Here is an 83,555-nt window from a genome sequence, read left to right on the forward strand (position 1 = left end):
TCAATCGCAAGCGAGGCGTAACCCCAAGCATCGCGCTCCGCTTGGCTAAGTTTTTTGGCGTGTCGGCGGATTTCTGGTTGAACTTGCAAGTTCGCTGGGATCTATATCGTGCTCAATCACTGGAAGCGGATGAGATTGAATCCATTCTGGATTTTCATCATCTGCAAAAAATGGCCTAACACATCGAATAACCCGAGCTATTTGTAGCTTTTGAATCCTCAAGGAGTCATCCAACATGTCCGAAATCGTCGACGTCCGCGCCCGCGAGGTGCTGGATTCCCGTGGCAATCCGACCGTCGAGGCCGATGTCATCACCGCCGACGGCGCCATCGGTCGCGCCATCGTTCCTTCCGGAGCCTCGACCGGTTCGCGCGAGGCGCTGGAACTGCGCGATGGCGACAAGTCGCGCTATAACGGCAAGGGCGTGCGCACGGCTGTGGCCAATATCCAGGGCGAGCTGCGCGAAGCCATCATCGGCATGGAGATCGCGGAGCAAACCGCGATCGACCGCCGCATGATCGAACTCGACGGCACCGATAACAAGGCCCGTCTCGGCGCCAACGCTCTGCTCGGCGTCTCGCTCGCGGTTGCCCATGCCGCCGCCCAGGAAAAGGCACTGCCGCTTTATCAGTCGCTTGCCAGCGGTCCCTACCGCCTGCCGGTGCCGATGATGAACATCATCAACGGCGGCGAACACGCTGACAACAGCGTCGACTTCCAGGAGTTCATGATCCTGCCGGTCGGCGCCGGCAGCCTCCGCGAGGCCGTGCGCTACGGCGCCGAGATTTTCCACGCGCTCAAGTCCGTCCTGCACGCTCGCGGTCTGGCCACGGCGGTCGGTGACGAGGGCGGCTTCGCGCCCGATCTGGCCTCCAACGAAGCCGCGATCGAGGCGATCCTCGAAGCCATCCACAAAACCGGCTTCAAGCTCGGCTCCGACATCTATCTGGGTCTCGACGTCGCCGCTTCCGAGTTCTACAAGGACGGTCAGTACGTCCTCAAAGGCGAGGGCCGCACCCTCAGCTCCGATGGTCTGATCGATCTGCTCGCCGACTGGGTCGCCAAGTATCCGATCCTCTCGATCGAGGACGGCTTGGCCGAGGGCGACTGGGATGGCTGGAAGCGTCTGACCGAGCGTTTGGGCGACAAGGTGCAGATCGTTGGCGATGATCTCTTCGTGACCAACACCCGCATCCTCCAGGAAGGCATCGACAAGGGCATCGCCAACTCCATCCTGATCAAGGTCAACCAGATCGGCACCCTGACCGAGACCCTGGAAGCCATCGCCATGGCCCACAAGGCCGGCTACACGGCAGTCGTCTCGCACCGCTCAGGCGAGACCGAGGACACCACCATCGCCGATCTCGTCGTCGCCACCAATTCGGGCCAGATCAAGACCGGCTCGCTGTCGCGCTCCGATCGCGTGGCCAAGTACAATCAGCTGATGCGCATCGAGGATCAGTTGGCCGATGAGGCCGTGTATGCCGGCCGCGATGCTTTCAAGTGGCTCTGAGGTTGGCCGCCCGGCTCTCGGGGCTTTGAGCCTCGCGGGCCTAGGCCGGATAGGTGGCGAGATGCACTGGCTGATCCTCGTGTTGGTCCTGCTGCTGGGGTCGCTCCAGTATCGCCTCTGGGTCGGCAAGGGCAGCCTCGCCGAACTCTATGGGCTCAAGCATGAGATTGCCTTCGAGGAATCCGAGGTCGAACGCTTACGCCTGCGCAATCGTGAGCTGCAAGCCGAGGTCGACGACTTGCGCGAGGGATCGGAAGCGATCGAGGAACGCGCCCGCACCGAGCTGGGCATGATCAAGCCCGGTGAAATCTTCATCCAGGTCATCGAGCATCCCAAGCGACTCGATCCGGGGAGTCAGCCATGACAACAGGATTCTGGGCCGTTCTGCCCGCCGCCGGTGTCGGGCGTCGCATGGGCAGCACGGTGCCCAAGCAGTATCTGGAGCTGGCCGGTCGCGCCGTGATCGAGCATACGCTCGAAGGCTTCGTCAGCCATGCGCGTATCCAGGGTGTCGTGGTGGCACTGGGCGCCGAGGACGGCTACTGGGACACGACCGCCTATGCCGCCCACCCCAAAGTACTGCGCGCGCCCGGCGGTGCCGAGCGCTGCCATTCGGTCCTCAATGCGCTCTCGGTCCTGGAGGATCGGGCGAATGAGGACGACTGGGTGCTGGTGCACGATGCCGCGCGTCCCTGTCTGCGCCGGTCCGATCTTGACCGGCTGATCGACAGCCTGTGCGAGGACAGCGTCGGCGGTCTGCTCGGCATTCCGGTGCGCGACACCATGAAGCGCGCCGGGGACGGCGAGCGGATCGACGCGACCGTCGACCGCTCCAGTCTCTGGCACGCCTACACGCCGCAGATGTTCCGGCTCGGTTTGCTGCGCCGCGCGCTGCACGAGGCACTGGAGGCGAACGACCTGGTCACCGACGATGCCTCAGCGATCGAGCGTCTGGGCCTGGCCCCGCGTTTGATCGAGGGCCATGCCGACAATCTCAAGATCACGCGAGCCGAGGATTTACCGCTCGCGCAGTTTTATCTACAACAGCAAGGACGGATTTGACGAGGTTCCAGAATGCTGATTGGTCAGGGCTTCGATGCCCATCGTTTCGCGCCGGATCGCCGGCTGGTGCTCGGCGGAGTCGAGATTCCGCACGATCAGGGCATGCTGGCCCATTCCGATGGTGACGTGCTCATCCATGCCCTGTGCGATGCGCTGCTCGGCGCGGCCGGACTCGGCGATATCGGTCGGCACTTTCCGGATACGGATGCCGCCTATGCCGGAGTCGACAGCCGTATCCTGCTGCGGCGCGTGATCGCGAGCCTGCGCGAGCAGGGTCTGAGCGTGCATAACGCTGACATGACGCTCATCGCTCAGCAGCCCAAGCTGGCACCGCATATCCCGGCCATGCGCGAGGTGCTGGCCGCCGATCTGGAGTGCGACCCCAAGCGCGTCAACGTCAAGGCAACGACCATGGAGCACATGGGCTTCACCGGACGTGGCGAGGGTATTGCCGCCTCGGCGGTCGTGCTGCTGATCGAGTCGGCGCGCTGAGTCCGCCTGTGTCTGAATCAAACCTTCCAGGCTGGACCCGCTTTGCGCATCTGCCGCGCGCCTACGGCGAGCCGCTCGGCACGGGCCGCCTGCGCGTCGAGCCGGCGGATTTTCAGGTCAGTGAGATCCTGGGCTTCGAGCCGGACGGGGAGGGCGATCATCGGCTGCTCTGGGTGCGCAAGACCGGGGCGAATACCGAATGGGTCGCGCGCCGGCTGGCAGCCATCGCCGGCCTGCCGGTCTCGACGGTCGGTTATGCCGGTCTCAAGGATCGCTGGGCCATCACCGAGCAATGGTTTTCCATGCCGCGACCGCACGCGGAGGAGTCCGAACCCGACTGGAGCGCACTCGTCGAACAGGGAATCGAGGTGCTGGCGGTCCACGCCCATCGGCGTAAGCTGCGACGCGGTGCCCTGGCGGGCAATCGCTTTCGGATTCAGGTGCGTGATTGTCAGCTCGCTGAGGCTGATCTGGAGTCCCGCCTGGAGCGTATTCGTCGCCATGGCGTGCCTAATTATTTCGGCGAGCAGCGTTTCGGACATGCCGATGGCAATCTGTATCGTGCTCACGAACTCCTGACCGGAGCGATCAGGCGCGTGGCGCGTCATCAGCGCGGTCTCTGGCTCTCGGCCGCACGCGCTCAGATTTTCAACGAACTGCTGGCCGAGCGGGTGCGCCAGGGCGACTGGGACCGGCTCCAGCCGGGCGACTGTCCGCAACTGGCCGGCAGCCATTCATTCTTTCTCGCCGAGACCCTTGACGACAGCCTGGTCGAACGCGCGGCGCGTCTGGACCTGCATCCCAGCGGACCACTGTGGGGGCGGGGGGCGCTGCCGACCCGCCTGGAGGTCCAGTCGCTGGAGCTGGATGTCGCCGCCCGTCTCGCGCCCTGGCCCGAACGACTCGCCGGGCAGGGACTGGAACAGGAGCGCCGTGCGCTGCGTCTGAGCGTCGAGCATCTGCAAGGCCAGCCGGTCGATGGCTGTCTGAGGCTCGAATTCGAGCTATCATCCGGTGCTTATGCGACCAGCGTGTTGCGCGAACTCATCGACTTCGGGTCAGCGGCGGCGGACAGTGTCGCTGACGGAGTTTGACTCTAGATTAGGACGAGTGTGATGGCTAAATTACTGGTCGTGGACGATGAGCCGATCAATCTCGAGATCATCAGTCATTGCCTGGAAGACGAGCATCAACTGGCCTTTGCCGAGGATGGGGTGGAGGCCTGGGCCATGCTGGAGTCCGCGCCGCACGCCTATGATGGTGTGATTCTCGATCGCATGATGCCGCGCATGGACGGCATGGAGGTGCTTCGGCGTCTCAAGGCCGACAAGCGTTTTCGCGACGTGCCGGTCATCATGCAGAGCGCCGCCGACAGCTCCGATCAGGTCGCCGAGGGACTGGCCGCCGGCGCCTGGTACTATCTGGCCAAGCCCTATGCGCCCAAGGCGCTGCGCAGCATCATCAATGCGGCCCTGGATGATCGGCGCAATCGCAAGGATCTGGCCCAGCTCGGCGGCAAGCTCCAGACGATCCTCGGCCTGATGCATCAAGCCAGTTTCCAGTTTTACACGCTCGAAGACGTCTCGGTCCTGTCCTCGACTCTGGCGCAACTGTGCCCCCATCCCGAAACCGTGGCCATGGGCTTGTCCGAACTCATGCTCAATGCCGTCGAGCATGGCAATCTGGGCATCGACTATGCCGAAAAGGGACGCCTGATCGAGGATGGCCAGTGGCAGGAGGAAGTCGAGCGGCGCCTGAGTGATCCAGCGCAGATCGCACGTCATGCCGTCGTCGAGCTGCAACGCGATGCCGGGTTTCTGAGCTTCACCATCCGCGATCAGGGGCCGGGCTTCGACTGGCAGCGCTATCTGGATCTGGATCCGGCGCGCGCCTTCGACAGTCATGGACGCGGTATCGCCATGGCGCGTCATCTGGCCTTTGCCAGCATGGAGTATCGGGGCGCGGGCAATGAGGTAAGGGTTACGGTGGCACTGGCCGATCCCGGCGAGTGATGATGGCTCCGTCTGACGCTCTCTGTTCGCCCTGGAGTGCCGCGCACGACGACAGCCGTACTTCGAACCTGGCCCGGCTTGCCTAAGGGTTATCTGTTGCGTCCCGCCCAGTCGCGCGCGAACTGCCAGGCCGTGCGTCCCCCACGCGCGCCTCGGCGCAGCGCCCACTGGAGCGCGGCCCGTTCGATCGGCTCCCAGTCCGACTCAGCGCGCGGCGCCTCCGTCGGCGCGAGACGCTCGACCCAGTGATGCACCACCTCCAGATATTGGATCTGACTGAATGGATGGAAGGAGATCCACAGCCCGAACCGATCCGAGAGCGAAATTTTCTCCTCGACCGCCTCGCCGTGATGCAGCTCGCCGTCCTGGATACGCGAATCGCGGTTGTCGGCCTGGTACTCGGGCAGCAGATGCCGGCGGTTGGACGTCGCGTAGATGAGCAGATTCTCGGGCGTGGACGCGATCGAGCCTTCGAGCGCCGCCTTGAGCGCCTTGTAGCCCGACTCGCCGGCCTCGAACGACAGATCGTCGCAGAAGAGGATGAAGCGCTCGGGTCGGTCGCGAATCAGATCCAGGATGTCCGGCAGCGCGATCAGATCGTCCTTGTCGACCTCGATCAGACACAGACCCGCATCGCGATAGGCATTGAAGACGGCCTTGACCAGCGACGACTTGCCGGTGCCGCGCGCACCCCACAGCAGCACATTGTTGGCTCCGCCGCCGGCGAGGAACTGGCGCGTGTTGCGCTCGATCTCGGCGGCCTGGCGCTCCAGACAGCGCAGATCGGTAAGTTCCAGCCGATGCGGCGCACAGACCGGCTGCAACCAGCCGCGCCCGGCGGCGTCGCGGCGCCAGCGAAAAGCCTGGGCCGACCAGTCGACCGGCGTGCTCGCCGGCGGCAGCAGACGCTCCAGTTGGTCGATGAGTCGATCCAGGCGGTCGATGAACGCCGGTGAAGATGTCATGTCTCGCTCCAGTCAGTGATCCAAGGCGTGTCCTGGTCGCCATCTCATTGGGATTAAGGATACCATCCGCACTCCCTGCAACCAGCCGCCCCCCAGCAACGCCTTGAACCCACTCAAACGCCTCGCCTCGCAGACCGCGGTCTATGGTGTCAGCAGCGTCCTCGGGCGCTTCCTGAACTATCTGCTGGTGCCCTTCCTGACCTATACCTTCGCCCCGGCCGAATACGGCGTGGTGGCCGAATTCTATGCCTACATGGGCTTTCTGGCCGTACTCCTGGCCTTCGGGCTGGAGACCGGTTATTTCCGCTTCCGCGCTGGCGGTGAGTGGCGACCCGAAACCGTCTATGGAACCGTGCTGCGGTTCCTGGTGCTGGTCAATGCGCTCTGTTTCCTGGCCTTCCTGCTGTGGAGCCAGCCGCTCGCCGCGCTGCTGCGTCATGCCGAGCATCCCGAATACATCGTCTGGTGCGCGGCCATCCTGGCGCTCGACTCGATCGGGGCGCTGGCCTTCGCGCGACTGCGTGCCGAGGAGCGGGCCGGCGCGTTCGCCACCATCAAGCTGATCGAGATCGGCGCCAATGTCGGTCTGACGATCTTCTTCATCTCTCTCTGCCGCGAGGTCCATGCGATCGCGCCCGAGACCCTGCTCGGCCGGCTCTGGGATCCGGACATCGGCATCGGCTATGTCTTCATCGCCAATCTGGCCGCGAGCGCGCTCAAGCTGCTGCTGCTCACGCCTTGGTTCATCGACGGACTCGGGGCCTTCGATCGGGCGCTGTTCAAACGGCTCATCCGCTATTCGCTGCCAATGGTCGTCATCGGCATGGCCGGCATCATCAACGAGATGTTCGACCGTGCCGCGCTCAAGTATCTGCTGCCCTATGACGACGCGACCAACATGGCGCAGCTCGGGATCTATAGTGCCTGCTACAAGCTCTCGATCCTGATGTCGCTGTTCATTCAGGCGTTTCGCTATGCCGGCGAGCCGTTCTTTTTCAGCTATGCCAAACAGCACGACGCCGGTCGCACCTATGCCATTGTGCTCAACTGGTTCGTGATCTGCTGCGTCTTTCTGTTCCTGCTGGTCACGCTCTACATCGATCTCTTCCAGTATTTCGTCGGTGCCGACTATCGCGCGGGGCTGGATGTGGTGCCTGTGCTGTTGCTGGCCAATCTCCTGCTCGGCGTCTATGTGAATCTGTCGATCTGGTACAAGCTCACCGACCGCACGCTCATGGGCGCCGGCGTCTCCCTGATCGGCTCAGCGATTACCATTGGACTGCTGTGGTGGTGGGTGCCGGTCCACGGCTACATGGGCGCGGCCTGGGCGCATCTGATTTGTTACGGATCCATGGTGGTGCTGTCCTACGGACTCGGGCGGCGTTACTACCCGGTACCCTATGACGTCTGGCGGGTGCTCGGCTATATCGTCTTCGGGATCGGACTCTATCTGGCCAGCCGCTGGCTGGTCACGCAGCAGGACTGGCACGCCCTGCCCGCCGGCACGCTCTGTATGGCGCTCTTCCTGATGGTGGTCGGATGGGAGGCGTGGCAGCTCAAACGTGGAGCGTCGCGAAGGATCGCTTGATCGACAGCGATCCCAGGCGGCCTGACACGGGGCGTCAAATTTTGTACTGATGCACCAGCCCCATCAATCTCCCGGCGAGATCCTCCAGATGACTGGTGGCGCCCACCACGCCATCGGTGCTCTGGAGTGTCTGCATCGAGAGATGACGGATGCTCTCGACATTGCGGTTCATCTCCTCGACCACGGCGCTCTGTTCCTCGGCGGCGGTGGCGATCTGATCGCTCATGTCGTTGATGTGTTCAACCGAGTGGGTGATGGAGTCGAGTGACTGATCGGTCTCGTTGGCGGCGAGCACGTTCTGCTCGGCCTGATCCTGGCCGCGCTGCATCATGGAGACGGCACTGCGCGCGCCCTGTTGCAGACGCGCGATCATGTCCTGGATCTCCTGGGTCGATTCCTGAGTGCGCTGGGCCAGGGCGCGCACCTCGTCGGCGACCACCGCAAACCCGCGTCCCTGCTCACCTGCGCGCGCGGCCTCGATGGCGGCGTTCAGGGCCAGCAGGTTGGTCTGGCCGGCGATGCCACGGATAACGTCGAGGATCTTGCCGATGTTCGCCGACTCGGTCTCAAGCTGGGTGATGGTCTGAGCCGCCTCGCCAACGCCGCTCGCCAGCTCGCGAATGCCTTCGACGCTGTGACGCACCACCATGCGACCCTCGCGGGCCTTGTGACTGGCCTGATGCGCGGCATCGGCCGCGGCCGTGGTGTTGTTGGCGACCTCGGCGACGGTGGCCGACATCTCGTTCATGGCCGTGGCGACCATGTCCGTCTCCTGATGCTGCTGCTCCATCAGTCCATGCGTGGAATTGGTCGCCTGGGCCAGTTGCGCGGCGGCCTCGGCCACACCGGTCGCCGACTCCTGGATGTGTCCCATCACGGTCGCCAGACGCGACTGGAGCATCTTGATCGCCTGCTGGATCTCGGCGGTCTCATTGTTGCCCCGGACCTGGATCGGCGAGGTGAGATCGCCGCCGGCGATCTTCTTGGCGACCTGCACGGCGTCGTGGATGTGCTTGAAGATGGCGCGAGCACTGAGCTGGGCCAGGATCAGCGCCAGCACCAGAACGCCGACGCCGATCCAGAGATTGCTCAGCCAACCGGCGAGGATCGCGCCCAAGCCCACGAGACCAAAGGCGACACTCAACCAGACCGCATGGCTGAACTCAGGGATGAGCTGGCGCGGCAGATCCTCCAGATTGCGCTCGCGCACCCGCGCATAGAGCCGCTCGGCGGCCTCGACCTGGGCGCGCGGCGGCTTGGTGCGCACCGACTGATAGCCGACCAGAGTCTCGCCTTCGTAGACCGGAGTGACATAGGCATCGACCCAGTAGTGATCGCCGTTCTTGCAGCGATTCTTGACGATGCCGCGCCAGGGCTTACCCTTCTTGACCGTTGCCCACAGATCCTTGAAGGCCGCCGGCGGCATATCGGGGTGACGGATGACGTTATGATTGACCCCGATCAGTTCGGACTCATTGAAACCGCTGATCTCGATGAAGGGCTTGTTGCAATAGGTGATGATGCCCTTGGTGTCAGTGGTGGAGACGATGACCCAGGAGTCCGGATAGTCGTGTTCTTTTTGTGTGACCGGCTGATTGATCTTCATGGGGTGCGGGCGCGGCTGACCGTTGGCTGATGGATGGATAGTGAGCTCCATCCCTGAGTGACTGGCGTCCATCGCGACCAAACCATGAATCGCGCTCCCCGACTGGCGACACTGAGCCGGGTCTGGCTGTGAGTCTGGTTTGGGCTGAATGCAATGCATGTTAGCGCAACAGCGCGCGCGCCGTTAGTCGGATGCAGGTCTTAGGTACCGCCGGCCTGTGTTGGGAGGATACGCGCATCCTGGAGCGGTTTAGAATAGCGGTCAGATTCGTACCGCTCACTCCATCAATCACTGGAAATTTTGGCCCGTCAACTACCCCGCCCTGAAGGGCGGAGCTTGTGAGAGCAAGCTGGGTTGACCAGCCTCAGCCCGCCTGACCAGGACGGTCGAAAGGGGCTACGTGTGCAATAGGTCGTTAAGACTCACCGGCGGATGCTTCCTCAGTCCGCCGCTCTGAAAGGTCGGGATCATGCTGGCGAAAGGTAAAACGTCGAAGGTTTCGATCGCCGCGCAAGCGGGAGCCGGTTGCCCACATTGGCGAGGGGAGCGACCACGCCGCGAGGCGTCGTCCGTCACCAGGCCCTTACGGGCAGAGCCTCACGGCCCGGCAGGTGGAAAGCCTGCACTTTTTTCGGCGGCTGCAAGGTTGTAGCCGCTATCCCTCCCCGCCCTGAAGGACGGGGTTTCTCGCGGAGGAACTGATGAATCCAGAAAAAGTCGTCTTCGGCTTCTTCATCGTGCTCGCCCTGACGCTGAACTTCGGATTCTTCGTCGGCGAGATCGACAATCCCAACCATCATCACGCTTGGGAGCTGTTCTTCGTGGTGGTGGTCAACATGATCGCCACCGTGCTCAAGTTCGGCGACCGCACCCAGATGGGAGCGGTGCTGCTGGCGACCAGTCTGGTGGCCATGCTGCAATTACTGGCGGCCTCACTGATCTGGACCATCGCGGCCCATGCCACCGAGACCGGCATGACGCCCTCGGTCATGTCGAGCATCGTCTCGCTCTCTGGCGGAGCCATGATCGCCAACGTGGTCTCGGTGGTGCTGCTGGTCATCGAAACCGTGCTGCTACGGCGTTGAACGGTCGAACTTCGAGCGGCTGAATCTTGGATACCATCTTCTTTCTCGTTCTGCGGCGTATGCGCGCGCCGCTGCTGATCCTGATCGTGGTCTATGCGATCGCCATGGCTGGGCTGGTGCTCATTCCAGCCCAGGACGCCGACGGGCAGCCGACGCACACGAGCTTCTTCCACGCCTTCTATTTCGTCAGCTACATGTCGACGACCATCGGTTTCGGCGAGCTGCCCAACGCCTTCACCGATGCCCAGCGGATCTGGGTCGCGCTGTCGGTGTTCTTCACCGTGGCGGTGTGGATCTATGCCATCGGTAATTTGATCACGCTCCTGCAGGACGCCACACTCCAGCGTGCCATCGCCGAGCGGCGCTTTCGCACACGCGTGCGTCGTCTCTGTGATCCCTTCTATCTGGTCTGCGGCTATGGTCAGACCGGCAGCGCCCTGGTGCGCGGTCTCATGGACCGCCATATCCAGTCGGTCGTGGTCGACATCGATCCCGAGCGCATCAATCTGCTCCAGCTCGACAATCAGCGCGAGTATGTGCCGGCGCTCTGTGCCGATGCCCGCAGTCCGCACGCCCTGGAGGCCGCCGGACTCAAGCATCCGCGCTGTCGCGGCGTGGTGGCGCTGACCAATGTCAACGAGGCCAATCTCAAGATCGCCATCGCCGCCAAGCTGCTGCATCCTGAGGCCAAGGTCATCTGTCGCGCCGATTCCCACGAAATCGAAGCCAACATGGCCTCCTTCGGCACCGATCATATTTATGACCCTTTCGATGCCTTTGCCGCCTATATCGCCTTCTCCATCCAGTCACCCTGCCAGACGCTCCTGATCGACTGGCTCTCGGGCCGTGGCGGCGACGAGCTCAACGAGCCGAGCTATCCGCCGCGCCATGGGCGTTGGGTCATCTGTGGCTACGGACGCTTCGGCAAAGCGATGTACAAGCATCTCAAGGCGCAGGGGTTCGAGCTGTCGATCATCGAGGCCGAGCCGCACAAGACCGGCATCCCCAGCGAGGGCGTGGTGCACGGACGCGGCACCGAGGCCGTCACCCTGGAGCAGGCCGAGATCCGGCAGGCCGTCGGCCTGGTGGCGGGAACCGATCAGGATGCCGACAATCTCTCCATCATCATGACCGCGCTGGCGCTCAATCCCGATTTGTTCGTGATCGCGCGCGAGAACTACATCCAGAATCAGGAACTCTTCGATCGTGTTGGCGCGCAGGCGATCATGAATCCGAGCACCATCATCGCGCACCGTATCCGCATGCGACTGATCACCCCGCTGCTGTCGGATCTGTCCCGGCTGGCGCGTCTCCAGCAGGACGAAGCCTGGGCCAGTCAGATCATCAGCCGCATCATTGCACTGGTCGAGGGGCGCAAGCCCTATGTCTGGGAGGTGAGCATCGACGCGGCGCAGGCTCCGGCGCTCCAGGACGCTGAGCAGCGGGGACAGACCATCACGCTCGAAACGCTCCTGCGCGACCCGCTCGAACGCGAACGGACGTTGCCGGCGATCGCGCTGCTGCTGATCCAGGGCGACGAACACCACCCGCTCCCCAGGCTCGACACACCGCTCTATCTGGGCGATCGTCTGCTCTTTTGCGGACGCGAGGAAGCGCGCTGGCACATGGACTGGGTACTATGCAATATCCACGCGCTGCGCTATGTCACCACCGGCGAGAGCCGGCGCGAAGGACCGGCCTGGCGCTGGCTGGCCACTTGGCAGGCGCGAGCCAGGGGCGGATAGACCACACGACAACAAGAGGATGGAGTAAATGAACGCAATCATGACACGACTCGGACAAGACCATGAGCGACTGCGGCGGGTGCTCAACCTGCTCGAAGAATTGCTCGACCGTTTTCACGAAGGCGAGGAGCCGGATTACGAACTCATGGACGAGCTGCTCGAATACATGGACAGCTATGCCGACATCGTCCATCACCCGACCGAGGATCTGATCTTTCAGCGTCTGATCGACAAGGGCGTCGAGCCGTCTGAGAGCTTCACCATCCCCATGCGTCAGCATACGGGCCTGAGCCAGTTGGCCAAGCAGTTCCGCGAGTCGCTGCGGGGTATTCTGAGCGAGGAGGTGCTGTTGCGCGAGGACGTCGAGGCCGCCGGGCGCGCCCTGGTCGGGAACCAGCGTGGACATCTGATCCAGGAAGAGCGCGAAGCCTTTCCACTGGCGATCGAACACCTGACCGAGGACGACTGGGCTGAGATCGAAGCCGCCGCCCCGGTCATCGAAGACCCACTGTTCGGGGCGCCCGATCCGCAGCGCTTCAAGGTGCTCTATCGCCAGCTCATCGAGCAGGCACAGCACTGACCTGACTCGACCTGTTCTGACTGGAGCGTCTCTTCGAACCACGACAGGACCACAGCATGCACGCGATCACGACTGAACTGAAATCGCCGCCCTGGCTGGAGAATGCCGAAGGTCAGGCGCGGCGCGTCGGTGTCGAACTGGAGATGAGCGGTCTCAAGCTCGACGAACTGGCCGAGCAGGTGGCCGGGTGCTTCGGCCTCGACATCGCTGAGCGCGGACGCTATGAGCGCCTGCTGCACGGCGACCCGGCGGGCGACTGGATTGTCGAACTCGACTACGACCTACTCAAGCGGCTTGGCCGCCAGGAGCGCGACGACGCGACCCTGGCTGATGAGCTTGGTCGCTCAGCCGAGGAAGCGCTCGCCTGGGCCGCCGAGGCGCTGGTTCCGGTCGAGCTGGTCGGCCCGCCGCTGCCGCTCCAGCGGTTGGGCGAGGTCGAGTCCCTGATCGTCCGGTTGCGCGCCGCCGGGGCCAAGGGAACCTCCGATGCCCTGGTCAATGCCTTCGGACTCCAGTTCAATCCGGAGGTGCCGAGCACCGGGGCGCGCACCATCACGGCCTGTCTGAAGGCATTCCTGTGTCTGTCCGACTGGCTGGTCGCGCGGGCCGACATCGATCTCACACGCCGCGTCACCAGCTATGTCGATCCCTTTCCGCTCGACTATGTGCGCCGGGTGATCGCGCCCGACTACTGGCCCGATCTGGCGACGCTGATCGACGACTATCTGGCCGACAACCCAACCCGTAACCGGATGCTCGATCTGCTGCCGCTGTTCCTGTTCCTCGATGAGGCGCGGGTGCGGCGGGTCACGCAGGATGGGCTGATCAAAGCCCGCCCGACCTTCCACTACCGTCTGCCTGATTGCGAGATCCATCGGCCGGACTGGGGGCTGTATCTGGCCTGGAACGACTGGGTGGAGGTTGAGCGTCTGGCGGCGGATGAAATGCGCCTGAACGCCTGCTGTGCGGCCTATCAGGCCCATCTCGATCGCCCGCTCGAGCGCTGGCTCGGCGACTGGACGGCGATCCTGGAGGCCGAATGGATCGACCCGTGATCGCGATCACCGGGCCGACGCGCGGTGCCTTCGGTCCGCGTGTCCTGGTGGCACTGGCGGTCCGCTTCTACGGCGGACGTGCGCTCCAGGTGCGCCCCGGCGACGATCTGGAACGCTTGACCTATCACGGCGTGGTCGTGACCGGCGGACACGATGTCGAGCCGGTGCTCTATGCCGCTGAGCCGGAGGTCGACCCGAACTATGACCCGGCGCGCGATGCGCTGGAGATGACGGTGATCCGGGCGGCGCTGGCCGAGGGATTGCCGCTGCTCGGGATCTGTCGCGGTGCACAGTTGCTCAATGTCTGCCGTGGCGGAACCCTGTTCCAGGAACTGCGCTCGCGCCGTCGCAAGACCTCGCACCGCTGGACGGTGCTGCCGCTGAAGACGCTGTGCGTGGCGGAGGACTCGCGGGTGTTGGGCCGGATCCTGGTACCGCGCTGCCGGCGGCACATCAACAGCCTGCACAACCAGGCCATCGATCGCGTCGGGGACGGGCTGCAAGTGAGCGGGCGCGATCTCGACGGTATCGTCCAGGCGATCGAGGATCCGGAGGCCGGCTTCCTGCTGGGCGTGCAGTGGCACCCGGAGTTCCTGCTCTATCTGTCGCGCCAGCGCGCCCTGTTCGGCGCTCTCGTCGAGCAGGCGCGTGCCGCGTCGTCTTCAGTGGCCGGTTAGAGACGGCGACATTCGAGTCAGTCAGCCACTTCAATCGGTGGCTGTGTTGGCGCTTTCGCGCACCACGCGGTGGACGAAGTGCAGTTTCTCGATGGCCGCCGGCGCCAGCACAAAGGGATAGGCGTGCTCATAGCCCATGCTGCGATTGAGACTGTTCAGCGCGAACGTCAGGGGCAGCCAGTGTTCGATCAGGGTCTCGAAGCGGTCCTCGCGATAGGCATTGAGATCCTGCCACGCCGTATGCAAATGCGTGTTGTCGGCGCGTGGGTGGATCCTGAGACCATACTCATACGCCGTTTCCAATGTATCGACGATATGCAGATAGTGCGCCCAACTCTCGGCCCAATCCTCCCAGGGGTGTGAGCTGGCATAGGCGCTGACGAAGTGCTCGGCCCAGTCAGGTGGCGGACCGCTGGAATAGTGGGTCTCAAGCGCCTGCGTGTAATCGCGGGTGTCGTCGCCGAACAGCGCGCGGAAGGGCCACAGCCAGGCACTGTTGCGGATCAGTCGATCCCAGTAATAGTGGCCGGACTCATGGCGAAAATGACCGAGGATCGTCCGATACGCCTCATCCATCTGATCGCGCATGCGTTCGCGTGCAGCCGGGTCGGCCTCGGCGATATTGATGGTGATCAGGCCCCGATCATGGCCGGTCAGGATCCGACCGCGTTCGCTGAACAGGGGCGGTGCATCGGCCAGAAAATCGAAGGCCAGGCCAGCGGGATCAGTACGCTTGGGGTTCAACGGCAAGTTGAGCTGGAGTATGGAATAGATCAAGCGGCGCTTTTCGGTCTCCAGCTTCTGCCACAGCTCGCGGTGACCTGCGACGGACAGATCGGGAATGGTTCGATTCAAGTCGCAGGCGAGACAGAAGGCACGTTCGGTATCGGCGGCGTCCAGCATCCAGTTGCAGACGGCGTGCTCGGAATAATTGATGCACATACGATACCGCCGCGTCTCTCCTACGGCTCTCCAATGCCCGTTGCCGAGCGGTTCGAGTGCCGCCAGGCGCAGGCTGTCGGGCAAAAAGCCGAGTGTCGCCCCACAGTGGTTGCAGGTGACATTCTCGAAATACAGCAGGTTGCCGCAACGCGCACAATTGAAGAGTTTCATGGCACGCTGCTATTCAGCGTGGATCGACCGGCGTTCGTGACGCTTGGCCAGCGCATCGGCGTCGGCGGCGGGATGCTCGATCTCGGGCCAGCCGCTGCAATGACGCACCACCAGATCAGCGATCATCGCCATGTGATCGGGGTTGTCGTTGAGACAGGGAATGTACTCATAGGACTGGCCGCCCGACTCCAGGAACAGCTCGCGATTCTCGACCGCGATCTCTTCGAGCGTCTCCAGACAGTCGGCTGAGAATCCGGGCGAGAGCACCTGGACCGATTTCACCCCGGCCCGGCCCCAGTCGGCGAGCGTGGCATCGGTATAGGGTTTGATCCATTCCTGCTTGCCCAGACGCGACTGAAACGACAGCGCCCAGCGCTCGGCGGGCAGTTCCAGTGCCGCGGCGAGCAGACGGGCGGTCTTGTGGCAGTGGCAGAAATAGGGATCGCCCTGGTCGAAATAGTCCTTGGGAATACCGTGGAAGGACAGCAGCAGTCGCTCGGCCTGGCCGTGCTCGGCCCAGTGGGCGCGGATGCTGGCGGCCAGTGCAGCGATATAGCCCGGTTCGTCGTGGTACTGGTTGACGAAGCGCAGTTCAGGCAGCCAGCGCCAGCGTCTGAGTTCATGCGTCACGGCATCGAAGACGGTGCCGACGGTGGTGGCTGAATACTGCGGATACAGCGGCAGGATCAGCACCCGCTGCGCATTGGCCGCGCGCAACTCGGCCAGCCCCGAGGCGATCGACGGTTGACCATAGCGCATCCCCAGCGCCACCGTGACCGGCCCGCCCAGACGCGCATCGAGCTGGCTCTGGAGTGCGGCCGCCTGACGGCGTGAGATGGTCAGCAGCGGCGACCCCTCCGGCGTCCAGATCGACTGATAGGCGTGCGCCGAGCGCGCCGGGCGCGTGCGCAGAATGACGCCATGCAGGAGCAGCATCCAGGGCAGGCGCGCCATCTCCACCACACGCCGGTCGGACAGGAATTCGGCCAGATAACGGCGCACATCCGGCACGCTCGGGCTGTCCGGCGTGCCAAGATTGACGAGTAGTACCCCAAGGCGTTCCGGGGTGTCGTGACGATAGTCGGGCGTGTTTACGAAGCTCATATCAATAGTCGTTCGTCAGCGCACCCGGCTCAGTGATCGAGTGTCTTGTCGGTGAAGATCCAGTCGCGCAGCTCCTTGTCGAAGCTCGGGTCGCGACGGCGAATCCACTCCAGCACCATGGCGGCATGTTCCTTTTCCTCGTCGCGGTTGTGCGCGAGGATGCTCTTGAGTTCCGGATCCTTGCAGGCATCCACGCGCTGGTTGTACCAGTCAACGGCCTCCAGCTCTTCCATCAGTGACACAATCGCGCGATGCATGTCGCGGGTCTCGTCGCTGAGTTCAGCGACCGGTTCGTGATAGCCTTCGTTTGCCATGTTCCAGCTCCTTTTTTAGTCTGTGAATGTGATTCGACGCTTCGCGCGGTCGTCATGAGCCATGGTAACGGAGATACCCTGCTCGGGCATCAAGATTGGGTCGACGTCGTCGCGCTCAAGTGCTGGATGCGGGTCGCGTACCCGGACGCGTGGCGTGGAGCCGCACGGCCCGCTTGGCCTATACTAGCGTGCTTCGTTCAGCGTCCAGGCCCGATCCAGAGGCCGGCGCCTTCACTCAGGTTTTGATATCTCATCGATGAATCCGGATCTCGGTCGACTCCAGTCCTATCCCTTCGAAAAGCTCGCCGCGCTCAAGCAGGGCATCGATCCGCCGCGCGAACGCGACCCGATCGGTCTGCACATCGGCGAACCCAAGCATCCGACGCCGAGTCTGATCGCCGAGGCGCTGCTTGCGCATCTGCACCGGCTGTCGGTCTATCCGACTACGCGCGGTCTGCCCGAGTTACGCGGGGCCATCGCCGAGTGGCTGGACGCGCGTTTTCGGCCCGAGATCGGCGGGACGCTCGCGGTCGATCCCGAGCGCCATGTCCTGCCAGTCAACGGCACCCGCGAGGCGCTGTTCGCCATCGCCCAGGCCGTCGTCGACCGCACGCGCCCCGCGCCGCTGGTGCTGATGCCCAACCCCTGCTATCAGATCTACGAGGGTGCGGCGCTGCTGGCCGGTGCCGAGCCGTACTATCTGGCCTGCCGGCCCGAGAACGGTTTCATCCCGGATTTCGATTCGGTCGATGCCGCGACCTGGGATCGCTGCCAGTTGCTCTATCTCTGCTCGCCCGGCAATCCGACCGGCGCGGTGCTCGATCTGCCGACCCTGACCCGACTGATCGAACTGGCCGAGCGGCACGATTTCGTCATTGCGTCTGACGAGTGCTATGGCGACATCTATCAGGATGAGGCGAACCCGCCGCCCGGTTTGCTCCAGGCCGCCGCCGCGCTGGGCCACGACGACTTTGAGCGTTGTCTGGTCTTCCATAGTCTGTCGAAGCGCTCCAACGCGCCCGGACTGCGCTCAGGCTTCGTCGCCGGTGCGGCCCGGCTCATCAGCGATTTTCTCGCCTATCGCACCTATCACGGTTGCGCCATGTCGCTGCCGATCCAGTACGCGAGCCTCGCCGCCTGGCGCGACGAGACACATGTGCGCGAGAATCGGCGTCTCTATCGCGAGAAGTTCGCCGCCGTGATCGACATCCTCGGCGATGTCCTGCCGGTCGAAGCCCCGGCTGGCGGGTTCTTCCTCTGGCTGGAGACGCCCATCCCGGACACCGACTTTGCGCGCGAGCTCTATGCGCAGGAGAACGTCACCGTGCTGCCAGGCCGGTTCCTGTCGCGCCGGATCGACGGCTATGATCCAGGCGCCGACCGCGTGCGCATCGCCCTGGTCGCCCCGCTCGACGAGTGTGTCGACGCCGCCAAGCGCCTCCGCGCTTTCATCGAGCGACTTTGAATCCAACAGCCCCCCAGACCAACAGGTAGCAAGCCCATCATGAGCGATCAGCAGAACATTATCCTCGAAGCCTTCGAGCGCCGTGCCGAGATCACCCCGCGCAACGTTGAGACCCATGTGCGCGACGCGGTGCAGGACGTCATTGAGCGTCTTGATCAGGGCACGCTGCGCGTGGCCGAGAAGCGCGACGGCGACTGGGTGGTCAACGAGTGGGTGAAGAAGGCGGTGCTGCTGTCCTTCCGTATCGAGGACAACGCCTTCATGAAGGGCGGCTTCACCAACTATTACGATAAGGTGCCCTCCAAGTACGCCGATACCAACTCGCGCGAGTTCCGCGAGGGCGGGGTGCGGGTGGTGCCGCCGGCCACGGCACGGCGTGGGTCTTACATCGCCCCCGGCTGTGTGCTCATGCCGTCCTATGTCAACATCGGCGCCTATGTCGATTCAGGCACCATGGTCGACACCTGGGCCACGGTCGGTTCCTGCGCTCAGATCGGCAAGAACGTCCATCTCTCGGGCGGTGTCGGCATCGGCGGCGTGCTGGAGCCGGTGCAGGCCGCGCCGACCATCATCGAGGACAACTGCTTCATCGGTGCGCGTTCCGAGGTCGTCGAGGGTGTGATCGTCGGCGCGGGCGCGGTGATCTCGATGGGCGTCTACATCGGCCAGAGCACCAAGATCTACAACCGCGAAACCGGCGAGATCACCTATGGCCGTATCCCGCCCGGCGCTGTAGTGGTCTCGGGTAACCTGCCGGCGAAGGACGGCAGCCACAGCCTCTATTGTGCCGTCATCATCAAGCAGGTCGACGAGCGCACGCGCGGCAAGGTCGGCATCAACGAGCTGCTGCGTGATATCTGATCGATCGGAGGTTGCCGCCATGTCGCCCACGCTCGAACTGGCCTGTGAACTCGTCCGCCGCCCCTCGGTTACGCCCGAGGATCAGGGCTGTCAGGAATTCATCGCCGAGCGTCTGGCGGCGATCGGCTTCGTCATCGAGCCGATGCCGTTCAGCGAGGTCACGAACCTCTGGGCGCGGCGCGGAAGTGAAGGCCCGTTACTCTGTCTGGCCGGACATACTGATGTGGTGCCGGCCGGGCCGCTGGATCTCTGGGACTCGGATCCCTTCGATCCAGTGATCCGCGACGGCATGCTGCATGGTCGGGGTGCGGCGGATATGAAAGGCTCGCTTGCGGCCATGGTGACGGCGGTCGAATCCTTCGTCGCCGCGCACCCGGAGCATCCAGGTTCGCTCGCCTTCCTGCTCACCAGCGACGAGGAGGGGCCGGCGGTCAATGGCACGGCCAAGGTCATTGAGCGGCTCCAGCAGCGCGGCGAGCACATCGACTATGCCCTGGTCGGCGAGCCGTCGAGCCGCGAGTGCTTGGGCGATTCGATCAAGAACGGGCGGCGCGGGAGTCTGTCGGGCGTTCTGACCATCCACGGCAAGCAGGGGCATGTGGCCTATCCGCATCTGGCCATGAACCCCTTCCATGCCGCCGCCGGCGCGCTGGCGGCACTCTGCGCCGAGGTCTGGGATCAGGGTAACGATCACTTCCCGCCGACCAGTTTTCAGATCGCCAATCTAAACATGGGCACGGGCGCTGAGAATGTCATTCCGGGCCGGCTGGAAGCGCAGTTCAATCTGCGCTTCTCGACCGAACTCGATCCCGAGACCATCAAGCGCCGCGTGCGCGCCATCCTGGATCAGGGCGATTTCGACTACGAACTCTCCTGGCGTCTCTCGGGCAACCCCTTCCTGACACCCGCCGGCGAGCTGGTCGAGGCTGCACGCGCGGCCATCCGTGAAGTCTGTGGTATCGAGACTGAGCTTTCGACCAGCGGCGGCACCTCGGACGGACGCTTCATCGCTCCGACCGGGGCGCAGGTGCTCGAACTCGGACCGCTCAACGCGACCATCCATCAGGTCGATGAATGCGTCGCGGTCGAGGATCTCGATCAGCTGCACCGCATCTACGGACGGGTGATCGAGCAGTTGTTGCGATAACTCAGGCGCCGGACGTCGAGGCCGATTCGGGCAGGATAATATTGAGTTCCAGCACTTCGTGGGACTCTTCCTGCTCGTAGGTCACCGAGACGGCATCCATGTCGACCTCGACGTATTTGCGGATCACCGCCAGGATCTCCTGCTGGAGCTGCGGCAGATAGGAAGGCTTGTCCCGCGCGACCCGATCATGGGCAACGAGGATTTGCAGGCGCTCCTTGGCCAGGGTGGCGTTCCCCCCCTTGGGGCGCGAGGATGCGAAATAGTCGAGCAGACCCATGGTTCACCCCTTGAAGATGCGGCTCAGCAAGCCTTTTTTCTCCGGATGCAGGAAACGGTGCGGAACATCGTCACCCAGATAGCGCGACACCATGTCGCCATAGGCCTGGCCGGCATCGCTTTCGCGGTCGAGGATGACCGGGATACCGGCGTTGGAGGCATTGAGTACCGCCTTGGACTCAGGAACCACGCCGAGCAGCTTGAGCGAGAGGATCTCCTGAACGTCGTCGACGCTCAGCATCTCGCCATTGGCCACGCGCATCGGGTCGTAACGGGTCAGGAGCAGATACTCGCGGATCGGCTCCAGACTCTCCTCGGCGCGTTTCGAGCGACTGGAGAGAATGCCGAGCATGCGATCCGAGTCGCGCACCGAGGATACCTCGGGGTTGGTCACGACGATGGCGTCATCGGCGAAGTACATGGCCATGTTGGCGCCATGCTCGATACCGGCCGGCGAATCGCAGACGATGAAATCATAGTTGTCCGAGAGATCGCCCAGCACGCGCTCCACGCCCTCCTTGCTTAGTGCATCCTTGTCGCGCGTCTGCGAAGCGGGCAGCACATAGAGGCTGTCGCAGCGCTTGTCGCGGATCAGGGCTTGATTGAGGTTGGCCTCGCCGTTGATGACATTGATGAAGTCATAGACGACGCGCCGCTCGCAACCCATGATGAGATCCAGGTTGCGCAGACCGACATCGAAGTCGATAACGACCGTGCGCTTGCCGCGCTGGGCCAACCCCATGGACAGGGCGGCGGCGGTGGTGGTTTTGCCAACCCCGCCCTTACCTGAGGTGATCACGATGATTCTTGCCAAGGTCACACCCTCCTTTGGGGGTATCCGATCCGTTTAACGGCTCGGGAGACGTTCAGAGCTTCTCGATGCGCAGGATTTTTTGATCCAGAAAGATCTGGACCGGGACGCCACGCAATTCATTGGGGATACCTTCGCTGACACGATAGTGTCCGGCGATTGAAATCAGTTCGGCCTGGAGGTCGTGGCAGAAGATGCGCGCCTCCATGTTGCCGCTCATGCCCGCGAGCGCGCGTCCGCGCAACGGGCCATAGACATGAATATTGCCATCGGCCATCAGCTCGGCGCCCGAGCTGACCGGCGCGATGATCGACAAATCTCCGCCGGCGGCATAGATACGCTGGCCGGAGCGCACCGGCTTGGTGATCAGCATGAAGCCGGATTGTCCGGCCGCGCGCGGCTGAGCGGGTTCGGTGGGCGGCTGTGGGGCCTTATCAGGCGCCTTGGGTGTCTTGGACACCGTGGTAGGCGCAGGTTCGGGGTCCATGTCCGCCACCAACTCACCAAGCTGGCGGGTGCGTCGCACATAGGAATCACGCAGGATCGCCATTTCGAGCGCCTCGGCCGCGGCGGCCTGATCGGCGTTCGCGCCGCGCACACCGAAGGGAATCATCCCATAGCCGCGCAACACGCCAACGAGCTGGGGCAGGGCCACTGGCTCCGCGTTTTCGGCCAGATCACTCAGATCGATCACCACCGGCGTGTTGCGAAAGAAGTCCGGCGCCTTCTCCACCCTGGCTCCCAGCCGCAACGCCACGGTCTCGATGTCGTTGTCGAGCAGGCGGATAATGGGCAGGGTGAAGCTGGCCGCCTTGAGTTCAAAGGGGCCAGCGCCATCGGCATCTGTTATTGAAGAAGTCGGTTTTTCGGCCATGTCGTTGGGATTGAGCGACGAGCGCTGTTGGTCTCCGGCTGTGTTCGGCACGCATTCTGCCTAAGATAGGCGAACTGTGCCTAAAGCGAAATACGGACGATGCCGTCGGCGCCTCATCAGCCCGGCGGCCATTGCATGGGACGGCCGCCAAGGACGTGCAGATGCAGATGGAAAACGGTCTGTCCAGCCTCGGCGTTACAGTTGATAACCGTGCGGTAGCCGCGCTCGGCGATACCGGCCTCACGCGCGACCTGAGCCGCGACCAGCAGCAGCTTGCCAAGCAGCTCGGCATCCTCCGGACCGGCGGCGTCGAGTGTCGGGATCGGCTTGCGCGGAATCACCAGCAGGTGTGTGGGGGCCTGCGGGCTGATATCACGGAAGGCCACGACATCCTCGTCTTTGTAGACGAGGTCGGCGGGGATTTCACCGGACGCGATCTTGCCAAAAAGGGTGTCGGACATCGTCTGACTCCATGAAAGATGTTGAGGCGAGTGCCTGAAAACAGGCTCACGGCTGTTGTCGCCACGCCGTGCTGTCTTCTGACGGTCAATCCAACGCCCGCCGTCCGGAGAAGGCCAGCGCCAGGGTGCCACCGTCGACGTACTCCAGCTCGCCGCCCAGTGGCACGCCGTGGGCGATGCGGGTCACACGGACACCGTGACGCGCGGCGCGATCGGCGATGAAGTGCGCCGTGGCGCCACCCTCGACCGTGGGGCTGATGGCGAGGATGATCTCGGCGATCGCCTCGTCACGCAAGCGCACTTCCAGCACATCGAGTCCGAGTTCGTCCGGGCCGATGCCGTCGAGCGGCGAGAGCCGTCCGCCGAGCACGAAATAACGGCCACCATAATCGGTTGCCTGCTCGATGGCCACCACCTCAGAGGGCTGTTCGACGACGCACAGCAGCGACCCGTCGCGTTTGGGGTTGGCACAGAGCGCGCAAACTTCGTGCTCGGTCAGGGTCCGGCAGCGCGAACAGCGCCGGATCGCGACCATGGCTTCGGCCATCACGCGCGCCAGACGCGCGCCGCCCTCGCGGTCGCGTTCCAGCAGATAGAAGGCGATGCGTCGCGCTGATTTGGGACCGACGCCCGGCAGACAGCGCAGGGCCTCGATCAATTGATTCAGCAGCGAACGCTCGCCCACCCGCTCAGGACCAGGGCAGCTTCATGCCCGGCGGCAGCGGCATGCCGGCGGTCAGCTCGGACATGGTCTCCTTGGTCTTCTCGGCGATGCGCTGGCTGGCGGCATTGATGGCCGCCGTGATCAGATCCTCCAGCATCTCCTTGTCGTCGCCCATGAGCGAGGGGTCGATCTCAACGCTCTTGGCCTGATGCTGGCCGTTCAGGGTTACCTTGACCAAGCCGCCGCCGGCCTCGCCGATCGTTTCTTCCTGTGCCAGACGCGCCTGTGCCTGCTGCATGTCTTCCTGCATCTTTTGCGCCTGCTTGAGCAGGCCACCCAGTGCCTTCATGTGTTCACCTCAGAGGTTGTGACAATGCGCCCGGCGGCTCCGGACGCTGGTATTCGACCGATCGAACCCGCCGGGGTCAATCATGCCTGAAATTTGCATCGGACAAGACGCGAGTCGTACAACACGCGTCTCAGTCGGCTGGACGGATACTGCCGGGCGCCCATTCTGCCTCGAAGTTCGCGCGCAGTGATTGCGCGACCGAGTCGGTTTGCATCTGCTCGACGGCTGTCTGCTGGCGCTCCCCGGCCTCGCGCGCGTGTCGTTGCGCCAGTGTCTCCTGCTCGGGACGTGCAACCTGGATGTCCAGATCAATCGGGCCGCCCAGCGCCTGTTCGAGGGCGCTTTTGAAACGCGCGACCGTGCTGGGGACGCGCAGACGTTCGGCGGCCGGGTCGAGCTGGAGACTGAGCCGCCCGTTGCTGTATCCGCGAAAGGCGCAGTTGTGAGCAAGCTGATTGGCGATGCCGCCGATCGACAGGCGCTCCGCGAGCTGCTGCCAGTCGGCGGCGCTGTCGAGTCGCTGCGTGCCGGACTGGATGGGCGTCGGCTCCGGGGCGCTGGGTGGCTGAGGCGGTGCCGGCCGCGCGCTCGGCGTCGCCGCTGTGGTCGGCGCGGCCTCGCTGGGGGCCGAGCGTGGCGGTGCGTGATCCGTATCCGTGGCGAGCCGTGGCGAGCCGGCTGGCCGCTGTGCGCCGGGGACCGGTCGGAAGGCAAGTGCGCGCAGGAGCACCATCTCCAGCCCGGTGCGTGGATCGGGCGCGAGCGGCAGATCGGTCTGACCGGTCAGAGCCACCTGATAGCAAAGCTGCACATCCTCGGGTGCCAGCCGCTCGGCGAGTGCCAGCATTCGGGTGCGATCCGGGTCATCCGGCGCCAGGGTCGCGGGCACTTGCTGGATCAGCGCCAGTCGGTGCAGGAGCAGGATCAGCTCGCGCAGCAGTTCAGCGAAATCAGGCGTCATCGCCGCCACGCGCTCGACGGCGGCCAGCACGGCCGCGCCATCGCCTTCGGTCAGCGCATCGAGGATGTCGAGCGCCAGATCGCCGCTGACGGTGCCGAGCATGGCGCGCGTCTCGGCTTCGACGACCCGTCCGCCGCCGAAGGCAATCGCCTGATCGAGCAGACTGAGCGCATCGCGCAGACTGCCATCGGCGGCGCGCGCCAGCAGGGGCAGGGCGGATGATTCGAACGCCAGCCCTTCCTGCTCCAGCACATAGCGGAGCCGGTCGACGATCTCGCCCGGCAGCAGTCGGCGCAGATTGAGCTGGAGACAGCGCGAGAGCACCGTGACCGGGATCTTCTGCGGGTCGGTGGTCGCGAGCAGGAACTTCACATGCGGCGGCGGCTCCTCCAGGGTCTTGAGCAGCGCATTGAAGCTGTGGCCCGAGAACATGTGTACCTCGTCGATGAGATACACCTTGAAGCGCGCCCGCGCCGGAGCATAGGGGACGTTTTCGAGCAGCTCGCGCGTCTGGTCGACCTTGGTGCGCGAGGCGGCATCGACTTCGAGCAGATCGACGAAGCGCCCGCTATCAATCTCGCGGCAGGCCGAGCAGACCCCGCAGGGCTTGGAGCTGACTCCCTGCTCGCAGTTGAGTGCCTTGGACAGGATGCGGGCGAGCGTGGTCTTGCCGACGCCGCGGGTGCCGGTGAACAGATAGGCGTGATGGAGCTGATCGCGGTCGAGCGCATTGGAGAGCGCGCGCACGACATGCTGTTGCCCGACCATATCGTCGAACGACCGGGGACGCCATTTGCGGGCAAGCACTTGATAGGACATGGCGCGATTATATCAGTCCGGGCTTGGACGGCGTGGAGGAATCGCGGGGCGTGGCGGATGGACGCGGCATGGATGGGATGGGTGGCGACCCGCGCCAGCCACACCCCGGCACACGATTCCACCGCTGCGGCTGCTCCCTTCCGGGCCTGACCGGGTTCACGGTTTCACGTTGCGAGGGGACCGGTACGGGCCACCATAACGCTCGCTGCAACAGCGGGTGCCGTCGGAGCGAGCGCGGAGATTAGCAGAGACCTGACTGGAACTCAAACGCTCCCGGTCGCGTGGTGGCCGGCCGGCGTTCCATGCGAAGATACGCGCTATCCATCCACCTCGCTGCCGAGAGGGCTTGGCTATGTTTCACTCTTCGACACGATTCGCCGGTGCGCTGACGCTCAGTCTCCTGATCCTGGCCCCAGTGGCCAGGGCGCAGACCGCAGAGTCCTCGGAGGCCGGCGCCGATCTCTGGTCCCAGACACGCGAACGAGCCGCCGGCTGGTGGGATCAGTCGCGCGACCTGGCCGGGCAGGCGATGCGCGATGCGCGCGGTCTGCTCGACGACCAGGAGCCGGGCTTCAATCAAATCTGGCAGCGCGCCCTGCCGACGCTCGACCAGGCACTGCTCCTGGAGCAACGTCAGCAGACACTGCCGGAGAGCGCCTGGTTCGGTCCCGATCAGAAAGCCAATCAGGCCGAGATCGACACCCTGCTCGACGAGGCCGTTGCGATCCTCTCGGTGTCGCCGGCGCTCAAATACCGCGAACGCATCCAGGTTCTGCAAGAACAGATCGTCCAGTGGCGCGCCGAAATCGCCGACCATCGTCAACAACGGGTCACGGCCCCGACCGAATCGACCTTCAAAAAGACCGTCGCCGACTATGACGCGCTCATCGACGCGCGTGAGGCCGACATCCAGCACGCCAACCAGGAGATCGAGCAACTCAAGCGCGAGTTTGCCCAGTCGCTGCGTGCCATCGGCCTGAAGCTGGAGGACGAGCAGCTCGACCTGCTGCTGGCGACCGTGGTCGGTGACAATCTGGTCGATCTCGGCATCCTGTTCGACAACATCAAATCGATCACCCTGCAACTGGAAGAACTGCTGGAGCAGAGCGGCGAGGATCTACAGAGCGCGCGGCGCTACTACGGACTCTATGTGGTGCTGCTCAAGTCGCTCGATCGGATGCACGTCCAGATCGAGGAAGCGATCGACGAGCGCTATCTGCCTCAGATCGACGACATCGTCGGCCAGACCCAGACGCTTGTCGTCGACACTGAGCGTCTCCTGCTCGAATCGCCCGGTCGGCGCGCCCTGCTGGAGGGCAATCTCCAGGCCCAGCAACTCACGCTCCAGGCGGCCGGGTTCTATCGTCAATATCTGGTCGATCAGGCCGGACAGGTGCGTCAGGCCCGTCAGGAACTGGAGCAGGACATTGCCGCCGCCTGGAACACCTATGAAACGGTCCGGGTCTCGGGCGAGCTGGTCAGTCTGGTGCGATCGAGCCAGTTGCTGCTGGAAGGCTTGCTGAACCGCCAGGCACCCGCGCTGCGCCCCTTCGAGAGCCTGGAGATGCAGCGCGAAATCCAGAAACTCACCCAGCAGTTGCGGGGCGAGGTCTCGGGTTAGTCGTTGGGATCGCTCCAGTGTACATAGGGATAGGGTTCAGCCTGTCCCAGCGCCGTATAGCCGAACACGATCTTAGCCTGGGTGCCATCCTCCAGTTCGAGACGCCCGATGCCGTTGCGCCCATCGAGCGCCGAGGTCAGATCGGCGCGGCCACGACGCCCATCGGAGCAGCGGACCGCGAGGATGGTGTCGGTCGAGCCGGCGAAGGCGTCATAGCCGCCCTGGCAGTATTTCTCACCCTGGGTGACGCGAAAGCGCGTGACCAGTGGCGTGGCGTCATAGCGACCGAGATAGACCTGTTGGTCCAGAACCATCGCGATCGGCCCGGCGTTCGAGTTCCGGCCGTAGGGCAGATCGTCCGGTCTGGGGGCCTCGAAATAGTCGAGCACCTCGCTCAGACAGCCTGAATAGTCCTCCAGATCGAGATGCCGGCACAGACGCTGGCCATATTCATCAGGTGTGACCGGCGTGACGAACGACCCGAAGTGACCGGGCGGCGGCGGCAGGCAGCCTCCGATCAGGACTGACGAGGCCAGGGTGGCGATGGCGGCGAATCGAAACATGGAGTCTCTCCCGATAGACCAGGCCCAGAGCGATCGCGCACGCCCGGCGCATGGTGAGGCTGTGGATGTAGTGATCACAGTCGATTTTGCATGATCAGGAACCAGGGGCGGCGCGGAACCGGCTGCAAGCGTCCCTGGGCGTCGAGTTCGAGCTGGACCTTGGAGACGGAGTTGCGCACATTGCCGCCGATGACCTCCAGGGTCTGGCCCTGCTTGCCGGTCACCAGGTCGCAATGCGCTCTGACCCCGGTAAGCGCGCCGGCGCGTACATAGCCATCGACCAGGGCCACCCGTGATGGCGCGCGGTAGGCGCAGATCAAGTCGCCAGGCTCGGGGCTGTAGTCCTGGATGCGACGCGGCACGAAATAGCGTCCGGGCAGGCTCGCGGATTCGATCAGGTCGGCCAGATAGGTCCAGTGGGCGATCGAGGGTCGGAACTGGTACGCCGGGACGCCCGCGTTGAGCATGATCCAACTGATGAAGGCGGCCGACCAGGGTTTCTGGCAGTCCATGCCGGTCAGTCTAGGTTCACCGACGGCGCGCCAATAGGCATTGACCCGACGACTCTGCTGCGGTCCATCATCCTCCCAGTCGCCGACGCGCGGAATGCTCTCCACCGATCCCTTGAAAACGACCTCCTGACGGCCGAAGTAGGTCCATTCCTGCTCGGCGCGGGTGATGATGGCGCGCTTGAGTGCCGGATTCGGTGTCGGCGGTGCGCCGATGGGACGCCCGATCCAGGTGCCCTCGCGCGCGCCCGGTTCGACCGACTCGGGCGGCACGGCGCAGGAGATCAGGGCCAGACTGACGATCAGCGCCGCCAGCGCGCCCGCGCGGCTGGCTCGGAGACAGGGTCCAGGTCGGGTCTTGCTATCGAAACAGCGCATCGGAATCCTCATCAGCGCGGTGGCCGGGTGGTCTCGCGGAACCAGGCACGGTATTGCTCCATCCGCGTCTGTTGATCGCCCGGAGCGCGACGTCGGCAGGTCTCAGCCTCGGCGCTGCCCGGTGTCGCACCCCAGCGGATCTCGACGCAATCGTTGGGATTGTAGCCGACCTCCAGGTTGGCGCGCCGTGCATAGAGTTCGCGCAGACTCAGACGCCAGGAACGGCCATCGCTGCGCGTATAGCTGATGGCGCGGTCGTCGAGCCGCTGTTCGTGCAGGCGCGCGACCCGGTCAGCCGCACTTGCCGCGCTTTCTCCGTCGAGCGCATAGAGTTCGGGATGACGGCGGATGCGCTCGGGCAGTCCCGCGACCACCTTCAGGGCGATCAGCAGTCGCATGTCGCGCGAGGGGGTCGAATAGTCCTCCCAGGGACCGACGGTCTCGAAGATCGCCGGGCCGCTCGGCATGGGCACGACCGTGCCCGGATGTTCGCGTATGTAACGCTCGCCGGTGTCGACCGAGGTTACGCGGGTCTCCAGTTGTTCCATCAGTGCTTCCAGGACCGACTCGTAGGCCGCGGCGGGATCGAGTCCGCGTGGATTGATAAGTCCGTCGACGCGCGCATGGAAGCTGTCTGGATCGAGACGGGCCTGCTCCAGCGAGAAGGCCGGGCGACCGGAGTACCCGTCCAGTTCGGCATTGGAGAGCAACCGCCAGCCGGATCCACTCGGCACCAGCGGCCGGAAGGCTTTGAAGCCTGGACCGGCGCTCGCGGTCCGGGCGAACAGGAAATTCCCCTCCCAATAGCGTTTGCGCGCCACCGAGTTGTCCGGCTGGGCATCGACGGCCAGCAGACGCCCGCTGGTGCGTCCGTCGCCCGGCAGCCATTTGACCAGGAGCAGGATGTGACCATAGGGGTCGGCATAGAGCGTGCCGGGCCAGAGCGCCTCGCGACTGAGCGCAACCGGATAGACGTCCGTGGCCTCGGCGTTCAAGGCCGTGCGCGCGCTGCCCGAATGTACGGTATTGACCAGTCGGCGGGTGGCCTCGCGGAAGGCACTGAGCGGGGCGCGGGTGCCGACGAAGCGGGTGTCGATAATGGGCGCTTCACAGCGCGGCGGGCTGGTGCGGCTGCCACGGTTGCAGGCGCGATAGGCGATGGGCAGGCCGAGCTTCCAGGCGAAGTAGGTGCGCAGATAATAGGGCAGGTCAGCGCAATCCGGCTCGGAGCGCAGTGCGTTGTCCTCGTTGGCGCCGAGATAGTTGAACAGGAAGTTCTGCGCCGGATCGCTCAGCACGGGCGTAAGCGACTCGAAGCTCAGTGACTGATCGGGCGGGGCATTGAACAGATGCTCGATCCAGGCCGCATAGAGCGCTTCGGCGGCCAGATCCCACTGACCACGGCCACGATCACTGGTGCCGCCGCCGACTGTGATCTCGGTACGCGCGATGATCTGGCCGTCGCGGCTCGCCTCGAAGCGATAGGTGCCGCGCTCGGGACGAAAGATGGTGCCATAGAGACTCCAGGGCGGTCCGCCAGTGGCGAGTGCGCGCAGCCGCTGTGTGCGACCCGCCGGATCCGTCACCATCAGCACATCCAGCGCGCCATCGGTCGCTACGGCGAAGACCTCCAGCGGCTGGCCGGGCTGGGGAGTGAGCGGCGCGGTCCAGATACGCGCCCCGGAGCCAGGATCGGCCAGCGCCGGAGCGCAGACCAGAAGTCCGAGCAGAATCAAGCCGATGAGTGCCTCGCCGCCGTGTCGTCGCATTCCGATCACCTGGTCTGAAGCCGTGTCTGGCGTAATTCTATAGAATTCGCTCCCAACAGGGGGCCGGTTTTCGATAAGGTCGACGTGAGGCAACACTGGGTGACGCGGGTCACGACATCGACGGATGGGTCTGAATCATGATGACACGCTTTGCCGGCCTGTCCATGCGCGACAAGGTCATCGCCGTGGTGATGCTGGTCAGCACGCTGGTGCTCCTGATCCTGGCGCTGCTGGTCGTGATCACCGATATCGTCGATCGACGCAGTGCCCTGGTCGAGCGCGTCGGTGCCCTGACACGCGTGGTCAGCCTCAACACCTCGGCGGCCCTGGCCTTCCAGGACGCACAGGGAGCCGAGGAGATTCTGGCCGCGCTGGGCAGCGAGCCGGAGGTCATCGGGATCGATATCCACGGCATCGACGGAGTCTCCTTTGCCCGTTATCGCAGCCCGGATCCGCGCCACCGCGCACTGCAAGAACGCATCGAGATCAACGAGCAACGCGAGACGCAGGGTACGCGCCGGCCGCCCGGCGCTGAGCCGAGTGCGCACTTCCAGCCAGGGTATCTGGATGTGCAGATGGCGGTGCATGTCAACGGCAAGCCGCTCGGCTACATGGGGCTGCAATACGAAACGGCGAATCTGACACGACGGATCTGGCTCCAGGTCTGGTTGACGCTGGCGGTGTTCGTGGGCGCGCTGGGGCTGGCCTTTCTGCTCGCCACACGTCTGCATCGGTTGATTTCCGAGCCGATCGCCGAGGTGGCGACGGCCATGGAACGCATCACGCGCACCGAGGACTATGGGGTGCGTCTGGAAGCACGCGGGCGTGATGAGCTGGCCACGCTGACACGCGCCTTTGATGCCATGCTGGAGCGCATCGAGCAGCGCGATGCCGAGTTGCGTGAGGCGCGTGATGCCGCCGAGTACGCCAATCAGGCCAAGTCACACTTCCTGGCCAACATGAGTCACGAGATCCGCACGCCGATGAACGGCGTCATCGGTATGACTGAGCTGCTCCAGGAAAGCGACCTGAACGCCGCTCAGCGCGATTGCACACGCATCATCCAGGACTCGGCGGCGGCCTTGATGCGAATCATCAACGACATCCTGGATCTGTCGCGCATCGAGGCCGGGCGGCTCGAACTGGAGCAGCTCGACTTCGATCCGCGCGAGGTCTTCGAACTGGCCCTGAAGCCGCTGCGCGAACTCGCCCAGCGCAAGGGGCTGGCGTTCGCGGTCGCGATGGATCCCGACCTGCCGGCCCGGTTGCGCGGCGATCCGGGCCGGCTGCGTCAAATTCTGACCAATCTGGTCTCCAATGCCATCAAGTTCACCGAGCATGGACAGGTGTCCGTGAATCTGGACTGTCTGGAGTGCACCAGTGCCGCCTGTCGTTTCGCAATCCAGGTGCGCGACACCGGGCTGGGTCTGACGACCGAGGCGCAGGCGCGGCTCTTCGAACGCTTCACACAGGCCGATGTCTCGACGGCACGCTGTCATGGCGGCACCGGACTGGGTCTGGCCATCTCGCGTCAACTGGCCGAGCTGATGGACGGACGCATCACGGTCGAGAGCGAACCTGGGCACGGCTCGGTGTTCCGGATCGAGCTGGCGCTTGAGTGTGGCGCTTCGCCGCCGGCGGATGTCGAGCGGGGTCTCGCTGGTCTTCAGGTGCTGCTGCTGGCGGGCGATCCGGTACTCGGCGCGCGCCTGGAAGCCCGTCTGGCCGAGGCCGGAGTTGTGTGCGAACATCGCACACGTCTGACCGAGGCACTCGAATCGGCGCTCACCCGTGGTGCACGGGGCCAGGGGTTCGATTTCCTGCTCCTCGAACAGACTCAGCTTCCAGAGCCGGCGAGTCCGGCCGGGCGTCTCCTGAGCGAACTGATCGCACGCGCGACGGGCGCGCTGCGACTGGGGGGCGACGAGGATTCAGTCGCGCCCGCCGGCTCGCCCTGGGGTCACTTGCCGGCCGTTCGCTGGCCACCGACACGCGCCGACCTGCTCGCCGGACTGGGTGCTATCATCGGAGTCCAGGGCGCGAACGGGATCGAAGATACGGCGGATTGTGTGCGACCTCTGGGTTTGCGGGTGCTGGTGGCCGAGGACAACCCGACCAATCAGCGCGTGATCGCCAGCATGCTGACGACGCTCGCCTGCGAGGTGGAACTCCACCCCAATGGCCAGAGTCTCCTGGAGTCGTTCGCACGCCGTCCTCCCGATCTGGTGCTGATGGACTGTCAGATGCCCGTCATGGACGGTTATGAGGCCACCCGGCGCCTGCGTGCGCTGGAACCATCACTTGGAAGGCGGGTGCCGATCATCGCTGTGACCGCACATGCGATGGCCGGTGATCGCGAGCGGGTCATCGCGGCTGGCATGGACGATCATCTCTCCAAGCCATTCACGCTCGCCGCCCTGGCCAAGCTCTTGAGTCGCTGGAAGACAGAAAGGATTTTTGGATCACCGGAATGAACAGCTCTACATCACACACCCTCGCGGCCGGATCCTCGCCCCTGGCGGATCTGAGTCATGCACTTCATACACAGCTCAATGGCGTGCTCGGCATGAGCGAACTGCTGCTGGGCACACGCCTCGACGCTGAGCAGCGCGGCTATGCCGAGACACTGAATCACGCCGGCCAGCGCTTGCAGGGCGTTATCCGCGATGTGCTGGATCTCGCGCGCCTGGAGACCGGCCAGATTCAACTCGCCAGTCGCGAGTTCGACCTCATGGGCACGATCGACGCGGTCCTCGACAGCGTCGCCGACCGCGCCGAGCATGCAGGGCTGGAACTGGCCGCCGATCTGGCACCGAATCTGCCGTATCGCGTGCTCGGCGATCGAGGACGCTTCGAGCGCTTCCTGAGCCATCTGATCGCGGATCTGATCGATCTGACCGCCTCGGGTGAACTGGTGGTGCGCGTAGCCTGGACCCCGGAGTCGACGCCATCCTGTCTGCGTGTCGAGATCCGCGCCAGCCAGATGGGCGCTTTCCAGTTTCCGCCGGGCGTCGATGGCGCCTGGACGGGCTGTGCCGTCGGCGCGGGTCTGGGGCTGATTGTCGCGCGCGCCTGGGTCGAGCATCTGGGCGGGCGCCTGGTGTCGGAGCCGGAGTCGCCGGATGGCGTGCTCGTCCGCATCGAGGTGCCACTGACGGCGGTCGCCCACAAGCCGCTCGGGTCGCATCCGCATGCGGCGCTGGCCGGACGCCGGGCACTCCTGGTCGCCCCGGATGGACTGGTCGCCGAGGTGTGCAAGACGCGCTTGAGCGAGCTGGGCTTGACGGCAACGCACACGACCGAACCCGAGGCGGCGCGCCTGACCGTGCGCGCGGCGGCCGACGCGCAGGCGCCCTTGTCCGTCCTGCTCGTCGATGCGCGGGTCAAGGGGCTGGAACACCTGCTCTCGGAGCAGTCGCTTCAGGCTGAGCCGGCGTTGGCGTTGCTCAAACGGCTGCTGATGGTTCCACGACGCATCGGATGGCGTGACGATCAGGCCGCCGCGCTCGCGGTCACGGCTGAATTGACCAAGCCCGTCACCCAGCACGCGTTGCTGGCGGCCTTGACGGGCGCCGGCCATGATGCGATCTCCATCGCCTCCTGGCCCGAGGAACGCCCGCCAGCCGCGTTGTCCCAGTCCGGCGGGTTCGGGCTGCGGGTGCTGGTCGCCGACGACAATGCCATCAATCAGGACACGGTCGCGGCCATGCTCGCCTCGCTCGGCTGTCAGTCGCGTCTGGTGTTCGATGGTCAGTCCGCGATCGAAGCCCTGAGCGAGGAACGCTTCGATCTGGTGCTCATGGACTGCAAGATGCCGCTCATGGACGGTTACGAGGCCGCCCGGCGTATCCGGCTCCAGGAAGGCGACAGGCGCGCGCGTCTGCCCATCATCGCCCTGACCGCGCATGCCATGGAGGGCGATCAGGCGCGCTGTCAGGCCGCCGGCATGGACGACTATCTGACCAAGCCGCTGTCACGGCGCGCCTTGCGCGCGATGCTCGAACGCTGGTCGGCGAAGCGCACCGCGCACTGGCCAAGCGCGCCTGAGCCAGTGGCTGAAACAGTGCGCCCGCTGTCGACCGGGATCGGTGCCGTCAGCGAGTGGCCGATCCTCGATCCGGGGCCGCTAGCGTCCGTCCGCGCGCTCGATCCGGACTCCAGTGCCGGGGAGGCACTGGTGGCGCGTTTGATCGATGGTTTTCTCGACGCCGAGCCGGCCCTGAGTGCGGCGGTGCGCGTGGCGCTGGAATCGTGCCAGTCCGCCGCTCTGAGTGAGGCGGCGCGCGCCCTGAGCGCAAGCGCCGCGACGCTGGGGGCTGTGCGTCTCGCGCAATTATGCGAAGGTCTGGCACAGATCCCCGAGTCGGCGCTGACGCCCCGGATGAGCCGCGAGGCCATCGCCGCTCTGGAGTCGGTCCTGACTCAGAGTCGCGCGGCCGTTGAGTCGCTGGCAACCGGAGGATCGGATGCCGCGATCAACCCATCCAGACAGCCGCCGGAGTCCGTCCAGGCAGCGAGCGCGGACGACCTGCGACCCCAGGTTCTGATAATCGACGCCGATCCGGCGCTCGAATCCAACGCGCGCTCGATGCTCGATGGATGCGACCTGCATCTGGTCTTTGCCCAGGATGATCGCCGTGCGCTGGAGTCGATCGCGCGCGAGCGTCCGGATCTGATCGTGCTCGATCTCATGGCACCGGGGTTGAACGGCTATGCGCTCTGCCATCAGTTGCGTCACAGCCCCGGACTGGAGCTGACGCCCATCCTGGCCGTGACCGGCGGTGAGGATCTGAACGTCATCGAGCGCGCCTATCAGGCCGGGGCCACGGATTTTCAGGTCAAGCCGCTCAACTGGCTGTTGCTGATGCACCGTATCCGCTATCTGTTGCGCGGCCAGTCCACGCTGGCGGCCCTGCATCAGAGCGAGGCCAGTCAGAGCGCCCTGATCGCGGCCATTCCGGATGCCCTGTTGCGGCTCGACAGTCAGGGACGGGTGTTGCAGTTCAAAGCGGGCTGGCTGCCGGGGCAGGCCCGGTCGCGGCCCGAGTCGAGCGTATCGCTGCTCTCGGATCTGCTGCCCGAGTCGGCCTGCGCGGTCATCCGGCGCGAGCTTGGCGCGACTCTGGTCGAGCACGGCGTGCGCGAGTTAGAGATCGAGGTGACCGACGAGCATGGCGAGGTGCGCGTCTTCGAGGCACGGCTGATCGCGATCGACGCCGAGCAGGTCATCCTGCTGTTGCGCGACATGACCGAGCGCCAGCGCCGCCAGCGCGTCATCCAGCAACTGGCCTATCAGGACAGTCTCACCGGGCTGGCCAACCGGCGCCGCTTCAACCTGGATCTGGCGCAAGCCCTGTCGCGCGTGCGCCGGCGCGATGACCGGCTGGCGCTGCTGTGCCTGGATCTGGATCGCTTCAAGCGCGTCAACGACTCGCTGGGACATGGCATCGGCGATGAACTGCTGCGCACGGCCGCGCAGCGGTTGCAGGATACCGTCGATGAGGCCGGCGTCATGTTCAAGGCGGAGGGCATCGGCTTCGCCAGCACCATCGCCCGGCTCGGCGGCGACGAGCTGGCCGTGATCTTCAAGGGACGCGATGCCGAGCGCATCGCCATGCGGGTCGCCGACGGCATCCTGGGCAAATTTCGCGAACCCTTCCAGCTCGGCGGGCATTCGCTCGTCTGCACCGCATCCATCGGCATTGCTCTGAGTCCCGACGACGGCGAGACCCCCGAGATCCTGCTCAAGCACGCCGACACCGCGCTCTATGCCGCCAAACTCAAGGGGCGCGACACCTACCGATTCTTCACGGCCGCCATGGGCGAGCGGGCTAGGCGCCGGCTGGACACCGAGGCGCGTCTGCGCCGCGCGCTCGATCAGGATGAATTCCGGCTCCACTATCAGCCGATTCTCGACACGCGCACGCGCGCGCCCATCGCCCTGGAGGCGCTGCTGCGCTGGGAGGACCGCGATCAGGGTCTGCTGGCGCCTGAACACTTTCTCCAGGTCGCCGATGAATCCGGGCTCATCCTGCCCATCGGCGTCTGGGTGATTTCGGAGGTCGGGCGTCAACTCGCCCACTGGTCGCACCAGGGCTGTCTCCAGTCAGTCGCGATCAATCTCTCGAACGCCCAGTTTGGTGATCGCGGTCTGATCGAGCGGCTGTTCCGGCTCGCCCGTGCCTGTCCGCCCGGTACCATCGAGCTGGAGGTCACCGAGAGCCTGCTGCTGGCACGCGATGCGCGTCTGCTCGACACCCTGGCCCGTCTGCGCAAACAGGGAATGCGGGTGGCCATCGACGATTTCGGGACCGGCTATTCCTCGCTGGCGCTCCTGAAACATCTGCCGATCGACACGCTTAAGATCGACCGCAGCTTTGTGCGTGAAATCGGCCGCGAACCCACCACCGAACTCCTGATCCGCACCATCGTCGACATGGGGCACGGACTGGGTCTGCGACTGGTTGCCGAGGGTGTGGAGACGGAGGAACAGCTCGCGTTCCTGGTGCGCGAAGGCTGTCATGCGGTGCAGGGGTTTCTATTTCAGCACCCCATTCCGGCCGCCGAGTTCGTCTCGGATGGCTTTTTAGCCATCACGCAGCACGACACGCTTGGTCAGGACAGTCGCTGACTCAAGGCGCTGGAGTTCTTGATTCGCGCTCCAGCGGTGCCCGATCCAGACTGGCGGCAACCACCAGGTCGCCCCAGACGTTGATGGCCGTAATGGGATAGTCGAAGAAGCGGTCGACGACCAGATAGAGCGCCAGATAGGTCTGGGGCAGTCCCAGCAGATCCAGCATGAAGGCCATCATGCCGATGCCGCCGCCCGGAATCCCGGCTGTCCCTGCCGAGGAGGCCATGGTCAGCAGCACGATGAACAGCGCCTGCCAGAGCGTCAGATCCACCCCGGCCAACTGCGACATGAAGATCAGCAGGATCGACTGATAGAGCGCCGAGCCGTCCATGTTGAGCGTGGCGCCCAGCGGCAATGTGAGGCTGGTGATGCGCTCGGGGACGCCGAAGCGCTCCAGCGTCCGTTTCGAGACCGGATAGGTTGCCGAGCTGGAGGCGGTTGAGAGTGCCGTCAGCAGCGGCTCGCGGCAGGCGAGCGCCAGGCGCCAGGGCGCGCGGCCGCTGAGCAGACGGTAGAGCAGGGGCAGGGCGAGCAGGGCATGGAGTCCGGCGGCCAGGGCCACCGCCCAGACGAAGGCGTGCAGTCGCAGGATCTCGGCCCAGTCCATCCCCGCGAGGCTGGTATAGACCAGGGCCGCGATTCCGATCGGAGCCAGGGTCAGGATGCCGGCGAGCAGTTGCATCAGGAGCGCGTCGAGCGCCCGCGCGCCGCCGAGCAATGTGTCGCGCTGAGCGGCCTGCAACCGGCGCGAAGCGAGCGCCGCCAGCACCGCCACGACGACGATATGCAGGATGTTGCCTTCGGCCAGCGAGGCGAAGAGGTTGGTCGGGATCAAATTGGCGATCAGACGCTCCAGGCTGAAGGCCGCGCCATCCGGCATCACGGGTTCCAGATCGAGCAGACCGACCGGCACGCCCTGCGAGAACGTCAGCCCGATCAGGGTGCCGAGCGCGGCGGCGATACATGACGTCATCAGGTAATAGAGCAGGGCGCGTCCGCCGATATGCCGCAGATCCCGGCCGCCGGCCAGCGAGGCATAGATGGAGACCAGGATCAGCGGCAGGATCAGCAGCTTGAGCAGCGACAGGAAGACCTGCCCGATCCAGGCCACCGTGGACGCGCCCTGGGGCACCAGAAGCGCCAGCGCGATACCGAGGATCAGACCGGCGGGGATGGAATAGAGCCGGCGCATGGGGTCAGAGCGCCGAGGTCCAGCCGAGCCGCTGGAGATTCAGCGCGACCTGTTCCTGATCGCTGTAGGGCGTCTTGTGTCCGTCACGATCGATATAGCGCTCGTGGCCCTTGCCGGCAATGAGCGCGACCCAGTACTCATCGGCCGGACAGGCGTCGAGCTGGTCGAAGAGCCGGGCGATGGCCTCGGCGCGGTCGACGATGAGGCTGTACGCCTGACCCTCGGGGAAGCCGGTCAGGATGTCGTCGATGATGCGCTCGGGCGACTCATGGCGCGGGTTGTCGGAGGTGACGAAGATGACGTCCGAATGGCGGGCGACGGCGGCGCCCATCAGCGGACGTTTGGAGCGGTCGCGATCGCCGCCGCAGCCGAAGAGCGTGAGCACGCGCGCTTCGGGGAAGCCGTCGCGGATGGCATCGAGGATGGTATCGAGCGCGTCCGGGGTGTGGGCGAAGTCGATGACGATGGCGCGGTTGCCGTAGAGGCGGCAGTCGAAGCGTCCGTCGACCGGCTGGAGATGGCGCCAGTGTTCGCGCGTCTCGTCGGCCGGCGTGGCACCGAGCACAGGCGCGGCCAGGGCCACCGCCAGCGCATAGTTGGCGCGATTGTGCTTGAGGGCGAGGAAGGGCTTGGCGGCGATGGCGGCGGGCGGGAGCCGGGCCGGCTCCAGCACCGCGACCGGAACCGGCGTCGGGTCGTGCGCGGCAAGCCGGTCGGCCACGGCCTGACTGGTGCAATAGAGCCGTCCGCCGGGCTGGATCAAATCGAGCAGACGCGCCTTGGCCGCGAAATAGCTGGCCTCGTCACGATGATAATCGAGATGATCCTGGGTGAAATTAGTCCAGCCGGCGTTCTCGAAGGGAATGCCGGCGACCCGCCCCTGATCGAGCGCATGACTGCTGGCCTCCATGACGACGACGTCGGCGCGATCCTGGTTGGCGTGCAGCAGTCGGCGCAGTTCGATCAACGGCGGCGAAGTAAAACCGGTCTCGACCTGGGGCACGCCGTCGAGAAAGACGCCGAGCGTACCGATCGACAGCACGCGCTGTCCGTGGGCGGCGAGGATGGATTCCAGATACTTGACGGTCGTCGTCTTGCCGTTGGTGCCTGTGACGCCGATGAAGCGCTGTGCGCCGGGTGCGAGCGGATAGACGACATCACAGAAGCGGCGCACGACCTCGGCCCAGTCGTCCGGGCGCGTGACATGGAGCGCGACTCCGGCCATCCGCTCGAAACAGTCGAGCGGACGGTTGGTGACCAGTGCCGCGAAGCGTCGGCCGGCGAAATAGCGCCGATGGATCTCATCGTCCGAGACATCATCGTCGAAGCGCTGGAAGAAGAGGATCGACCCTGGGTCGCAGGCATCGGCGCGCCACTGGATATTGGTCGGGCGCGGGGCGTCGGGCGTGGTATGCCGCCAGGCGAAGTCGGTGGTGGCGAGCAGATGGGCGAGAGCGTCGGAGTGCATGTCTGAGCCGATTGTTCAGGGCGTTTCTGGCGATTATCAGGCGAGGATGGCGAATTTTCGTGTCAGTCGACTTATACTGGTGGCGCGGTACGTCCGTCCATACTCAACGTTCGCCAACTCGAATCCGGGAGTCCATTATGCGTCGAATCACCCTCTCCGCCGTGGCCCTGTCCGCGTTGCTGCCCACGCTGGCTTTTGCTCAGGTCTGGACGCCTTATGGTTATGGCCCTCAGGCGCCGGGCGCGGTCGGACCGGTTCCTGATGCCGGGTATCCGGGAGCCTATGGACCGCCGGCTCCGCCCGCTTTCTGGTCCCCGGACGCGACCGAGCGGATGGCGCGCCACGCGCGTCCGGCCTGGCCGCGTCTGAGCCTCACGCGCCGCGCCACCGATGACGCCTATCTGATCGAGATCCAGCTCCAGAACATCGAGCCGAATCAGGTCGAGATCCGCCCGGTCGGACGCGGTCTGGTCATCACCCATAGTGCCACGGTGCGCTTCAGCCAGAATGATGCTTTGCCCGGTGGCGAAGGCTATCAGAGCCGTTACAGCATTTCGCGCGACACCAGCGGCCGGCGCGTCGGGTTGCCGCCGGATGCCGATCTGGCCGGCATGACGCGCGAGGTCGAGGACGGGCGCATCCTGATCCGCGTGCCCAGGGTCGCCAATGACGCCTGGCGCGGGCGCTGGTGAGTTCGGACATGCGCTTCGAAACCCCTCAGGACGTCGAGGACGCCTATTATGACGCGCTCGAAGCCGGCGATGCCGAGGCTATGGCCTCGGTCTGGGCTGATTCGGACAGTATTTTCTGCTTGCTGCCGATGACGCCCCTGGCTGTCGGTGAGCAGGTCGGGCGTCTCTGGCGGATTCTCTTCGAGTCGGGGCAGGGCTTCGACCTCCAGGTCCGGCATCTGCTCTGGATCGAACAGGGCGAGCTGGCCGTGCATCTGGTCGAAGAGCGTCCGCAGATCCAGCCGGACCAGCGTCCGCCCGGTGCATCGCTGCCGCCGCCGCTCTATGCCACGCATGTCTTTCGGCGCGGCGCGGACGGCTGGCGGCTGCTGGTGTATCAAAGCTCGCCGACTCCACCGCCACCGCCTGGCGTGCCCTCGGCGTCGGCTGGACCGACGGCGCTGGCCTGATCGGACCAACGGCGTTCGGCTTCGACATCCACTCCATGCACGCAGGAACGCGCGTCCGACTCCAGACACTCGGCTGCCGGCTCAACGAGGCTGAGCTGGAGTCCTGGGCGCGTGACTTCCAGGCGCGTGGATTCGAGATCGTCGAGGACGAGACGGGGGCGGCTGATCTGATCGTCGTCAATACCTGCGCGGTCACGGCCGAGGCGGTGCGCAAATCGCGCCAGATCCTGCGTCGTGCCCAGCGCCGCCATCCAGCGGCCCGACTGATCGTCAGCGGTTGTCTGGTCTCGCTCGACAGCACGTCGGGCGCCGCGTCATCGTCTTCGGAGGCCCCCGAACTCATCGTTGTCAATCGCGATAAGGACCGTCTGGTCGAGATCGTGCTTGCGGCGCTGGGTGTCGAGTCCGGCGTGCGTCCGGCGACGCAGGTGGCGGATCTGGCCGCGCCGCTCTTCGCGCGCGGTCGCCAGCGAGCCTTCGTCAAGATTCAGGACGGCTGTCGCTATCAGTGCACCTTCTGCGTCACCACTCAGGCGCGCGGTCCGGAGCGCAGTCGTCCGCCGCTGGAGATTTTGCACGAAGTCGAGTCTTTCCAGCACTCCGGAGTCCAGGAGGTGGTGCTGACCGGCGTGCATCTCGGCGGCTATGGTGCGGATCTCGGGACTGAACTGACGGGCCTGATCGAGCGTCTGTTGGGTGAGACGGCGATTCCGCGTCTGCGGCTCGGCTCGCTGGAACCCTGGGATCTGCCTGAGCGTTTCTGGTCGCTGTTCGCCGACCGGCGGCTGATGCCGCATCTGCATCTGCCGCTTCAGAGCGGCTCGGACCGGGTGCTCAGGCGTATGGCGCGACGCTGCAAGCGCGATGAATATCTCCGGCTCGTCGAACGGGCGCGCGCGGCGATCCCGGATCTCAATGTGACCACTGACATCATCGTCGGCTTCCCCGGCGAGGAGGCCGACGACTGGCGTCAGACGCTCGAACTGGCCGAGTCGCTGCGTTTCGGGCATATCCATGTCTTCGGCTATTCGCCGCGTCCGGGTACGCTGGCGGCTGGCTTTGCAAATCCGGTGGACGCGCGCACGCGCCAGGGGCGTATCGCTGAGTTGGAGTCACTGGCGCGCCGTTCGCGGCTCCAGGTGATGGGCGAGCAGATCGGCAAGTCGATGACGCTGCTGCATGAGCGTCTGCTCACTGGGTTCGAGGGGCGGCCGCGCTCGGGCTATACGCCCAACTATCTGCCGGTGCATGTGCGTTCCGAAACGCCGATCAGGGAGGGGCGGTTGGTTGAGGTGCGGATCACGGGGCTCGACGAGGCGGCTGGGTTGCTGATCGCCGAGCTGACCGGTGTCGAGTCGATGGCGTCCGAGCGCAGCGCCCCAGCTCAGGCGTAGACATCGATACCAGATTGACTGGCACTCTCCGCGCTCGGTCGTGTGGGTGGCTGCGGTGGCGAAGGCTCGGCTGGCGGCTGGCGGTTCTCGATGTTGCCACCCGGCGGCGGGGTGGGCGCGGCTGGCGGGTTGGGTTTCATCGGTTGGATGTGGAGTGAGCCGATCTCCATGACGCACCTCTCGGGCCATTGTGGCCATGATTCGCAGGAATTCCTGATTCAAGAATAATCGCTTTTGCCGGCAGCGTGGTTTGGATTGTTCGAGCGAGCCGGTCGCGGTGCATCAAAGTCTTGGGCAACGGCGCATCATGCGTTATGCTTAGCGCCCCGCACATCCCAGGGCCTCGTCTAAGCGCCCTATCTTTAACGGAGAGGTGGCTGAGCGGTCGAAAGCGGCGGTCTTGAAAACCGTTGACTCGAAAGGGTCCGGGGGTTCGAATCCCTCCCTCTCCGCCAATCAAATCAGGTGCTTGCAACAGGGTGAATGTGGTATCCGCCGTGTTCTCGCGCCAATCATAAAGACGCCCTTTCGATCAAGTTGAGCCTCGTCGTCGCTCTTCAGCCCACTAGCCCCTTCAAACGCGCAAGAATCTCCTGTTGCTGTGGTATGGGCAGCCGCTCGATTCGATTCAGGATTTCATCCACGCTCATCCGGTCGAGATGCGCCGTCAGTGACTCGACGATAGGTGCAATGGCGTCCTGCTCCTCGGTGCGCAATTCAGCGGGCGGCTGGCGCGCGGTCTTCAGCAGTCGCTCGGTTGCGGGCTGATCGAGACCGTCAATGGCATCGAGCTTGAGCAAGGGCTGTAGCCAGGCTTGGACACGCGCCTGACGCGCTTGCTCATCGAGTTCGTTCCGCCGTGTGGCGACGGCCAGGCGCAGGCGTTCGAGTCGCGCGCGATCCTCGGCGGCGAGATAGGCCGGCAGTTCACTCAGCTCTCGTTCGGCGCGCGCGCAGTATTCGGCGTCGAGTTCGGCGATCCGGTCGGTCTCGATCCAGCGTCGCTCGACCCAGTCGGCTGAGCGTGAGCGGGCGCCGGCCAGGCGTTGTTGCATCAGGCGATCATAGATCGCCGCCATGTCCCAGGCCGGTTCGATCTCGCGTGCTTCGAGATCCGCTGCCAGTTCCGCGAGTTGCTGGGCGACTTGGCGGCTGAGCAGTTCCTCCAGCCGCTCCACGTCCCAGTCACCCGACTCCCAGACGGCGACATCCGCCAGCATCCGGTCCAACTGCACGGTCAGCGCGCTGACTTCGCTCTCGTCGCGCGTACCGACGAAGAGGTGAAGCAGCCGCATCGCCCGCGCCTGGGCCTCGCGCAAGGCGTCTTCGGAATCTGGAATGGCGGCATAGAGCGCACCGAGCTGGGTGCGCTGGCGGTCGAGCTGTTCGCGCAGACGCTGTTCGCGCTGGCGGATCGCGCCGATCCGTGCCAGGATCTCGGGATCGGTCAGCACGCCGCGCGCGCTCTCGACCGCCTCGATCAATCGCTCGCCCTGCTCAATGCCGTCGAGCAGATCGCGAACCAGCGTCGAGTCGGATGGCTCGGGCTGGCGCGGATAGTCGTCGCTCTCGGCCAGTGTCAGGGCGAAGCGCTGGCGTTTCTCGACCTGGAAGATCGCGCGTTGCGCCTGTTCCTCCAGCGCCCGTGCCTCGGTCGTGAAGCCGAGATCCTTGAGACTGGCGGCGGCCCTTTCGATCCGTTGGCGGAAGCTGGTGACATCGGTGGCGTTGTGACAGCTCTGGCGCGGGATCCAGCCGGCGAGCCGATCCGACACCATCTGGCGCAAGGGTATCAGTAACGTGTTGCAGGCTTCGACGGCGGATGCCGGCCAATGCACAGCATCGCTCACTTCGTGCTGTTTGTGCAGCAGCAGTCTCGCCAGACGCAGCATCTCGCTGACATCGTTCTGCCGCTCGGCGCGCTCCAGGCTGTTTTCATAGCCGTCGAGTTCTGACTTGAACTGGCGCAGCTTGACCGCCGCCGCCTCCGAGCGGTCGCGCAGATACTTGAAGTGACCCTCCAGCACTTCCGGGATCGGGTCGACCCGGTGCATCCGTTCGGCCTCCTGGGCGAGCTTGACCAGACGCTCGTAGTGCTTCTCGTGTTCCCAGCCGTCGAGCAGGGCGCGCCAGCGGCCTTCGGCATCCTCGGACAGAAAGCGCAGGGTCGTGCGTTCGAGCACCGAGGCTTCCAGCGCGTGCTTGCCTTTCTGGGGCGGGAAGGCGGTGCCGAGCCAATCGGCGGCCGCGACCAGCTCGCCGCCCTGTTCGAGACGGCGCGGCGGATGCACACCGCCGATCAGCAGTCCGAGCAGCAAGCCGGCCGAGGCGCTGTTGAGACCATAGGGAGGGGCGATCAGGGCGCGGTAGGAGTCCCAGAGCGTGCGCGTGGGCTGTTCGACATGCGCTTGCTGGAGCGTTTCGAGCGCGGCCTTGATGGCGGGATGTTCGGGTGCGGTCAGCTTGCCGGTCGTCGCCAGAACGCGCCAACTGCGCACCAGGACCGCCTGCACCCGGTTCTGCAAACGCTTGGGTTGAGCCTGCACCCAGGGGCCGTCGACCTGATGCGCGATCAGACTGCGCGCCAGTTGGGCCGCGTCCGCCGCGCCGCCGCCGGCAGAGGTCGCGAAGCCGTCGAAGGGGAAGGGGAGGATCCTGGGATAGACGCAGTCGAAGATCGCCTCGCCGACGGTCTTCATGCGCCCATCAGGGATCGCGTCGAGACCGGCGATCCAGTACAGCCGCTCCTTGAGCGCCTGGGCGATGGCTTCCTTGAGCGCCAGACGACTGCGCTCGCGCTCTTCCGGGATGAAGCGCCGAAAACGCTCCTGCTCATCGGCGGACAGGGGTTCGTCGAACAGATGCAGACGCCCGAGATGCTCGGCGATCACGCCCTCGCGATCCTCGATCCCCGCGACCCACAGCGGCAGTGTCTCCTGCCCGAGACGCTCGCGCTCGGCATTCAGGGCGCGCTCGATCCGCGTCTCCAACTCGGCTGGATCGTCTTCCGGGTGCAGATAGACGTAGAGAATGCGGCCCTTGGCGTCCTTGGGATGGAGCGACTGCTCCCATTCGCGCGCCGCCGTCTTGATCGCCTGTTCGATGGTGTGCGGATGGGCATAGTGCGGCGCATAGAACCATTCGGTCGTGGCGACCTCGTGCAGGCGTCCGAAATCGGTCTGGATCTCGATGAGTCCGCCGTCCTTGGCGATGTTGCGCACGAACAGGTTGCGGATGGCCTCGGGCGTGAGGGCGGCCTGGCGCTTGCGCAGCCACTGCTGGAACTGGCCGCGCGTGGTGGCATCGGCGATCAGTTCGTATTGGCCCAGATCGCGGTTCCATTCGAGCGCGCCAAGCTCCTGACTCAGCGGCCCGAGCGCCGCGCGCAGGGTCTCGCCGTCGAGTGCCGTGGCCTCGCACAGCAGGGCCTCCATGCTCGGTTGACTCTGCTTGGCGATACGCATCTTTTCGAGGACGGCGACCCCGGCCAGCACCAGACGTTGCTCAGGACTCAAATGCGCCTGGAACTTCTCCAGCAGCAGTTGCAGCGTCTCGGCCACGGTCGCGCCGGTCTCGCGCTCGGCGGCGATCATCTGCGACAACAGGCCATTCAGGACCAGTTCGGCGGCGCTGATTCGGCGCAGGCGCTCGCGGTCGAGTGCGTCCTCGTCGGCGATACGCTCGATGGATTCCTTGATGACGGTCAGCGCCGAACGCGACTGCACCACGTCGCTCTGGCGCGTCAGGAACCAGGTCGCCAGGGGATGCAGCGGCCAGCCGCCGCGCGCGATCACGCGGGCGAAGCGTTCCGGCTCGTTCCAGACCGGATAGCGGGCAAAACCGGGCAAGACCGGCGCCAGGCGTTGCTGAGTCTCGGTCTGGGTCGCGTCCGCTCCGGTGTGCTGCCAGAGCGTCTCCAGCGCCGACTCGTCCTTGCCGAGCATGTGGGCGAAGAGGGTCTCCAGATTGGTCGAGAGATAGGCCTTCTCGGCGGCGTCGAAGCGGGTGATGTAGCGCTGCAACTGGCGCAGATCGGCGCTGCCGAAGCGCTTGAGATAGGTCTTCAGCTCATATTGGATGAAGCCGATGAAGCGCACCCGACCGCTGTTGTCCTGTACGCCCTGAAAGATCTGCTGCAAGGCCGAGTCGCCCGCGAGCTGCGGTTTCTCGGCGGCATATTCCAGATAGCGTCCGAACTCGTCGAACAGGATGAGGACGCTGGAGAAGGCGCCGTTCGGCCCGCAATAGATCTCGCACAGGGTATTGATCAGTTCCTGCGCCGACTCCTGGCCGACGACCGGAATCGGTGCGCCGTTGGCGTCGCTATAGATGGCATCGACCGCCGTATAGACCGCCTCGTCCTGCTGGCGCAGTGTGGTCAGAATGGCGTCAGCGCTCCAGCCGGGCAGATGGCGGGCGAAGGCATCGGCGCGAAATTCGAGATTGCGCTGGACGAACTGTTCGGCGGTCTGGAAACGTGGCGACAGGGCGCGAATCGCCTCGGCGTCGACCCCGTAGCGTTCCAGTTGCGCGAAGACGGCTTGGCTGAGGGCGTTGCCGAGATGGAATCCCGCCATGCCATCGAGACAGAGTACCAGCACCGGGCGGTTGAGCTGTTCGAGGCGTTCGGCGACGGCTTGGCCGATGGCGGCGTCGGCTTGCGTGAGATGTTCGACGATCGCCTGGGCCGTGTCCGATGTCGGTGCGCCGAGCAGGGAGGCGATGGCCGTGGCCAGATGGGACTTGCCCGCGCCATAGCCGGCGACCGCGAGCAGATAGGGATTGCGTTCGGCCCCGGCGAGACCGGAGAGGATCGAATCGAGCAGGTCGCCGACGAAGCTGGCGCTGTCCTTCAGGCGATGGCCGCCGCCGATGCCCTCCTGTTCCGCTTCGCCCGCGCCGTGGTAACGCGGTCCGTGAAAGACATAGGATCCGGCCGCTTGCCGTGCCTGTTCGGGCCGATCCTGGATCCAGCGCAGTTGCACCGCGCCTTCGAAAAAATGCTCCTGATGGAAGCGAACCAGATTTCCAATCTTCATGCCGATGTCCTCGTCGATGTCCAATCCGGCTCCCGTCCGCCGCCGTTGCAAGGCGTGTTCTAGCCGCGTGGCGGATGAGCCGTCATCACCTCAAATCAACTCACTATAGAGCGCGTTCACGACCGCGCGTGTCTCTTGCAGTCGCAGCAACACGGCATTGCCGGTGTAGCGATCGATCTTGACCAAGCCGGTGTCGGCCATCCAGTCGAGCCAGCGCCGAACCTGGGTCTCGTTCCAGCCGAGTAGGGCGGTCAGATGGGTGTCGCGCGCGAACTCGGCGAAGGCGAGTTGTCGGTCTTCGCCGTAGCGCTCGTCCCAGAGCAGATAGAGATAGGCGGCATAGGCCGGGAAAAAGGGGCGCTCGGCCGGGGCCGCCGCGCGCACCAGCAGCGGTTCGTCCGCTGAATCATCCAGGGTCAGGGCGCCGATGGCGGCGAAACTGCTGTCCTCGGCATACATTCGGGGCACGAGTCCCGAGAGCGATTTGAGATAGCGCTTCTCGCCATGTCGGGCGCGCAGAAAGTCGAGATAGTCGGCCTGCGTGAACCGCGATCCGAGCCTGAACCAGCCTTCGGCGAAGAGCGTGAACCAGGCATCGGCGACGCCCACGGCTGGGGTGCCGTGCCCGTAGCGGCGCGAGAGCAGTAGATGCAGGAGCCAGAGCGTGACCTGCTCGCTCAGGAAGGGGTCTTCGCGCTGCACGATGGCGCCTAGCGGGGTCAGATTCAGGCGCCAGGAGTCGCCCGTTTTCTCGGCGCTGATCAGGCCCATGCCCAGGGCGTACCGGATCATCGGCTCGACCTTGCCGGTGCTCTTGCCGGTGGGGATGCCGGTCGCGGAGCCGATGGCCTCTTTGTCGCCGTCACAGCTTTGCACGGCGGCGGGCAACAGTGCCCCGAGCAGACGCCGATCCGGCAGGAAGGTCTGGGGGAAGTTCAGCGGCAAGGGCGTGGTGTGTATCAACATGCGTGGATGATTTCGGTCGAACTGGTGTCCCGTTATTCCTGATCGCGATCGACAAAGACGTCTTCCAGACTGTGGGTCGTGAGCACACGCGCCGTCCAGGCGCGCAAAGTGTCGGCATCGGCCTGTTGCACGCGCGTCTGCGCCGTCTCGGTGAGCGCGCCGAATTTGAGCGCGAGCAGTTGCAATAGGATGGTAGCCGCTTCGGCTTGGCGTCCTTCCTGAAGCCCTTCTTGACGACCTTCTTGGCGTCCTTGCTGGAAGCCTTCCTGACGCGCCTCTTTCAAAAAGGACACCTCATCGCGCAGTGCGCGTTCGCGCACGAAGGCCAGCCGTCGGGCCTCTTCGTCGGCGCTCAGTTGCCGCACGCGGCTCAATGCGTCCTGAATCGGAGCATGGTCGATCGTGGCCATTCGCTGTTCCTCCCGCCAATGTTCGAAGAATGTCACCCAGCCCGACAGCGGTCCGGATCCCAGTCCCAGCCGGTCGGCCTTGCGCAATTCGATCAGGTTCAACTGCAACACGTTCCCCAGTGTCACTGTGGGTTGATCGCGGTCGCGCATCTCGAAGCGCCACAGTGCCTGAGCCTTCTGCGCGGGTGTGGCGGTGAACAGGTCGAAGTCCAGCAGATGGATGCCGACCACGGCGCGCAGTTCATCGTAGTCCTCGCCGGTCCCCAGCTGTCGGCTCAGGGTGCGGGCCAGATAGTACAGTCCGCGTTTGTGCCAGGCGCCGTAGCGGCGGACCTGGATCTCGACGTTGTAGACGTTGCTGGCGGCGTCGCGTGCCAGGACGTCGAGGATGATGTACTTGCCGCTCAGCTCCGCCGGGTCGATGTTCGGGTTGAGCACCTCGACGGCGGTGATCTCGGGCAGATCCGGGCGCAGGTCGTTGATCAGGGCCACCAGCAGTTCCGGGGCCTCGCCGAACAGGCGCTTGAACACATAGTCGTTCTTGGGGTCGAGTAGGTCGAGCGCGGTTGTCGTCTCGGGCATTCGGGGCGGCTCCAGTGGCAGGCTGTCGATGGGATCAAGCGTGCCCAGGGTTTCCATGTTCGGGTGCTCAGTTTGGGTATTCGTTCGTGCTGATCGGCATCTTGGAGCCGTCAAGCATTTGCCAAATCTGCGGCGAGGGATTCCGGGGCTTGGTTGAAGACCGAAACGCCATGAGTCCCGATGGCGTCCAGGAAGGCGCGCTTCGAGAGTCCGACCATCTCGGCGCCCTGGCCGAGCGAGAGTCGTCCTTGTCCGTACAGCGTTGCGGCGAGCAGAAGACGGATGTCCTCGGCCTGTATGTCTAAAGAGTCTGGTATCGACAGGTGCAGTTGGATCAACACGATGTTTTGTTTCAATGATCGGCGCGGATGTCATTTGAGCCGCCGCTTCAATGCGCATCTCCTGTGCCGGTTCTTCCGGTGAGCGGTGGATCGCGGAACAAATGCCGTAAAAAATACAGCTAATTCATAAAACCGGCTTAGCTCGTAAACCGCCATATCATGTGCCTTGTTCAAATCCATGCCGATCTCCTCAAAATCAAAGCTATTTGATACGAGCATTCGAAGATCGAGTTCAAGGCATTTCGTCGCGTTGCTCTTTGGCGTGCCACACGCGCACGATCACCACGCGATCGCCGTCGATGCGGTATCTCAGGACATAACCACCCCGTCCAAAGGCTTCAAACAGCTCCCGTCGCCCGCTTCCATCGTTCATCGGCGGGCCGATTTCAGGGAAATCCGACAGCCGATTCGCTCCTTTCAGGATCACTTGCGCGGCTTGACGGGCGGCGTACGGATGTTTGTCCATCAGGAACGCACGTAACCGCTCCAGGTCATCGATGGCTTCCGGGAGCCAGATCACATCGGGCATGGCGGGGCCGCCTCGGGCGTCGCCTCGTCTCCCCAGGTGTTCAGCCAAACGCCGACCTGGGTTTGGGATACTGCGCGTCCGGTGAGCTGGTAGCGCTCCCAGCGCTCCAGATCCTCCCGTTTTTCCTGTTCATAGCGCTCTTCGCGCTGCACGTACTCCTCGATGGCGGCCTTCATCAGCCAATGGGGACTGCGGGCTTTTACGGTGCTGAGAGCTTTCAAGCGCTGATGCAGTCCCGCGTCGAGTTTGATGCCGGTGTTGACGAGCTTTTGCATAGTGGTGGCTTCATCGGTCGTTGTAGGTATTACGACTAAGTACGCTAAGCGCCCACTTTGATCAAGACTTTTCTGTGCTGAAGGAAAGGCAGATATTCTTGATGGTCTGCGGATGCCGGCTTCGTTGCCTTGCGCATTCAAGCACTTGGCGATCCCGCTGTAACTCACTCCGGCTTCGTGCCGAAGCGGTTGAGGGCGGTTTGGGAGGGAAATTGAACGACCTATCAGCCGACTCAGGCCCCAAATCCCCGCTCAGCCAGCGCCGTCACCGACACCAGCACGGCTTTTTCCTGCAACCGGCCGGAGGAGGTCAGCACCGGCCCGAGCGACCAGCACTGGCCCTTTTGCAGGTTCGACAGTCGCTGGCGCCAGTCGGCTTTGGGTTCGCCTGTGGTCTGGCTGAGCAGGGTGGCGAAGCGATCGACTTCGGTATCGGCGGGTTTGAAGAAGAGCTTGTGACCGGCCTGGAACAGACGGTCGCGTCCTTCCGGGTCGAACTGGCTGGTGGTCTGGGTGGCGAGCAGGAGGGACAGACCGAATTTGCGTCCTTCGCGCAGCATTTTGTCGATCGGGGAGTCGCTGCTGTGGTCGAGATTCTGGATCTCGTCGAGCACTACCGGGATGGGGCGGTTCTTGTTGCCGTTGTTGCAGGCGTAATCGTATAGATCCCAGAGCGCGAACTCGGTCACGAGCTTCTGCACGTCGCGTCCCAGGCCCTTGAGTTGCAGGACATGCACCGAGTGTTCGCCGTGCGTCAACAGGCCCTCCCAGGCCGAGTCGTCGCCTTCGCGAAAGGGTTCGGCTTTGATCAGGGGTTCGAGTTTGTTGGCCAGACTCTCGCCATATTGGCCGTCCTCGCGTAGCCGGTCGAGCAGTTTGCCGAATGTGAATCCGACGTCAGCGGCGATGCCGTCTTCCAGCACCCGCATCAGTGCGGCTTTCTGCTGGTCGCCGATGCTTTCATAGACCGATGTAAAGATACTCGCGATGCGCGAGGCGACCTGATAGGGGCTTTCCTTGATCTTGGGTCGCGACGGGTCGATCTCGTATTCCTGGCGCTTGAAGGGCGTCAGCGGCAAGCGATCCTGGACGACGAAGTGATTCATCGGTTTGGCGGCGCGGTCGAACAGCGGCTCGACCTGATTGGGCAGAAAACCGTCGGTGTAATCGATGATCAGCGAGTGCAGACCGGCGCGCGCCATCTCGGCCAGCAGGCACTGGATGCCATAGGTCTTGCCTGAGCCTGATGCGCCGAAGAGAAGCAGATGGCGGTTGGCCATGTTGGGATGACCATAATGCCAGTAGACCGGCTCGCCATTGGCGCGCGTTCCGATCAGGAGTTGTTCCGGCAGTGCGAATCCGATCGGTGCGTTCGGCGTTGGGGGCGGAGTCGCGGGGCTGAGGTCGGCCGGCGGCGGTTGCGTGGAGGCGGCGGGTTCGCTCGGCTCGGGTGCGGCGGGCGGCGACGGCGGCGGATTGGGCGCGGTCGTTTGGGGCGTGCCTGTGGTTGAGGCCGGCATCCAGCGCGAGGTCAGTTCGCGCTCCGGCGCGGGTGTGGGGAGGTCGAGTTCATCCGGTCCGGGCGGTACGGTCGGCAGGCTCGGTTCGGACGGTTCGAGGGCCGGGCCGATTCGGATCTCGCTTGGGTCGAGTTCCAGCCGTGCCGTGGTGGTGCGGTCGTCGAACAGGGCCACCAGTCCATCGTGTCCGAGCGCGACGTGCTGGATGGCGAAACCGGCCGGCGCCCACAGGGGCGGCTGGATCACGTCCTGGGGTAGTGGGATCGGCGTCAGGCTGGGTGTGGCCCCTTCGGTGTCGGTCCAGAAGGTGAAGATGGCCGCGCGCCAGGCGATCTCGAAATAGCCCTCGGTGATCTGTTCGAGCGCCTTGTCGAGCCGTCGCCAGTCGGACTCGGCCAGACTGACTACGCCGCGCGAGGTCATGGCGCGCTGTAACTGCGCCCACCAGTAGCGGCGGTCGAAGCCGGCGCGCTGGATGTCGCGGCGGTTCGGGATCAGCAACTGGCTGAGATGGCTCAGGCCGTCCTGGGTCTGGAGCAGGGCTTTGTTCAGATGTTCGGGGTTCTGCTGGGCGAGTTTGCATTCGATCAGCGTGGCCTGGATCAGGGGGACGTCGTCCTCGCGCAGGATCAGCGAGAGCTGCAACAGGTCGGGGCGGTGCGATCCGTCACTGCCTTTGAACCAGTGCAGCAGCGAATCGATAGGGAGCAGTTGCGTCATCGCTGCCGTGCTTGGGATCGCGAGCAGGCGGCGGATGGCGGCGAAACCGACCACTTCGCGGACCTTCTGGCCTTCGCCGACGACGGCATGGAGCGCGGACAGGCCGATAATTTCCTCGGATTCCTCGATCACGCGCTCGGCCATGTCGGCGAAGCCCGCCGCGTCCTGGAACGGCAGCAGTTCGACCAGTTCGCCGCGTACTCGTGCGGCCAGTTGGCCCAGGGTGTCCTGTTCGGTCGAGATCGATAGGTTCAGTTCGCCATAGGCGCCCAGGCCGGAGGTGAAGCCGAGGATCTTGCGTCGTTCCTGGCCTTCGGCGGTGCGCAAGAGGCGCTTGTCGACGAAGGGGTCGATACAGGCGACCCATTGCGCGCGTGCGTGCAGTCCGTCGACCAGGGTCGCCCAGGGGCTGAAGTCGATGCGGCCGAAGATCAGGTGGTCGGGTTGGGTGTCCTGTGGGTGGCGCAGGCGGGCCGAGAGATCGGCGTGCCGGGTTTGGATGCGCAGGCGGCGGTTGCTCAGCAGGCTCTGGCGCTTGAGCAAATCGCCAAGTTCAATCGGGCGCGGATATTCGGCGATGGGGAAGGGGCCGATATTGTTGTAATCGAAGGTGAAGGGCGAGGCCGGTTCCGCTTCGCCGATCAGTCCGCCGGACAGGAAGCGGAACAGAAAGGCGATGTCATAGAGGCGTGCTTCTTGTTTCGCCATCTCGTCCATCTGTTCGCGCGTCGGGGCGAAGCGGTGGCCGACCGACAGCACCAGCGGGCGACCGCGTTCGCGATAGCGGGCGGTCAGCGCGTCGCGCCAGGCCATGAGCCGGTTTTCCATCGCCATCGGCGAGGATGAGGTGGTGTAGACCATCAGGTCGCAGTGGAAGGCCGGCCAGTCCGCTGAGCTACGTTTCAGATACTCGCGCAGGAAGCGATCGACGCCGGAGAGGATGAGGCCCAGTTCTTCGACATGGAGGGCGAGGATGCGCAGACCGTCCTCGGCGAAGGGATAGAGACTCAGATAGTCGGTCAGCACCTGGACCACGATCTCGCTTTCCTCGCGCAGTCGGGTGTCGTCCGCGCCGTCGTCGTCGCTGTCGTCTTCGCGCAGCAGGGTTTGGACGGCGAGGCTCTTTTCGACATCGGGCGGTTCGCCAAGGTGGTGCAGCAAGCCGAAGGATTTGATCTCGGCGGAGAGTTTGCGCTCGGCGTTGACCACCAGTCCGGCGAGCGGACGATGGATTTCGGCGAGATTCAGAAGCTGGTCGAAGGGAGCGTCGGAGTCGCGTCCGAGCACCAGATCGGCGGCGACTTCGGGGAAGCCGTCGCAGAGGAAGCGGGCGCGGGTGTAGGTCAGTTCGATGACGGCGGGCGTCAGGCCCCAGGCGATGCCGGCTCGCAGGAAGGCGTCGTTTGGGTGCAGCGAATCGTCGACCAGCAGGAACGCCTTGTAGAACCGGCGCAGCAGTTCGGCGCTACCTCGGACCTGGATGTCGAGCAGTCGTTCGGCCAGGTCGACATAGCCGTTGAGCAGGGGGAGGTAGTGGTCGGCGTTGGCCTGGTAGTAACCCTGTTCGACATAGGTGCCGAGCCATTGGCGATAGGTGCGCGATAGGGTGCGCGTGGCTTGGGCGAGTGCGGGGTCGAGTACGTTGGGCGCGAGATCGGCGAGCAGGTCGATCAGGGTCAGTTCGCCGAGCGCCTGGCTGACGAGTCGGTTGGCTTCTTCTTCGTCGGCGGCGTAATAGAGTGCAGTCAGATTGACGGCCGGGACTTGGAACACCGGCAGGGGTTGGGCGTCGATGAGCGTCGGCCAGTGTTCTTCGATTAGCAGTCGTGCGCCCTCGTAGCGCACACGCTCGGGGTGGGTCGGGCCGAAGGCCCATTGGAAGGGTTTTTTATAGGCGGGTTTGTCGTCGGTGTCGTCGTGCAGGTGGATGAAGACATCGAAACGGATATAGGGGCGTGCGCGACTTTTGCCGAGTGTGATGGTTTCGGGGTCGAGTGTCAGGCTCAGATCGACGGTGTGCTCCCAGCGTTCGCGCGGTTCGTCGATCTGGTCGCTGTCGACCGGCAGGCGCCAGTCGATGCCGGCGATCAGGTCGGGCAGGCCGCCGAGACAGCCGCGCAGGAGTGCGCGTGCCATGTATTCGACGCCGGTGTCGGCGTCCGGGTCGTCTTGGAGGTCGTGATTGAAGCTCTCGACTTTGATGTGAATGGCGGCCAGCGACTCGAACAGTTTGATGTTCGGTTGCTTTTTGCGGTATTCGACCAGGGTTTGCCAGATGGCTTGCAGCATCACATCGAGGCTGAAGCCGTTTAGGCGTGGAACCTTGGTTGGAGTGGTTTTTTTCTCGCGGGCTTTGAGGACGTCGAGAACCGGGGTCAGGTCGGTTTGTAGCAAGCGCTCGCGCGCTTGTGTATCGATGTTATGAATGAAGGCGTGCAGGGTCTCGCGATAGTCGTCGAGATCCGCGTAAAGATCCGGTGTCGTGGTTTGGGGGAGTTCGAGCGTGCCGTCGGCAAAGGCTTTTTCCAATTTCTGCCAGGCTTTCTTTCGTTCCGTCGCTGTTTTAAAACGCTGATGTGAGATGAAACCGGCGGCCTCTTTCAGTCGCCCTTTGTGGGAGCGGCGTCCGCTGTGATGGCTCGTCAACAGTGGAGGGATGTCCCAGAAGGGCAGTTTAGCCTGGAAGCGTTCGATCAGTTCGCTCAGGCTGTAGAGATTCGGGGCAGGGCCGATGACTTCGTGTTCCAGGAAATCAGCCAATCGGGCCAGTTGGCGTGGTTGAACATCGAACAGTTCATGAATCTGTTCATCGAAGTGCTCGATTTCGCGTTCGGTGCCGGAGAGGGCTAGGCGCGTGTTCAGGGTTTCGATCCAGGGGACGAAGCTTTTTTCCAGATGCTGCCAGATGCGCTGTTCGTCGACGAGGTGAAAGCCTGAAAGGCCGCCTTGGTCGGTCGCATGATTCAGGCCGACCAGGACGACGACGAGGCCGTCTTTGTCGTCGTCGCGTATTTGGTTGCGATAGGCGGTCAGGCGGTCTTCACGGTCGATCCAGTGCGGGTGAGTGTCGAAGCGAGCGGCGGCTTGGCGATTGATGCGGCACCAGTCGTCCCATAGACCGGTGGCGACGCGAAATTCACAGTCGATAGCGTAGTGTTGTGACCAGGTGAGGCGGTGGGTGTCGAGGGCTGTAAATAGGTCGAACGTGGTATTCGGATCCAGGCTTTGCACGATCAAGCGTGCTTCTTTGGGGCCGCCTGTGGCGTTCAATGCTTGATCCCATTGGCTTTTGATGTAATCGGCCAGAGTTTCAACGAAAAGATTCATGCCCACTCCCTATTACTGCTTCCTGGATTGTGAACGATCGAGACCGCGTCCGAGAGTTCAATCAGGAATCCACCTTGTTGCAAGGTTTCTTCCACCCAACCCGTATTCATATCGATGGCGTAATTTTTGTCTTGTCCATTGCCGCACCAGGCCAAGGCAACCGCAAGCGGCTCACCACCAAGCGCAATTCCGTAGTGTGCGAATACGCGGTGGTAGAAATCGGTGAGTCGAATGTGTTCTCCAGGCTGAACTAAAGCAGCGACAAGAAACCTCATCAGTCCAGGGTTAAGTGAAAAACGCTGCCCCTGACCTTTTGGTGGAACGACAATCCCAATTTCTTTCGCAATTTTTCTGAAAATCTTAAAGCCGTGTTCATCTGCTTCTCTAAATTTTCCGTTGCCATTTTTATTAAGTTCCGGGTGCCGCAGTACACGATACAAAACAGCTTCAATCGCGTTGAAAGAAGCTTCCGCTAACTTTCGCATTGAATCAGATGGAGGTGCTTTCGGATCGCTTACAACCCAGGCGTAACGACCGGCAAAGCCAACAGTTGAAAGGGAATTATCCTCAAAGCGGCAGGCTTGAAAACAAAGCGACCGCAATACATGCAAACAACATAATATTTGCAGTAAATCGATTTTTTCTAAAGCGCCTATGCTCATAGAGCAAATGTTATTGATTTCTGATGCAAATAGTAGCGCTTCTGGTTTCGTAGCGGCAGGCACCCAGCCTAAAGGGGCATATTTTGGTTCGTCAAATAGCTTATAGTCCGATAGGCTGCTTTCTAAAAGCTCTATGAGCGAGTCGATAGATCCAAACGAATTTCCTAGAAGTTCGGAAAGCCCCTCGCTGACTAATTTATTTAATTGGAATGCTTTATCTTTAAGATGAGAATATTCAGGTTGCTCGACTAAATGAGATATTTCAGGAGAATTTATTGAAGAAAAAAGATTAGCGAGCTGCAAAAACAACACCTCGCCACCGCGCCCCATAAAATTGTGTCTGTCGTGTGCGAAATGCTGCTTTGCATTATCCCAAGATTTAAGCTCAGTATCTTTTTGTGCTTGAGAGTTTAGCCAGTTCAGCTCCCGCCCTAAAAGTTTTTTTGAAGCAGGAAGAAAGCAGTGCGTAACCCAAGTCCTATTTTTTGCAACACCTACGAATCCGGAAAGCAAGCTTTGTATGAAGCGTATCGTTTCTTCTTTTTGCGTTTCGGTTCCTGACAGACGCGACTTGATTTTATCTAGCGCATCAAGATAAGCCGCTCGATGCGTTGGGTGTCTTGTTTCAAGCTTGGATGAAGGAAAAAAAGCAAAAAGCTTGAGTTCAATTTTGTCTTCCGGCCAATAACCGTAAGCAGATGATCCGTTACTTTTCTTGCTGATTGAAAAGCTATTGCTATATTCGCCATTTTTTTCTTTTGGAGAAGCAAAGACTAACAAAAACTCTGCCAGATATTCTACAGGCGTTTGGTCTTTGTAAAATCTCAAGCCATAGAGCTGAATGGCTTGATTCGATTTGTCAGCATTTGGTTTAACTGGAAAAGGCAATAATATGTCGCTTTTGTTTTCGAGCATAGAATCTTCAATGATTGTCATAGCTCAAGCTCCAGTTGCTTGCTGTTCAAATCCACAAAATATCGATGTAGATGCGTTTGTCCGTCTATGCCGGAACGTAACATGATGACATCATTTTGCCCGCTATTAACACCAATGCGCTTCAACAATTCTGCGCGAAACCAATCAAGTTGGGCAAGATGGATTTGCGAAAGCTCGTTGCCAAGTTGGCCATCGTGACGCCGGTGAATGAAATCCAGCAAGGGCAGTGTCAGCGGGAGAGATGGTTCACCTTTCTGATAGCGAAGCAGAGGGAGTCGCTTGAGCGGATCGTATCCAAGATCAAAATCTTTGAAAGGAATTTCTGCAACGATCAGTTGTGTTGGCTGTACAACGGCTCGATCAGGACGACGCAGCGTCAGGTATAAATACTCTTGATCAGGTCGAAACTGGCTAGAACTAAAGCCTGAGTATATTTCCAACAAAACTCGCAAACAGGCGCGGCAAAAGCGTTTTTGCTCTATCCGCGAAAAATCCAACTCTCCAGCTTGACGCCAGCGATCGAAATCACGCAAACGCGGGGATTGCAAAAAAGTGTCAAAATAAAGTGCGGCTTGATTATCGCTGTCAGGCTCGGGTGAAGCGAAGAAATACAGCAAACGCCTCAATGCAGATCGCCAATGTGTTCCAGTCGATTCCCGAGCCAATGCACGCCAGTCTTTTTCGAGCGATTGGAGCGTAACCGACAATTTAGCCCATTGCTTGTTATTCGCTGATGTCAGTTGACGTTCAAAATCAACAGCCACGGGTGCACCGAAAAACTGACGCCGATTTAGTTCCACCGCTCGCAGTCGTTGACTTTCTAACCAAGGCTTACCATGACGATAGCCAAAAAAGCATTCACTGAACAAGATCTGCCCAAGGCCATCAGTGCCGCGATCTAATCCGGCGGCACTTGAGGCTTCAACGCTCTTTCGAGCATTCTGGCAGCTCATTCCGCCTGTCAAGCTAAAAGCAAGATGCGCAACCATTTGACGCAAAGTCAAACGTTGCTCATAAGCCGTGAGTCGCTGATAGATCCAGCGCACACGCTCAACAGCTTGATCGTTGATATCGATCAGGGCACGCCGGTTCAGCAGCAGCGGACAGGCTTCTTCGATGCTGCATCCGGCACAGTCTTGCCATCCACTGTGCTGAAGCATTCGATCTAACAGGCTAGCGCCCAATCCAACATTGTCCAACCGAGTCATATTGAGGATCACAAGATCCTTCGCAAATTCAGTCAGCGTATGTGTTTTTAGGTCATCTGCTGTATAAGGCGTATTGAGGCGCGAGAGAATCCGACTTTCAACCTCACCAGGCGCTTCATGCGTATATTCGCGCAGCGTATTCAACAAAGGCCCGGTATTGCTGACGATCAACCAAGAGCCGGATTGATGAAAGGCATCGCTGATCCACTGCAAACGTTTTTCACTGCTCAGTTCGCTCATATCTTTGACGATAGAGACTTGACGACCGGCTTGGTTGGGGTGCTCGACTGTTTCTAAATCATTGAGTGGCTTGCTTAGTGGCTCTGAGAGGGGAAGTCCATGCAGGCGTTTCAAGACATCGAGCGCTACTGTCGATTTTCCATCTCCAGCATGTCCAGTCAAAATGACAACACGCTGGCAATCATCCCCTAAAATATTAAAAATGGTTTCAGCTAACGGGAATGGCTCATAAAGCTCGCCGAAATATCGGCTCATTGCCTGAGATTCCGCTAAAGCATTTGCTCCACTAGCAGAAATATTATGTAGCGAATTTAAATAATCAATAAAGTGATTGATGGTTTGTTTTTTTGCGTTGCCGACAACGCTATTTTGATTGACTGCAAATGCTTCATATCCCCCTGAAGCATCATGTGCGTTTGATTCTTGATAATCCATTTTCTCACCATTTGGTTTTTGCCGTTGCGGCAATCCAACTTCTTTGAGAATTTGCTCGTGTAGAATTTTTTCAAAATAACTTTCGAGCAAATCGTGAGCAATTTTCAGAATAAGTGCTTTTTTGGCAATGAGCTTCTGGTAAATCCAATCCGGAAAGCCGCCATGAATGTTTCTATCAATAAGTTCTTTTTTGAAAAGATGGCCAACGCTGGTTCTTTTCAATTCACGGCTGTTTTCGATTTCCCAAAGCCCGTCATTTTCAAGGCGCCCAAAAGGATAATGCGTATTTCCTGCAAGCAAAGCTTCTGGGTGAAATTTTCCAAAAAGCAGTTTGAGCTTGAGGTCGACAATCGAAAAGGGGATCATCCTTGGTTTGTCGTGGAAGCATCGTCCAAGTGCAAAAAGTAGCAGTAGAGGTTTGTGAAGTGATCGGCTCTCTCCTTTGCCGTGAAGCCGAACTTTTCTGAATGCATTTATTAAATGATTCATTTTTAGAGCATGCAGATTGGGCAGAAATCATCGTCATTATCATGAGTGATGTTGTCGATGAGTTTTTTTGACTTTGTACTATTTGATTTTTGAGGTTGATTGGCCTTTTTTTCTGCTCGCGCTACTATTTCATCTAGAGATCCGCTTTGATTCCATGTGTATCGTTTTCCAGTAGCCTCATCGTATTTTTCATATTGACGCGCCAACTCAAAAAGCGCTTCATGATTTTTCTTCAAGCCAAGCCATTCTTCTTGGCGCTGGAAAAAACAAAAATAACAACCTGATCGACTTCGCCAGTTATAATATTTTGGTATTCCGATTCCAGATGATTCTAGAATGCAAAGAATATCATCTTTGCCAAGCCCATCTTCTCTAAAAGGAAATCGAGTTTGAATATTTGATTTTGTGGGTGTATATCCAACTCTACTAGGTTCATCAGCACGAATAGCAATGTAAGAAACAACTTCATCTTCTCCTACATAATCCTCAAAAGGGATGAGCTTGAGATTGATTGTGCACCATCTGCGTTGCGGTGAAGGCAGGAAATTATTATGTAGTTTCAAATAAAAATCGAAATCGCGATCTGCATTGAGTTTTACAATTTCTTTTCCAAGATAATCTTCCAGTAAATCGATGAACTCCAACGTCTCCGGCAATTCAGCGCCAGTATCGGCAAAGAAGTATTCCATTTCAGGAACTTTGTCGCGCATATAGATCGCTAGCGCAGAGCTATCCTTGCCTCCGGAAAGACCTAACAAATGACGCACAGGGCGTTCTGACTTTTTTTGACTCATCTTTTCTCAACCTTAGTCTGCTCTCTCACTCACCATCAAGCCGAAAACCACGACTCATCATCCGACGGCGGCCGATCGTCCGCACCGTCAACATCCTCCTTGATCCGCCCTTTTTTCTGCGCCCAAAGCCGCAATCTCCCCAGCAAAGACGGCTTAAAGAAACGCTTGGCAAACAACACCAACTCCGAATCAGGAGCAACTGCCAGCAAACCGTCATAAAACAGCCTTGCAGTCTCCTTGTGTCCGATCACACTCAAGTACGCACACATGACCGCCGTAAACCCGGCAAATTCACTGACATGAAACTTCTTCCGCCTCGGATACAACAACTTCAAATCGTACTTGCCTTCAAATATTTCAGGAATCTTATCGAAATCGCCCGTATGCAAACAAAATTGCGCATAATTGATCTTCGCAAACAAATAATCCGGATTCCTGCGATAATTTTCCTCCACCAATTCACCAACGGCCTTGTTATCACCAATCCGACTGTACGCGCCCGACAAAAGATTATAAATGACCGGTGTATTCGGATGCGCCTCCTTCAATGACAGCAACTCCGGAATCACCTGCTGCGGATCCTCACGCACCAGATAGAACAAATCCTCAAGCCGATTCCTGATCTGATGAGGTATTTTGTTATGCCTGTTCGAAATCGGATCAAACGTGATCTCGTACTCACTGATACGAACGTTCTGCCCCTCCCGCCTGGCGATCTCCAAAGCCTTGTTCAAGCGACCATCGATGTCTATGAGCGATTTTTTAGCCACGATTTTGATTCAAAACCTCCGAAAATTATACAGATTTGGTGTCGATCAGGAATCTCATTGTGGATCGCTCCGGCCAAAATCCCGAGCACGGCGTAAATCCTCGTCACTGAGGCCCTCGGTCAATCCAGCCAGGCAGCGTTTCAGATCGTCGCCATCACCTGCTGTATTCGCGGGGGGATCATCATCCATCAATAACAGCACGCGCACCTGAGTTCCGTCCCGGATAATATCCGGAACGCGAATACTATGCTGCTCAACGGTCGCCTCCAGCTCGATAGCTCTCATCAAAAAATTCTCCAAACAAGCTGATAACGTCTTGCCCCTGTGGCTCACCACGAAAAGCCGCCTTCATGACCTGTTGCAAACGGAGCGGATTTTCACCGCGGTCCCTGGTCAACCCAACTCTTTCAAGCTCCGGCCTTCAGGCCGGGGTAGTTGACAGCCTGAATGTCCGCCATACCAGCCGCTCGACGCCCAGCGCCACGACCGCAAAACCATGCAGCGTCTGGAATCCATAGCGCGACTTCAACGTCGCCCCATAAGCCTGCGCCTGCGCCTCGGCCTCATCGAGCTTCCCGGCCACCGGCGCCAAGTCAGCCAGCGCCTCGCGCGAGCGCTCGCGCACCTGCTCGCCGCTCAGCTCCAGCGTCTTCAGACTCAGATACTTGAACTCCAGCAGCAGATCCAGCGCCTGGACATGCCGCTTGTCCGAACGCAGGATCAACGCCAGATCGACATAGCCGCGCTCGGTCTCCAGTTCCGACACCGCCATATAGAGCCGATCGTCGAACAGCAGGGTCAGAAAGGCGAACTTGACCAACAGCTCGTTGGTCCAGCGATAGTCGCGATTGGACAGCACCCGGAAATAGCGCTGTTCGATCAAGTCACAGAGCGGCGCCGGATCCGCGTGCAGATAGAGCGTTTCAGCGGCCTGGTTCGCGATGTCGCCATCCGCCGCGGAGAGCCAATGCTCACGCAGTCGCTCGACATAGAGTCCACGCGCCACCAGATTCGGGATACGTAGAATCAGCTTGGCCAACACCCCTTCACCGCTCAAGGTCAGAATGCCGAAGAAATAGAGCAGGGACGCCATGAACGGCTGATCCTTCACCGCCGCCAGCACATCGGCCACGCCGAAACGCTGCACCAGTTCCGGGACCACCACCCGATCATCCCCGGCCAGCGCCGCGACCAGCAGTTCCTCACCGCCCGGCAACTGCGCGATATAGATCAACTTGTTGCGGTCCATCGCCAGATTCTCGTCCAGCATCCGGCGCGGATACTGACCGTGGCGGCGTAGCGCATCGAGAAAATACAAACTCAGCGTCGGGTTGTAGAGGCTCTCGCTCGCCTCCTCGCTGAACCGATAGCCGTTGTAGAAGGTGCGCATGGTCGCCAGCGCTTCCTCCACCGACCAGGCGCCGTCCGCCGGCGCCAGCTGCTCCAGCACCGCCGTTACCTCGGTCTCGGTGAAGCCGCACAGGTCGTTGAATTCCGGCTCCAGATAGATGTCCTTACCGACGTTGTAGCCGCTGGTCATATCACTCAGCACCACCGGCGAGACCCCCGTGATGAACACCCGATCCACACCCAGCCCACCGGCCCCGGCCTTCACGGCCTTGAATACGCTCTTGAACAGCCCCTCGCCCTGCAACAGCGTCTGATAGCGATCCCGGCTGCCGGGACGATCGGCCATCAGCACCTCATTGGCGAAATTGTCGTACTCGTCGATCAGCAGATAGAGCTTGTAGGGCGTTTGGGAAATGATGCTCAGCAGTGAGCGCCAGGAGGACAGGGCATTGGTGGGATGGAGGTCGATCGGCTCGAGCAGTCGGTCGCGATACCGCCGCTCGAAGTCGCGGATTCCGTCATTGATGTGCTGATGCACCGCCGCTTCGATATCAGCGATCTCGCCATAGGCCGGGATCAGCGAGAAATCCCACTTGAGCACGAAATACCGATTATGCAGCGGCGTGGGATTGCGCCCCACGGCCAGCGCCCCGAACAGCGACTCGAACTGGTCGGCGCGGTTGAGATCATAGTAATGCTCCAGCATCGACAGCAGCAGGCTCTTGCCGAAGCGACGCGGACGCAGAAAGATCAGTTGCAGCCCAGCCGCTTCCAGCGCCGCCAGACGGTCGGTGCGGTCCTGATACCAATAGCCTCCCTCGATCAGGGTGCCGAAATCGCTCAGACCATAGGGAAATTGCATCTCCGAATCCTCCGTGAGCCTGAAATGTACGGCAGTCTCGATCCTCGACTGCCCGGCTAGGCGGCAGCGTGCGTTTCGCGCTTCAGCGGCTCGATCCGTGGCCGTTTCCGGTGATGCTCGGCCTGCCACAGATCGTAAGCACACTGCATGCGCAACCACATCTCCGCATCGATACCCAACCAATCCTGCAAACGTAGAGCCATGTCGGCACTGATGCCCGCATGGCCATTCAGAATGCGTGACAACGCCGCCCGCGTCACTCCCAGCTGCTTGGCCGCCGCTGTGATCGTCACATCCTCCGGCCAACCGTCCTTGAGTACCTCACCGGGATGCGCCGGACTGTGCATACGACTCATGGCTCTACTCGCTCAGTGGTAATCCAGATAATCGACCGCTTCCGCCTCTTCATCGACGAACCGAAAGATCAGACGCCAGTTGGCATTGACGGTCACGGCCCAGAAACCCGACAGCTCGCCCGTCAACGGATGCAGTCGCCACGCCGGAAAACCCATGTCCTCCGGGCAGGTCGCAACATCCAAGGCGGACAATTGCGTGCGTAGCCGCTTGGCATGAGACGGCTGAATGCCGGCTTTGCTGCCCGTGCGATAAAACGCTTCGAGTCCTTTGTGGCGAAAGCTGCGAATCATGCTCCTATGGTATAGCTTTGCTATACGGTCGACAATCCGACTACAGCCTGAATGTCCGCCATACCAGCCGCTCGACGCCCAGCGCCACCACCGCAAAACCATGCAGCGTCTGGAATCCATAGCGCTGTTTCAGCGTCGCCCCATAGGCCCGCGCCTGCGCCTCGGCCTCATTGAGCTTGCCGGCCACCGGCGCCAACTCAGCCAGCGCCTCGCGCGACTGCTCGCGCACCTGCTCGCCGCTCAGCTCCAGCGTCTTCAGACTCAGATACTTGAACTCCAGCAGCAGATCCAGCGCCTGGACATGCCGCTTGTCCGAACGCAGGATCAACGCCAGATCGACATAGCCGCGCTCGGTCTCCAGTTCCGACACCGCCATATAGAGCCGATCATCGAACAACAGGGTCAGAAAGGCGAACTTGACCAACAGCTCATTGGTCCAGCGATAGTCGCGATTGGACAGCACCCGGAAATACTGGCCCTCGATCAACGCCGCCAGCGGCTCCAGATCGCCGTGTTGCGCCAGCGCCCGCACCGCCTCGGGCAAGACCCGCGCCGCGCCGGTCGGCCCCAGCCAGCGCTCACGCAACCGCTCGACATAGAGTCCGCGCGCCACCAGATTCGGGATGCGCAGCCGGCACTCATCGAAGGGCGTCAGACCCGCCAGCGTCAGAATGCCGAAGAAATAGAGCAGGGACGCCATGAACGGCTGATCCTTCACCGCCGCCAGCACATCAGCCACGCCGAAACGCTGTACCAGTTCCGGCACCACCACCCGATCATCCCCGGCCAGCGCCGCCACCAGCAGTTCCTCACCGCCGGGCAACTGCGCGATATAGATCAGCTTGTTGCGGTCCATCGCCAGATTCTCATCCAGCAGCCGGCGCGGATACTGACCGTGGCGGCGCAGCGCATCGAGGAAATACAGACTCAGCGTCGGGTTGTAGAGGCTCTCGCTCGCCTCCTCGCTGAACCGATAGCCGTTGTAGAAGGTGCGCATGGTCGCCAGCGCTTCCTCCACCGACCAGGCGCCGTCCGCCGGCGCCAGCTGCTCCAGCACCGCCGTTACCTCGGTCTCGGTGAAGCCGCACAGGTCGTTGAATTCCGGCTCCAGATAGATGTCCTTACCGACGTTGTAGCCGCTGGTCATGTCGCTCAGCACCACCGGCGAGACGCCCGTGATGAACACCCGATCCACACCCAGCCCACCGGCCCCGGCCTTCACGGCCTTGAATACGGTCTTGAACAACCCCTCGCCCTGCAACAGCGTCTGATAACGATCCCGGCTGCCGGGACGATCCGCCATCAGCACCTCATTGGCGAAATTGTCGTACTCGTCGATCAGCAGATAGAGCTTGTGCGGAGTCGCACGCACGGCGCCGAGCAGGGACTCGAACGACGACAGGGAATTGTGCGGATGCAAAGGAATCGCGCGCGTCCAATGGAGCGCGTAATCTTCGACACACTGACGAATACGATCATTGATGTGCTGGTGCACCGCCGCTTCGATATCGCCGATCTCGCCATAGGCCGGGATCAGCGAGAAATCCCACTTGAGCACGAAATACCGATTATGCAGCGGCGTGGGATTGCGCCCCACGGCCAGCGCCCCGAACAGCGTTTCGAACTGGTCCGCTCGGGCCAGATCGTAGTAATGCTCCAGCATCGACAGCAGCAGGCTCTTGCCGAAGCGACGCGGGCGTAGAAAGATCAGTTGCAGCCCAGCCGCTTCCAGCGCCGCCAGACGGTCGGTGCGGTCCTGATACCAGTAGCCCCCCTCGATCAGGGCGCCGAAATCGCTCAGACCATAGGGAAATTGCATCTCGGAAGCCTCCGTGAGCCTGGAATGTGCAACGGTCTCGATCCACGACGGCTCGGCTAAGCGGCAGCGTGCGCTTCGCTCTTCAGCACGGATGCTCGGAACGCAGATCCCGTGCCGCTTCATGAAGCGCTTTAGGGTTACGTCTGGCGATCGCGAGCAGGGTTCGCGCCGGACCACGGGGCTGTTTGCGGCCTCGCTCCCAGCCTTGCAGCGTGCGTATAGACACGCCAAGCAGTGCTGCAAACTGGGTCTGGGACAGTCCTGTTTCCTGTCTGGCCGCCAGGGCGAGTGGCCACACCACATGCCCTTGCCCAGTCTTCATCTCTTGGATGGCCTGGAGTAGATCGGCCGCGAGATCACGGCCGGCCTCGTAAGCCTCGATCTCGCTGTCGTTCAAAGGTTCAACGTTCGAGGGCATGGCGTATCTCCTTCAGCTTCTGGCCGGTAAGATTGTCTGTTTTGGACTTCGCGTACAACGTCAGAAGAATCAGCTCACCGGCGGTCGTTCGCGTGTAATAGATGACTCTGACACCGCTGGATTTGCCCGATGCCGCTCTTCGCCAGCGCACTTTACGCAAACCGCCTGAATCGGGAATCACATCCCCTGCATCCGGGTTTTCCGCGATGTAGGCGGCGAAACTGCCGCGCTCCTCCTCTGTCCAGTACAGCGGCCATTGCTTCTGAAACAAGGGCGTTTCGATCACCGTCAGCATGGGTCACAAGGGACATCAGGCGGTTTTTGTCGTCCACAGTGTTCCAGCAAGGCCGCAACGACCGCCAGCCGCTGTGTCTCATCGAGACCCGCCAGCCCAGCCGCGATCTCAGCGGCCCGTTTCGCTGCCGCCTGACGCTCCGCGCTGGAGAGCGCCAGTACATGGCTAACCTCGCCGCGCTGAGGATCGACACGCTTGAGCAGCACCGCCTCCTGATTCGCGCGCGCCTCGGGCAGGGCATCGCGCAGCCGTCGCAGATCACGCAGCTGCTCGGCGAACTCGGCCAGCCGCGCCTCAGCTTGCAAGCGGTTCGATTCGCGCCATTTGTTTGCCGGCGCGCCACCAAGCAGCGTCATCACCGATTCAAGCCAGGCCTCGTCGGAGCGAAAGCCGGTATCGGCCAGACGCCGGGCGAAGGCCCCGACCGGGCTGAGCTCGGGTGCATAGCGTTCCAGCCCGTGATAGCGCTCGGCGAGTCCCTGGCGCAGGGTCGCGACATCCAAGGTTTCCCGATCCGCGACATCAAGCAGCGCGCGTCCCAGACGCTGACGCCAGTCGTCGAGCAGACCAGGATAGGCATCGCGCAGTTCGCGTAGCAGAACGATCAGGCGCTGGATGACCGTCTCGACCACGCCCGCCTCCTGCGTGGCGAAGACCTCAGGACTGACACCACAGACGCGCGGCAGATCCTCGAACAACAGCGCGCCGGGACGCTTGGCCTGGCGGAAGATCCGTGCAAGCTGACGCGCCTCCTCGCTCATGCCGCCGCCCTGCTGACTGTAATCAGGCAGTTGCGCGATGAACCGCACCAGCGGCCGCACGATGTCGAGCAGACTGGCCTCGCGCCCGAGGCGCCCGATGATGGACTCCAGATATTGCTCGAACAGCTCGCCGCGCAGTCCCTGCAAGTCATAACGCTCCAGCGCGAACAGCGCCGGACGACGACACAGCAGCTCGGCCTGTTCGAGCGTGAGCGTGTCGCAGAACACGCCTTCCTGATAGAGCGCGGTCTCGCGCCGATGCGCCAGCAGATAGGCGATCAGCAGAATCGGCAACACCCCGAGCCGCACCCCGAACGGCGGACCTTGCAGCCGGGTATAGAGTTCGGGCACCGGCACCTGACGCGCGCCATCCGCCCCGAGCGTGTCCGAGATCGCGTCCCACAGCGGCCGCAACCGGCAACGCCCGTTATCGTCGCCGGGCGGCGCGAAAAAGCCGTACTCCCCGTCCTCGCGCCGGTGCAGTCCGCTCTGTTTGAGCAGCGACAGATACAGACTCTTTTCCGCCGGATCTTTCTCGATCCCCAACTCGGGCTGATCGGCGGCGTTGAGCATGGCGACGAGCAACCGCTTGCGACCGGTCGCGGCACTGGTCGAGGGGCGCTCGCGGTTGATCAGTTCGTTGCGGATCAGCGGTGCCTGGTGGTAGGCATCGTCGATCCACTCCGAGAGCTGGCGTTGCAGATCGCGCCGGTCGTGCACCGGGCTGGGCATCCCGCCGAAGGACCAGCTCAACGCCTCGGGTTCCTCGATCAGGGTCTGGATCAGCCCGATCGCCTCGCTCTCGGCATTGGCCAGCCAGGTCTGATGCTCGCGTTGGGCAACCGGATCCTGATGCAGCGCCGCCTGCTGGCGCGGCAGGTCGCGCAGTGCCAGCCATTCACCGACCAGCTCGCGCAGCCGCTCGGTGAAGGGACAGACCGCGACCACGTCCAGCTCGGGTGCATCGGCCAGATCCGGTTGCTCGTCCGGCTCAGCCAGATAGAACCACAGCCGCGCATCGCCCGTGTCGAGCGGCTGGGGCGGCCAGCGGTCGCGCGCCGTGAAGGCCGGCGTGTAGGTGCGCAGGGTGCCGGTCTCGATCGAGGCGCGGCGCGCGACGATCGGCCGCAGCGGGGCCAGCGTGTTGAGCGTGTCAGCCAGTGACAGGCCGGACTGCTCGGCCAGCGCCTGTTGCAGCGCGCCGCGCAGATCGAAATCACTGCCCTGCCAGACGCGGTATTCCTGGGCGAAGCGGCGGAAATGGATCACCGAGCTGGCTTCGAGCCGAGCGATGAGTGCCGGCGTGGCCGCGCCGAAGACGCTGTCGAGCACCGGACGCGACGCCTTGAGTCCGCGCTGAGCGCCGATCAGGTTCAAGAGACCGATGGTTTTGAGCAGTCGTCGCGCGGCCTCGACCTCGGCCTCGCTATCCGCATCGCCCGGCGCGAACCGCTCCAGCGCTGTGACCACCTCGACCCAGCGATGATAGGTGATCGGATCCGAGAAGCCGCCAGCCTGATTGAGGATGAAATAGTCGTACAGCTCCCAGGGACCGATCCAGTCGCCCATCACCAACTGATCGAGCCGCTGGCGCAGTCCGCAGGCTTCGGTGCTGGCCAGATAGGAAAAGAGCGTGCGCTCGTTCTGCGCGACCTTTTGGCACAGGATCGGCAGGATCAACAGCGCCAGCGGGTGCAGCGGATAGGCGCGCTCGAACAGGGCGCGCGCGGCGTCCGGCTCCAGACCCAGGGGCAGGGCATGGGTCTGGGCCAGCGCGTCGAGATCGGCGGCCAGACGCGCCTGGACCTCCGGGCTGAGCGGCTCGGTGCGTTCGAGCGCGGCGGCGACCAGACGCAGCGATTGCTCGGCTGGTTCGAGAAAGGCAATAGCCCCGAAGCGGCCCTGGACCTTCTGCCATTCGTCGCGCAGTCGGCTGCCGAGCCGGTTGCCGTAGTGCTCGAACGCCTGATGCAGCATCACCAGCAGATAGAGCGGGGCGGTATGGGCCTCGGCGGCACGCTCGGCGAGCAGTTGCAGCAGATGGATCTCGCGCTGCTGGGGGTGGTGCGATTCGTATTCGAGAAATTTGCCCAGCTCGTCGATCTCGATCAGAACGCCGGCACCGCCGGACTCAGCCCAGGCGGTCTGGATCTCGCCGATCCGGTTGAGGATCTGATCCATGGGCGCACCGGCGCGCGCCGCCGCCTGGAGACGCTTGACGAGTTTTTCGGACAGGTCTTCACGCTCGACGGATGCTGCCAGGGCCAGCAGCAACTGGCGCGAGAGCGAGTCGGGCAAACCGTTGATCTGCACACGCAGAAAGCCGCGCGGGGCACTGACGCGACTGTGCAGACCTTCAGCCAGCTCGGCATCGGCACGCTTCAGGATCGAATGCGCCACATGGCGGGCTGTTGAGTCGCGCGCGCCGAGCAGGGCGCCGAGAAAGAGCGCGAACGCCGACTTGCCCGCCCCATACGGTCCGATTAAAGCGAGCGCCCGCTGACTGGCCTCGGATGTGAGACCGGGCAGAATCTGACCCAGGGCGTCGAGCGCACGCGAGGTCGGCTGATAGTGATGGATCGGGTCGAGCGTTTCGCAGTCGCGCGCCAGATTGATCGAGCGACTGAAGGCGCGCTGGAGCTGGATCTGTTGACCGAGCGTGGTTCGAGCGGGCGTCGCCGCTCGCTGCGCCGCCGAGTCGGCTGCACTGGACAGGGGGGTCGATTGGATCACGCGCGGCGCTCCCGATAGTGGTCGCTGAGAATCTGGCACGGTTCGACCGCCCGGCGTCGATAGAGTTGATGCACACCAGCGGTATCGCGCAGCTCGTAATACCCGGGATAGCGATCCATGACACGGGCGAGCGTGGCCATCAGTCCTTCTTCCGTCAGTCGGAAGGCGGCACCGACAGCGGGCCAGTCGTCGCCGCCATAGAGCAGCCCGCGCACCGGGAGCGCCGGCGTCTGTGGATCGGAGTGGAAGCGGTCGGCCAGCGCGAAATGCAGCGCCAGCGGCGGCAGGAAGGGCCGCGCCGCGCGCGGACTGCGATAGCCCTGTCCCGGATCGACCTCGACCAGCTTCAGTTGCGCGAGTGGGGAGTCGAGATGATCCTCGCCGCTGCCCTCACCGGCGGCATACATCCGCAGCAGGGTCGAGCTGTCGGACTTGATCGTACTGGCCGAGCGGCGCACCTGGAGTTCCTGCTCGGCGAAGTCGGTCAGCGCCTGGCGCATCTCCGGCTCGCGAAAGCGCGGCATGGCGAAGCGGTTGAAGAACCAGTAGAAGCCGGTGGCCAGCTCGGGGTTGGAGACGATCAGCCAGTGGATGATCCAGAGCGTCGCTTCGTCTTCCAGATAGGGATCGGCCTGCTCACCGAGCAGGGCGTCGCCGAGCGGGGTGATCGCTGGATCGGCTTTGGAAAAGTCGACGAGGCGCGTGACCTGGAGCCAGTACTGGATGGCGCTGACCATGTTGCGCCCGACGCCCAGCTCGACCATCGCGTCCTCGGGGGTACCGAAAAGGCGAGGATTCTTACCAATGGCTCGAATACCCTTGGTCAGCCAGGCATAGCGCAATGGGAAGGTGGAATGGCGCCCAAAGGCGGCTTTGCTGCGATTGAGCTTGATCACGAGGCGGTCAACTCCTTTTCGTTCTGCCAAATATCCATAGATCGGAGCGAGGGCGGAGAGGATTCTGGGGTATGCAATCCGTTTATCACGACTCCATGAAGGCCGAGATAACGTCCTGCGTGGTGGTGATGGTTGCGTCGAGTATGGCTGGAAGTTGTTCGATATCGAGTCCCGTCAGATTCCAGGCGCCATCGTCGAGTACCGGCACCCAGCGCGTACCGCTGGTGCCGAGTTTGAGACTGTTGACGATCAGGTCAGCGACATGCACGACAGCGGTTTCGGATGAACTCGGCGCGCGCCAGGGGGCATGATGATCGTAGACGACCGAGCGAAAGACCTCCGGCAGTTGCCAGTGCGCAAGCAGGATGGCGCCGAGTTCGGTGTGGTCGATGCCCAGATACTGCCGTTCCAGGTCGTGCAGATGGCCCTGGCGTTCACGATGGGCCTGTAGGGCGGCACTCATGTCGAGCGGTTCCAGGATGTAGAGCGGCAGACGCCCGATGTCGTGCAGCAGTCCGGCCAGATAAGCCTGCTCCGGGTTGGCCCGACCGCCCTGGCGTGCGATGAGCTGGGCGGCCACGCCGCAGGCGATGCCATGCTCCCAGAACGAGCGCATGGAGACCGTGCCGAGCGGTAGATCACGGAACACCGTCATCAAGGCGGTGGACAGCACCAGATGATGGGCGGCGGTCGTGCCGATGAGTGTCAATGCACGCAGGATGGTGTCGACCTTGGTCGCCAGACCATAGAGCGGGCTGTTGGCGACGCGCAGCATCCGCATGCTCATGGACGGGTCGGACTCGATCAGACTGGCCGCCGTCTCCAACGAGCTGTCCGGGGCCGCGATGGATTCGCGCACACGCTGATAGACAGCCGGGAGCGCGGGTAGCTCGTCGAGTCGTTCGATGAGGCGGTCAAGACGCATAATCTGAACCCTGGGACCGAGCGAGCGCCCGGTCCAGGCAGAGCGCGTGCAAGGCCTGAATGACTGGATGATCGCCATTGCTCAAACTGAATTGAGTATCGATCGAACGGCGGATCTCGTCGATGGCTTTGGGATCGCAGATCCCTGACTCGGCTGTGTCCTCGTCCGGCACGATGACGACCTCGGCGACACCCCACGATTTGAGTGCCTGGATCTGACGCTCGCCAAGAACGATGCCGGCACGGATCAGGATCTGACCATGAGGATCGTGGACATCCCGGGCGAGCCGCATCCCTGACTGGATCTCTTCGGTGCGCATGAGCGGCTTTCCATGTTCGTCGTCGATTGGCAGAGTCTACACCATCCACATCAGTGCAGACGCTGTCCCGAGCACCAGGTCTCGAAATAGCGCTGCATGACCTCGCGTGCCGGGGGCGGATAGTCGAGCGTCTCCATCTGGCCCATGCCCTCGCGGAAGAAGTCGGGCGCCTCCTCGGGCAGGTGCTCGACGATGGTCTGAAAAGCCGCCTCCATCAGCGCCGGCTGACGGGTGCGGGTCGCGACGATGGCGCGGTTGATCAGGAGCACGCGCCAGGGGCGGGTCGGGTTGTCGGTCTCCAGCTCCAGCGCGCGCTCGATGCCGATGGCGTCCATGATTTCGTTCATGAGTCCATAGAGTTCGAGCAGCGACTCGGGCTGGCGCAGACTATTGGCCAGCCGGGCGAGCGCATTGACTACCGGCTCGGGATGCGGCAGCTCACAGCCGCGACGCAGCATCCAGACACTGAGCGGCAGTGCAAGTCGCTCCAGTGCCTGGGCCTGGTTGGGCAGATTGAGCCGTTGGGCCAGGTCGGTGAGCTGGACGATCAGGCGCAGTCCATGCTCCAGGATGAGTTCGGGGTCCGAGCCGGTCGTCTGCTGGATCTGACGCGCAAAATCGAGGCGCGATTCACTGTCGGCCGCGTGCAGAACATCGAGCAGGCGTTCGAGGCCCGTGAGCAGTGCCTGCGGTGGTGGTTCGATGGGGTCAGTCGAATCGTCGCTGACGCGCTGGAGTTCCTCGCCGAGTTCGTCGAGGCGCTGCGCAATATAGCTGATGTCGATCGGTGGCAGCATGGGTATCTAGCCTGTGCGTCGACCGGTCCCTGGGTGGGATTGGTCCGTGGATCCCGAAAGCATAGCAATCGCGGGGATATCCGTCTTGCGCCTGATCGCGCGCGGCGGTTGGCGTTCGGTTAAACTAGGCCGATGCATCCCATCCCCGATCTTCATACGCATTCGACCGCTTCCGACGGTACCCTCACGCCGACGGCGTTGGTCGCGCGCGCCAGCGCGGCGGGGGTGCGGGTGCTGGCACTCACGGATCACGACAATACCGATGGCCTGGCCGAGGCCGGGCGCGCGGCTGAGAATTGTGGTCTGACCCTGATTCCAGGGGCTGAGATCTCGGTGACCTGGAACACGCGCACCGTGCATGTGGTGGGTCTGCGGCTCGATCCGACTCATGCCGGACTCCAGGCGGGACTGTCTCGCTTGATGGAGTTTCGCGCCTGGCGCGCTGAGGAGATCGGGCGACGTCTGGCCAAGCACGGCATCGAGGACGCCTACGAGGGCGCACGCGCGCTGGCCAAGGGACGGCTCATCGGGCGCACGCACTTTGCGCGCCTGCTGGTCCAGCGCCGACGCGCCGCCGACACCAGCGCGGTCTTCCGGCATTTCCTCACGCGCGGTAAGCCCGGCCATGTGCCGGGCGACTGGGCGAGTCTGGAGGAGGCGCTCGGCTGGATTCGCGCCGCCGGCGGCGAGGCCGTGATCGCCCATCCGGCCCGTTATGATCTGACGCGCTCGCGGATCCAGCGGCTGCTGGGTGAATTTCGCGAGCTGGGGGGCGTCGGTGTCGAGGTCGTCACCGGCAGTCACAGTCGCGACGAAGCTTTTACCTTTGCCCGTCATGCGCGCGAGCAGCGTCTGCGCGCTTCGGCGGGTTCCGATTATCATGGACCCGAGAATCCCTGGCTCGAACTCGGTCGGTTGCCAGTGCTGCCGGAGGGCTGCGTGCCCATCTGGCGCGACTGGCCCGAGCTGGCCGACCAGGCGCCTCGCGTGGCCTGCGGTTAGAGACCGAACCGAGATCCTTCAATGGCGCAGTTCTTCCAGATCCATCCCGAAAACCCGCAGCCGCGCCTGGTGCGTCGCGCGGTCGAAATCCTGCTCGAAGGCGGGGTCATCGTCTATCCGACCGATTCCTCCTATGCGCTCGGCTGCCAGATCGGCGAAAAGTCGGCGATGGAACGCATCCGGCGTATTCGTCAGCTCGACGACAAGCACAATTTCACGCTAGTCTGTCGCGATCTCTCCGAGATTACGGCCTATGCCAAGATCGACAATCAGGCGTTCCGGTTGTTGAAATCGCTCACGCCCGGCGCCTACACCTTCATCCACGAGGCGACCAAACAGGTGCCGCGTCGGCTGCTGCATCCACGCCGCAAGGCCATCGGTCTGCGGGTGCCGGACAATGAGATCTGTCGCGCGCTGCTCGGCGAACTCGATCAGCCGATCCTGAGTACCACGCTTATCCTGCCCGATCATCAGGAGCCGCTGACCGATCCCTATGAGATGCGCGAGTATCTCGACAAGCATGTGGATCTCATCATCGACGGCGGCTTTTGCGGACTGGAGCCGACGACCGTGGTCGATATGATGGCCGATCCACCCGCTCTGGTGCGTCGCGGCAAGGGCGACGCCACACTGTTCGAGGAATGATGCAAGCGCTCACTCATCTCCAGTTGTTAGCCGTGCTGGCTGTGCCCGTACTGCTGGCCATCACCGTGCACGAGGCCGCTCATGGCTGGGTCGCCAACAAGCTCGGCGATCACACCGCGTTCAGGCTCGGGCGCGTGACCTTCAATCCGCTGCGGCATGTGGATCTGGTCGGGACGCTGCTGGTGCCGGCGCTGGCCTTCTTCTTCACCGGCTTTCTGTTCGGCTGGGCCAAGCCGGTGCCGGTCGACTGGCGCAATCTGCATCATCCGCGCCGCGACATGGCCCTGGTGGCCGTCGCCGGGCCGGGCGCCAATCTGATCATGGCCCTCGCCTGGGGACTGATCATCCAGGCCGGACTGCGGCTGTTTCCGGTCAGTCAGTGGATCGCGCTGCCCGTGGTCTACACAGGCGCGGCGGGTGTGCTCATCAATGTCTTTCTGATGGTGCTGAATCTGGTGCCGCTGCTGCCGCTCGATGGCGGGCGCGTGTTGAACTCACTGCTGCCACTGCCGCTGGCCCGTGCCTTTTCACGGCTCGAACCCTTCGGACTCATCGTCCTGCTGATCCTGCTCGTCACTGGCGTGCTCGGAACCATCCTGCTGCCGATCGTCAACTGGACCATCGGCGTGCTGCCGGGCGGCGGGATCGTGAAAGAACTCTTTTTTGTTTAGTTTTCAGTGTTAGGTTTTAAGTTTTAAGGACCACTTAAGGCTTAAATCTTGAAACTTAAATCTGGATTTTAGTCTGACGCGAGGCATCGACTCTTGGCTTCTGTCTCAACCCAACATGCGCGCGTGCTCTCTGGCATGCGTCCGACCGGCCGGCTGCATCTCGGTCATTATCACGGTGTGCTCAAGAATTGGCTGGAGTTGCAGCACGAATACGAGTGCTTCTTCTTCGTCGCCGACTGGCACGCGCTCACCACCCAGTACGAGGATCCCACCGGGATTCCCGACAGCGCGCGCGATATGGTCATCGACTGGCTGGCCGCCGGCATCAATCCCGGCTCAGCGACGCTGTTCGTGCAGTCGCGGGTGCCTGAGCACGCTGAACTGCATCTGCTGCTGTCCATGATCACGCCGCTCGGCTGGCTGGAGCGCGTGCCGACCTACAAGGATCAGCAGGAGAAGCTCAAGGAGATGGATCTCTCGACCTATGGCTTCCTCGGCTATCCGTTGCTCCAGAGCGCCGACATCCTCATCTACAAGGCCGGACAGGTGCCGGTTGGCGAGGATCAGGTGGCGCATGTCGAGCTGACGCGCGAGGTGGCGCGGCGCTTCAACCACATCTACGGGCGCGAGCCGGACTTTGCGGACAAGGCCGAAGAGGCCAAGAAAAAGATGGGCAAGAAGAACGCCAAGCTGTTCGACTCGCTCAAGCGCCGCTATCAGGAGCAGGGCGATCAGGAGGCGCTGGAGGTCGCGCGCGCGCTGCTCGAAGGGCAGGGCAACATCACGCTGTCTGATCGCGAGCGTCTGTTCGGCTATCTGGAGGGAAGCGGACGCATCATCCTGCCCGAGCCGCAGGCGCTGCTGACCAAGGCGTCCAAGATGCCGGGACTCGATGGCCAGAAGATGTCGAAGTCCTATAACAACACGATCGCCCTGCGCGACGCGCCGGCCGAGGTCGAGAAGACACTGCGGACCATGCCGACCGATCCGGCGCGGGTGCGGCGCACCGATCCGGGCGATCCCGAGAAGTGTCCGGTGTGGCAATTCCATCAGGTCTATTCCGACGACTCGGTGCACGAGTGGGTGCAGCAGGGGTGTCGTTCAGCCGGCATCGGCTGTCTGGAGTGCAAGCAGCCCATCATCGACGCCGTTCTGGCTGAACTGGCGCCTATCCAGGAGCGCGCGCGCGAGTACGAGGCCCAGCCCGATCTGGTGCGCAGCATCCTCAACGAAGGCTGTGAGAAGGCCCGTGACGTGGCGCGCGAGACCATGGAAGAGGTCCGGCACGCCATGTCGCTGGTGATGTTCTGACGCGCGTCGCACCTTGAACGCGCTGAGCGAAGCGGAGGCGACTGCCGCTGTCGAGCCTGACGCCTCGGCGGCGTTGGGCGTGCAACAGGAACTGCCCCTGGCCATCGTCCAGGGGATGCCGTTTCTGACACTGCCCCAGGATCTCTACATCCCGCCGGATGCGCTGGAGGTCTTTCTCGAAACCTTCGAGGGTCCGCTCGATCTGCTGCTCTATCTGATCCGGCGTCAGAATCTGGATATTCTCGACATTCCGATCGCCCGGATCACAGATCAGTACATGGAGTACGTTGAGCTGATGCGCGAGCTGCGTCTGGAGCTGGCGGCCGAGTATCTGCTGATGGCCGCGATGCTGGCTGAGATCAAGTCGCGGATGCTGCTGCCCCGGCCCCAGGTCGACGCGGAGGAGGGCGCCGATCCGCGCGCTGATCTGATCCGTCGGCTCCAGGAGTACGAGCGCTTCAAGCAGGCGGCGGCGGATCTCGATGCGCTGCCACGTCTGGAGCGCGATCATTTCGTCGTCGAGGCAGGAGTGCCGCCCGGATGCATCCAGCGCCGGCCGCCGGACGTGGATCTGCGCGAGGTGCTGCTGGCGCTGCGCGAGGTGCTGGCGCGCGCCGAGCTGTTCAGCAGTCATCGGGTCGAGAAGGAGCCGCTATCGTTGCGCGAGCGCATGTCACAGGTACTGGAACGTCTGCATGGCGGCGGATTCGCGCGTCTGACCGATCTCTTCGATCCCAGCGAAGGGCGTCCAGGCGTGGTCGTGACCTTTCTGGCGCTGCTGGAACTGATCAAGTCGAGCGTGCTCGAACTGGTGCAGTCCGAGTCCTTCGCGCCCATCCATGTGAAACTGCGCGAGCGTGCATCGCCGGAATTTCATGAACAGCCCGCCGCTTAAAACCATCATCGAGGCGGCCCTGATCGCCGCCGGCGGTCCACTGACGCTCGACCAGCTCCTGGGGCTCTTCGGCGAAGACGAGCGACCCGAGCGCGCCGCGATCCTCGACAGCCTCGGCGAGCTAGCCGCCGATTACGCCGGGCGCGGCATCGAGATCGCCGAGGTCGCGGGCGGCTATCGGGTGCAGGTGCGTGCCTCGGTTGCGCCCTGGGTGGCGCGGCTGTGGGATGAGAAGGCATCGCGCTATTCGCGCGCACTGCTGGAGACGCTGGCCCTCATCGCCTACCGTCAGCCGATCACGCGCGGCGAGATCGAGGATGTCCGTGGCGTGACCGTGAGCACCAATATCATCAAGACCCTCACCGAGCGCGAATGGGTGCGGGTCGTGGGCCATCGCGACGTGCCGGGACGCCCGGCGCTCTATGCCACCACGCGCCGGTTCCTGGAGTATTTCGGACTGCGTTCGCTCAACGATCTGCCGCCCCTGTCCGAGATCCGCGATCCCGAGTCCTGGCTGGGCGGTGAGCTGGTGTCCCGCCCGCCAGACGCGCCAGTGCCCCCTTCACCCTCCCCGAACGTCTTGCTGACGTCCGAACAGACCGAGAACACGCCATGAAGAATGATCGACAGCCGCCCCGTCGTCCCGGTTCGGGCGACGAACCCGTCCGGCTCCAGAAGCTGCTCGCTGAGGCCGGACTCGGCTCGCGCCGCAACATCGAGGGCTGGATCAGCGAGGGTCGGGTGCGCGTCAATGGTCAGCTCGCCAAGCTCGGTGACCGGGCCACCCGCGCTGACCGTATTCGCGTTGACGGGCGCGAGGTGACGCTCAAACCCAAGCGCGAGGCCGAGACCCAGGTCATCGTCTACCACAAGCCCGAGGGTGAGCTGGTCACGCGCCGCGATCCCGAGGAGCGACCGACCGTCTTTCGGCGTCTGCCGCGTCCCAAGCAGGGGCGCTGGATCGCGGTCGGTCGGCTCGACATCAACACCTCGGGCCTGATTCTCTTCACCACCGACGGTGAGCTGGCCAACCGGCTCATGCACCCCTCACGCGAGATCGAGCGTGAATATGCGGTGCGCATCCTGGGCGGTGTGGCGCCCGAGACTCTGGAGCATCTGACCGCCGGCATCGAGCTGGAGGACGGTCCGGCCAAGTTCGAGCGCATCACCGACCAGGGCGGAACCGGCGCTAATCACTGGTACAACGTGGTGCTGCGCGAGGGGCGCAATCGCGAGGTCCGCCGGCTGTGGGAAGCCGCCGGCTGCACGGTCAGCCGTCTGATCCGTATCCGTTACGGCAACGTCGAGCTGGGACGGCGGCTCTTTCCGGGCAACTGGCGTCCGCTGACGGATGAGGAACGCGCTGAGCTGATGGCCCTGGCCGGACTGCGCGTGCTGGAGCGTCCGCGTCTGCGCCGTTCCGCCTCCGGGGTTCAGTCACCCTGGCGACCCAAGCCCGATGGCGGTTCCACAGCGGGCGAGGGTTCGAAGTGGGGGCGGCGTTCGCGTTAGACGCCCGGACATCGCGGGTAACTGGATCAGCGTGCGGCCGTCGTGCGACCGTTGCTCGTGAGGATCCACTCGCGCACCCGATTGGAGTCACCCATGGGGCCGAGTCGTCCATTGGCGCCCAGAAAAACCATATAGAGACGACGATTGTCGATGCGTGTCTGCATGGACAGACAGCGTCCGGCCTCGTTGATGAAACCGGTCTTGCTGACTTCCACCGTCCATTCCGAGCTGCGCACCAGCGGATTGGTGTTGCGATATTGCAAGGCGGTGCCGTCGGAGAAGGGACGCAGTGTCATCTCGCCGCGCGAGGTGGTCTCGCGGATCAGCGGGTAGTTCGAGGCGGCACGCACCATCTTGACCAGATCCTCGGCCGTGGAGCGGTTGCGTGGATTGAGTCCGGAGGAGTCGACGAACTGAGTGTTGTTCATCCCAAGCGCGCGCGCCTTGCGGTTCATGGCCTGGATGAAAGCGGGGGTGCCGGCGCGGAAGGTGGTGCGACCGAGTGCATGGGCGGCACGATTATCGGATGACATGATGGCGACCATGATCATCTCGCGTCTTGACAGGACAGCATCGTTGATGCGCAGCCGCGAGCGGCTGTTCTTGAGCCGGTCGCGGTCGTCCTCGACGATACGGATGCGAGTGTTGAGCGAGACACCCGTGTCCAGCACCACCATGGCCGTCATCAACTTGGTGATGGAGGCGATGGGTCTGACCGTGCGCGCGTTCTTGGAATAGAGGACGTTGCCCTGTTCGTCGACGATAAGCGCGCTGGCCGATTGCAGATTCAGGGCCGTGCGGTCGAGTCCACGCCACTCGCGCGCTCGATCGTTCAACTGCCAATTTTGCTTGGTTTCCCCGAAATTGCGCCAGTCGTAAGGCGAATGACTGGGAGCTGAGGCATTGACATAGGGCTTGGGCGGCGTTGGAGCGCGAGAGGTGCGATCCTGATTCGAAGACGGCTGACTGCTGGCGCAGGCGCCGCTGGTCAGGATGATGGGACTGATGAAGAGCAGCATGCCCAAGAGGCGCATCAAACCGACGGTGCCTGACCGCCATTGGTGGTGGGAGCGGGAGCGGGTGACGGAGAACCTAGACATGGCGGCGAAGTCTCTCGGGGGATTGTTTGAATAAATATGTAATTATTGCATAGGGATTGCCGGCTCGCGCGGCGTATACCTTGTGACCCTCCCTGTGCTTGGCGGAAAATGCCCGTCTGAGGTCGATAAAACCATCATCGAGGGTGCGTACCCCATGCCGGACACACGCGGTTCCATCCACGGCCAATGGTCGTCGCGGTTCGTCTTCATCCTGGCCGCCGTCGGCTCGGCGGTCGGTCTGGGCAATATCTGGAAGTTTCCCTATATCACGGGCGAGAACGGCGGCGGCGCCTTCGTGCTGGTCTATCTGGTCTGTATCGCCCTGATCGGCGTACCGATCATGATGGCCGAGATCCTCATCGGGCGACGTGGACGTCAAAGCCCGATCAATACCATGCGCGTACTGGTGGCCGACGAGCAGGCGAATCCGGCCTGGCGCTGGCTCGGTTGGCTCGGGGTCGTGACCGGCTTTCTGATTCTGTCGTATTACAGCGTCATTGCCGGCTGGGCGCTCGCCTATGTCTTTCGCGCCGGCGCCGGACTCTTCACCGGCGCGGATGCTGACAGCGTCTCGACGCTGTTCGGGGCCTTGCTCGGCTCACCTGAATCCATGCTCGCCTGGCACACCATCTTCATGGTGATGACCATGGTGGTGGTGGCGCGCGGTGTGCGTGGCGGCCTGGAAAAGGCCGTGACGCTCTTGATGCCCGCGCTCTTCGTGCTGCTGGTGCTGCTGGTGTTCTATGCCATGTATCAGGGCGCGTTCGCGCGTGGCGTCGAGTTTCTTTTCAATGCCGACTTCAGCAAGGTGTTCCAGCATTGCGAGTCGCTGGAGTCAGGAGGACCGGCGTCCTGCCGTTTCACGGGCGAGCCGCTGCTGATCGCACTGGGGCATGCCTTCTTCACCCTGAGTCTCGGCATGGGGGCGATCATGGTCTATGGCTCCTATATGCCGGGCAATGCCTCGATCGCGCGGGCGACCCTGATCATCGTAGCCGCTGATACGGTGGCGGCGCTGCTGGCAGGGCTGGCGATCTTCCCGATCGTCTTCGCCAACGGGCTGGAGCCGGCCGCCGGTCCGGGGCTGATCTTCCAGACGCTGCCGATCGCCTTTGGCTCCATGCCGGGTGGGCGTCTGTTCGGGACGCTGTTCTTCGTGCTGCTGACCTTTGCGGCCTGGACGTCGGCCATTTCGCTCATCGAGCCGGCTGTCGCCTGGCTGGTCGAGAATCGTGGGATAGCGCGCGTTCCGGCCGCGATCGCGGTCGGGGTGCTGGCCTGGGTGCTGGGCATCGGCTCGGTGCTGTCGTTCAATCTGTGGTCGGGCGAGTCCTTCCAGCTCTTCGGCAAGACCTGGTTCGACCTCATGGATTATCTGACGGCCAATATCCTCTTGCCGCTGGGCGGGCTGTTCATCGCGCTCTTCGCCGGCTGGGTGATGTCGCGTGCCGCCTCGCGCGGCGAGCTGCGGATGGGGGATAGGCGTGGATATCGCACCTGGCGCTTTCTGGTGCGCTATGTCTCGCCCTGGCTGGTCGTGATCGTTTTTCTCAATGCTATTGGACTGATTTGAACCGCGCGCGAGGTATGAGCGGATGCTGCATGACATGATCGACTGGCTGCTGACCACGGTCGACGGCTGGGGCTATACGGGAGTGATGGCGCTGATGGCCATTGAGTCGAGCTTCATCCCCTTTCCAAGCGAGGTAGTGCTGATCCCGGCGGGGTATCTGGCGCATCAGGGCAAGATGGACCCGACGCTGGTGCTGCTGGCCTCCGTCGTCGGCTGTCTGATCGGAGCCTTCGTCAATTATGGGCTGGCGCTGGCGGTGGGGCGTCCCTTCCTGGAGCGTTATGGACGCTATTTTTTCATCGCACCGCACGTCCTGCACAAGACGGATGCCTTCTTCGAGCGCCATGGGGCGATCTCGACCTTCACCGGGCGTCTGATTCCGGGGATCCGGCAGTTGATCTCGATTCCAGCGGGGCTGGCGCGGATGCGGATCGCGACCTTTGCCTTCTATACCGCGTTCGGGGCCGGGCTCTGGTCGCTGGTCTTGATCGCGTTGGGGTATTTCATCGGCGGTAACGAGGCCCTCATCCGTGAGAACCTGCCGTTGGTGACCATCGCGGCCCTGGTCTTTGTGGTCCTGATCGTGCTGGGGTATGTACTCTGGAATCGTCGACGCCAGCCGGTCTGAGCTGGCTAACTCTGGGTGGGGCGATAGAACAGATGACGCCCGATGCGGGTCGTGCGCTGAAAGTGTCGCGACCACTTGGGGCTGACATAGTCGGTGTGGTAGTAGAGCGCGCCGTTGGTCGGGTCCGAAATCTCGTCGGCCAGGACGCGCCGGCTGATCTCCAGTGAGCGTTTCCACGCCCGCTGTTCCTTAGGGTCGTCGGGTTTTCCGTCGCACCACCAGGAGAACTGGCAGCGATGGCGTTTCTGGCCGCCCTGCTTGACCACGCCACAGATCGATCCGGGAAACGCGTCTGACTCGACCCGGTTCAGGGTTACGCGTGCGACAGCGATCTGACCGGACTCCGGTTCGGAGCGGGCTTCGTGATAGATGTTCAGCGCCAGGCACTGTAAATCCGGATCGATCGCGTGTTTCTCCGGCGGGCGAGGCGACGCCTGGGTCGCATCGGCGGTTTCGAGCGTCGTCACAGTTCCAGGGTCGCTTGGCTTGGCGTGCGATGCGGTGAGGATGGTTGGAACGATTGCGGCAAGCAATGCAGTGGACAGAGTTCGCATGATCCCGTTCTCGTGTATGAAATACTTGGAAAGATTTCCAATATTGTATTTCAAAAATCGATATAAGGGAAATCCCTAGTACCGCGCACCTTAAGTTGACTGGACAATTTCATGCCATCAGCGGCTTGCCGATATAGGTCCAGCGAAACGGCTTGGCGAGGGTCTGGTTGAAGAAATCGATGAACTCAAGGAGGCGTTGCTTGAGTTCATCAGTGGAGGCGAAGCGCGCGCGCTTGAGCAACCGACGGGTGAGGATACCGAACCAGATCTCGACCTGATTGAGCCAGGAACAGTGCTTGGGAGTATAAACAAAGCGGATGCGATGGGCGGG

The 83,555-nt window shown here is 62.9% G+C and carries 74 protein-coding genes, 1 tRNA gene and 1 other RNA gene (1 of these 76 only partly in view); 32 read left to right on the forward strand and 44 right to left on the reverse strand.

Annotated features, from left to right (window positions below; translation table 11 throughout):
- The 7 genes from GJ668_RS01860 to GJ668_RS01890 form a co-directional block, all read left to right on the forward strand.
- A protein-coding gene (locus GJ668_RS01860; RefSeq protein WP_155448416.1) for a HigA family addiction module antitoxin crosses the window boundary here: on the forward strand, window positions 1-179 show its 3' portion. It extends 139 nt beyond the left edge of the window; the window shows 179 of its 318 coding nt (coding positions 140-318); its start codon lies off the left edge, out of view; its stop codon occupies window positions 177-179.
- A gap of 56 nt (window positions 180-235) precedes the next feature.
- A complete protein-coding gene (gene eno, locus GJ668_RS01865; protein ID WP_155448417.1) occupies window positions 236-1,513 on the forward strand; it encodes a phosphopyruvate hydratase in 1,278 nt (425 codons plus the stop codon).
- A 61-nt stretch (window positions 1,514-1,574) separates the two neighbouring features.
- Window positions 1,575-1,877: a cell division protein FtsB gene (gene ftsB / locus GJ668_RS01870; protein ID WP_155448418.1), complete on the forward strand. Its 303-nt coding sequence runs from the start codon at window positions 1,575-1,577 to the stop codon at window positions 1,875-1,877.
- Window positions 1,874-2,575: a 2-C-methyl-D-erythritol 4-phosphate cytidylyltransferase gene (ispD, locus tag GJ668_RS01875; protein ID WP_155448419.1), complete on the forward strand. Its 702-nt coding sequence runs from the start codon at window positions 1,874-1,876 to the stop codon at window positions 2,573-2,575. Before ftsB ends, ispD begins: the two co-directional genes overlap by 4 nt.
- 12 nt (window positions 2,576-2,587) lie before the next feature.
- A complete protein-coding gene (gene ispF, locus GJ668_RS01880) occupies window positions 2,588-3,067 on the forward strand; it encodes a 2-C-methyl-D-erythritol 2,4-cyclodiphosphate synthase (RefSeq protein ID WP_155448420.1) in 480 nt (159 codons plus the stop codon).
- Window positions 3,068-3,075: 8 nt separating this feature from the next.
- A complete protein-coding gene (gene truD / locus GJ668_RS01885) occupies window positions 3,076-4,161 on the forward strand; it encodes a tRNA pseudouridine(13) synthase TruD (RefSeq protein WP_186342825.1) in 1,086 nt (361 codons plus the stop codon).
- Window positions 4,162-4,182: 21 nt separating this feature from the next.
- Window positions 4,183-5,079, forward strand: a complete 897-nt coding sequence (locus tag GJ668_RS01890; RefSeq protein ID WP_155448421.1) for an ATP-binding response regulator — start codon at window positions 4,183-4,185, stop codon at window positions 5,077-5,079.
- Window positions 5,080-5,168: 89 nt separating this feature from the next.
- Here GJ668_RS01890 and GJ668_RS01895 read toward each other — a convergent pair whose 3' ends face one another.
- A complete protein-coding gene (locus GJ668_RS01895) occupies window positions 5,169-6,044 on the reverse strand; it encodes an ATP-binding protein (protein ID WP_155448422.1) in 876 nt (291 codons plus the stop codon).
- 103 nt (window positions 6,045-6,147) lie between these two features.
- On the opposite strand from GJ668_RS01895, the gene GJ668_RS01900 reads away from it, so the two are divergent.
- Window positions 6,148-7,632, forward strand: a complete 1,485-nt coding sequence (locus GJ668_RS01900) for a lipopolysaccharide biosynthesis protein (RefSeq protein WP_155448423.1) — start codon at window positions 6,148-6,150, stop codon at window positions 7,630-7,632.
- Between the two features lie 34 nt (window positions 7,633-7,666).
- Here GJ668_RS01900 and GJ668_RS01905 read toward each other — a convergent pair whose 3' ends face one another.
- Window positions 7,667-9,238, reverse strand: a complete 1,572-nt coding sequence (locus tag GJ668_RS01905; RefSeq protein WP_155448424.1) for a methyl-accepting chemotaxis protein — start codon at window positions 9,236-9,238, stop codon at window positions 7,667-7,669.
- Window positions 9,239-9,939: 701 nt separating this feature from the next.
- On the opposite strand from GJ668_RS01905, the gene GJ668_RS01910 reads away from it, so the two are divergent.
- The 5 genes from GJ668_RS01910 to GJ668_RS01930 are packed head-to-tail and all read left to right on the forward strand — an operon-like array spanning window position 9,940 to window position 14,380.
- The gene (locus GJ668_RS01910; protein ID WP_155448425.1) at window positions 9,940-10,323 is read left to right on the forward strand and encodes a DUF6394 family protein; all 384 of its coding nucleotides are present in this window, start codon (window positions 9,940-9,942) and stop codon (window positions 10,321-10,323) included.
- Between the two features lie 26 nt (window positions 10,324-10,349).
- The gene (locus GJ668_RS01915; RefSeq protein ID WP_155448426.1) at window positions 10,350-12,068 is read left to right on the forward strand and encodes a potassium channel family protein; all 1,719 of its coding nucleotides are present in this window, start codon (window positions 10,350-10,352) and stop codon (window positions 12,066-12,068) included.
- 28 nt (window positions 12,069-12,096) lie between these two features.
- Window positions 12,097-12,648, forward strand: coding sequence for a hemerythrin domain-containing protein (locus GJ668_RS01920; protein WP_155448427.1), 552 nt, complete (start codon window positions 12,097-12,099; stop codon window positions 12,646-12,648).
- A gap of 56 nt (window positions 12,649-12,704) precedes the next feature.
- Window positions 12,705-13,703 (forward strand): amidoligase family protein, encoded by a 999-nt coding sequence (locus GJ668_RS01925; RefSeq protein ID WP_155448428.1) that lies wholly within the window; start codon window positions 12,705-12,707, stop codon window positions 13,701-13,703.
- On the forward strand, window positions 13,688-14,380 hold the full coding sequence (locus GJ668_RS01930) for a gamma-glutamyl-gamma-aminobutyrate hydrolase family protein (protein WP_155448429.1): 693 nt from the start codon (window positions 13,688-13,690) through the stop codon (window positions 14,378-14,380). The genes GJ668_RS01925 and GJ668_RS01930 overlap by 16 nt, the downstream gene beginning before the upstream one ends.
- 30 nt (window positions 14,381-14,410) lie before the next feature.
- On the opposite strand, the gene GJ668_RS01935 is transcribed toward GJ668_RS01930, so the two are convergent.
- The 3 genes from GJ668_RS01935 to GJ668_RS01945 are packed head-to-tail and all read right to left on the reverse strand — an operon-like array spanning window position 14,411 to window position 16,911.
- Window positions 14,411-15,493, reverse strand: coding sequence for a zinc-binding metallopeptidase family protein (locus GJ668_RS01935; RefSeq protein ID WP_155448430.1), 1,083 nt, complete (start codon window positions 15,491-15,493; stop codon window positions 14,411-14,413).
- A gap of 9 nt (window positions 15,494-15,502) precedes the next feature.
- Window positions 15,503-16,597, reverse strand: a complete 1,095-nt coding sequence (gene hemH, locus GJ668_RS01940; protein ID WP_155448431.1) for a ferrochelatase — start codon at window positions 16,595-16,597, stop codon at window positions 15,503-15,505.
- Window positions 16,598-16,626: 29 nt separating this feature from the next.
- On the reverse strand, window positions 16,627-16,911 hold the full coding sequence (locus tag GJ668_RS01945; RefSeq protein WP_155448432.1) for an encapsulin-associated ferritin-like protein: 285 nt from the start codon (window positions 16,909-16,911) through the stop codon (window positions 16,627-16,629).
- A 256-nt stretch (window positions 16,912-17,167) separates the two neighbouring features.
- Between GJ668_RS01945 and dapC the strand changes: the two genes are divergently transcribed.
- From dapC to dapE, 3 genes are read left to right on the forward strand one after another with little or no spacing between them, the layout of a single operon-like run.
- Window positions 17,168-18,376 (forward strand): succinyldiaminopimelate transaminase, encoded by a 1,209-nt coding sequence (dapC, locus tag GJ668_RS01950; RefSeq protein ID WP_155448433.1) that lies wholly within the window; start codon window positions 17,168-17,170, stop codon window positions 18,374-18,376.
- Between the two features lie 39 nt (window positions 18,377-18,415).
- Window positions 18,416-19,237 carry a 2,3,4,5-tetrahydropyridine-2,6-dicarboxylate N-succinyltransferase gene (gene dapD, locus GJ668_RS01955; RefSeq protein WP_155448434.1) on the forward strand — a complete coding sequence of 274 codons (822 nt, stop codon included), beginning with the start codon at window positions 18,416-18,418 and terminating at the stop codon, window positions 19,235-19,237.
- Between the two features lie 19 nt (window positions 19,238-19,256).
- The gene (dapE, locus tag GJ668_RS01960; RefSeq protein ID WP_155448435.1) at window positions 19,257-20,384 is read left to right on the forward strand and encodes a succinyl-diaminopimelate desuccinylase; all 1,128 of its coding nucleotides are present in this window, start codon (window positions 19,257-19,259) and stop codon (window positions 20,382-20,384) included.
- A 1-nt stretch (window position 20,385) separates the two neighbouring features.
- Here dapE and minE read toward each other — a convergent pair whose 3' ends face one another.
- From minE to ffs, 8 genes are all read right to left on the reverse strand, one after another.
- The gene (gene minE, locus GJ668_RS01965; protein WP_155448436.1) at window positions 20,386-20,661 is read right to left on the reverse strand and encodes a cell division topological specificity factor MinE; all 276 of its coding nucleotides are present in this window, start codon (window positions 20,659-20,661) and stop codon (window positions 20,386-20,388) included.
- A gap of 3 nt (window positions 20,662-20,664) precedes the next feature.
- Complete coding sequence (minD, locus tag GJ668_RS01970) at window positions 20,665-21,474, reverse strand: septum site-determining protein MinD (RefSeq protein ID WP_155448437.1); 810 nt, start codon at window positions 21,472-21,474, stop codon at window positions 20,665-20,667.
- 52 nt (window positions 21,475-21,526) lie between these two features.
- Window positions 21,527-22,345, reverse strand: coding sequence for a septum site-determining protein MinC (minC, locus tag GJ668_RS01975; RefSeq protein ID WP_155448438.1), 819 nt, complete (start codon window positions 22,343-22,345; stop codon window positions 21,527-21,529).
- 116 nt (window positions 22,346-22,461) lie between these two features.
- Window positions 22,462-22,806, reverse strand: coding sequence for a histidine triad nucleotide-binding protein (locus GJ668_RS01980; RefSeq protein ID WP_155448439.1), 345 nt, complete (start codon window positions 22,804-22,806; stop codon window positions 22,462-22,464).
- Between the two features lie 85 nt (window positions 22,807-22,891).
- Window positions 22,892-23,491 carry a recombination mediator RecR gene (recR, locus tag GJ668_RS01985; protein ID WP_186342826.1) on the reverse strand — a complete coding sequence of 200 codons (600 nt, stop codon included), beginning with the start codon at window positions 23,489-23,491 and terminating at the stop codon, window positions 22,892-22,894.
- Window positions 23,492-23,495: 4 nt separating this feature from the next.
- Window positions 23,496-23,819, reverse strand: coding sequence for a YbaB/EbfC family nucleoid-associated protein (locus GJ668_RS01990; RefSeq protein ID WP_155448440.1), 324 nt, complete (start codon window positions 23,817-23,819; stop codon window positions 23,496-23,498).
- Window positions 23,820-23,949: 130 nt separating this feature from the next.
- Window positions 23,950-25,599, reverse strand: a complete 1,650-nt coding sequence (gene dnaX, locus GJ668_RS01995) for a DNA polymerase III subunit gamma/tau (protein WP_155448441.1) — start codon at window positions 25,597-25,599, stop codon at window positions 23,950-23,952.
- An 89-nt stretch (window positions 25,600-25,688) separates the two neighbouring features.
- Window positions 25,689-25,785: signal recognition particle sRNA small type (gene ffs, locus GJ668_RS02000), an RNA gene on the reverse strand.
- Between the two features lie 166 nt (window positions 25,786-25,951).
- Here ffs and GJ668_RS02005 point away from each other — a divergent pair.
- Window positions 25,952-27,220, forward strand: coding sequence for a hypothetical protein (locus GJ668_RS02005; protein WP_155448442.1), 1,269 nt, complete (start codon window positions 25,952-25,954; stop codon window positions 27,218-27,220).
- On the opposite strand, the gene GJ668_RS02010 is transcribed toward GJ668_RS02005, so the two are convergent.
- From GJ668_RS02010 to GJ668_RS02020, 3 genes are all read right to left on the reverse strand, one after another.
- On the reverse strand, window positions 27,217-27,783 hold the full coding sequence (locus GJ668_RS02010) for a hypothetical protein (protein ID WP_155448443.1): 567 nt from the start codon (window positions 27,781-27,783) through the stop codon (window positions 27,217-27,219). The two genes, GJ668_RS02005 and GJ668_RS02010, sit on opposite strands and share 4 nt — an antisense overlap.
- 74 nt (window positions 27,784-27,857) lie before the next feature.
- A complete protein-coding gene (locus GJ668_RS02015; protein WP_155448444.1) occupies window positions 27,858-28,670 on the reverse strand; it encodes a DUF2272 domain-containing protein in 813 nt (270 codons plus the stop codon).
- An 11-nt stretch (window positions 28,671-28,681) separates the two neighbouring features.
- Entirely contained in the window at window positions 28,682-30,439 is a 1,758-nt protein-coding gene (locus GJ668_RS02020) for a hypothetical protein (RefSeq protein WP_155448445.1), read from the reverse strand.
- Window positions 30,440-30,576: 137 nt separating this feature from the next.
- On the opposite strand from GJ668_RS02020, the gene GJ668_RS02025 reads away from it, so the two are divergent.
- On the forward strand, window positions 30,577-32,913 hold the full coding sequence (locus tag GJ668_RS02025; RefSeq protein ID WP_155448446.1) for an ATP-binding protein: 2,337 nt from the start codon (window positions 30,577-30,579) through the stop codon (window positions 32,911-32,913).
- Complete coding sequence (locus GJ668_RS02030; protein ID WP_155448447.1) at window positions 32,910-37,070, forward strand: EAL domain-containing protein; 4,161 nt, start codon at window positions 32,910-32,912, stop codon at window positions 37,068-37,070. The genes GJ668_RS02025 and GJ668_RS02030 overlap by 4 nt, the downstream gene beginning before the upstream one ends.
- Before the next feature lies 1 nt (window position 37,071).
- On the opposite strand, the gene GJ668_RS02035 is transcribed toward GJ668_RS02030, so the two are convergent.
- Window positions 37,072-38,265 carry a dicarboxylate/amino acid:cation symporter gene (locus tag GJ668_RS02035; protein ID WP_155448448.1) on the reverse strand — a complete coding sequence of 398 codons (1,194 nt, stop codon included), beginning with the start codon at window positions 38,263-38,265 and terminating at the stop codon, window positions 37,072-37,074.
- A gap of 4 nt (window positions 38,266-38,269) precedes the next feature.
- Complete coding sequence (locus tag GJ668_RS02040) at window positions 38,270-39,733, reverse strand: Mur ligase family protein (protein WP_155448449.1); 1,464 nt, start codon at window positions 39,731-39,733, stop codon at window positions 38,270-38,272.
- A 137-nt stretch (window positions 39,734-39,870) separates the two neighbouring features.
- Here GJ668_RS02040 and GJ668_RS02045 point away from each other — a divergent pair, with 137 nt between their 5' ends.
- From GJ668_RS02045 to GJ668_RS02060, 4 genes are all read left to right on the forward strand, one after another.
- Entirely contained in the window at window positions 39,871-40,425 is a 555-nt protein-coding gene (locus tag GJ668_RS02045; protein ID WP_155448450.1) for an Hsp20/alpha crystallin family protein, read from the forward strand.
- An 8-nt stretch (window positions 40,426-40,433) separates the two neighbouring features.
- The gene (locus GJ668_RS02050) at window positions 40,434-40,874 is read left to right on the forward strand and encodes a YybH family protein (protein WP_155448451.1); all 441 of its coding nucleotides are present in this window, start codon (window positions 40,434-40,436) and stop codon (window positions 40,872-40,874) included.
- A gap of 35 nt (window positions 40,875-40,909) precedes the next feature.
- Complete coding sequence (gene mtaB, locus GJ668_RS02055) at window positions 40,910-42,268, forward strand: tRNA (N(6)-L-threonylcarbamoyladenosine(37)-C(2))-methylthiotransferase MtaB (RefSeq protein ID WP_155448452.1); 1,359 nt, start codon at window positions 40,910-40,912, stop codon at window positions 42,266-42,268.
- Window positions 42,269-42,635: 367 nt separating this feature from the next.
- Window positions 42,636-42,723: transfer RNA gene (locus GJ668_RS02060), tRNA-Ser, on the forward strand.
- Between the two features lie 102 nt (window positions 42,724-42,825).
- Here the strand turns inward: GJ668_RS02060 and GJ668_RS02065 are convergent.
- The 23 genes from GJ668_RS02065 to GJ668_RS02175 all read right to left on the reverse strand — a co-directional run bounded on the left by GJ668_RS02065 (window position 42,826) and on the right by GJ668_RS02175 (window position 73,333).
- Window positions 42,826-47,307, reverse strand: a complete 4,482-nt coding sequence (locus tag GJ668_RS02065) for a hypothetical protein (protein ID WP_155448453.1) — start codon at window positions 47,305-47,307, stop codon at window positions 42,826-42,828.
- Window positions 47,308-47,397: 90 nt separating this feature from the next.
- Window positions 47,398-48,273 (reverse strand): hypothetical protein, encoded by an 876-nt coding sequence (locus tag GJ668_RS02070; protein ID WP_222930739.1) that lies wholly within the window; start codon window positions 48,271-48,273, stop codon window positions 47,398-47,400.
- Between the two features lie 32 nt (window positions 48,274-48,305).
- On the reverse strand, window positions 48,306-49,265 hold the full coding sequence (locus GJ668_RS02075) for an Rpn family recombination-promoting nuclease/putative transposase (RefSeq protein WP_155448493.1): 960 nt from the start codon (window positions 49,263-49,265) through the stop codon (window positions 48,306-48,308).
- A 110-nt stretch (window positions 49,266-49,375) separates the two neighbouring features.
- Window positions 49,376-49,621 carry a UPF0175 family protein gene (locus tag GJ668_RS02080; protein WP_222930740.1) on the reverse strand — a complete coding sequence of 82 codons (246 nt, stop codon included), beginning with the start codon at window positions 49,619-49,621 and terminating at the stop codon, window positions 49,376-49,378.
- Between the two features lie 217 nt (window positions 49,622-49,838).
- Complete coding sequence (locus GJ668_RS02085; protein ID WP_155448454.1) at window positions 49,839-50,135, reverse strand: type II toxin-antitoxin system RelE/ParE family toxin; 297 nt, start codon at window positions 50,133-50,135, stop codon at window positions 49,839-49,841.
- Entirely contained in the window at window positions 50,123-50,410 is a 288-nt protein-coding gene (locus GJ668_RS02090) for a CopG family ribbon-helix-helix protein (RefSeq protein WP_155448455.1), read from the reverse strand. Before GJ668_RS02090 ends, GJ668_RS02085 begins: the two co-directional genes overlap by 13 nt.
- Before the next feature lie 233 nt (window positions 50,411-50,643).
- The gene (locus tag GJ668_RS02095) at window positions 50,644-55,977 is read right to left on the reverse strand and encodes an ATP-binding protein (RefSeq protein WP_155448456.1); all 5,334 of its coding nucleotides are present in this window, start codon (window positions 55,975-55,977) and stop codon (window positions 50,644-50,646) included.
- Entirely contained in the window at window positions 55,974-57,575 is a 1,602-nt protein-coding gene (locus GJ668_RS02100) for a hypothetical protein (RefSeq protein ID WP_155448457.1), read from the reverse strand. Before GJ668_RS02100 ends, GJ668_RS02095 begins: the two co-directional genes overlap by 4 nt.
- Window positions 57,572-59,947: a phosphorothioated DNA-binding restriction endonuclease family protein gene (locus tag GJ668_RS02105; RefSeq protein WP_484476971.1), complete on the reverse strand. Its 2,376-nt coding sequence runs from the start codon at window positions 59,945-59,947 to the stop codon at window positions 57,572-57,574. The genes GJ668_RS02100 and GJ668_RS02105 overlap by 4 nt, the downstream gene beginning before the upstream one ends.
- 2 nt (window positions 59,948-59,949) lie before the next feature.
- Window positions 59,950-60,741 carry a phosphoadenosine phosphosulfate reductase domain-containing protein gene (locus GJ668_RS02110; RefSeq protein WP_155448459.1) on the reverse strand — a complete coding sequence of 264 codons (792 nt, stop codon included), beginning with the start codon at window positions 60,739-60,741 and terminating at the stop codon, window positions 59,950-59,952.
- 35 nt (window positions 60,742-60,776) lie between these two features.
- Complete coding sequence (locus GJ668_RS02115) at window positions 60,777-61,511, reverse strand: tetratricopeptide repeat protein (RefSeq protein ID WP_155448460.1); 735 nt, start codon at window positions 61,509-61,511, stop codon at window positions 60,777-60,779.
- A gap of 54 nt (window positions 61,512-61,565) precedes the next feature.
- Window positions 61,566-61,796: a hypothetical protein gene (locus GJ668_RS02120; protein WP_155448461.1), complete on the reverse strand. Its 231-nt coding sequence runs from the start codon at window positions 61,794-61,796 to the stop codon at window positions 61,566-61,568.
- A 136-nt stretch (window positions 61,797-61,932) separates the two neighbouring features.
- On the reverse strand, window positions 61,933-63,723 hold the full coding sequence (locus GJ668_RS02125) for an AAA family ATPase (RefSeq protein WP_155448462.1): 1,791 nt from the start codon (window positions 63,721-63,723) through the stop codon (window positions 61,933-61,935).
- A 56-nt stretch (window positions 63,724-63,779) separates the two neighbouring features.
- Window positions 63,780-64,079: a HigA family addiction module antitoxin gene (locus GJ668_RS02130; protein WP_155448463.1), complete on the reverse strand. Its 300-nt coding sequence runs from the start codon at window positions 64,077-64,079 to the stop codon at window positions 63,780-63,782.
- A gap of 12 nt (window positions 64,080-64,091) precedes the next feature.
- Window positions 64,092-64,370 carry a type II toxin-antitoxin system RelE/ParE family toxin gene (locus tag GJ668_RS02135; protein ID WP_155448464.1) on the reverse strand — a complete coding sequence of 93 codons (279 nt, stop codon included), beginning with the start codon at window positions 64,368-64,370 and terminating at the stop codon, window positions 64,092-64,094.
- 40 nt (window positions 64,371-64,410) lie between these two features.
- The gene (locus GJ668_RS02140; protein ID WP_155448465.1) at window positions 64,411-66,189 is read right to left on the reverse strand and encodes an AAA family ATPase; all 1,779 of its coding nucleotides are present in this window, start codon (window positions 66,187-66,189) and stop codon (window positions 64,411-64,413) included.
- A gap of 82 nt (window positions 66,190-66,271) precedes the next feature.
- On the reverse strand, window positions 66,272-66,607 hold the full coding sequence (locus GJ668_RS02145) for a helix-turn-helix domain-containing protein (RefSeq protein WP_155448466.1): 336 nt from the start codon (window positions 66,605-66,607) through the stop codon (window positions 66,272-66,274).
- Complete coding sequence (locus tag GJ668_RS02150; protein ID WP_155448467.1) at window positions 66,591-66,902, reverse strand: transcriptional regulator; 312 nt, start codon at window positions 66,900-66,902, stop codon at window positions 66,591-66,593. Before GJ668_RS02150 ends, GJ668_RS02145 begins: the two co-directional genes overlap by 17 nt.
- Entirely contained in the window at window positions 66,896-70,396 is a 3,501-nt protein-coding gene (locus tag GJ668_RS02155) for a hypothetical protein (protein WP_222930741.1), read from the reverse strand. Before GJ668_RS02155 ends, GJ668_RS02150 begins: the two co-directional genes overlap by 7 nt.
- Window positions 70,393-71,292 (reverse strand): DUF4007 family protein, encoded by a 900-nt coding sequence (locus GJ668_RS02160; protein WP_343032163.1) that lies wholly within the window; start codon window positions 71,290-71,292, stop codon window positions 70,393-70,395. Before GJ668_RS02160 ends, GJ668_RS02155 begins: the two co-directional genes overlap by 4 nt.
- A gap of 85 nt (window positions 71,293-71,377) precedes the next feature.
- Window positions 71,378-72,217, reverse strand: a complete 840-nt coding sequence (locus GJ668_RS02165) for an HDOD domain-containing protein (RefSeq protein ID WP_155448469.1) — start codon at window positions 72,215-72,217, stop codon at window positions 71,378-71,380.
- Window positions 72,207-72,536, reverse strand: a complete 330-nt coding sequence (locus GJ668_RS02170; RefSeq protein WP_155448470.1) for a hypothetical protein — start codon at window positions 72,534-72,536, stop codon at window positions 72,207-72,209. Before GJ668_RS02170 ends, GJ668_RS02165 begins: the two co-directional genes overlap by 11 nt.
- 50 nt (window positions 72,537-72,586) lie before the next feature.
- On the reverse strand, window positions 72,587-73,333 hold the full coding sequence (locus GJ668_RS02175) for a hypothetical protein (protein WP_155448471.1): 747 nt from the start codon (window positions 73,331-73,333) through the stop codon (window positions 72,587-72,589).
- A 132-nt stretch (window positions 73,334-73,465) separates the two neighbouring features.
- On the opposite strand from GJ668_RS02175, the gene GJ668_RS02180 reads away from it, so the two are divergent.
- The 7 genes from GJ668_RS02180 (at window position 73,466) to rluB (ending at window position 79,369) form a co-directional block, all read left to right on the forward strand.
- A complete protein-coding gene (locus tag GJ668_RS02180; RefSeq protein WP_155448472.1) occupies window positions 73,466-74,335 on the forward strand; it encodes a PHP domain-containing protein in 870 nt (289 codons plus the stop codon).
- A 21-nt stretch (window positions 74,336-74,356) separates the two neighbouring features.
- A complete protein-coding gene (locus GJ668_RS02185; protein WP_155448473.1) occupies window positions 74,357-74,980 on the forward strand; it encodes an L-threonylcarbamoyladenylate synthase in 624 nt (207 codons plus the stop codon).
- Window positions 74,980-75,651, forward strand: coding sequence for a site-2 protease family protein (locus GJ668_RS02190; RefSeq protein ID WP_155448474.1), 672 nt, complete (start codon window positions 74,980-74,982; stop codon window positions 75,649-75,651). The genes GJ668_RS02185 and GJ668_RS02190 overlap by 1 nt, the downstream gene beginning before the upstream one ends.
- A 93-nt stretch (window positions 75,652-75,744) precedes the next feature.
- A complete protein-coding gene (locus tag GJ668_RS02195) occupies window positions 75,745-76,962 on the forward strand; it encodes a tryptophan--tRNA ligase (RefSeq protein ID WP_155448475.1) in 1,218 nt (405 codons plus the stop codon).
- Window positions 76,963-76,984: 22 nt separating this feature from the next.
- On the forward strand, window positions 76,985-77,857 hold the full coding sequence (locus GJ668_RS02200) for a segregation and condensation protein A (protein ID WP_425482466.1): 873 nt from the start codon (window positions 76,985-76,987) through the stop codon (window positions 77,855-77,857).
- Window positions 77,838-78,473 (forward strand): SMC-Scp complex subunit ScpB, encoded by a 636-nt coding sequence (scpB, locus tag GJ668_RS02205; RefSeq protein ID WP_155448476.1) that lies wholly within the window; start codon window positions 77,838-77,840, stop codon window positions 78,471-78,473. The genes GJ668_RS02200 and scpB overlap by 20 nt, the downstream gene beginning before the upstream one ends.
- Window positions 78,470-79,369: a 23S rRNA pseudouridine(2605) synthase RluB gene (gene rluB, locus GJ668_RS02210; protein WP_155448477.1), complete on the forward strand. Its 900-nt coding sequence runs from the start codon at window positions 78,470-78,472 to the stop codon at window positions 79,367-79,369. Before scpB ends, rluB begins: the two co-directional genes overlap by 4 nt.
- Before the next feature lie 26 nt (window positions 79,370-79,395).
- Here the strand turns inward: rluB and GJ668_RS02215 are convergent, their stop codons facing one another.
- Complete coding sequence (locus tag GJ668_RS02215) at window positions 79,396-80,388, reverse strand: serine hydrolase (RefSeq protein WP_246194590.1); 993 nt, start codon at window positions 80,386-80,388, stop codon at window positions 79,396-79,398.
- Window positions 80,389-80,623: 235 nt separating this feature from the next.
- Between GJ668_RS02215 and GJ668_RS02220 the strand changes: the two genes are divergently transcribed.
- Both GJ668_RS02220 and GJ668_RS02225 read left to right on the forward strand, forming a co-directional pair.
- The gene (locus tag GJ668_RS02220) at window positions 80,624-82,042 is read left to right on the forward strand and encodes a sodium-dependent transporter (RefSeq protein WP_155448479.1); all 1,419 of its coding nucleotides are present in this window, start codon (window positions 80,624-80,626) and stop codon (window positions 82,040-82,042) included.
- Between the two features lie 34 nt (window positions 82,043-82,076).
- A complete protein-coding gene (locus GJ668_RS02225) occupies window positions 82,077-82,670 on the forward strand; it encodes a DedA family protein (RefSeq protein WP_246194591.1) in 594 nt (197 codons plus the stop codon).
- 5 nt (window positions 82,671-82,675) lie between these two features.
- Here the strand turns inward: GJ668_RS02225 and GJ668_RS02230 are convergent, their stop codons facing one another.
- Together GJ668_RS02230 and GJ668_RS02235 are read right to left on the reverse strand one after the other, a co-directional pair.
- Complete coding sequence (locus tag GJ668_RS02230; RefSeq protein ID WP_155448481.1) at window positions 82,676-83,224, reverse strand: cell wall hydrolase; 549 nt, start codon at window positions 83,222-83,224, stop codon at window positions 82,676-82,678.
- Between the two features lie 109 nt (window positions 83,225-83,333).
- Window positions 83,334-83,555: transposase (locus GJ668_RS02235; protein WP_186342827.1), on the reverse strand; the 222-nt coding region annotated here is incomplete at its 5' end.

Source organism: Allochromatium palmeri, from assembly GCF_009720725.1.
Lineage (GTDB): Bacteria > Pseudomonadota > Gammaproteobacteria > Chromatiales > Chromatiaceae > Thermochromatium > Thermochromatium palmeri.

Coding starts and splice junctions, on each gene's coding strand:
- ispD (WP_155448419.1), top strand. CDS start 1,874: ATGACAACAGGATTCTGGGCCGTTCTGCCCGCCGCCGGTGTCGGGCGT.
- GJ668_RS01980 (WP_155448439.1), bottom strand. CDS start 22,806: ATGTCCGACACCCTTTTTGGCAAGATCGCGTCCGGTGAAATCCCCGCC.
- GJ668_RS02220 (WP_155448479.1), top strand. CDS start 80,624: ATGCCGGACACACGCGGTTCCATCCACGGCCAATGGTCGTCGCGGTTC.
- GJ668_RS02170 (WP_155448470.1), bottom strand. CDS start 72,536: ATGCGCACCGAAGAGATCCAGTCAGGGATGCGGCTCGCCCGGGATGTC.
- minC (WP_155448438.1), bottom strand. CDS start 22,345: ATGGCCGAAAAACCGACTTCTTCAATAACAGATGCCGATGGCGCTGGC.
- GJ668_RS02070 (WP_222930739.1), bottom strand. CDS start 48,273: ATGTTGATACACACCACGCCCTTGCCGCTGAACTTCCCCCAGACCTTC.
- GJ668_RS01890 (WP_155448421.1), top strand. CDS start 4,183: ATGGCTAAATTACTGGTCGTGGACGATGAGCCGATCAATCTCGAGATC.
- dapD (WP_155448434.1), top strand. CDS start 18,416: ATGAGCGATCAGCAGAACATTATCCTCGAAGCCTTCGAGCGCCGTGCC.
- GJ668_RS02145 (WP_155448466.1), bottom strand. CDS start 66,607: ATGCCCTCGAACGTTGAACCTTTGAACGACAGCGAGATCGAGGCTTAC.
- GJ668_RS02010 (WP_155448443.1), bottom strand. CDS start 27,783: ATGTTTCGATTCGCCGCCATCGCCACCCTGGCCTCGTCAGTCCTGATC.
- hemH (WP_155448431.1), bottom strand. CDS start 16,597: ATGAGCTTCGTAAACACGCCCGACTATCGTCACGACACCCCGGAACGC.
- GJ668_RS02085 (WP_155448454.1), bottom strand. CDS start 50,135: ATGCCCGATGTGATCTGGCTCCCGGAAGCCATCGATGACCTGGAGCGG.
- GJ668_RS02225 (WP_246194591.1), top strand. CDS start 82,077: ATGATCGACTGGCTGCTGACCACGGTCGACGGCTGGGGCTATACGGGA.
- GJ668_RS02090 (WP_155448455.1), bottom strand. CDS start 50,410: ATGCAAAAGCTCGTCAACACCGGCATCAAACTCGACGCGGGACTGCAT.
- GJ668_RS02215 (WP_246194590.1), bottom strand. CDS start 80,388: ATGCTGCTCTTCATCAGTCCCATCATCCTGACCAGCGGCGCCTGCGCC.
- rluB (WP_155448477.1), top strand. CDS start 78,470: ATGAAGAATGATCGACAGCCGCCCCGTCGTCCCGGTTCGGGCGACGAA.
- GJ668_RS02015 (WP_155448444.1), bottom strand. CDS start 28,670: ATGCGCTGTTTCGATAGCAAGACCCGACCTGGACCCTGTCTCCGAGCC.
- GJ668_RS02230 (WP_155448481.1), bottom strand. CDS start 83,224: ATGCGAACTCTGTCCACTGCATTGCTTGCCGCAATCGTTCCAACCATC.
- dapE (WP_155448435.1), top strand. CDS start 19,257: ATGTCGCCCACGCTCGAACTGGCCTGTGAACTCGTCCGCCGCCCCTCG.
- GJ668_RS02040 (WP_155448449.1), bottom strand. CDS start 39,733: ATGCACTCCGACGCTCTCGCCCATCTGCTCGCCACCACCGACTTCGCC.
- GJ668_RS02135 (WP_155448464.1), bottom strand. CDS start 64,370: ATGATTCGCAGCTTTCGCCACAAAGGACTCGAAGCGTTTTATCGCACG.
- GJ668_RS02175 (WP_155448471.1), bottom strand. CDS start 73,333: ATGCTGCCACCGATCGACATCAGCTATATTGCGCAGCGCCTCGACGAA.
- GJ668_RS01925 (WP_155448428.1), top strand. CDS start 12,705: ATGCACGCGATCACGACTGAACTGAAATCGCCGCCCTGGCTGGAGAAT.
- ftsB (WP_155448418.1), top strand. CDS start 1,575: ATGCACTGGCTGATCCTCGTGTTGGTCCTGCTGCTGGGGTCGCTCCAG.
- GJ668_RS02165 (WP_155448469.1), bottom strand. CDS start 72,217: ATGCGTCTTGACCGCCTCATCGAACGACTCGACGAGCTACCCGCGCTC.
- GJ668_RS01930 (WP_155448429.1), top strand. CDS start 13,688: ATGGATCGACCCGTGATCGCGATCACCGGGCCGACGCGCGGTGCCTTC.
- GJ668_RS01945 (WP_155448432.1), bottom strand. CDS start 16,911: ATGGCAAACGAAGGCTATCACGAACCGGTCGCTGAACTCAGCGACGAG.
- GJ668_RS02035 (WP_155448448.1), bottom strand. CDS start 38,265: ATGCGCCGGCTCTATTCCATCCCCGCCGGTCTGATCCTCGGTATCGCG.
- GJ668_RS02065 (WP_155448453.1), bottom strand. CDS start 47,307: ATGAAGATTGGAAATCTGGTTCGCTTCCATCAGGAGCATTTTTTCGAA.
- GJ668_RS02045 (WP_155448450.1), top strand. CDS start 39,871: ATGCGTCGAATCACCCTCTCCGCCGTGGCCCTGTCCGCGTTGCTGCCC.
- GJ668_RS01895 (WP_155448422.1), bottom strand. CDS start 6,044: ATGACATCTTCACCGGCGTTCATCGACCGCCTGGATCGACTCATCGAC.
- minE (WP_155448436.1), bottom strand. CDS start 20,661: ATGGGTCTGCTCGACTATTTCGCATCCTCGCGCCCCAAGGGGGGGAAC.
- GJ668_RS02100 (WP_155448457.1), bottom strand. CDS start 57,575: ATGACAATCATTGAAGATTCTATGCTCGAAAACAAAAGCGACATATTA.
- dnaX (WP_155448441.1), bottom strand. CDS start 25,599: ATGTCCTATCAAGTGCTTGCCCGCAAATGGCGTCCCCGGTCGTTCGAC.
- GJ668_RS02030 (WP_155448447.1), top strand. CDS start 32,910: ATGAACAGCTCTACATCACACACCCTCGCGGCCGGATCCTCGCCCCTG.
- dapC (WP_155448433.1), top strand. CDS start 17,168: ATGAATCCGGATCTCGGTCGACTCCAGTCCTATCCCTTCGAAAAGCTC.
- GJ668_RS01990 (WP_155448440.1), bottom strand. CDS start 23,819: ATGAAGGCACTGGGTGGCCTGCTCAAGCAGGCGCAAAAGATGCAGGAA.
- GJ668_RS02120 (WP_155448461.1), bottom strand. CDS start 61,796: ATGAGAGCTATCGAGCTGGAGGCGACCGTTGAGCAGCATAGTATTCGC.
- GJ668_RS02185 (WP_155448473.1), top strand. CDS start 74,357: ATGGCGCAGTTCTTCCAGATCCATCCCGAAAACCCGCAGCCGCGCCTG.
- GJ668_RS02005 (WP_155448442.1), top strand. CDS start 25,952: ATGTTTCACTCTTCGACACGATTCGCCGGTGCGCTGACGCTCAGTCTC.
- scpB (WP_155448476.1), top strand. CDS start 77,838: ATGAACAGCCCGCCGCTTAAAACCATCATCGAGGCGGCCCTGATCGCC.
- GJ668_RS02020 (WP_155448445.1), bottom strand. CDS start 30,439: ATGCGACGACACGGCGGCGAGGCACTCATCGGCTTGATTCTGCTCGGA.
- GJ668_RS02110 (WP_155448459.1), bottom strand. CDS start 60,741: ATGAGTCAAAAAAAGTCAGAACGCCCTGTGCGTCATTTGTTAGGTCTT.
- mtaB (WP_155448452.1), top strand. CDS start 40,910: ATGCACGCAGGAACGCGCGTCCGACTCCAGACACTCGGCTGCCGGCTC.
- GJ668_RS02130 (WP_155448463.1), bottom strand. CDS start 64,079: ATGAGTCGTATGCACAGTCCGGCGCATCCCGGTGAGGTACTCAAGGAC.
- GJ668_RS02075 (WP_155448493.1), bottom strand. CDS start 49,265: ATGCCCGAGACGACAACCGCGCTCGACCTACTCGACCCCAAGAACGAC.
- GJ668_RS02190 (WP_155448474.1), top strand. CDS start 74,980: ATGCAAGCGCTCACTCATCTCCAGTTGTTAGCCGTGCTGGCTGTGCCC.
- GJ668_RS01920 (WP_155448427.1), top strand. CDS start 12,097: ATGAACGCAATCATGACACGACTCGGACAAGACCATGAGCGACTGCGG.
- GJ668_RS02140 (WP_155448465.1), bottom strand. CDS start 66,189: ATGCAATTTCCCTATGGTCTGAGCGATTTCGGCGCCCTGATCGAGGGG.
- GJ668_RS01905 (WP_155448424.1), bottom strand. CDS start 9,238: ATGAAGATCAATCAGCCGGTCACACAAAAAGAACACGACTATCCGGAC.
- GJ668_RS01935 (WP_155448430.1), bottom strand. CDS start 15,493: ATGAAACTCTTCAATTGTGCGCGTTGCGGCAACCTGCTGTATTTCGAG.
- GJ668_RS02105 (WP_484476971.1), bottom strand. CDS start 59,947: ATGAATCATTTAATAAATGCATTCAGAAAAGTTCGGCTTCACGGCAAA.
- GJ668_RS02050 (WP_155448451.1), top strand. CDS start 40,434: ATGCGCTTCGAAACCCCTCAGGACGTCGAGGACGCCTATTATGACGCG.
- GJ668_RS02125 (WP_155448462.1), bottom strand. CDS start 63,723: ATGCAATTTCCCTATGGTCTGAGCGATTTCGGCACCCTGATCGAGGGA.
- GJ668_RS01910 (WP_155448425.1), top strand. CDS start 9,940: ATGAATCCAGAAAAAGTCGTCTTCGGCTTCTTCATCGTGCTCGCCCTG.
- GJ668_RS02180 (WP_155448472.1), top strand. CDS start 73,466: ATGCATCCCATCCCCGATCTTCATACGCATTCGACCGCTTCCGACGGT.
- ispF (WP_155448420.1), top strand. CDS start 2,588: ATGCTGATTGGTCAGGGCTTCGATGCCCATCGTTTCGCGCCGGATCGC.
- eno (WP_155448417.1), top strand. CDS start 236: ATGTCCGAAATCGTCGACGTCCGCGCCCGCGAGGTGCTGGATTCCCGT.
- GJ668_RS02150 (WP_155448467.1), bottom strand. CDS start 66,902: ATGCTGACGGTGATCGAAACGCCCTTGTTTCAGAAGCAATGGCCGCTG.
- GJ668_RS02025 (WP_155448446.1), top strand. CDS start 30,577: ATGATGACACGCTTTGCCGGCCTGTCCATGCGCGACAAGGTCATCGCC.
- GJ668_RS02095 (WP_155448456.1), bottom strand. CDS start 55,977: ATGAATCTTTTCGTTGAAACTCTGGCCGATTACATCAAAAGCCAATGG.